The 113,939-nt window shown below is 70.9% G+C and carries 105 protein-coding genes, 1 tRNA gene and 1 pseudogene (1 of these 107 running past the window's edge); 52 read left to right on the top strand and 55 right to left on the bottom strand.

The features are described 5' to 3' along the window. Positions 1-553, top strand: partial view of a hypothetical protein gene (locus WH85_RS16430; RefSeq protein ID WP_045742723.1) — the 3' portion only. 245 nt of this gene lie to the left of the window's left edge; the window shows 553 of its 798 coding nt (coding positions 246-798); the start codon falls outside the window, past its left edge; it ends in the stop codon at positions 551-553. Between the two features lie 25 nt (positions 554-578). After that, positions 579-770, top strand: a complete 192-nt coding sequence (locus WH85_RS16425; RefSeq protein ID WP_045742722.1) for a hypothetical protein — start codon at positions 579-581, stop codon at positions 768-770. Here WH85_RS16425 and WH85_RS16420 read toward each other — a convergent pair. Next, the gene (locus WH85_RS16420; protein ID WP_083449036.1) at positions 767-1,165 is read right to left on the bottom strand and encodes a PASTA domain-containing protein; all 399 of its coding nucleotides are present in this window, start codon (positions 1,163-1,165) and stop codon (positions 767-769) included. The genes WH85_RS16425 and WH85_RS16420 overlap by 4 nt on opposite strands. A 77-nt stretch (positions 1,166-1,242) precedes the next feature. Beyond that, positions 1,243-1,842 (bottom strand): TetR/AcrR family transcriptional regulator, encoded by a 600-nt coding sequence (locus WH85_RS16415; protein WP_045742721.1) that lies wholly within the window; start codon positions 1,840-1,842, stop codon positions 1,243-1,245. A gap of 55 nt (positions 1,843-1,897) precedes the next feature. On the opposite strand from WH85_RS16415, the gene WH85_RS16410 reads away from it, so the two are divergent. After that, the gene (locus tag WH85_RS16410) at positions 1,898-3,007 is read left to right on the top strand and encodes a glycosyltransferase (RefSeq protein ID WP_052720491.1); all 1,110 of its coding nucleotides are present in this window, start codon (positions 1,898-1,900) and stop codon (positions 3,005-3,007) included. Between the two features lie 21 nt (positions 3,008-3,028). On the opposite strand, the gene WH85_RS52935 is transcribed toward WH85_RS16410, so the two are convergent. Then, positions 3,029-3,529 (bottom strand): LuxR C-terminal-related transcriptional regulator, encoded by a 501-nt coding sequence (locus tag WH85_RS52935; protein ID WP_245673956.1) that lies wholly within the window; start codon positions 3,527-3,529, stop codon positions 3,029-3,031. Positions 3,530-3,675: 146 nt separating this feature from the next. On the opposite strand from WH85_RS52935, the gene WH85_RS16400 reads away from it, so the two are divergent. Beyond that, the gene (locus tag WH85_RS16400; protein ID WP_045742767.1) at positions 3,676-4,719 is read left to right on the top strand and encodes a pectinesterase family protein; all 1,044 of its coding nucleotides are present in this window, start codon (positions 3,676-3,678) and stop codon (positions 4,717-4,719) included. 106 nt (positions 4,720-4,825) lie between these two features. Here WH85_RS16400 and WH85_RS16395 read toward each other — a convergent pair whose 3' ends face one another. After that, positions 4,826-5,257 (bottom strand): YunG family protein, encoded by a 432-nt coding sequence (locus tag WH85_RS16395; RefSeq protein ID WP_045742720.1) that lies wholly within the window; start codon positions 5,255-5,257, stop codon positions 4,826-4,828. Positions 5,258-5,424: 167 nt separating this feature from the next. On the opposite strand from WH85_RS16395, the gene WH85_RS16390 reads away from it, so the two are divergent. The 3 genes from WH85_RS16390 to WH85_RS16380 are packed head-to-tail and all read left to right on the top strand — an operon-like array spanning position 5,425 to position 8,420. Beyond that, a complete protein-coding gene (locus WH85_RS16390; RefSeq protein ID WP_045742719.1) occupies positions 5,425-5,646 on the top strand; it encodes a hypothetical protein in 222 nt (73 codons plus the stop codon). Beyond that, positions 5,643-6,950 (top strand): serine hydrolase domain-containing protein, encoded by a 1,308-nt coding sequence (locus WH85_RS16385; protein WP_052720490.1) that lies wholly within the window; start codon positions 5,643-5,645, stop codon positions 6,948-6,950. Before WH85_RS16390 ends, WH85_RS16385 begins: the two co-directional genes overlap by 4 nt. Positions 6,951-6,995: 45 nt before the next feature. Beyond that, positions 6,996-8,420 (top strand): dienelactone hydrolase family protein, encoded by a 1,425-nt coding sequence (locus WH85_RS16380; RefSeq protein WP_045742718.1) that lies wholly within the window; start codon positions 6,996-6,998, stop codon positions 8,418-8,420. Positions 8,421-8,430: 10 nt separating this feature from the next. On the opposite strand, the gene WH85_RS16375 is transcribed toward WH85_RS16380, so the two are convergent. Together WH85_RS16375 and WH85_RS16370 are read right to left on the bottom strand one after the other, a co-directional pair. After that, positions 8,431-9,003, bottom strand: coding sequence for a hypothetical protein (locus WH85_RS16375; RefSeq protein WP_045742717.1), 573 nt, complete (start codon positions 9,001-9,003; stop codon positions 8,431-8,433). 134 nt (positions 9,004-9,137) lie between these two features. Further along, a complete protein-coding gene (locus tag WH85_RS16370; RefSeq protein WP_052720489.1) occupies positions 9,138-9,701 on the bottom strand; it encodes a DUF5317 family protein in 564 nt (187 codons plus the stop codon). Positions 9,702-9,761: 60 nt separating this feature from the next. Between WH85_RS16370 and WH85_RS16365 the strand changes: the two genes are divergently transcribed. From WH85_RS16365 to WH85_RS47025, 4 genes are all read left to right on the top strand, one after another. Next, positions 9,762-10,127 carry an Mth938-like domain-containing protein gene (locus WH85_RS16365; RefSeq protein ID WP_045742716.1) on the top strand — a complete coding sequence of 122 codons (366 nt, stop codon included), beginning with the start codon at positions 9,762-9,764 and terminating at the stop codon, positions 10,125-10,127. A 105-nt stretch (positions 10,128-10,232) separates the two neighbouring features. After that, positions 10,233-10,424, top strand: a complete 192-nt coding sequence (locus WH85_RS50415; RefSeq protein WP_157411033.1) for a hypothetical protein — start codon at positions 10,233-10,235, stop codon at positions 10,422-10,424. 15 nt (positions 10,425-10,439) lie between these two features. Further along, positions 10,440-10,694, top strand: a complete 255-nt coding sequence (locus WH85_RS16360; RefSeq protein ID WP_052720488.1) for a hypothetical protein — start codon at positions 10,440-10,442, stop codon at positions 10,692-10,694. 80 nt (positions 10,695-10,774) lie between these two features. Further along, positions 10,775-11,449 carry a hypothetical protein gene (locus WH85_RS47025; RefSeq protein ID WP_157411032.1) on the top strand — a complete coding sequence of 225 codons (675 nt, stop codon included), beginning with the start codon at positions 10,775-10,777 and terminating at the stop codon, positions 11,447-11,449. Here the strand turns inward: WH85_RS47025 and WH85_RS16350 are convergent. Then, positions 11,424-12,413, bottom strand: a complete 990-nt coding sequence (locus WH85_RS16350; protein ID WP_245673955.1) for an NADP-dependent oxidoreductase — start codon at positions 12,411-12,413, stop codon at positions 11,424-11,426. The genes WH85_RS47025 and WH85_RS16350 overlap by 26 nt on opposite strands. Positions 12,414-12,484: 71 nt before the next feature. On the opposite strand from WH85_RS16350, the gene WH85_RS16345 reads away from it, so the two are divergent. Next, positions 12,485-13,408, top strand: a complete 924-nt coding sequence (locus WH85_RS16345) for an AraC family transcriptional regulator (protein ID WP_045742714.1) — start codon at positions 12,485-12,487, stop codon at positions 13,406-13,408. Here the strand turns inward: WH85_RS16345 and WH85_RS50410 are convergent. The 5 genes from WH85_RS50410 to WH85_RS16320 all read right to left on the bottom strand — a co-directional run bounded on the left by WH85_RS50410 (position 13,395) and on the right by WH85_RS16320 (position 20,520). Further along, on the bottom strand, positions 13,395-14,018 hold the full coding sequence (locus WH85_RS50410; protein WP_157411031.1) for a hypothetical protein: 624 nt from the start codon (positions 14,016-14,018) through the stop codon (positions 13,395-13,397). The genes WH85_RS16345 and WH85_RS50410 overlap by 14 nt on opposite strands. After that, complete coding sequence (locus WH85_RS16335; protein WP_045742712.1) at positions 14,015-16,204, bottom strand: MMPL family transporter; 2,190 nt, start codon at positions 16,202-16,204, stop codon at positions 14,015-14,017. Before WH85_RS16335 ends, WH85_RS50410 begins: the two co-directional genes overlap by 4 nt. Before the next feature lie 23 nt (positions 16,205-16,227). Further along, positions 16,228-17,007, bottom strand: a complete 780-nt coding sequence (locus WH85_RS16330) for a hypothetical protein (protein WP_157411030.1) — start codon at positions 17,005-17,007, stop codon at positions 16,228-16,230. A 74-nt stretch (positions 17,008-17,081) separates the two neighbouring features. Continuing rightward, complete coding sequence (locus tag WH85_RS16325; protein ID WP_169792452.1) at positions 17,082-18,809, bottom strand: PQQ-binding-like beta-propeller repeat protein; 1,728 nt, start codon at positions 18,807-18,809, stop codon at positions 17,082-17,084. Between the two features lie 199 nt (positions 18,810-19,008). Continuing rightward, complete coding sequence (locus tag WH85_RS16320) at positions 19,009-20,520, bottom strand: MDR family MFS transporter (protein ID WP_045742709.1); 1,512 nt, start codon at positions 20,518-20,520, stop codon at positions 19,009-19,011. 89 nt (positions 20,521-20,609) lie between these two features. Here WH85_RS16320 and WH85_RS16315 point away from each other — a divergent pair, with 89 nt between their 5' ends. After that, entirely contained in the window at positions 20,610-21,254 is a 645-nt protein-coding gene (locus tag WH85_RS16315; protein ID WP_045742708.1) for a TetR/AcrR family transcriptional regulator, read from the top strand. Continuing rightward, the gene (locus WH85_RS16310) at positions 21,254-22,072 is read left to right on the top strand and encodes a hypothetical protein (RefSeq protein ID WP_245673954.1); all 819 of its coding nucleotides are present in this window, start codon (positions 21,254-21,256) and stop codon (positions 22,070-22,072) included. The genes WH85_RS16315 and WH85_RS16310 overlap by 1 nt, the downstream gene beginning before the upstream one ends. Here WH85_RS16310 and WH85_RS16305 read toward each other — a convergent pair. Next, a complete protein-coding gene (locus WH85_RS16305; RefSeq protein ID WP_083449034.1) occupies positions 22,051-22,698 on the bottom strand; it encodes a TetR/AcrR family transcriptional regulator in 648 nt (215 codons plus the stop codon). The genes WH85_RS16310 and WH85_RS16305 overlap by 22 nt on opposite strands. A 64-nt stretch (positions 22,699-22,762) precedes the next feature. Here WH85_RS16305 and WH85_RS16300 point away from each other — a divergent pair, with 64 nt between their 5' ends. Both WH85_RS16300 and WH85_RS16295 read left to right on the top strand, forming a co-directional pair. Next, positions 22,763-22,993, top strand: a complete 231-nt coding sequence (locus tag WH85_RS16300; RefSeq protein WP_083449033.1) for a hypothetical protein — start codon at positions 22,763-22,765, stop codon at positions 22,991-22,993. A 68-nt stretch (positions 22,994-23,061) separates the two neighbouring features. Beyond that, the gene (locus WH85_RS16295; protein WP_045742705.1) at positions 23,062-23,553 is read left to right on the top strand and encodes a DUF6624 domain-containing protein; all 492 of its coding nucleotides are present in this window, start codon (positions 23,062-23,064) and stop codon (positions 23,551-23,553) included. 4 nt (positions 23,554-23,557) lie between these two features. Here the strand turns inward: WH85_RS16295 and WH85_RS50405 are convergent, their stop codons facing one another. Then, entirely contained in the window at positions 23,558-23,698 is a 141-nt protein-coding gene (locus tag WH85_RS50405; protein ID WP_157411028.1) for a hypothetical protein, read from the bottom strand. A gap of 68 nt (positions 23,699-23,766) precedes the next feature. Here WH85_RS50405 and WH85_RS16290 point away from each other — a divergent pair, with 68 nt between their 5' ends. Next, positions 23,767-24,465, top strand: coding sequence for an MBL fold metallo-hydrolase (locus tag WH85_RS16290; protein WP_045742704.1), 699 nt, complete (start codon positions 23,767-23,769; stop codon positions 24,463-24,465). Here the strand turns inward: WH85_RS16290 and WH85_RS16285 are convergent. Next, positions 24,437-25,600 carry an ROK family transcriptional regulator gene (locus tag WH85_RS16285; protein ID WP_045742703.1) on the bottom strand — a complete coding sequence of 388 codons (1,164 nt, stop codon included), beginning with the start codon at positions 25,598-25,600 and terminating at the stop codon, positions 24,437-24,439. The two genes, WH85_RS16290 and WH85_RS16285, sit on opposite strands and share 29 nt — an antisense overlap. A gap of 160 nt (positions 25,601-25,760) precedes the next feature. On the opposite strand from WH85_RS16285, the gene WH85_RS16280 reads away from it, so the two are divergent. From WH85_RS16280 to WH85_RS16270, 3 genes are all read left to right on the top strand, one after another. Further along, positions 25,761-25,958: a hypothetical protein gene (locus tag WH85_RS16280; protein WP_052720486.1), complete on the top strand. Its 198-nt coding sequence runs from the start codon at positions 25,761-25,763 to the stop codon at positions 25,956-25,958. A gap of 57 nt (positions 25,959-26,015) precedes the next feature. After that, positions 26,016-28,745: an FxSxx-COOH system tetratricopeptide repeat protein gene (gene fxsT / locus WH85_RS16275; RefSeq protein ID WP_045742702.1), complete on the top strand. Its 2,730-nt coding sequence runs from the start codon at positions 26,016-26,018 to the stop codon at positions 28,743-28,745. A gap of 79 nt (positions 28,746-28,824) precedes the next feature. Continuing rightward, positions 28,825-29,391, top strand: a complete 567-nt coding sequence (locus WH85_RS16270; protein ID WP_052720485.1) for a hypothetical protein — start codon at positions 28,825-28,827, stop codon at positions 29,389-29,391. A 128-nt stretch (positions 29,392-29,519) separates the two neighbouring features. On the opposite strand, the gene WH85_RS16265 is transcribed toward WH85_RS16270, so the two are convergent. From WH85_RS16265 to WH85_RS16235, 7 genes are all read right to left on the bottom strand, one after another. After that, complete coding sequence (locus tag WH85_RS16265) at positions 29,520-30,308, bottom strand: ABC transporter permease (protein ID WP_045742701.1); 789 nt, start codon at positions 30,306-30,308, stop codon at positions 29,520-29,522. Beyond that, positions 30,305-31,171: an ABC transporter permease gene (locus WH85_RS16260; protein ID WP_045742700.1), complete on the bottom strand. Its 867-nt coding sequence runs from the start codon at positions 31,169-31,171 to the stop codon at positions 30,305-30,307. Before WH85_RS16260 ends, WH85_RS16265 begins: the two co-directional genes overlap by 4 nt. Further along, on the bottom strand, positions 31,168-32,220 hold the full coding sequence (locus tag WH85_RS16255) for an ABC transporter ATP-binding protein (RefSeq protein ID WP_211275374.1): 1,053 nt from the start codon (positions 32,218-32,220) through the stop codon (positions 31,168-31,170). Before WH85_RS16255 ends, WH85_RS16260 begins: the two co-directional genes overlap by 4 nt. Then, positions 32,201-33,277, bottom strand: coding sequence for an extracellular solute-binding protein (locus tag WH85_RS16250; protein WP_045742698.1), 1,077 nt, complete (start codon positions 33,275-33,277; stop codon positions 32,201-32,203). The genes WH85_RS16255 and WH85_RS16250 overlap by 20 nt, the downstream gene beginning before the upstream one ends. A gap of 21 nt (positions 33,278-33,298) precedes the next feature. Further along, the gene (locus WH85_RS16245) at positions 33,299-34,558 is read right to left on the bottom strand and encodes an amidohydrolase family protein (RefSeq protein WP_052720484.1); all 1,260 of its coding nucleotides are present in this window, start codon (positions 34,556-34,558) and stop codon (positions 33,299-33,301) included. Next, positions 34,555-36,240, bottom strand: coding sequence for an FAD/NAD(P)-binding protein (locus WH85_RS16240; RefSeq protein WP_045742697.1), 1,686 nt, complete (start codon positions 36,238-36,240; stop codon positions 34,555-34,557). The genes WH85_RS16245 and WH85_RS16240 overlap by 4 nt, the downstream gene beginning before the upstream one ends. 108 nt (positions 36,241-36,348) lie before the next feature. Then, a complete protein-coding gene (locus tag WH85_RS16235) occupies positions 36,349-37,305 on the bottom strand; it encodes a LysR family transcriptional regulator (protein ID WP_045742758.1) in 957 nt (318 codons plus the stop codon). Positions 37,306-37,404: 99 nt separating this feature from the next. On the opposite strand from WH85_RS16235, the gene WH85_RS47020 reads away from it, so the two are divergent. The 4 genes from WH85_RS47020 (at position 37,405) to WH85_RS16215 (ending at position 41,810) form a co-directional block, all read left to right on the top strand. Then, positions 37,405-39,267, top strand: coding sequence for a peroxidase-related enzyme (locus WH85_RS47020; protein ID WP_052720482.1), 1,863 nt, complete (start codon positions 37,405-37,407; stop codon positions 39,265-39,267). Further along, the gene (locus WH85_RS16225; protein WP_045742696.1) at positions 39,264-40,715 is read left to right on the top strand and encodes a carboxylesterase/lipase family protein; all 1,452 of its coding nucleotides are present in this window, start codon (positions 39,264-39,266) and stop codon (positions 40,713-40,715) included. Before WH85_RS47020 ends, WH85_RS16225 begins: the two co-directional genes overlap by 4 nt. 104 nt (positions 40,716-40,819) lie before the next feature. Then, positions 40,820-41,128, top strand: a complete 309-nt coding sequence (locus WH85_RS16220; RefSeq protein ID WP_045742756.1) for a hypothetical protein — start codon at positions 40,820-40,822, stop codon at positions 41,126-41,128. A 106-nt stretch (positions 41,129-41,234) separates the two neighbouring features. Beyond that, entirely contained in the window at positions 41,235-41,810 is a 576-nt protein-coding gene (locus tag WH85_RS16215) for a TetR family transcriptional regulator (protein ID WP_045742695.1), read from the top strand. Positions 41,811-42,175: 365 nt separating this feature from the next. On the opposite strand, the gene WH85_RS16210 is transcribed toward WH85_RS16215, so the two are convergent. The 3 genes and pseudogenes from WH85_RS16210 to WH85_RS52925 all read right to left on the bottom strand — a co-directional run. Further along, positions 42,176-42,895, bottom strand: a complete 720-nt coding sequence (locus WH85_RS16210; protein WP_045742694.1) for an AAA family ATPase — start codon at positions 42,893-42,895, stop codon at positions 42,176-42,178. A 5-nt stretch (positions 42,896-42,900) separates the two neighbouring features. Continuing rightward, the gene (locus WH85_RS52930; RefSeq protein WP_245673960.1) at positions 42,901-43,257 is read right to left on the bottom strand and encodes a RidA family protein; all 357 of its coding nucleotides are present in this window, start codon (positions 43,255-43,257) and stop codon (positions 42,901-42,903) included. 45 nt (positions 43,258-43,302) lie between these two features. After that, positions 43,303-43,842 (bottom strand): annotated as a pseudogene (locus WH85_RS52925) (DinB family protein); the annotation flags it as partial. A 62-nt stretch (positions 43,843-43,904) separates the two neighbouring features. Here WH85_RS52925 and WH85_RS16200 point away from each other — a divergent pair. After that, positions 43,905-44,867, top strand: coding sequence for a helix-turn-helix transcriptional regulator (locus WH85_RS16200; RefSeq protein WP_045742693.1), 963 nt, complete (start codon positions 43,905-43,907; stop codon positions 44,865-44,867). A gap of 4 nt (positions 44,868-44,871) precedes the next feature. Here WH85_RS16200 and WH85_RS16195 read toward each other — a convergent pair whose 3' ends face one another. Together WH85_RS16195 and WH85_RS16190 are read right to left on the bottom strand one after the other, a co-directional pair. Further along, positions 44,872-45,726 (bottom strand): LLM class flavin-dependent oxidoreductase, encoded by an 855-nt coding sequence (locus WH85_RS16195; RefSeq protein WP_045742692.1) that lies wholly within the window; start codon positions 45,724-45,726, stop codon positions 44,872-44,874. Beyond that, complete coding sequence (locus tag WH85_RS16190; protein ID WP_045742691.1) at positions 45,723-46,595, bottom strand: alpha/beta hydrolase family protein; 873 nt, start codon at positions 46,593-46,595, stop codon at positions 45,723-45,725. The genes WH85_RS16195 and WH85_RS16190 overlap by 4 nt, the downstream gene beginning before the upstream one ends. A gap of 93 nt (positions 46,596-46,688) precedes the next feature. On the opposite strand from WH85_RS16190, the gene WH85_RS16185 reads away from it, so the two are divergent. Together WH85_RS16185 and WH85_RS16180 are read left to right on the top strand one after the other, a co-directional pair. Beyond that, the gene (locus tag WH85_RS16185) at positions 46,689-47,246 is read left to right on the top strand and encodes a TetR/AcrR family transcriptional regulator (protein WP_045742690.1); all 558 of its coding nucleotides are present in this window, start codon (positions 46,689-46,691) and stop codon (positions 47,244-47,246) included. A gap of 143 nt (positions 47,247-47,389) precedes the next feature. Beyond that, positions 47,390-48,682, top strand: a complete 1,293-nt coding sequence (locus WH85_RS16180) for an SAM-dependent methyltransferase (RefSeq protein ID WP_045742689.1) — start codon at positions 47,390-47,392, stop codon at positions 48,680-48,682. On the opposite strand, the gene WH85_RS50400 is transcribed toward WH85_RS16180, so the two are convergent. Together WH85_RS50400 and WH85_RS16175 are read right to left on the bottom strand one after the other, a co-directional pair. Beyond that, positions 48,670-48,819: a hypothetical protein gene (locus WH85_RS50400; protein ID WP_157411025.1), complete on the bottom strand. Its 150-nt coding sequence runs from the start codon at positions 48,817-48,819 to the stop codon at positions 48,670-48,672. The two genes, WH85_RS16180 and WH85_RS50400, sit on opposite strands and share 13 nt — an antisense overlap. Next, positions 48,798-49,268: a hypothetical protein gene (locus tag WH85_RS16175; RefSeq protein WP_045742688.1), complete on the bottom strand. Its 471-nt coding sequence runs from the start codon at positions 49,266-49,268 to the stop codon at positions 48,798-48,800. Before WH85_RS16175 ends, WH85_RS50400 begins: the two co-directional genes overlap by 22 nt. A gap of 127 nt (positions 49,269-49,395) precedes the next feature. On the opposite strand from WH85_RS16175, the gene WH85_RS16170 reads away from it, so the two are divergent. Next, on the top strand, positions 49,396-49,842 hold the full coding sequence (locus WH85_RS16170; RefSeq protein ID WP_045742687.1) for an NUDIX hydrolase: 447 nt from the start codon (positions 49,396-49,398) through the stop codon (positions 49,840-49,842). Between the two features lie 75 nt (positions 49,843-49,917). Here WH85_RS16170 and WH85_RS16165 read toward each other — a convergent pair whose 3' ends face one another. Beyond that, positions 49,918-50,580, bottom strand: a complete 663-nt coding sequence (locus tag WH85_RS16165) for a TetR/AcrR family transcriptional regulator (protein ID WP_045742686.1) — start codon at positions 50,578-50,580, stop codon at positions 49,918-49,920. 71 nt (positions 50,581-50,651) lie between these two features. Between WH85_RS16165 and WH85_RS16160 the strand changes: the two genes are divergently transcribed. Beyond that, complete coding sequence (locus WH85_RS16160; protein ID WP_083449029.1) at positions 50,652-51,557, top strand: alpha/beta fold hydrolase; 906 nt, start codon at positions 50,652-50,654, stop codon at positions 51,555-51,557. A 92-nt stretch (positions 51,558-51,649) separates the two neighbouring features. On the opposite strand, the gene WH85_RS16155 is transcribed toward WH85_RS16160, so the two are convergent. Next, on the bottom strand, positions 51,650-52,240 hold the full coding sequence (locus WH85_RS16155; protein ID WP_245673953.1) for a DUF4291 domain-containing protein: 591 nt from the start codon (positions 52,238-52,240) through the stop codon (positions 51,650-51,652). Between the two features lie 120 nt (positions 52,241-52,360). Here WH85_RS16155 and WH85_RS16150 point away from each other — a divergent pair, with 120 nt between their 5' ends. Further along, positions 52,361-52,768: a (R)-mandelonitrile lyase gene (locus tag WH85_RS16150; protein ID WP_045742684.1), complete on the top strand. Its 408-nt coding sequence runs from the start codon at positions 52,361-52,363 to the stop codon at positions 52,766-52,768. A 50-nt stretch (positions 52,769-52,818) separates the two neighbouring features. After that, a complete protein-coding gene (locus WH85_RS16145; protein ID WP_157411024.1) occupies positions 52,819-53,193 on the top strand; it encodes a hypothetical protein in 375 nt (124 codons plus the stop codon). A gap of 18 nt (positions 53,194-53,211) precedes the next feature. Here the strand turns inward: WH85_RS16145 and WH85_RS16140 are convergent, their stop codons facing one another. From WH85_RS16140 to WH85_RS16115, 6 genes are all read right to left on the bottom strand, one after another. Next, a complete protein-coding gene (locus WH85_RS16140; protein ID WP_045742682.1) occupies positions 53,212-54,882 on the bottom strand; it encodes a putative bifunctional diguanylate cyclase/phosphodiesterase in 1,671 nt (556 codons plus the stop codon). Continuing rightward, on the bottom strand, positions 54,879-56,324 hold the full coding sequence (locus WH85_RS16135) for a PAS domain-containing protein (protein ID WP_083449028.1): 1,446 nt from the start codon (positions 56,322-56,324) through the stop codon (positions 54,879-54,881). The genes WH85_RS16140 and WH85_RS16135 overlap by 4 nt, the downstream gene beginning before the upstream one ends. 54 nt (positions 56,325-56,378) lie before the next feature. Beyond that, positions 56,379-56,573 carry a hypothetical protein gene (locus tag WH85_RS16130; protein ID WP_045742680.1) on the bottom strand — a complete coding sequence of 65 codons (195 nt, stop codon included), beginning with the start codon at positions 56,571-56,573 and terminating at the stop codon, positions 56,379-56,381. 137 nt (positions 56,574-56,710) lie between these two features. After that, the gene (locus WH85_RS16125; RefSeq protein ID WP_045742679.1) at positions 56,711-58,312 is read right to left on the bottom strand and encodes a methyl-accepting chemotaxis protein; all 1,602 of its coding nucleotides are present in this window, start codon (positions 58,310-58,312) and stop codon (positions 56,711-56,713) included. After that, complete coding sequence (gene chvE / locus WH85_RS16120; RefSeq protein WP_342669795.1) at positions 58,312-59,409, bottom strand: multiple monosaccharide ABC transporter substrate-binding protein; 1,098 nt, start codon at positions 59,407-59,409, stop codon at positions 58,312-58,314. Before chvE ends, WH85_RS16125 begins: the two co-directional genes overlap by 1 nt. A gap of 175 nt (positions 59,410-59,584) precedes the next feature. Further along, the gene (locus WH85_RS16115) at positions 59,585-60,070 is read right to left on the bottom strand and encodes a C40 family peptidase (protein ID WP_052720481.1); all 486 of its coding nucleotides are present in this window, start codon (positions 60,068-60,070) and stop codon (positions 59,585-59,587) included. 427 nt (positions 60,071-60,497) lie between these two features. On the opposite strand from WH85_RS16115, the gene WH85_RS16110 reads away from it, so the two are divergent. After that, a complete protein-coding gene (locus WH85_RS16110; protein ID WP_045742677.1) occupies positions 60,498-61,403 on the top strand; it encodes an AEC family transporter in 906 nt (301 codons plus the stop codon). Positions 61,404-61,412: 9 nt separating this feature from the next. Here the strand turns inward: WH85_RS16110 and WH85_RS16105 are convergent, their stop codons facing one another. Further along, a complete protein-coding gene (locus WH85_RS16105; protein WP_169792450.1) occupies positions 61,413-62,195 on the bottom strand; it encodes a matrixin family metalloprotease in 783 nt (260 codons plus the stop codon). Positions 62,196-62,516: 321 nt separating this feature from the next. Here WH85_RS16105 and WH85_RS16100 point away from each other — a divergent pair, with 321 nt between their 5' ends. Together WH85_RS16100 and WH85_RS16095 are read left to right on the top strand one after the other, a co-directional pair. Then, positions 62,517-64,346 (top strand): carbohydrate-binding module family 20 domain-containing protein, encoded by a 1,830-nt coding sequence (locus WH85_RS16100; protein WP_045742675.1) that lies wholly within the window; start codon positions 62,517-62,519, stop codon positions 64,344-64,346. 16 nt (positions 64,347-64,362) lie between these two features. Next, positions 64,363-64,554 (top strand): hypothetical protein, encoded by a 192-nt coding sequence (locus tag WH85_RS16095; protein WP_045742674.1) that lies wholly within the window; start codon positions 64,363-64,365, stop codon positions 64,552-64,554. A gap of 18 nt (positions 64,555-64,572) precedes the next feature. Here WH85_RS16095 and WH85_RS16090 read toward each other — a convergent pair whose 3' ends face one another. After that, positions 64,573-65,451, bottom strand: coding sequence for a helix-turn-helix transcriptional regulator (locus WH85_RS16090; RefSeq protein ID WP_045742673.1), 879 nt, complete (start codon positions 65,449-65,451; stop codon positions 64,573-64,575). Positions 65,452-65,554: 103 nt separating this feature from the next. Between WH85_RS16090 and WH85_RS16085 the strand changes: the two genes are divergently transcribed. Then, positions 65,555-66,469, top strand: a complete 915-nt coding sequence (locus WH85_RS16085; protein ID WP_045742752.1) for an SDR family NAD(P)-dependent oxidoreductase — start codon at positions 65,555-65,557, stop codon at positions 66,467-66,469. On the opposite strand, the gene WH85_RS16080 is transcribed toward WH85_RS16085, so the two are convergent. Genes WH85_RS16080 through WH85_RS16065 form a run of 4 tightly spaced genes read right to left on the bottom strand, consistent with a single transcriptional unit; the run spans position 66,459 to position 72,146 of the window. Further along, the gene (locus tag WH85_RS16080) at positions 66,459-67,280 is read right to left on the bottom strand and encodes a carbohydrate ABC transporter permease (protein ID WP_045742672.1); all 822 of its coding nucleotides are present in this window, start codon (positions 67,278-67,280) and stop codon (positions 66,459-66,461) included. The two genes, WH85_RS16085 and WH85_RS16080, sit on opposite strands and share 11 nt — an antisense overlap. Continuing rightward, on the bottom strand, positions 67,277-68,137 hold the full coding sequence (locus WH85_RS16075; RefSeq protein WP_083449027.1) for a carbohydrate ABC transporter permease: 861 nt from the start codon (positions 68,135-68,137) through the stop codon (positions 67,277-67,279). The genes WH85_RS16080 and WH85_RS16075 overlap by 4 nt, the downstream gene beginning before the upstream one ends. Then, complete coding sequence (locus WH85_RS16070; RefSeq protein ID WP_045742670.1) at positions 68,131-69,435, bottom strand: ABC transporter substrate-binding protein; 1,305 nt, start codon at positions 69,433-69,435, stop codon at positions 68,131-68,133. Before WH85_RS16070 ends, WH85_RS16075 begins: the two co-directional genes overlap by 7 nt. Further along, the gene (locus WH85_RS16065; protein WP_045742669.1) at positions 69,435-72,146 is read right to left on the bottom strand and encodes an alpha-L-rhamnosidase; all 2,712 of its coding nucleotides are present in this window, start codon (positions 72,144-72,146) and stop codon (positions 69,435-69,437) included. Before WH85_RS16065 ends, WH85_RS16070 begins: the two co-directional genes overlap by 1 nt. A 159-nt stretch (positions 72,147-72,305) precedes the next feature. Between WH85_RS16065 and WH85_RS16060 the strand changes: the two genes are divergently transcribed. The 3 genes from WH85_RS16060 (at position 72,306) to WH85_RS16050 (ending at position 75,695) form a co-directional block, all read left to right on the top strand. Next, positions 72,306-73,199 (top strand): AraC family transcriptional regulator, encoded by an 894-nt coding sequence (locus tag WH85_RS16060; RefSeq protein ID WP_045742668.1) that lies wholly within the window; start codon positions 72,306-72,308, stop codon positions 73,197-73,199. A 244-nt stretch (positions 73,200-73,443) separates the two neighbouring features. Continuing rightward, the gene (locus WH85_RS16055; protein ID WP_045742751.1) at positions 73,444-75,051 is read left to right on the top strand and encodes a lysyl oxidase family protein; all 1,608 of its coding nucleotides are present in this window, start codon (positions 73,444-73,446) and stop codon (positions 75,049-75,051) included. 59 nt (positions 75,052-75,110) lie between these two features. Next, entirely contained in the window at positions 75,111-75,695 is a 585-nt protein-coding gene (locus WH85_RS16050) for a DUF998 domain-containing protein (RefSeq protein ID WP_045742667.1), read from the top strand. A gap of 37 nt (positions 75,696-75,732) precedes the next feature. On the opposite strand, the gene WH85_RS16045 is transcribed toward WH85_RS16050, so the two are convergent. Continuing rightward, the gene (locus WH85_RS16045; RefSeq protein WP_045742666.1) at positions 75,733-76,797 is read right to left on the bottom strand and encodes an MBL fold metallo-hydrolase; all 1,065 of its coding nucleotides are present in this window, start codon (positions 76,795-76,797) and stop codon (positions 75,733-75,735) included. Positions 76,798-76,859: 62 nt separating this feature from the next. On the opposite strand from WH85_RS16045, the gene WH85_RS16040 reads away from it, so the two are divergent. Then, complete coding sequence (locus WH85_RS16040; protein WP_045742665.1) at positions 76,860-77,435, top strand: TetR/AcrR family transcriptional regulator; 576 nt, start codon at positions 76,860-76,862, stop codon at positions 77,433-77,435. Positions 77,436-78,187: 752 nt separating this feature from the next. Further along, positions 78,188-78,261, top strand: a tRNA-Asp gene (locus tag WH85_RS16035). Between the two features lie 30 nt (positions 78,262-78,291). On the opposite strand, the gene WH85_RS16030 is transcribed toward WH85_RS16035, so the two are convergent. Continuing rightward, positions 78,292-78,609 (bottom strand): hypothetical protein, encoded by a 318-nt coding sequence (locus tag WH85_RS16030; RefSeq protein WP_045742664.1) that lies wholly within the window; start codon positions 78,607-78,609, stop codon positions 78,292-78,294. Between the two features lie 128 nt (positions 78,610-78,737). Here WH85_RS16030 and WH85_RS16025 point away from each other — a divergent pair, with 128 nt between their 5' ends. Next, complete coding sequence (locus WH85_RS16025; protein WP_045742663.1) at positions 78,738-79,172, top strand: ABC transporter ATP-binding protein; 435 nt, start codon at positions 78,738-78,740, stop codon at positions 79,170-79,172. A 220-nt stretch (positions 79,173-79,392) separates the two neighbouring features. Here the strand turns inward: WH85_RS16025 and WH85_RS16020 are convergent, their stop codons facing one another. Next, complete coding sequence (locus WH85_RS16020; RefSeq protein WP_045742662.1) at positions 79,393-80,001, bottom strand: TetR/AcrR family transcriptional regulator; 609 nt, start codon at positions 79,999-80,001, stop codon at positions 79,393-79,395. 99 nt (positions 80,002-80,100) lie between these two features. Here WH85_RS16020 and WH85_RS16015 point away from each other — a divergent pair, with 99 nt between their 5' ends. After that, the gene (locus tag WH85_RS16015; protein WP_045742750.1) at positions 80,101-81,012 is read left to right on the top strand and encodes an NAD-dependent epimerase/dehydratase family protein; all 912 of its coding nucleotides are present in this window, start codon (positions 80,101-80,103) and stop codon (positions 81,010-81,012) included. Here WH85_RS16015 and WH85_RS47015 read toward each other — a convergent pair. Together WH85_RS47015 and WH85_RS16005 are read right to left on the bottom strand one after the other, a co-directional pair. Continuing rightward, a complete protein-coding gene (locus WH85_RS47015; protein WP_052720480.1) occupies positions 81,005-84,001 on the bottom strand; it encodes a DUF4132 domain-containing protein in 2,997 nt (998 codons plus the stop codon). The genes WH85_RS16015 and WH85_RS47015 overlap by 8 nt on opposite strands. Before the next feature lie 16 nt (positions 84,002-84,017). Beyond that, positions 84,018-84,833 carry a DUF4142 domain-containing protein gene (locus tag WH85_RS16005; protein WP_245673952.1) on the bottom strand — a complete coding sequence of 272 codons (816 nt, stop codon included), beginning with the start codon at positions 84,831-84,833 and terminating at the stop codon, positions 84,018-84,020. Between the two features lie 130 nt (positions 84,834-84,963). Between WH85_RS16005 and WH85_RS16000 the strand changes: the two genes are divergently transcribed. Further along, positions 84,964-86,523: an outer membrane protein assembly factor BamB family protein gene (locus WH85_RS16000; RefSeq protein WP_045742661.1), complete on the top strand. Its 1,560-nt coding sequence runs from the start codon at positions 84,964-84,966 to the stop codon at positions 86,521-86,523. Between the two features lie 301 nt (positions 86,524-86,824). Then, positions 86,825-92,266: an ATP-binding protein gene (locus tag WH85_RS15995; RefSeq protein WP_045742660.1), complete on the top strand. Its 5,442-nt coding sequence runs from the start codon at positions 86,825-86,827 to the stop codon at positions 92,264-92,266. Between the two features lie 56 nt (positions 92,267-92,322). Here the strand turns inward: WH85_RS15995 and WH85_RS48160 are convergent, their stop codons facing one another. After that, positions 92,323-92,496: a CsbD family protein gene (locus WH85_RS48160; RefSeq protein WP_063775514.1), complete on the bottom strand. Its 174-nt coding sequence runs from the start codon at positions 92,494-92,496 to the stop codon at positions 92,323-92,325. Positions 92,497-92,614: 118 nt separating this feature from the next. On the opposite strand from WH85_RS48160, the gene WH85_RS15990 reads away from it, so the two are divergent. The 4 genes from WH85_RS15990 to WH85_RS15975 all read left to right on the top strand — a co-directional run bounded on the left by WH85_RS15990 (position 92,615) and on the right by WH85_RS15975 (position 95,261). Then, positions 92,615-92,995, top strand: coding sequence for a YccF domain-containing protein (locus WH85_RS15990; protein WP_211275376.1), 381 nt, complete (start codon positions 92,615-92,617; stop codon positions 92,993-92,995). 174 nt (positions 92,996-93,169) lie between these two features. Beyond that, complete coding sequence (locus WH85_RS15985) at positions 93,170-94,237, top strand: radical SAM family protein (RefSeq protein WP_157411022.1); 1,068 nt, start codon at positions 93,170-93,172, stop codon at positions 94,235-94,237. Next, positions 94,234-94,629: a hypothetical protein gene (locus tag WH85_RS15980; protein ID WP_045742658.1), complete on the top strand. Its 396-nt coding sequence runs from the start codon at positions 94,234-94,236 to the stop codon at positions 94,627-94,629. The genes WH85_RS15985 and WH85_RS15980 overlap by 4 nt, the downstream gene beginning before the upstream one ends. Continuing rightward, positions 94,626-95,261, top strand: coding sequence for a hypothetical protein (locus WH85_RS15975; RefSeq protein WP_045742657.1), 636 nt, complete (start codon positions 94,626-94,628; stop codon positions 95,259-95,261). Before WH85_RS15980 ends, WH85_RS15975 begins: the two co-directional genes overlap by 4 nt. Here WH85_RS15975 and WH85_RS15970 read toward each other — a convergent pair. From WH85_RS15970 to WH85_RS15955, 4 genes are read right to left on the bottom strand one after another with little or no spacing between them, the layout of a single operon-like run. After that, the gene (locus WH85_RS15970) at positions 95,235-95,642 is read right to left on the bottom strand and encodes a hypothetical protein (protein ID WP_045742656.1); all 408 of its coding nucleotides are present in this window, start codon (positions 95,640-95,642) and stop codon (positions 95,235-95,237) included. The genes WH85_RS15975 and WH85_RS15970 overlap by 27 nt on opposite strands. Positions 95,643-95,644: 2 nt before the next feature. Continuing rightward, complete coding sequence (locus WH85_RS15965; RefSeq protein ID WP_157411021.1) at positions 95,645-96,589, bottom strand: hypothetical protein; 945 nt, start codon at positions 96,587-96,589, stop codon at positions 95,645-95,647. Between the two features lie 5 nt (positions 96,590-96,594). Beyond that, entirely contained in the window at positions 96,595-97,221 is a 627-nt protein-coding gene (locus WH85_RS15960) for a thymidylate synthase (RefSeq protein ID WP_157411020.1), read from the bottom strand. Further along, positions 97,218-97,790, bottom strand: a complete 573-nt coding sequence (locus WH85_RS15955; RefSeq protein ID WP_045742653.1) for a hypothetical protein — start codon at positions 97,788-97,790, stop codon at positions 97,218-97,220. Before WH85_RS15955 ends, WH85_RS15960 begins: the two co-directional genes overlap by 4 nt. Positions 97,791-97,913: 123 nt before the next feature. Between WH85_RS15955 and WH85_RS48730 the strand changes: the two genes are divergently transcribed. Next, positions 97,914-98,345 (top strand): NUDIX domain-containing protein, encoded by a 432-nt coding sequence (locus WH85_RS48730; protein WP_169792448.1) that lies wholly within the window; start codon positions 97,914-97,916, stop codon positions 98,343-98,345. 134 nt (positions 98,346-98,479) lie between these two features. Beyond that, positions 98,480-100,609: a bifunctional copper resistance protein CopD/cytochrome c oxidase assembly protein gene (locus tag WH85_RS15945; RefSeq protein ID WP_083449025.1), complete on the top strand. Its 2,130-nt coding sequence runs from the start codon at positions 98,480-98,482 to the stop codon at positions 100,607-100,609. On the opposite strand, the gene WH85_RS15940 is transcribed toward WH85_RS15945, so the two are convergent. Next, positions 100,514-102,136, bottom strand: coding sequence for a GMC oxidoreductase (locus tag WH85_RS15940; protein ID WP_211275372.1), 1,623 nt, complete (start codon positions 102,134-102,136; stop codon positions 100,514-100,516). The two genes, WH85_RS15945 and WH85_RS15940, sit on opposite strands and share 96 nt — an antisense overlap. 38 nt (positions 102,137-102,174) lie before the next feature. Next, the gene (locus WH85_RS48155) at positions 102,175-102,798 is read right to left on the bottom strand and encodes a helix-turn-helix transcriptional regulator (protein ID WP_045742651.1); all 624 of its coding nucleotides are present in this window, start codon (positions 102,796-102,798) and stop codon (positions 102,175-102,177) included. Between the two features lie 817 nt (positions 102,799-103,615). On the opposite strand from WH85_RS48155, the gene WH85_RS15930 reads away from it, so the two are divergent. Beyond that, positions 103,616-104,518, top strand: a complete 903-nt coding sequence (locus WH85_RS15930) for a sterol desaturase family protein (RefSeq protein ID WP_083449024.1) — start codon at positions 103,616-103,618, stop codon at positions 104,516-104,518. Positions 104,519-104,579: 61 nt separating this feature from the next. Then, the gene (locus tag WH85_RS15925) at positions 104,580-113,867 is read left to right on the top strand and encodes a non-ribosomal peptide synthetase/type I polyketide synthase (RefSeq protein WP_045742649.1); all 9,288 of its coding nucleotides are present in this window, start codon (positions 104,580-104,582) and stop codon (positions 113,865-113,867) included. Positions 113,868-113,939: the final 72 nt, after the last annotated feature.

Genomic DNA, 113,939 nt, shown 5'->3' with positions numbered 1-113,939 from the left:
GGTGCTCAGCCCCGGTGACGCCGCTGACGTGCCGTCCGGGTTCGAGGTCGCGCTGGCCGCATGCTGGGCGCCGATCGTCGCGGTCGTACTGCTGCTGATCGCGTGGCGCCCCTGGCCCCGCCCGTCGCGGGCGGTTGCGGTGGCGGCGCTGCTCACGGGTTTCCTGGTCACCGGCTATGCAGCGGTACGGGCTTCCGCCTCGGGCAGCGCCGATGACGTGTGGACGGTGAGCTTGGCGGTGCTGCCTGCCGTGGCGCTCGGGCTGGCCGGCCTGGCCCTCGCGATGGTGCTGGCGGGGACAGGGGATCGGCTGGCTGCGGCCGGCGCGCTGTTGTTGACGGTCGTCGCGTTGCCGAACATCGATTCCAGCATCGCGGGTGTTCTGCTGCCCTACAACGTCCAGCAGAGCACCGGGCTGTTCGGCTGGGATCTCATCAGGCCGTCCCTGTCACTGCCTCAGCCGATGCCGGCGTTGACGACAGCCCTGGAGATGACCGCGTACCTGCTGATGGTCGCCGGACTCACCGGGCGCCGATCCAGGCAGGACGCTTGACCGGCGCGATCGGTATCGTGCCGGAATGGACGAGGGCGGAGCGGTGGGGGACGGCCCGCCGGCCGACGGGATGCGGTTGTCCGTTCGGATACGACACGACTTCACGGTCGGCGCCGCCGATCGTCTGCTCGCCGCGGCCCGGCGGACCCATCGGCGGCTCAACCCGGATGCGAGCGCGGACGACGCCGCGACGATGGTGACGTCGGGGCGTGATTAGCCGTCGGTGTTCTTCTTCACGGTCGCGGTGATGAACGAGTCGGCCTCGACCGTGGTGCCCGCCTTCGGATCCTGCGACAGGACCACCCAGTTCGCGTCGATCACCGGCAGCCGGTTCGCGCCCGTGGCGTCCTTCGCCGGTGCCACGTGCAGGCCCGCGGCACGCCACAGGTCCTGCGCCGACTGGTAGTCCAGGCCGACCCCGTCCGGCACCTTGATCTTCGCGGCTTTCGGCGCCGGCGCGGCGGTCGTGGTGCTTTCCGGGGCGGCGGATGTGGTCACCACCGTGGTGGTGACCACGGGAGCCGGTTCCGCGGGGTCGTCGGGCGACCCGCAGGCGGCAACCGCCAGCAGCGTCATGACGGTCAAGCCCAGCGTGAGGCGTCGAGCGATCATGTTTCCCCAAACGATCGGTGTCCCTGATGTCCAGAGTCTCAGGCGTCACCGGGAACGTGCGACACACATCGCGGCCGTCATGGAGTGAAGAGTGCGGCAGGGACGGCCTGGTGCAGCCATTTCTCGGACTCGTCGAGAGTCCAGCCGAGCTCGTCGGTACGCAAGAAGTATGCCGTGTTGGACAGGTGCAGCCAGAGCAGGTCGGTGGCGTGCCGGGCGTCGACGCCGTCGCGCAGGGCGCCCATCTCGGCCAGCCGGTCCGCGGTCACCCGCAGAGCGCCCCGCAGGCCCTCGTGGGCGATCTCCTGGATCTGCCGGACCCCGTCGTCCTGGGGTGCGGCGGCGGCGACCTGGCGCATCAGCCCCGACCACACCTCGAACCGCTGGCGCGTGGCGGTGATCAGGAAGCCGACGAGGGCGGCCGGGTCGGTGATCGTCGCCAGGTGGGCGACGGCTTCGGTGTTGTCGTCGGTGTCGACGCCGTTCTCGATGAGGGCGCGCAGCAGGCCGCTCTTGCCGCCGCCGGCCGCGTGTACCCAGGCGACCGAGACGCGGGCCTCGGCCGCGATGTCGCCGACCTTGGTGGCGAAGTAGCCCTGCTCGGTGAAGAGCCGGCGTGCGGCTTCGAGGATTGCCCGCCGGGTCTGTTCGGCGTTCTCCGCCCGTCTGGTACCCACTCCGAGATCCTACTCACTAGAGTGGTGTCAAGTGAGTGGAGTACAGTCCACCGGCATGCGAATCCTGTTCACGGCCGTGCCCGCTTTCGGCCATGTCCTGCCCCTGCTTCCGCTCGCCAAGGCGGCCCGTGCGGCCGGCCACGAGGTGGCTCTGATGACGCACGCCTCGATGGGGTCGGCGGCGCCGTCGATCCCGCTGCTGCCCGGCGGCCCGAGCACGCCGGAGATCCTGGCCGACGTCACCCGGCGTACCGGCGGCGACGCGATGACCGACATGGCGGCCTTCGCCGTCGAGTACTTTGTGGAGACCCGGCTGCGCGCCGGTGCCGCGGAGGCTCTGCGCGCCGCCCGCGATTTCGGGCCCGACCTTGTCGTGGCGGAGATGTCCGACTATCTCGGTCAGTTCGTGGCGGCGGCCCTCGGGGTCCGCTGGGCCGCGCACGGCGCCACCCTGCCCCTGATCGAGCCGCTCGCCGCCCAGTTCGGGGCGCGGGCCGCCGAGCGGTTCGCCGACCACGGCGTCACCCCCACCGCGGCGTTCGCCTACGTCGACCCGTGGCCGGACAGCCTGATCCGGGACAGCGACCGCTACTTCGCCCCGCGCGTCCCGGTCCGGCCCGAGGCGCACACCGGCGAGGGCGCGGCGTGGGTCCCGCCGGTCTTCACCGGCCGAGAGGATCGCCCGACGGCGCTGCTCACGCTCGGGACGGTCGTCGAGGATCCGGCGGTGCTCACCCGCGCCGTCGCGGCGACCACCGCCCTCGACGTCAACGTGCTGCTCGCCCCGCACACCGCGGAAGACCTCGATCTAAACAAGATCGACCCCGCACGGGTACGCGTAGCCGGCTTCGTCCCGATGCACGACCTGCTCGCCGTCTCCGACCTGGTGGTGTCCGCCGCGGGTGCCGGTACCGTGCTGTCCACGCTCGCCGCCGGGCTGCCGATGGTGCTGCTGCCGCTCGGCCTGGACAAGCCGGTCAACGCCGAGCGGGCGGCCGCGACCGGGGCCGCCCTCGTCGTCGACGATCCCGACGATCCCGACGAGATCGGAGCGGCGGTCGCGAAGGTGCTCGCCGACGACACCTACCGTGCGTCGGCCCGGGCGGTGGCCGCCGAGATCGCGCGCACCGACAGCCCCGCCCAGGTGCTGGAGAGACTGATCTGACGAGCACCGCGCCCGAGACGATCAGATCCAGCCGTTGTCCCGGGCGCGGTGGGCGGCCTCGATCCGGTTGCGGGTGCCGGTCTTGCCGATCGCCGCGGACAGGTAGTTGCGGACCGTGCTCTCCGACAGGTGCAGACGGGACGCGATGTCGGCGACCGTCGCGCCACCCGTGCCCGCGGCCAGCACGTCCCGTTCCCGGTCGGTCAGCGGGTTCGGGCCCGCCGACAGGGCCGCCGCGGCCAGCGCCGGATCGATGACCTTCTCGCCGGCGTCCTGCAGCATGGCGCCGATGCGGCCGGCCCGGACGGCGTCGGCGGGCGGGCCGCCGAAGAGGGTCGCGGTGCCGCTGTCCGGTCCGATCAGGCCGAGCATGACGGCGATCGTGGTGGTCTTGCCCGCGCCGTTCGGGCCGAGCAGGGCCACCAGGCTGCCCTTCGTGATTGACAGGGCGACGTCGTCGACGGCTCGGACCGGTCCGAACCGGCGGGTGATTCCGGTGAGGCGTACCGCCAGGTCATTCATGACGATCACGCTAGAAGTGGGGGAGGGGGCACCGGCAGATCCGTCGATACACGGCCGGGCGTGACAAATGCACCGAGACTACTGATCGAGAAACATCAATGTTAACGTTCGCCTTCCACCGTCTCCCCATCCCCATGGAGATTCCGATGTCCCCACGTGACAGGCTCGTCCCCCTGTCCGCGTGCGCGGCCCTCACCGCCACGCTCCTGTTCGCCCCACCCGCATTCGCGGCCACCACCATCACGGTCGCCGCCGACGGCAGCGGCAACTACACCACCGTCCAGGCCGCGGTCGATTCCGTCGCGGCCGGCAACACCACCGCCGTGACGATCAACATCAAGCCGGGTACGTATCGCGGCGTCGTCACCATCCCGGCCACCAAGCCGTACCTCACCCTCGTCGGCACCGGCACCGCCGCCACCCAGTCGGTGATCGTCGAAGGGCACGCGGCCGGGCAGACCAAATCGGACGGCAGCACCTACGGCACGTCCGGCAGCGCCACCGTGTTCGTCAACGCCAACGACACGGTGATCCGCAACCTGACCATGTCGAACGACTTCAACGAGGCGGCGTACAACCTCGACGCCGAACAGGCGGTCGCGGTCAACACCTCCGGCGACCGGGTCCAGTTCGACAACGTCCGGATCCTCGGCAACCAGGACACTCTGCTGGTCAACTCGCCGAGCGCGTCGACGGTGCGGCGCCTCTACGTGCGGAACTCGTACGTGGAAGGCGACGTCGACTTCATCTTCGGCCGCGGCACGATGGTCTTCCAGAACGGGACGGTGCACTCACTGACCCGCGGATCGTCGTCGAACAACGGCTACATCACCGCCGCAGCCACCGACATCAACAACAAATTCGGATACCTTTTCTGGGGTACGACGCTGACCAGCAACGCCCCGGCGAAAACGGTCTACCTGGGCCGTCCCTGGCACCCGAGCGGCGACGTCAACGCCCGTGGTCAGGTGCTTTATCGCGGGGTCAGCATGGGCGCACACATCCGCGACGACCCGTGGACCGACATGTCGGGCTTCTCGTGGAAGGACGCCCGGTTCTCCGAGTACAGCAGCACCGGCGCGGGCGCCGTGGTCAACAGCAACCGCCCGCAGATGACGGCGTCCACCGCCACCCAGTACGTCCCGACGGCGTACCTGGCCGGCTCCGACGGCTGGAACCCGATCCGCTGATCCCGCGCCGCCGGCCATGTGTCGCTGAAGGCCGCCGGAACAAGAGCCGCGTCCCGGCCGCAAGAGCGCCGGGGCGCGGCTTCCGCCCGGGACGTCACACCGCCCGTCAACTCTCCGAGGGCGCCGGCGGGGAATCGGTGGCGAGGGCGGCGAGGACCCGGTGGCTCAGGGTCTCGTACTGGTCGCGGATCCGCCACGGCCCGGTCGGCGGGCGGGGCAGCGGCACCCCGCCGACAACCGTCTCGTAGGGGTGGAACTGGTCGGCGGTGAGGTCGGCCGTCCGGCCGTCGGGCAGCCGGTTCCAGAAGTGGTGACCGACTTTGACGCCGTCGACGAGAACCTCGCCGAGGATCAGGTCGCCACCGAGCAGATCCTGGACGACGAGTGCGGTCACGTTGCACTGGCCGCGGGCCGGGTTGCCCGGGTGCCAGTCCGCCAGGTCGTGCGGGTCACAGGTGTCGGCACCCCAGGCGGCGCGCAGCAGCGGCCGCAGCCGCTCCAGGTCGATCGCCGGGCCGATGATCGTGTCGGTTGTCATGCGTTCACCGTGGAGTCTCGACCAGGTCGAGAGTCAAGGCCGGCGAAGGCTCCCGGCGAGCGGTAACGCCCGCGGGGGCAGTGTTGATCAATCGCCGGCCGGTCCGGCCCCGGATTCGTCGATCACCGCCACCCGGCCACCCTATCGATCCGTCTAGCATCGTCGGCATGGCGACGCGGCTGGTGCAGATGAACATGAAGGCTAGGGACGACGTCACCCTCGGCGCGTTCCGGGCGCAGGCGCTCGGCTGGGAGACGTCCAGCGAGGGGCCTGGCGTGACCAACCTGGAGCCGGCCGGTCTCGACTGTATCGGGCAGGGTGACGACGTGTCGTGGGTGATGACGGCCGACCCGGAGGGCAGCGAATTCTGCCTCCTCACGCCGGCATGATCGCCCAGGAGTGGGCCCGGGAACTGGAGCGACTCGACCGGAACGTCTCGTCCGGCCGGCTCTCGCCGGACACGGCGACGCTGACGGAGCTGATGGGTGTCTATGCGGTTCCCGGGGTGAGCTTCGCGGTCGGGGACCTGAGCGGTGAGGTGTGGGCGGCCGGATTCGGCACGGCCGGCACGGGACGACCGGTGACCGCGGAGACCGGGTTCGCGGCCTGCTCGATCAGCAAGCACGTCACCGCGTTCGGGGCGCTGCGCCTGGTCCAGCAGGGGGTTCTCGAGCTTGACGGGGACATCGGCGGGCACCTCACCTCGTGGCGGCTCCGGGACCGGGCGGGGCACCCCGCGAACGTCACCGTCCGGCAGCTGCTGGCGCACACCGCGGGACTGTCGGACACCTGGTACCGCGGCTATCCCGCTGATCAGACGCCGACACTGCTGCAGGTGCTGGACGGCAGCGGGCCGGTGACCACGCCGCCGGTCCGGGCGACGATGCTGCCGGGGAGCCGGTTCCGGTATTCGGGAAGCCACTACACCGTGCTCGAACAACTGATGGTGGACGCGACCGGGACTTCGTTCGAGGAGCTCATGCGTACCCTCGTGCTGGAACCTCTCGCGATGAGCGGCAGCAGCTTCGACCAGGGGTTTCCGCACCGCCGGCCGGATCTGGTGGCGCACGGCCACCACGGCGGCGGCGTCCCGGTGCCCGGCGGCCGGCGCACCCAGCCGGAGAAGGCGGCGGCCGGGTTGTGGAGCACGCCCGCCGATCTGATCCGGCTCGACCTGGAGATCGCCCGCGCGGTCGCCGGGGAGTCGACGCTGCTGGACCGCGAACTGGCCGATCAGATGCGGACGCCGGCGATTCCGGGTGGCGGCTACGGGCTGGGCACCGAGACCGGCGAGCGGTGGGGGCACACCGGGCAGAACGTCGGGTACACCTGTTTCTCCTACGTGTGGCCGGACCGCGGCATCGCCGTCGCCGTGATGACGAACTCGGAGGACGGCTGGGAGGTGCTGGCCGCTGTCCGTGCCGCGGCCGACCGGCTCTACGCCGTCACGCCCGTCGACCGGGGAACCGCGGCCGCCGGCCGGTACTTCCTGCGCGACGACTACCCGGTCGACATCACGGTCACCGACGACGGCGTGACCTTCGCCGCGCCCGGTCAGCGCCCGGTCGTGCTGACATCCACCCCGGACGGCTACCACCACCCGGGACTCGACCTGGCGATCCGCTTTCCCGGGCCCGGCGTCGTGGAACTGCGTCAGGAGGGCACCGTACAGACCGCGGCATCCCGGCCGTAGGCCACGGCGATAAGATCCGGCTCCGCTTTCGAAGGAGCAAATCCGTTGAGACGTACGCTGCTCCTGCTGCTCGTCCTCGCGGCAACCGGCGCCTGGCTGATCGCCGGCGCGGACCAGGGCCTGCGGCGTGAACACGTCGTCGCCACCGGGGTTCCGCTCGACGTGGTGCACCCGTCCGGGGACGGCCGGCGGCCGGGTGTCGTGGTCGCGCACGGCTACTCCGGATCGGCGAGGATGATGGCCCCGTTCGGCGACAGTCTCGCCGCCCGCGGCTACGTGGTGGTGATGCTCGACTTCACCGGCCACGGCGCGAACACCCGGCCGATGGCTCCCGGCACGACGGACATGCTGCAGCCGGACCTGGACGCGGCCGTCGCCCACCTGCGGTCGCTGCCCGACGTCGACCCGTCGAAGATCGCGCTGGTCGGGCATTCGATGGGCGGTGGCGCCGTCACCCGGTACGCCGCCGCCCACCCCGACATCACCGCGACCGTGGCGATCTCCATGCCGGACGCGACAGTCGCCACCGCCGAACAGCCGGCCCGCCTGCTCACCATGGCCGGCGCGCTGGAATTCCCCAGTTTCCGCGCGGTGGCGACCAGCGTCGCCGGGGCCCGCGCCGACCGCGAGGCCCGGATCGTCTCCGGCGTCGAACACATCACCATTCTGTTCGCCCCCGAAACGCACCGGGAAACGGCCGCGTGGCTCGACAGCGCTTTCGGCGGCGCACCGGACAACGGTGCGATCCCCTTTCCCGGCCGCCGGCTCACGGGCGCGATGCTGCTGGTTCTGGCGTTCTTCATCGGCCTGCACCCCTTGGCGTCGCTGCTCGGCGGAACACCCGGCACCCCGTGGCCACGCCTCCCCTCTCTGGCCGCCACGGTCCGCGTCGTAGCGGTGACGACCACGGCCGCCGTGCCCAGCGCGGTGATCGCCCGTTTCCTGCCGACGAATCACCTGCCTCTGGCGATTGCCGGCTACGTCGCCGGTTTTGCCGCCGTCTGCGGGACGCTGCTTCTCGCGTACGCGAGAAAGAGATCCCGCGGCACCCGGCGCAACCGGCCCCAGCTTTTGGTCGTGCTCCCGTATGCGATCCTCGCCGCCGGCGCCCCGGTGCATTTCGGCCTGACCCACGCGTGGCCGGTCGGCCCCCGCTGGTGGCTCCTTCCGATCGTCTGGGCCGGTTTCGCGCTGCTCGCCTACGGCGCGGAACTGTCGGCCGACGACAACCCGCTGCTCCTGCTGCCCATCGCGGCGGTGGTCGTGGTCGTCCTGGTGGCCGCCGCCGCAGTCAACCTGACCAGCGGGTTCGTGGCGCTGATCGTGGCCCCGATGATCGCCCTGCTGATCTGGCAGGCGTTGTGGAGCGTCGTTCTGCGCCGCTTCGCCACACCCACCTGGCTGATCGCCCTGACCGGTTCCGCGGTGGTCGCCTGGCCGCTGGCAGTGGCCCTGCCCCTCACCACCTGACCGTTCTCGGCTATTCGTCGGCCTCGTCGCACCGAGCCTGGAAATGGAATGCCGAGTGGTACGCCGACGGCGGGACGACCAGGCCGTTGATGTCGACGAGAGCCGCGAGCCTGGCCTCCGCCGCCTCCGCGGTGGTGACGTCGTCGAGGGAGACCCGGAGGCCGCCGAACGGGAGCCAGGCGTCGGCGCTGATCGGGTCGATGCCGAGGCCGTCGAGGTCACCGGTCAGGGTGGCGCGGACGTGAAGGTCGGTCCCGCGCTGGTCGAGCACCTCCAGGTCGATCAGGTCGTACTGGTGGTGCTGGAAGAAGTAGACGCTGCACTCGGCGGGCTCACCGAGGGCCTTGACGACCTGGCCGGTCATGGCGTGCCAGTCAGCGCCGGGCAGCGGCAGCCAGTCGACGTCCAGGAAGACCGGGCTGTCGCCGTAGTCCCGCTCGACCTCGGCGAACGGGAACCGGAAGCTCCACGTCAACGCGGGTGGCAGACCGATTCCCGTGTTGTCGAAGAGCAGGCCGGCCCAGCTGCCGCCGGGTATCGGGACCAGGTCGTCAAGGCTCAGAGCGTCCTCGTCGTCGGCCACACCGGGACTATGCCACGACCCGGTGCGGCCGATCCGGTCAGCCGCCGTGGAGTTTCGGGGCGCCTACCGTGTAGAGCAGGGTGGCCAGGGACGCGGCGACGTACACGGCGCCGAGCAGTTTGGACTTCATGGGATCACCTCCTCTCGACAGGGACGACGGGAGCGACGCAGGCGCCGGGTGGGCGGCGCCGGCGTGCGGAGTGCATCGCGCCGGCCAGGGCCGCTACGACACCGGTGGCTATCAGGATGTCGCCGGGGCTGACCACGGCGCGCAGGACCGGCACCGGGATGACGTCGGCGAGGACGGTGAGGCGGCTGTCGGCGTCTGCGGGTTCGTTCCTCGGCGTCTCGCTGGGGGTGGACGCCCCGGCGGCAGCGGCGGCGGTGGGGGAGTAGGGCATCCGGCCGTTCGCCAGGATCGCCGTGCCGTTGAGGAGTACGCCGAGCAGGATCGCCGCCCCGGCCGCGCGGAGCACCGGCCGCCGTTGGCGCAGGTTCACCGCGATCCAGGTGATGACCAGGGCGAACGCGGCCGGGATCCAGTGTGTGGCCACCTGCGCGGCCACCGCTACCCAGAGCAGCCACAACGCGCGGGGCCGCAGAGTGGCCAGGCCGGAGGGGCGGCCGCCCACGGCGTACCCGATCAGGATGCCGGTGATGATCGGCGCCGCGAGGAAAACGACCGTGGTGTAGGACACGGCTCAGGGTGCCACGAGTTGGTTCTACTGTGGGGGCCGGGCGAGCGGAGGACGATGATGATGGAGCGATCACCGGCGGTGGTGTCGATCTCGTGGGGGAGCATGCGGGTCGACGGGCTGCCGGACGGCAAGGACTACATGCTCTACCCGGGTGGCGGGCGTCCCTGGGACTGGACGGTGAGCGGCACCCGGCACAGCCCGGGCATCCAGCCCGCCGACGTGGAGGAGCTGCTGGCGCACGGGGCTACCGTCGTCGTGCTGTCCCGCGGCATGGATCTCAAGCTCGAGGTGGACCCACGGACGCTCGCGTTGCTGGCGGAGCGCGGCGTGCCGGTGCATGTGGTGCAGACCGAGGAGGCGGTTCGTGTCTACAACGAGCTGGCCGAGACCGAGGCGGTCGGCGGCCTGTTCCATTCGACCTGTTGACGACGTTCGGTGCCGTCCACCTTCCCAGGCGGCACCACGGGTGATCTGCTCGATCGGGTGAATCGGGCGTTTCCCGGTCGTGGCCTGCCGCCTATCCTGGACCACGTGACGACCACCGGCACCCAGGAACGTCAGCCGCGCCCCTCAGAGGGTTTCGCTGCGAAGCTCGGCCTGCCCGCTCGTGAGCTCACCGCCGTGGATGTCGCCGACTTCAAGGCGTGGATGCGTGCCGGCGACAATGCGCAAGCCGCCCTCGATGCCGAACAGACCCCGCCGCCTGCACCAGCTGGACGCTGAAGAGCCATTGACCGCGTGTCCAATACGGACAGCCCCACTCGGGTCCTCGATGCCAGTGCCCTCGTGGAGCTCTTCGCCGACCACCCCCGGCTGATGCAGTTGCTCGACCTGGCGGCTGACGGGCGTGTCGTTGTCGCTGTCCCTGCGCTTGCCGTTGCCGAAGCACAGGTGGTCCTCGCCGCGACCCCGGCCACGTGGGACTACATCCTGACCTGTCACGGTGTCACCGAGCTCCCGCTGTCCGTGCACACCGCTGTCGCTCCCGTTTGACGTCGGCCAACGGGAGCGACAGGACCTGCGTGATCATCAGGCAGACCGGCGCGGGACTCCACCGTCTAGGATTGCCGGTCATGATCAATGCGCAGGAGATCCTGGCCGAAACCGATTGGGCGGGGCTGGAGCACGGCCACGGGCCCGCCGGTGACGTGCCGGAGCGGTTGCGGGCGCTGCTGAGTGAGGATGCGGCGCAGGTCGACGCGGCGATCACGTTCCTGCACCACACCCTGCTCTTCGAACAGCTGGTCCACTCGGCGACCCTGCCCGCCGCCCGCTACGTGGCCGGGGTGCTGACCGATTCCCGCACCGCCTTCGTGTTCACCGAGACCGGCGAGGACGCCCCACAGCCGGTGCGCCGGTCGCTGCTGAACTGGCTCGACCGGGTGGCCGCGGCGATCCTGCTGAACGATGAGGGCGAGAACCCGGAGGCCGACGACGCCCGGCCGCACCTCATCGAGCTTTATCCCGCGGTGGCCGGCCGTTTCACCGACGACCTTCCCGGGGTACGCGTGATGGCCCGGATGACCGCCCTGACGATGCTGGACGCCGACCTGCCGGAGTTCACCGCCCTGCGGTCCGCGGCGGTGCCGTCGCTGACCGCCGAGCCGGAGCTGCTGTCCGAGGACGAGCGTGAGGTGTTGGCGATCCTCCTGGAGGAGTGGCAGGAGGCGGAGAAGCTGGACGCCCTGCTCGCCGGAAGCGAGTCCTGGCTGTCGCGGACGATCAAGCGGTTCCGGGGCCGGCCGTGACGACGATCTTCCCCAGCGGGTGGCCGCGGGTGTAGTCGACGGCGGCCCGGACCGCCTCGGCCAGCGGATAGGACCGGGCTATCACCGGCGCCAGTTCGCCGGTGGCCGCCGCTTCGGCGACCCGGTTCATCCCGCCCATGTCCCAGATGAAGTGCAGCTCCACGTCGTCGCGTCCGAGCTGCTCGGGCGTCGGCTCCGGATAGATGATCGAAACCAGTCGGCCGCCGGGTCGCAGGGCACGGGCCGCGTCCGGCAGCCGGTCGGCGAAGTGGACCAGGTTGAGCACCGCGTCGACGCCGGCCGGATAGCCGGCCGGGTCGTGGCCGATGACCTCGTCGGCGCCGAGGCGGCGAACAAGCGCGGCGCCGTCCTCGGTCGCGGCGGTGGCGGTGATCTTCGCTCCGGCGGCGGCCAGCAGGGGCAGCACGGTCGTGCCCACCGCGCCGGTGGCCCCGATCACCAGCACGGATTCGCCCGGCTTGAGCGCGGCCGCGTCCATGATCGACAGAGCGGTGGTTCCGGCGATCGCGAGGGCTGCGGCTTTCTCCGGGGGTACGCCGGACGGGCGTCGCGCCAGCGCCGGTGTGCCGGCCTCGAAGACGGCGAACTCGGCCAGCGCCCCGGTGCTCAGCGAGGCGTCCTCCCCGGGCAGCAGTCCGGCGAACGAGCGGGGCAGCGCCTGGCCGAACACCTCGTCGCCCACCTGGTAGGCGGTCACCCCGGGCCCGGTCTCGGTGACCGTTCCGGCGAACTCGTTGCCCAGCACGTACGGGAACTCCAGCCGCAACGCCTCCCCGAACGCGCCGGTGATCGCCCGGATGTCGGTCGGGTTGAGGGTGGCGGCGGCGATCCGCACCTGGATCTGCCCGGGTCCGGGGTGCGGCACCGGCAGGTCCGCGATCACGAGTTCCTCGGGCTGCCCGTAGCCGGTGGCGACCAGGGCCTTCATCGTCCTGTCAGTCATGGGAGAACCGTACGAAGCAACAGATGCGTCAGTCGATGCTCATCTGAGTCAACCAGTTATCCTTCTGCCTCATGGATGTGGTTGCTGAGGTGCTCGAGGTCTCCGGGGTCACCGGCACGATCGGCGCCCGGATCGAGGCGGGCGGCACTTGGGCGCTCCTCAACGACGACTACCCGGGTGCGGCGCTGCACGCGATCACGGCCGGCAGCGCGTGGCTGACCCGGTCCGGGCACGAGCCGCTCGAACTGCTCGCCGGTGACGTGGTGCTGCTGGCGGCCGGGATCCCGCACACCCTCGGTGACGATCCCCGGTCACTGCCGGTGGTCTGCGATCCGGTGGCGCTGGCCGAGGCCCGCCGGACCGGTGCGGCGATCCGGCTCGGCGACGGGGTTCCGCGGACCCGGGCGGTCACCATCCAGTACGACTGCGATCACACCGCCCGGACCCAGCTGCTGTTCACGCTTCCGGAGCTCATCCACGTGCGCGCCGACGCGGGGGCGGCCGGGTTCGACGACACGGTCCGGATGCTGGGCCGGGAACTCGCCGACCCGCAGATCGCCTCCACCGCCGTCCTGAACAGCCTGGTCGACGTGGTGATGATCCAGGTGCTGCGGGCCTGGCTGTCGACCCGGCCGGCCGAGCAGCGCGGCACGTGGCTGGGCATGCTCGACGATCCGATCGTGCGGAACGCCCTGGAGCACCTGCACGCCGACCCGGCCCGGCCGTGGACGACCGCGTCGCTGGCCACCGCGATCGCGGTGTCCCGGGCGACGCTGTCCCGGCGGTTCCCGGCGGCCGTCGGGCAGAGCCCCGGCGCCTACCTGACCCAGTGGCGGATGGACCTGGCGGCCGCCCGCCTGCGCCGCACCCGCCAGTCGGTGGAGTCGATCGCCGCGGCGGTCGGCTATCAGTCGGTGCCCGCCTTCAGCCGCGCCTTCACCCGCTCGCACGGAGCCGCGCCGGGCCGCTACCGGTCGTCCGCTACAGAACGCTGAGGGCAAGCTTGGTGACGCGGAGTTCCTCCGCCTCGGTCCAGTCGCCCTCGGTGAACGCCAGCCAGAGGATCTTGTCACTGGAGGCGGCCAGGATTCCGGTGCCGCCAATGTCGTCGGACCCCACCGGCAGCTGGAACGCCAGCACCGGCAGATCGTGGGTCATCGCCCCGCATCGCAGCCCGACCTGCATCAACGGGTGATCCTCCGTCTCGGCCGTGCCGCGCAGTGTCAGCACCACCTCGCGGACCGTCGACGATCCCCGGGTCAGGGTGGCCTCGTGGACGTACGCCACACCCATCGCGCCCAGGACGGCATCGGTCTGCGTGACGGTCCCGGCGATCCACGGGAACGGGTGGGCGCAGTCGACCGGACTCGGCGTCGCCGTGCAGGCCGCCGCATCGTACGCCGCAGCAGAGTAGTCATGGACGTCGTCCGGGCTGTCCGGCCAGACCTGGCGAACCTGCAGCAGCCCGCTGGTCGTCTCCGGCAACTCGGTGCGGCAGGCCGGTGCCGACGCCGCCGCGGAGGGCGACGCCGCCGGGTGCGCCTCGGAACAGCCCGCGACCAGGAGCAACAAGGCCGCTGCCAGCCGGGGGAGGTGGCGCATCACGCGGCCGCGGGCATCTGCGGATCCCCGTGACCGTGCGGCTGACCGGATGCGGCCAGGCGCCGGGTCAACTCCTCGCCCTCGACGTCGACGTCCGGCATGATCCGGTCCAGCCAGGCCGGGATCCACCAGGCGGCGCGTCCCATCAGCGAGAGGACGGCCGGGACGATCGTCATCCGGACCAGGAACGCGTCGACCGCCACCCCGAACGCCAGCGAGAAGCCGAGCGACTTGACGATCGTGTCGGTGGCCAGGATGAAGCCCGCGAACACGCTCATCATGATCAGTGCGGCGGCGGTGACGACGCGGGCGCCGTGCCGCATGCCGCTGATCACCGCGTCGTCCGGGGCGGCGCCGTGCACGTACTCCTCACGGGCCCGGGTCACCAGGAAGACCTCGTAGTCCATGGCCAGGCCGAACAGGATCCCGATCAGGAAGATCGGCATGATGCTGACCAGCGGCCCGGTGGTCTCCAAGCCGATCAGCCCGGCCAGATGCCCCTGCTGGAAGACGCTGACCAGCGCGCCGAACGCGGCCGCCACGCTGAGCAGGAACCCGATCGTCGCCTTCAGCGGCACCAGGATGCTGCGGAACACCAGCATCAACAGCACGAAGGCAAGACCGACCACGATGCCGAGGTACGGGATGAGCGCATCGGTGAGCGTGTCGGACACGTCGATGTTGACCGCTGTCGCTCCGGTGACGGCCAGGGTCGCGCCGGTGACGGTTTTCGCGTGGTCGCGGATGTCGCGGACCAGGTCCTTGGTGGCCTCGCTGGTGGCGCCGCTGTTCGGGATGACGGTGAGCATCGCGGTGTCGCCGGCCGGGGCGAGCGTCGGCGGGGTGACCAGCACGACGTCGTCGAGTTCCGCGATCACCTCCTGGGCCTGTTCGGCGGCGGTCTGCGCGGCCCCGGCGGCGGCTTCGACGACCACGATCAGTGGGCCGTTGAACCCGGCGCCGAACGCGGCGGCCAGCTGGTCGTACGCCTTGCGCTGGGTGGAGTCCTCGGCGGCGGTGCTGTCGTCGGGCAGGGCCAGCCGCAGGTCCATCGCCGGGACGGCCACCAGAGCGATCACCACCAGGGCGCCGGCCAGCGCGATCCAGCGGTGCCGGAGCACGTTGCGGGCGTACCGCTCACCGAACGGCACCTTCGAGCGGTGCTCGACCGCGGCCGGGTCGGCCCGGTGCTTCTTCGGCAGGATCTTCAATCCGGCGAAGCCGACGACGGCCGGCACCAGACTCAACGTGATCAGCACGGCGACGGCCACGGTGCCCGCGGCGGCGACGCCCATCGCGGTCAGGAACGGCACCCCGGTGACGGAGAGCGCCACCAACGCGATGATCACGGTCAGGCCGGCGAAGACGACGGCCGAGCCGGCCGTGCCGACCGCCCGTCCGGCCGACTCCTCGCCGTCGTGCCCCTCGGCGATCTCGTGGCGGTAGCGGGAGACCACGAACAGCGCGTAGTCGATGCCGACCGCCAGGCCGAGCATGGTGGCCAGCGCCGACGTGGAACTGGACAGGTCCAGGAAACCGGTGGCGATCTGGATGCCGAGCATCCCGACCCCCACCCCGACCAGGGCGGTGACCAGCGGGAGTCCAGCGGCGACGAGCGAACCGAACGTGACGACCAGGACGAGCGCGGCGACCAGGATGCCGATCGCCTCGGCCGCGTGGCTCTCCTCGACCGTCTTGGTGACCTCGCCGGAGTACTCGACGGTGGCCCCGGAACTGCGCCCGGCGGCGAGCAGGTCCTCCCGTTCGGCGACGCTGACGTCGGTCACCGGCACCGAGTAGGTGATCGTCGCGTACGCGGTGCGCTGGTCCTGCGAGATCGCCTGGCTGGTGTACGGGTCGGACACCGCGGCCACCTTCGGCGCTTGTCCGAGGGCGGCGACCGCGGCCTCGATCGCGGTCCTCTCCGACGCGCCGGTCACCGTGGCACCGGCGCCGACGGTGAACACCGCCTTGGCCGAGGCCGCATCAGAGCCGGCCCCGAACTTGTCGGCCAGCACGTCCATCGCCCGCGACGACTCGGTCCCGGGGATGCTGAAGGCCGCACTCGTCGGACCGGACAGGGTGGCCGCACCGACCCCGAACAGGACGAGCAGCAGCGCCCAACCTGCAAGGGTCAGCTTCCGCCGCCGGTACGAGAACCGGCCCAGCCGGTACAGCAGGGTCGCCACACGTACACGTTCGGCGGGCCGGTTCAGCTGCTGAGCCGGAATCGCGCGCCGTCTTCGACGTAGCTGGCCCCGTAGGTGCCCGCCGTGCCGGTGATCCGGAAGCGGCCGTCCTCCCTCACCTCGTGACGCTCGCCGTGAAGCGTCCCGTGGACGTCGAGGTAATCGGTGACCTGCTTGCCCGCGCCGTCGATGTGGTCGATCGCGAAGAACCAGCTGTAACCGTGCCGGCGTGCGGTGACCGTGATCCGCAGCGTCTCGCGGTCCACGATCGAGACGTCCAGGTCGTGCCCGTCGAAGTACGGTCGGCCCGCCTGCCGCAGCGATCGGGGCGCCGTGTCCATGTCGAGGGTGACCGCCCGGGTCGAGGAGTCACCCTCGCAGGCGGTGGTCATGCTCGTGCCGGCGCTGTTCGGGCCCTGGCGCAGGCCGTCCACCCGGACCCCCAGGATGCGGGTGGGGCTGGGGAACAGGCCGGTGAAGACCATTTCGACGGTGATCCGCCCGACCGGGGATGCCTTCTCCCGGGCCAGGAAGTCGTCGAAGGCCGGCGCGGACGACCCGTCCAGGGCGAGCAGCGGTGCGGCGCCGGTACGCGGATCGACGACCCGGTCGAGGGCGTAGACCTGCCCGCAGTCGGGGATGGTGGCCACCGCGGCCTGGAACCCGCTGCCCGGCGCGGGTGTGGGTTCCGGTGTCGCCGGCACTGCCGGTGGCGGCACGATCTGGTTGACCACGGCGGTCGCGAGGGCCGCGCCCGCCGCCGTCACGCTCGCGACGATCACCCCGATGACCGTCGTCCGCATCCGCCGCCACCAGGGCACGGCCGTCTCCGGTGCCGGCCGGCCCGCGCCCCGGTCACCCCTTCTCCGTCGGCGGCTCATCGCGACCGGCCCGCCGCGCAGACCGGGTCGGCGGCGAGCCGGTCCACCACGACACCGCCCAGTCGCCGCAGGGGTCCGCCATCCCCGAACGTGCGTACGGTCACCACACACCGCCCGACCGCGGCCGACAGCGCATTCCGGTCCTCGTCGTCGCCGTACTCGTCACCGGTCCAGGTCCAGCCCGGCCGTCCGGCGGCGCCGAGACGGACCGGCTCCGGCGCCCGCCCGGAACGGTCCTGGGCCGTCGCCGCCGCGCTCGCCTCGGTGTCGTCCGCCGCCAGCCAGCCCACCGTCGTCACCGTGGTGCCGTCCATCGAGGGCGGCAACAGCCGGCAGCCGACCGGCACGGGCATTCCCAGCACCGGTTCCGGCCGCATCACCGGTCGCGCGCCCCGGTAGGCGGCCTGATGGTCCGCGGCGGTCAGCAGTGCACAGGCGTCCGGCCAGCGTCCGGCGGCGACCGGGGTGTCGAGGAAACCGTCCGCCGCGACGCCCGGTGCCAGCGCGGCGATGGTCTTCCGGCCGTGTGCCCCGGTCTCCACCAGCAGCGTTCCGTCCGCGCCGGTTCCGATCAGGCCGGCGGAGGCGCCGCCGGTCGCCGACAACGTCAGGCCGCCGTCGTCCTCGTCGACCCGGGCGAGAAGGTCCGGCCACAGCGGTGGTGCGGCTCCGGTGAAGAGCAGAACCCCTTCGGGGGTACGCAGTGGGGGCCCCACCTCGGGAAACGGGACCTCGCGCGTCCACCGTGCTGCCCCGGTCACCGTGTCGATCATGGTCAGCGTCGTCGTCCGCCCGTCCGCCCGTGCGGCGATCAGACCATCCGTCGTCGTTCCGCCCTGCGTCGTTCCGCTGGGCGGGAGCGGGCCGGAGCCGGTCGGGAGCAGGACCACCGTGCCGTCGGAGGCCCGGTACAGCACGTCCGGCTGTTCCCCGGTCAGGAGCAGCGTCGTCGTTCCCGCCGTGACCGCCGACAGGCCCTCGGCGCCGCGCAGGAGGTCGTCGGTCTCCCACGGTGTCGTGCGGGACCAGCGTTCCCTGCCGGTCGCGGCGTCCAGGACCCGGATCCACGGGACGTTCCCGCACGTCTCGGCGAGCGCGACGAAACCGGTCCCGCCGACGGTGCCGACGAGTGCGCACCCGGCCGGGCTCCGCCGGGACCAGCGTTCGGTCCCGTCCGCGGGCCGCAACCGGGTGACGGCTGCGCCGCAGCGGATCGTCGGTTCGTCCGTGCCGGTGACGACGGCGAAGAACTGGTCGATGCAGTCGTGGTGCCGCCAGTTCCAGCGTGGGGAACCGGATTCCGCGTCCCGGGCGTCGGCGCCGTCGCCGGTCTCGAGGAGAACCAGGTCGTGCTGCCGGAGCAGGTCGCGGTGCAGGGCCGGATTCGCGCCGCTGCCGGGCCGGGTCGCCCAGGCCGTCCGGCCGGTGGCGAGATCGACCGCCTCGACAGTCGTGGGCGTGGCGAGGAGTGCGAGCCCGCCCGCGGTGACGGCCGGCTGCCAGTCCGCGTCCCGGACCGGAGTACCGGCGGTCGTTCCGGTCCACCGGGAGACGCCGGTACGGGTGTCGACGACCTCGATGGGGTTCCGTCCGGAGAATCCCGCATCGAGGCCGACCAGTGCCAGGCTCGCCGACCGCGCGTCCAGGACGACCTCGGCGTCACCGATCGGACGTCGCCAGCGGGTGACCAGCCCGGCGGACGTCCCGGCCGTGGATGCGGACACCGGGACGTCCCGTGGGGAGACCGCCGACGAGACCACGGTGGGGAGAGCAGCGCCCGCGGTAAAGAGGACGATGCCGGCGAACACCGCGACGGTTCGGGTTGAGGGCCGAAAATGCACACCTCAAGCTGGGGTGTCACGGTGCTCGACGGCCACGGACTGTCGCGTTCGGGACAGCGGAACCAGCCGTTGGAGTGTGCGGTCAGTTCTCGGTGGTGGTGGCGAGGGGCTTCTCCTTGAGCATGACGGCGAGGACCAGGCCGATCGCCAGGACCGGGATCAGGTAGCCGAAGATCGGGACGAGAGCGTCCGAGTAGGCGGTGATGACCGCGTCGCGTACCCCGTCAGGGAGAGATCTCACGAGTGCCGGGGTGAGGGAGGCGGAGTCGGTCGAGCCGGAGGCGCCGACCGGGAGGGCGGTGGCCAGGCGGTCGGTGAGCCGGTCGGCGAAGACCGCGCCGACGACGGCCGTGCCCAGGGTGGCGCCGATCTCGCGGAAGAAGTTGTTGGCCGAGGTCACCGTGCCGACCTCGCGGGCCGGGAAGGCGTTCTGCACGGCCAGCACCAGGGTCTGCATCATCAGGCCGATGCCGGCTCCGGTGAGCATCAGGTATCCGCAGATCACCCAGAGCGGCGTGCTCACGGTGACCTGGGAGAGCAGGGCGGCGTCCACGATCAGCAGGGCGGTGCCGGCGATCGGATAGATCTTGTAGCGCCCGGTACGCCCGAGCAGCGCGCCGGAGGTCAGGGCGGTGACCATGATGCCGACCACCATCGGCAGCATCAGCAGGCCTGACTCGGTGGCCGAGACGCCGTGCACCATCTGCAGGTAGGTGGGCAGGTAGCCGACGACGGCGAACATCGCGACGCCGACCACGAGCATGCCGAGCAGGGTGGCGACCACGAAGATCGGGTTGCGGAACAGGTGCAGCGGGATGATCGGTTCGGCGGCGCGACGCTGGACCAGCAGGAACGCGGCCCAGCCGGCGACGGCCCCGGCGGCCAGTCCGAGGATGATCGGGTCGGACCAGGCGTATTCGGTGCCGCCCCAGGTCGCGAAGAGCACGGTGCAGGTGACCGCGGACGCCATCAGCACGGTGCCCAGGTAATCGAGGCGGGGGCGTTCGCCGGTGTGTGACGGCAGCCGCAGCGCGACCATGGCGATGGCGATGGCCAGCAGGCCGAGCGGCACGTTGATCCAGAACGCCCAGCGCCACGAGTGCTCGTCGGTGAACCAGCCGCCGAGCAGCGGGCCGGCGACCGACGCGACGCCGAAGACGGCACCCATCGGGGCCAGGAACTTGGCGCGCTCGCGCGGCGGGACCAGGTCGGCCACGATCGCCTGCGAAATGATCATCAGGCCGCCGCCGCCGAGGCCCTGCAGGGCACGTCCGGCGATCAGAGCCCCCATGCCGCCGGCCAGGGCGGCGACCACGGATCCGGCGACGAAGAAGCCGATCGCGGCGATGAAGACCACCTTGCGGCCGATCAGGTCGCCGAGTTTGCCGTAGACCGGCATGCCGATCGTCGCGGCCAGGATGTACGCCGTGGTCACCCAGGCCATGTGCGCCAGGCCGTCGAGTTCGCCGACGATCGTCGGCAGGGCGGTGCTGAAGATGGTCTGGTCGAGCGCGCCGAGCAGCATCGCCGTCAGCAGGGCGGCGTAGACGAGCGCGAAATGCCGGGTTCGCCTCGTGTCGGTGACAGCGGTCATGGGGGTCTCCTCTTAGCGGAGAGACTTTCTCCGCTTCGCCACCGTAGCACTCAAGCGGAGGTTGCCTCTCCGCTTGATAGGGTGTGGGGATGAGCACTCCGGGCCCGCCGAGACCACTGCGCGCCGACGCGGCCCGCAACCGTGAGCTGCTGCTGCGGGCCGCCCGCGAGATGTTCGCCCAGCGTGGACTGGACGTGACCCTCGACGAGATCGCCCGGCACGCCGGTGTCGGCGTCGGCACCGTCTACCGCCGGTTCGCCAACAAGGAGGAGCTGGTCGAGGCGCTCTTCGACGACCAGCTCGACCGGATGATCGCGCTCGCCGAGGAGTCCCTGGCCCGCGCGGACACCTGGGACGGGTTCGCCGAGATGTTCCGCCGGTTCAGCGCGCTGATGGCCGCCGACCACGGGCTGCGGGAAGTGCTCCTGCACAACACGTACGGGCACGACCGGGTGGCCCGGATCCGGGAACGGTTCGTGCCGGCCATGGACGCGGTCGTGCGGCGGGCGCAACAGGCGGGCGTGCTGCGGCCCGACGTGGAACCGACCGATCTGCCGATCATCGAGACCATGCTCGGCGGGGTGGAGGCGTTCGCCCAGCCGGTCCGGCCGGAGCTCTACCGGCGATACCTGACCATCATCCTGGACGGGATGCGGGCGCGACCCGGCCTCACCGCGTTGCCGGTGGCGGCGCTGACGGCGGAACAGTTCGACGAACTGGCGGGGAAACGTTGATGCTGCGGATGGCCACGGCCGGAGGGCATCCGGGGCGGGCCAATGAGGACTTTGCCGGAGGCGTACCCGGAGGAATGGTCCTGGTCGACGGCGCCGGAGGTGTTCCCGGGGCGGCGGAGGTCTGCCGGCACGGGGTGGCCTGGTTCGCGCGCCGGCTCGGCGGCATGCTCCTCGGTGGGCTGTCCCAGCCGGCCGGCCTGCTCGCCAGCGGGCTGGGAAAGTCGGCCGGCCTGCTTCCCGGCGGGCTGGGAAAGCCGGCCGGCCTGCGGGAGGTGCTGGCCGAGGGGATCACGGCGGTCGCCGACATGCACCGGGACACGTGCGAGGTCACGCACGGGAGCAGCCCTTTCGGGGCGGTGGCGATGCTGCGGTTCGCCGAGGGACGGGCGGAGTGGCTGGTGCTCGGGGACGCGGTGGCGCTGATCGACGTCCCGGGCGGCCCGCCGGTGGTGGTCCACGATCCGCGCGAGGTCGTCATCGCCGGCGACATCGAGAGACGGCTCGATGCGGGCGTCGAGGACCGTGCGGAACTGCTCGCGGAACTACGGTCCCGGCGCAACAGTCCGGGCGGATTCTGGGTGGTCAAGGACGATCCGAGCGTCGTCGAGGAGGCGCTCGTCGGCAGTCGCCCGGCGTTCAGGTCGGCAGCGTTGCTCAGCAACGGGGCGAGCAGCCTGGTCGACCGTTTCCACGCCACCGACTGGCCGGGGCTGCTGAGGCTGCTGGACACGGACGGGCCTGCTGAGGTCGTCCGCCGGGTCCAGGAGTTGAGGTTCCCGGACGACGCGACGGTCGCCTACTTCTCCGGGCCCGGCTGAGGCGCTGCCAGAATCGCGGCGAGACCCCGCTCGAACAGGTCGTCGTCGCTCCACCGGCCGACGTCGAGATGCCCGGAAGCGATCAGGGTCGGGTAGGTCTCGGGGTCGGCGGCCACCTGCCGTTGCGCGTCGGCGCGGTGCGCGGTGGCCTCGGTGACGGCCGCGCCGATCACGTAGTTGGCCACCACGCGGGTGAGCACGGCCAGCGCGCGGTCGGCGAAACCGCCGCGGACCAGCGCCGCCTGCAGGAACTCGGTGCGCGCCAGCACGTTCGGGCCGAGCATGGGCCGGCCGATCAGCCCCGGCGCCCACGCGTGGCGGAGCATCACCGCGCGCCACCGCGCGGTCAGGGCGTGCACGTCAGCGCGCCAGTCGTTGCTGGTGTCCGGAAGCGACACCTCGCCGAAGACGTGGTCGAGCGCCAGGTCGAGGACGTCGTCCTTCGTGGTGACGTGCCAGTAGAGCGCGGTCGACGTGACGGCGAGGCGCTCGGCCAGTCTGCGCATCGTCAGGCCGTCCGCACCCTGCTCGTCGAGCAGCGTCACCGCGGTCGCGACGATCCGGTCGCGGGTCAGCGGCACTCCCCGGCGGGGACGTTCCGGTTCCGGGCGCAGCCATACCGTCATGTCCCGCATCCTATTACAGTGGTAAACCAGTTTAACGTTGGTAAGGAGGTGAGTCGTGCCAGTGATGCGGATTCAGCTGGACGCCGACAGGGCCACCGCGCGCCGCGTGCTGGACCTGCATCGGGCGGGAAAGGTGCACCGCGAGTCGCGGGATGCCGCGCGCGACGAGGTCTGGCGGCTGGGGCGGACGCCGGCCGCGGAGCCGGTCTTCGTCGGCGTCACCAACGGCGAGCCGGTCCGGCTCCTCTACGACGTGGAGGTCTATCTGGAGTCCGGGGCCTCATCAAGCTTATAAAAAAGACGAACATCGATTCCTTCTCGGCTATCGACTTGAGTGGATCAAGGGGGTTCTACGGTGGGCCGATGACACTCGCGGAAGAACTGGTCACGATGACCGACGAGGACCGGGAACTGCAGGCCGGCGCCCTGAGCGGCGACCCCGCCGCGCAACTCGCCCACCGCCGGGTCACCACCCGCAACGCCGACCGGCTCAGCGAGATCATCGACGAGCGCGGCTGGCCCGGCGTGCGCCTCGTGGGGGAGGAGGCGGCCCGGCGGGCGTGGCTGGTGGCCCAGCACGCGGACCGGCAACTCGACGTGCAGCGGCGGGCCCTCGCACTGATGACCGCGGCCGTGGACGCCGGCGACGCCGACCGCACCCAGCTGGCCATGCTCCACGACCGGGTGCTGGTCAACGAGGGGCGGCCGCAGCTCTACGGCACCCAGATCGCCGGGGTCGAGAACGGCCGGCCGCTGCCGTGGCCGTCCGAGGACCCGGACCGCCTGGACGAGCGGCGCGCCGAAGTCGGCCTGGACCCGTTCGCCGTGCACGTCGCCAAGCACGCACCGTCCTGAGCCGTCACCGCAGGCGTTCGGCGATCGCGTCCGCCGCGGCCCGCAGCACCACCGACAGCCGCCAGAGGTCGTCCTCCCACACCCGCCGGCGGTGGAAGAACGCGTCCGCCTCGGCGACCCGGCACAGCAGACAGTCATCGGCCATCCGCCCAGTATTTCGCCTGTCAGCAGACGTCGCCATCCGATCGGCAGGACAAGCCCTAGGGTCGCCGCATGGACGTCGTCACGCTGGAACCACGCCTGCACATGCTGGCCTTCCCGGTCGGCCACGCCTACCTGTGGGTGGGGGAGGACGGCCTCACCCTGATCGACACCGGTGAGGTCGGCAAGGCCCCCGCCGTCGCCGACGCCATCACCGGCCTCGGCTTCCGGACGAGCGACGTGCGCCGGGTGCTGCTCACCCACTTCCACGACGACCATGTCGGTTCGGCGGCGGCGATCGCCGGGTGGGGCGACGTCCTGGTGTACGCGCACAGCACCGAGACCCCGATCATCCGCGGACTCGAACCGGGCCCGCCGCCGGTCCTGCGCGACTGGGAACGGCCGCTGTTCGAGCAGCTCCCGCCGCGGGTCCTGCCCGGCCCGGTGCGGGTGGACCGGGAGCTCACCGACGGCGACCCCATCGACCTCGGCGGCGTCGACGCGGTGGCCGTGCACGTGCCCGGTCACACCCCGGGCAGTGTCGCCTACTACCTGCCGGAGCCGCGGATCCTGTTCACCGGTGACACCGTCGCCCGTCTGCCGGACGGCACCGTGATCCTCGGGGTGTTCAACGTCGACCACGACCGCGCGGTCGACTCCCTGCGCCGGCAGGCCGCCTTGGACGTCGGAATCGCCTGTTTCGGTCATGGCACGCCCCTGACCGGGGATGCGTCGGCGCGGCTCAGGAGGATCGCAGCGGATCAGCGATGAGCGCCGCGAACCCCAGGTCCGCCGCCCCGATCAGCGTCGCGTCGTCGGCCAGCCCGGACAGTCGCAGCCGGGCCCGGTCCCGCGACACCGGCATCGCGTGCCGTTTGATCCGGCTGGCGACCTGTGGTTCGGCCACCTGGTACACGTCACGCAGCATCCCCCCGAAGATCACCACCCCGGGGTTGAACAGGTTGATCAGGTTGGCGACGCCGATGCCCAGCCAGTCGCCGATCCGGGCCACCGCCGCGGACGCCGCCGGGTCGCCGGCCGCCGCGTCGTCGACCACCGCCCGGACCGCCTGCCGTCCGGTCCGGCCGTCGGCGCGGCCGGCCGCCTCCAGCAGCGCGTGTTCGCCGGTCTCCGCCTCGAGGCAGCCTTGTGACCCGCACAGGCACGGCCGTCCGTCGACCGGGTTGACGACCATGTGCCCGACTTCGCAGCCGTACCCGCCGTCGCCGCCGAGCAGTTTCCCGCCGACCAGGACACCGCCGCCCACCCCGACGTCCCCGTGCAGGTAGATCAGGTTCTGGGAGCCGGTGCCCGCGCCGCGGGCCGCTTCGGCGAGTGCGCCCATGTGTGCCTCGTTGCCGACCGCCACCGGCAGGCCGATGCCGAGCGCCCGTTCCAGTTCGGCGCCGAACGCCTGGTCGACCCAGCCCATCTCGGGCCCGTACCGGACCATTCCGTCGCCGGGCCGGATCATCCCGCAGTAGGACGCCCCGATTCCCACACAAACCGCCCCGGGTGGCGCCGCGGCCAGCAGTTCCTCGCCGAGGGCGGCGAGGTTGCCGACCACGGTGTCCAGGTCCACCCCGGCCCGGGTGCGCGGCGTCTCCCGCCGGTCCAGCACCGGCCCGCCGAGCCCGACCCGGGCCGCGACCAGCCGGTCCACCGCCACGTCGAAGGCCAGCACGTAGACCCGCTGCGACTGCGGCAGCACGATGAACGACGGCCGTCCCGCCCCGGTGGTGTCGGTGGGCGGTTCCTCCCGGACCAGTCCGGCGGCGGCGAGCTGGGAGGTCAGCGCCAGGATCGTGCTGCGGTTCACCCCCATCCGCTCGGCGAGGGCGGCACGCGACAGCGGCCCGTTCACGTGGACGTGCTGGAGCAGCTTGCCGAGGGTGTGTCTACGCATCTCACCCCAAACCTAAGGAAGATCAACGACAGAAGCCAAACCCGCTCCGGTACGTGTGACCAGAGGCCCATTGTCGGCTTGTCGACAGCCGGTCGCCATGAACACCCGCCGAGTCCCGCCGACAGGAGGTGCCGTCCCCGTTTCGCAGGAAGGTTCCCCCATGCCGAGCACCCCCACCCGACCCGGCCTGTTGACGTTGCGCACCACCGTCATCCTCAGCATCTCCCTGCTGGCGGGCGGTGTGGTCGGCGGTCTCACCTACGTCTCCGGCGAGAACGTCCCCAAGTCCCTGCTGGCCGGACTGGCCACCGTCCCGGCCGGGGTGGCGTTCCTGCACCAGATGATCCACCCCACCTGAGCCGGGCGGCCGCGTATATTGGTCGCCGTCAGTCGCCCCGGGGGGAGGATGACGCGTTTGTCCCGCCACCTCCGCAAACCCCTGCTCGTCGGGACCCTGCCGGTGCTCGTCGCCGTCGGTGGCTGGCTGACGAACGTGCTCACCTCGGGCTGGGATCCGTGGCTCTTCGGCGGGCTGGTGGCGATCGTCGCCGTGACCGTGGTCCTCACGGTCGCCGCCGACCGCCCGGCCACCGATCCGCAGCTGACGGTGGCGCCCACGCCCGAGCCGCCCCCGGAGCCGGCGCCGGGTCCGCCGGCGGTCTGGCTCGACGTCCCGCCCCGCGGGCTGCACTTCACCGGCCGCGGTGACCTTCTCGCCGCCCTGGATCGTCAGCCGATCGGCAGCCACACCGCGACTGTTCTCGTACCCCATGCCCTGCATGGTCTCGGTGGTGTCGGCAAGACCCAGCTCGCCATCGAGTACGCCCACCGCCACCAGTCGTCGTTCGACCTGGTGGCCTGGATCCCCGCCGAACAGCAGGCGCTGCTGCGGTCGTCGTTCCAGCGGATCGCGGCCGCGATGGGCATCGCCGACCCGGACAGCTCGGACCGGACGGTGGCCCGGGTCCGGGACGGTCTGCGGCGGGGTGTGCCGTTCCGGCGCTGGCTGATCGTCTTCGACAACGCCGAGTCACCCGCAGCGCTGCGCCGGTACGTCCCGGAGGCCGCCCCACCGGCCTCGACCGGCCGGGTGATCATCACGTCCCGGGACCGGACCTGGTCGAGTTACGCGGAGGCCGTCGAGGTCGAGGTGCTGAGCCGGGCCGAGAGCGTCGCCCTGGTCCACAGGCGCAACCCCGGGGTGATCGAGCGGGACGCCCTGCGGCTCGCCGAACAGCTGGGCGACCTGCCGCTGGCCCTGGAACAGGCGTCGGCCTGGCTGGACGCGTCCGGCACCCGGGTCGGCGACTACCTGCGGATCCTCGCCGACCGGACCACGGACCTGCTCGGCGCGAACCAGGCCACCGACTACCCGATGTCGGTGGCCGCGACCTGGGGAGTCACCTTGGACCGTCTCTCCGGCACCGATCCGGTCGCGGTGCGGCTGCTCGAGCTCGCCGCGTTCTTCGGCCCGGAACCCGTCGACCGCCGGCTGTTCGCCTTCGGCGCGGACGACGACCTGCCACCGGAGACCCGCGACCTGCTCGCCGATCCGCTGCGGCTCGATCAGGCCCTGGCGAGCATCGGCCGGCTCTCCCTGGCCCGGTTCGACGCCGAACGCGGCACCGTTCAGTTGCACCGGCTGGTCCGCACGACGGTCCGGGCCCGCGTCGGGGAGGAACGCCAGGAACTCCTGCGGACCTCGGCGCAGGTGCTGCTGGCGGCGGCGGACGCGTCCGTGCCGGACTGGGCCGACCCGGCGACCTGGCCGGTGCACGCCATGGTCACCCCGCATCTGCGGTTCACCGGTTGTCTCGCCGGCCCGGGCCACCGGATCCGGCAGCTGGTCCTGCATCATCTGGGCTACCTGGAGTTCCGCGGTGACCTGCACAGCAGCCGCCAGTTCGCCGAGGAGGCGTGGGGCCTGTGGACCGAGAGCCTCGGCCCGGGGCACGAGGACACCCTGACCGTGGCGGTGGTCCTCGCGAACGCGGCCCGTTCACTCGGCGACACCCGATATGCCAAGCAGCTCCTGGAGGAGATCCTCGGACGGGCCCGCCGGCGGCTGGGCAACGCCCACCGGACCACCCTGTACGCCGCGAACAGTTACGGCGCGAGCCTGCGGATCGCCGGTGTCTACCGTGGCGCCTACCAGATCGACCTCCGCACCCTCGAGGACTCGCGCCGCACCTTCGGACCGTCGAGCGCCGAGACCATGCGCAATGTCAACAACCTCGTGGTCAACCTGCGCATGCTGGGCCGTTTCGCGGAGGCGCTCACCCGGGACCGGGAGAACCTGGCGCGGGAGGAGGAACTGGTGGGCGCCCGCGGACCCGACTACGTCGTGATCCGGCTGAACTGCGCCATCGACCTCTATCACCTGGGCCGCTACCGGGACTGCCTGCGGATGCTCGACGACGACGCCGCCGCGGCGGAGGCGCAGATCGGGCCGACCCACATCTTCGTCCTGCTGACCATGCGCACCCAGGTCGCGGCGCTGACCGCCCAGGGTGACAGCGAGGCGGCGATCCCGCTGGCCCGGCGCGCCCTCACCCGCTGCCGCGACGACCGCGGCGACCACCATCCGCTGACCCTGGCGATGGCGATGACCGCGGCGAACGCGCTCCGCGAACGTCACCCCGCCGAGGCGCTGGCGCTGTCCCGCGACACTCTGGCCGCACACCGGGAGATCGACGGCGACGGGCACCCGGCCACCATCGCAGCGTTGATCAACACGGCCGCGACCGAGCGGCACACCGGCGATCACCGGAGCGCCGCTGCCCACGACGACGAGGCGGTTCCGGCCGCCGCCCGGGTTCTCGGCGCCGACCATTGGGTGTCGCTGTGCGCGGTCGCCGGCCAGGGCGTCGACCATCACGTGGCCGGTGACCGCCCGTCCGCCGTCCGCCTGCTGCGCCAGGCCCACGAGCGCGCCGCCGCTGTTCAGGGCCCCGAACATCCCTTCACTCTCGGGTACGCCGTGAATCTCCTGCACGCCGCCGGACGCTCCGCCGACGCGGGCGACCTGCGGGCGTTACGCGCCGCAACACGCGACCGGTTGACCCGGACCGGAGACACCCTGCTGCTGCGCAAGCTGCGCCGCCGGGAGTGGGCGGAATGCCCCGTGGAACTCCCGCCCTACTGACGGAGTCCATCCGGTCAGGACTGTCCCCCAGGTGACAACGAGGATCGGCAGGGCGGCGTACGCTCCCGTACACAAGCCTGTGTATGACACCTCAGGCGCCGGGATCTCCCTGATGCTCGACGACCCGCAGGACCTGCGTGCTGCCGTCGCCGCCTACCGGGCGGCGGCGACCGGCGCCGGTCTCGCCTGGCCGGCCGACCCCGGCGAGGCGCTGGACAGTCTCGGTTTCGCGATCGGCACGCCGTTCCCGTGGCGGCAGCAGGTTCCGCTGTTCCGGTTCGACCTGATCCTCTTCACGTTCGTGCTGGGCGCGGGTCACGAGGGCGAGGTCTGGCGCTACGAGTTCACCCCGGACGCCTGGGACACGGTCCGGGCGGCCGACAGCGTGGCGTCCCTGTTCACCACGTGGGCGTCGGCCATCACCGCCGGGCTGATCAGCCGCGATGCTCTCAACGGCTGGCTGCAGGTCGGCGAACCGCGCGACGCGGATCCGCTGGCGTTCCCGCCGTCGGTGACGCACTACCCGCTGTTACGTCAGCGGCAGCGCGAGTGTGGCGTCGACCTGGACTGCATCGACCGCGGCTTCGACTGCCACGAGGAACTCTTCTCCGAGATCGACGCCGCCCGCTCCGCCCTCGGAGTCTGACGGCATACCCGGGTGGGTCCGGCCTTCGTGCCGGGCTCACCCGGTCACCACTGTGCCGTTCGAGGGCATCATGCGGGGCGTTGCCGTCGGATCCGGAGTTCCGTGGTGGTGGACGGCCGGTTCACCGGTCAGGCACGCAGGCTGCGGCCGAGGCCCAGGGCCCGCTCCACCGCCAGCACGGCGGCCAGCGAGAACGCGATGAGCAGCATCGACAGCGCGGCCACCTCCGGGCCGGCCTGCGTCTCGAGGTGGTCGAGCAGGGTCACCGGCAGCGGCGTGATGTCGAAGCCGGACAGGAACAGGGAGACCACCGCCTCGTCGAACGACACCAGGAACGACAGGACGGCGCCGGCCACCACGCCGGGGCGGATCAGCGGCAGCGTGACCCGGCGGAACGTCGTCCACGGTGAGGCGCCGAGGACCCGGGCCGCGTCCTCCCCGGCCACGTCGACCGTGGACAGGCTGACCGTGATGGTGCGGATCGCGTACGGCAGGCAGAGCACCACATGGGCCAGGACCAGTCCGGTGTACGTGTCGGTGAGTCCCAGGGGTGCGAAGAGCAGCAGTAACGCCAGGCCGAGGACGATGTTCGGCACCAGCAGCGGTGAGGTGAAGAACGACTGTGCCGTCCCGGATCCGCGGAACGTGTGCCGGGTGAAGGCCAGGGACGCCCCGATCGCCACGGCCAGGGTCACCACGGTGGTGAACACGGCGATGATCAGCGAGCTGACGAGACCGGTGGTGAATTCCGGGGTGGTGAAGACCGTGTGGTACGGCTCCAGCGAGAACCCCTGTGGCGGGAACCGGAGGAAGGTGGACGTGTCCACGGACACGACCGCGACCACCAGGATCGGGAGCCACAGGAACGCGTACACCAGAGAGACGACCGTGCGTTGCACCCAGCCGGAGGTTCTCATCGTCCACTCACCCACCGTTCCACCCGGCGTTGCAGGAGTCCGAAGACGGTGACCGCGATGCCGAAGACGATCACCAGGACCAGGGACAGTGCCGCGGCGAGCGGCCAGTTGAGCTGGTTGGTGGCCTGGTCGTAGATCTCCGAGGCGAGCACGAAGACACGTCCGCCACCGATCAGGCGCGGGGTGACATAGGCGCTGATGGTCAGCACGAAGACCAGCAGCAGGCCGGTGAGCACGCCGGGCAGGGTCAGCGGCAGCGTGACCCGCAGGAACCGGGTGATCCGGCCGGCGCCGAGCGACGCGGCGGCCTGTTCCAGGGTGGCGTCGAGCCTGCCGAATCCGCTGGTCATCGCGAGCACCGCGTAGGGCAGGAAGATCTGCACGAGGGCGATGACGACGCCTGCGAACTGGTTGGCCAGCTGTGGGGGAGTGTCGGTGAGGCCGAGCCCGGTGAGCACCGCGCTGAGCAGGCCCTGATTGCCGAGCACGACCATCCAGCCGTAGGTGCGGGCCACCGAGGAGACCAGCATGGGTGCGATCGCCAGGATGGTCAGCAGGCCTCGCCACTTCGAGGTCGTCCGGACCAGGAACAACGCGAGGGGGTACGCGACGAGCACCGTGATCGCCGCCACCAGCAGACCGAGCTTCACCGTCGTGAGCGCGACCCGCAGGTAGTAGGGGTCGGTGAACACGTCCGCGAACGAGTCGAGCGTCAGGGTGATCTCGATGCCGCCCCCGCCGGTGAACCGGTTGAACGCCATCCGCAACACCCAGAGCATCGGCATCGCGTACGCGAAGAGCAGCACCCCCAGTCCGGGGAGCAGCAGTCCCCAGGCCACCGGCGGCCGCCAGGATCGGCTCACGAGGCGTCCCGTGGCGGCAACACCCGGACGGCGGTGTCGTCCCAGGCCAGGTGCACGGCATCGCCGCGGGTCAGCGGCGCCCCGGCGGCCACGGTGTCCACCAGGAAGGTGTGCCCGGCCGCGTCCACCTGGTAGGCGACCTGGTCGCCGGTGTACGACGCGGACCGTACCGTGCCGGGCAGACCGTCGGCAGAAAGCCGGACCGCCTGCGGCCGCAGCAGTGCGGTGACCGGCCCGTGCGCGCGGTCCGACGTGACCGGCAGTGTCCCCAGTCCGGGCACGACGACACCGGAGGCGGTGAGTTCGCCGTCGAACAGGTTGGCCCGGCCGATGAACGTCGCGACGAACACGTCCGCCGGGTTCTCGTAGATCTCCTGCGGGGTGCCGATCTGCGCGACCCGCCCGTTGTCCATCACCGCGACCCGGTCGGCCATCGACAGGGCCTCGTCCTGGTCGTGGGTGACGAACACGGCGGTGATCCCGGCGTTCTGCTGCATCTCCCGGATCTCGGTCCGCAGCGACTCCCGCAGTTGTGCGTCGAGCGCCGACAGCGGTTCGTCGAGCAGCAGCACACTCGGGTTGACGACCAGGGCGCGGGCCAGGGCGACCCGTTGCTGCTGGCCGCCGGAGAGCTGCCCGATCCGCCGTTCGGCGAGGTGCCCGAGCCGGACCCGGTCGAGGATCTCGGCGACCCGTTTCTTCTTCTCGGCGGCGGGCAGTCGCCGCATGTCCAGGCCGAACGCCACGTTTCCGGCCACGGTGAGGTGCGGCAGCAGGGCGAACGACTGGAACACCATGCCCATGCCCCGCTTGTGCACGGGTGTACGTGTCAGGTCGCGGCCGTCGACGCTGATGGTGCCGGCGGTCGGCTCGATCAGTCCGGCGATCATCCGCAGGGTGGTGGTCTTGCCGCAGCCGGACGGGCCGAGCAGGGCGAGCATCTCGCCCTGCTCGACGGTCAGGTCCACACCGTCGACGGCGGGTGACGCCGCTCCCGGGTACCGCTTGACCAGCCCGGCGACCCGCAGCTCAGCCACCGATGACCTCACGCTGGATCCGCTGCACCCAGCCGGCGTAGTTCGGGGCGATCCAGTTCCAGTCGATCGGCGCCGCGTCGGCGAGCAGCCCGGTGGTGGAGGCGGTCCGGGCGTTGATGTCCGCGGCGACGGTGACGTTCTTGTTGACCGAGCCGTAGAACGCCGACTCGCTGAGCCGCTTCTGCGCTTCGGCGCCGATGGCGAATTCGACGAACTTCTGCGCGACGTCCTTCCTGGTGGACGTCTTGACCAGGTTGATCGTGCTGATCTGGGCGACGCCGAGTCCGGTGGGGACGGCGACGATCAGCTCGTTCGGGGTCTCGTCGTGCAGGGCCTGCGCGCGGGCGTTCCAGCCGACGCCCATGCCGACGCTGCCGGAGCGGATCGCGTCGTAGATGTTGGGCTGCGGCGAGAACGTCTGGGTGTTGGCGGCGAACTTCTTCAGTTCGGCGAGCTGGCCGTCGATCGAGGTCTTGTAGTCCAGGCCGAGTTCCTTGGACAGGCCGGCGATCAGCGCGATGCCGCGGGTGTCGGCGATCTGCAGGGCGAGCTGGCCCTTGTACTGTGCCTCGGCCAGCGCGGTCCACTTCGACGGCAGGGTCGCGAACTTGGCCGGGTTGGCGATGAACGCCAGGCTGTCGATGGTGATCGCCGGGCCGAAGCCGGCGTCGATGACCGCCGCGTCGACCAGGTCGGCCAGGCTGGTCACGATCGAGGCGTCCAGCTTCTCGAACAGTCCCTCGGCGTTGGCCGTGGTGGACACCGACGAGTCCATGATGACCAGGTCGTACGTGGCCTTGCCGGTGTTGGTGCGCAGTCCGGCGAGCAGCTCGGCGGAGTTCGTGGCCGGCGTGTAGGTGACCTTGGTGCCCGGGTTGGCCTGCTGGAACGGGTCGATCACCTCGGCCTGGAACTGGTCGGCGAACGCACCGGAGAAGCCGGTGATGGTGAGGGCGTCGCCGCCGGCCGAGGAGTCCTGCTGCGAGGAGTCGGTCGCGGAGGTGCTGCACGCGGCGAGCCCGAGCAGGGCGATGCCCCCGAAAAGGGCGGAACGACGGCTGATGGTCACTATGTTTCCCTTCGGAGTTTCTTAAACGAGCCCGCGGAGCTGGCTGAGCCGGACTCCGAGCGGAAGCGGTGTGCCGGGGGTGACGACGCCGTCACGCAGCACCCAGCGGGGCCGGCGCAGCACCTCGAACCCTTCGGTGAGCAGGTCACCCTCGGCGATCAGCAGGTCGGCGCGCAGGCCGGGGACGATCGTGCCGGTGATGTCGTCGTGCCGGGCCACCGTCGCGGCGGTACGCGTGGCGGCGGCCAGCACGTCGAGCAGGTCCGCGCCGGTCGCCTCGGCGATCAGTTCCAGTTCCTCGACGACCTCGCCGCTGGTGTCGGTGCCGGTGACCACCGGGACACCGGCCTTCCAGGCGAGCGCGACACTGGCCATGTGCCGTCCGACGATCTCGTTCTGGATCCGGCCGAACAGGTACTCGTTGCCGTACAGGCGGTGCTGCCAGCCGATCCCGGCCACGCTGGACAGGGTGGGGACGAACGCGGTGCCGTGCGCGACCATCTCGGCGACCACCGCGTCGTCCATGAACGCGCCGTGCTCGATGGTCGACGACCCGGCGCGGACGGCGTTGCGGATCGCCTCGGTCGAGTACGCGTGCGTCGCGGTCGGCTTGTGGAACTTGTGCGCCTCGGTGATCCCGGCCCGCAGCTCCGCCTCGGTGAACTCGGGGATGCCCGGCTCCTCCTCGGGGTACGTGCCGAGCCCGCCGGAGCCCATGAACTTGACGACCGCGGCGCCCCGGCCGATCTGGGTGCGGACCGCCCGGACCACGGCGTCCTCGCCGTCGGCCTCCATCGCACCCCAGTTGCTGCTGTGCCCGCCGGTGATGCAGATCGGGTCGCCGCCGGAGTAGAGCCGCGGCCCCGGGATCACGCCGTCGCGGACCGCCCGCATCGCCTGGATGCCGCCCGCGCCGGGCAGCCCGAAGTCGCGGATCGTGGTCACGCCGGAGGCCAGTTGCGCGGCGAGGTTCGCGGCGGTGTGCAGCGCGAGATATTCCGGTGGCTGGCGCATCAGGATGTCGCTCTGCGAGCGGTAGCTGCTGGTCCGCTGGGAGATCCGCAGGGTCTTGCGGGCCACGTGGTCGTGCAGGTTGTGCAGGCCGGGCACCACCGTGCAGCCGCGGGCGTCGAGCTCGACGGCCCCGGCCGGGACCGCGCCGGTGTCCGGCCCCACCTCGGTGATCTGCCCGTCCACCACGACGATGCGGGCGTCGGTGAGTACCGGCTGCTCGACGGTGGCGGTGAGCACGGTGGCGTGGCGGATGACGGTGGTGGTCACGAGCTTCTCCTCGGCACGATCTGGTCGGCGATGGACCGTGCTTGTTGCAGGGTGCGGTCGGCCCGTCCGGGTTGGGGCAGGTTGGCGATGTTCCACTCCTGGGGCTGCACCGGCAGTCCGATCACGAACCGGCGGGCGCTGAACTCACCCTGGGCGTCCCGCAACCGGCAGGCGGTGTCTTCTCCGGTACGGGCACGCGACGCCACCAGTCCACCGTCGGCGAGAGTGGCGTACCCGTCGTCGACCAGGGCGCGGACGAACGGGTCAGCGGTGCGTTCCGCGTCGTCGGCGGGCAGCCGGGCCTCGACGAGCGCGCGGACGGTGACCGGTGTGGCCAGGTCCCGTCCGCTGATCAGGAACCGGCCGTCGGCGGTGCTCACCCGGATGCCCGCGCCGAGTGCTTTCAGCAGTCCGGCGTCGACCAGCGCGAGGGCCTGTTCGACGCGCAGCGCGGGTGGTCCGGCGGCGAGGAAGGCGCCGGCGCTGCGGAACCAGCCCTGCAGGTCGGTCAGCACGGATTCCCGGGAGATGCCTCCGGCGGCGACGACCGTCCGGACCCGGTCCTTGAGCACGGCCAGGGTCTCGCCCATCGCGGTGACCGGGCCGCGCGGGGTGGCGAGTGCCGAGTCCAGGTCGGCTGTCAGCAGGTCACGAAGCCGGGCGGTCAGCGTCGCGACGTCCCGGGGCCCGGCTGCTCCGTCCGCTCCGCCGGCGAACGGGTCGAGCAGGGCGTCCAGGTCGAACTCCCCGGTGCCGCCCGCGACGGTCCAGGCCCGGGACATCTCGGCGATCATCAGCGGCCAGACGTCCTCGGCGAACGAGAGCGTGCCGTCGGCCGCCGACCAGCGCTCGACCACCTCGTCGGTGACGATCTCCAGGGTCACCGGTCCGGGCCGGTTCGCGCGGGCCAGGTAGGGCACGCCGCGTCCGGAACCCATCAGCAGCACCGGCTCGTCACCGGACGCGACGTAGCGCAGCCGGCCGTCTCCGTTACGCTGGTAGCGGCCGCCCCGGCCCTCGGTGAGCAGCGCGAGCACGTCGTAGAAGTTCAACCCCGCACCGAGCACGGCCACCGGTTGGCCCGCGCTCACCCCGCGCAGCGCGGCCGCCGTCGCCGGTCCCGGTCCGACGTGTGGCAGGCCGTGGCTTTTCGCGTACGCGCTGAGCACGGTCCCGTCGTCGTCCGGCGCGGCCGGGAGGTGCCCGAGTGCGAGAACGGCGCTGTCCGCGTACACGATCCGGTGGTTGCTGAGGGTGAGGGCCTGCGTGCCGTCGGGAAGCTCGGCGAGTGCGGTCACGCGGTGCGGATGGATGTGCACGCCCTGGTCGCGCAGCTGGCTTACCACCCACCGCAGGTATTCGCCGAAGTGGGCGCGGGTGGCGAAGTCGTCCGGCCCGAGTGCGCCACCGGCGGCGACGTGCCACTCGTGGAACGACGGTCCGTGCACACCGGGTTCACCGCCGGCCGCCGCGTCGACGGTGTCGTCGGCGAAGACGGTGGCCTGCCGGGTCCGCGAGTTCATCAGCAGCTCGGGGTCCTGCGCCGGGTCCCAGACCGCGCCGCCGGGCAGCGGGTCGATCAGGTGGACCTCGGCGCCGGGACGTCCGGCGAGCTGGACCGCGACGGCGAGACCGCGGGGGCCGGCACCGATGACGGCGACCCGGCATCGGGGCGTAGACATGCCATTCCTATCGTCAAACCATGCTTTACGGAGCACTGCTTGCCCCTATAAGGCGAGACGATACCCAGCACTGACCTGCACCGCGCAAGCACTGCGACGGTTATGTGATCAGGCGAACGACACGTCGATGGCCTCCCGAACCTCGGCGGCCGCCTCGACCAGCGCCTCCGAGGTGACCCGGACGGCCGGCACCGAGGCGAGGGATTCGGTGGTCACCGAACTCACCACCCTGGCCGTCACCGGCACCAGCCGGCGCACCGCGAGACCCGGATCCGGGCGTACCGCGGCCAGCATCAGATCCGGCACCAGCGCCACCCCCAGACCCGCCGCGACCAGCGCCTGCAACGCCACGTAGTCGTCGGTCTCGAACCCGATCTCCGGCTGGAAACCGGCCGCCGAACACAGCGACAGCAGGTTGCCGCGACACTCGACACAGCCCGCGATCCAGCGCTCCCCGGCCAGCTCGTGCACGTCCACCGACGTCGCCGCGGCCGCCGGATGACCGGCCGGCATGCCGACGTGCAGATGTTCGGTGACCAGCGGCACCGCCACCTCGTCCGACTGCAGCACCGGCACCGGAGCGCCGGTGCCCAGCTCCTGATCGCTGTCCGCGGCGTAGACGTAGACCACCGCGATGTCACACTCGCCCCGGCGCAGCAACTGCAGCGCCCGCGGCGGCTCCGCCTCGGTCAGGGTGAACCGCAACTGCGGATGCGACCGGGTGACCCGGCCCAGCGCCCGCGGCAGGATCGTCGCCGCCGCACTCGGGAAACAGGCGATCCGCACGGTGCCCGCCCGCAGCCCGGCGACCGCGGCGACCTCGGCCTCCACCTGCGCCATCTGGGTCAGGATCTGCTCGCCGTGCCGGACGAACACCGCGCCCGCGTCGGTCAGCCGGATCCCCGCGTGGGTACGCACCAGCAGCGGCGTCGCCAACTGCTCCTCCAGCAGCTTCACCGCCTGGGTCACCGCCGATTGCGTGGTGCCGAGCCTTTTCGCGGCCTTCGACATCGAGCCCTCGGCGGCGAGCGCCTGCAACAGCCGCAGGTGACGTACCTCAATCATGCGCACCATCAAACCAGTTGGGGTATCAGCTCAGCTAATGTCGGTCATCTCCCGCACCCCGTCGGTCCTCCCCGGCGCCCCCACGGACGGAGTCCCGCCATGCCCACCGCCGACCGCACCTGGGTTCACCAGGCGATCCGCGCCATCGAGGCGGACACCCACCGCACCGGGACCACACCGTTGCGGCTCTTCCCGCTGCCGGCCGACTGGGGCATCCGGCTCTACCTCAAGGACGAGACGGTGCAGCCCACCGGCTCGGTGCAGCACCGGACCGCCCGCTCCCTGATCCGTTTCGGCCTGGCCAACGGCGACATCGGTCCCGGCACCACCCTCGTCCGGGCCGGCGGCGACACCACGGCCGCGGCGCTCGCGTACTTCGCCCGGCTGCTCGACCTCGACTTCGTCGCGGTCGTCCCGCGCGACACCCCGGCCGCCGTCCTGGACCTGATCCGGCGGCACGGCGGCCGTCTCCACCCGGCCGACTCCGTCTCCGCCGCGGCGATCGACCTCGGCACCCGCCCGCACTGGTACGTCCTCGACGGGCGTCCCGAATTCGGCCTCGACGACCTCTTCGACCAGCTCGCCCTGGAACCGCACCCGGAACCCACGTGGCTCGTGCTCGGCGCCGACGCGACCACGGTGAGCGCACCGGTCGGCCGTCGCCTGCGCCTCCAGCAGCGACCCACGCTGATCGCCGCCACCGTCGACGCACCCCTCGTCGACGAGGTCGTCACCGTCTCCGACAGTCTCGGGGCCGCGCTGCGGCTGATCGAACGGATGCGCCGTGCGGGCCAGGAGGGTTCGGTCGTCGCCCTGATCAGTGACGAACCGGCCCCGCCGCTCACACCACGGGCCACCTCTGCGATCCCCACCCTCGTCGGGGACGATCCACTGGCCGCACTCGGGACACTGCGCGACGACGTCCGCGCCTCCACCCTGGCCCTGGACGACCTGGTCCTGCGGCCGGTCGACGAGCGCGGGCTGTCCCGGACCGACCGGCTGCGGATCGCCCTGCGGGTGGCGCAGGTCAACGACCACCGCGAACTGGCCGCGCACTGGACCGCGGAACTCGGCGGCGACGCCGGACCGGTCGGCGACCCGTCCCACTGGGCCGGCCTCGGACCCCGCACCGCCGGGATCCTCGCCCACGCCGAACAGATGGCCCTCGACCCGCGCGACCTCGGCCGCGACGACGTCCACCTGCTCGGCGACCTCGGCCTGGACGCACCCCAGACGGTGGCGGTGGCGCAGGTCGTCGCCTACGTGAGCTACCTGGTCCGCCTGCTGCGCGGCCTGGCCGCCCTGGACGAGAACCCGGACACCACCCCGGCGCCGCCGCGGGTCGTGGGTTCGGATCCGCAGCTCGCGGGCTCGGAACCGCCGCACTTCACCGCGACGCTGCGCCCGGACGAGACCGAATTCCCGGTCTACCGGTGGGACCCGTGGGTGCCGCCGGCCCGGGTGCCCGGCGTCGAACCCGGCTCGGACAGCCGCACCCCGGCGAAATGGTCGCCGTTCTACCTCACGCTGCTGCACGACCCGGCCGTCCTCGCCGAACGGACCGCCCTCTACAACGCCATCATGACCGGCAGCCCCGGCGTCGCCGGTGCGCTCGGCCGCGCCGACCGGGAACTCGCCGCCCTCGGCACCTCCCTGGTCACCGGCTGCGAATACTGCGCGTCGGTCCACGGCCGCCGCCAGATCCAGCTCTCCGGCGACACCGGGACCAGCGTCCTGCTCGCCCAGAAGGGACCGTCGGTGCTCGGCGACCCGCTGCAGCAGGCGGTGGTGGCGCTCGCCGCCCACACCGCCACGACCCCGCCGACCGTCGGCGCCGGTGACGTCACGGCCCTGCGGGAAGCCGGTCTCGGCGACGACGCGATCCGCGACGCGCTGGCCGTCGCCGCCATGTTCGCCTGGGCCAACCGGCTGATGATGACCCTCGGCGAGGCGGTCCTGTGAGCGACGCCGTCGAGGTCTCCACCACCGCGGGCACCGTGCGGGGACGTGTTCGGGACGGCATCGGGGAGTTCCTCGGCATCCCCTACGCGGAGCCGATCACCGCCTCCCGTCGTTTCCGGGCGCCTCAGGCGCGTACCCCGTGGTCCGGTGTTCGCGAAGCGACCGCCCTGAGTGAGGTATGCCCGCAGGTCCCCACCTACGGCCCGGTCGGCACCCGGGCGGCGTCCACGCTGACCGGGGGAGAGGACTTCCTCACCGTCAACGTCCGCACCCCGGACGTCGGCGGCCGGGCGCCGGTGCTGTTCTGGATCCACGGCGGCGGGTACGCGGTCGGCTCGGCGAACGAGGGCGCCCTGCAGACCGGCGCGTTCGCCGCATCCGGCATCGTCGAGGTGACCGCCAACCACCGGCTCGGCGCGCTCGGCTTCCTGCACCTGCCCGACGCGCCCGACAACCGGGGCCTGCTCGACCTGATCGCCGCCCTGGAGTGGGTACGCGACAACATCGCCGCGTTCGGCGGCGACCCCGGCCGGGTGACGCTCGCCGGACGGTCCGCCGGCGGGTTCGCCGTCGCGACCCTGATGGCGATGCCCGCCGCCCGCGGTCTGTTCCACGCGGCGCTTCCGCAGTCCGGCGCGTCGGTGGCCGTGTTGCGTCCCGCCGATGCGGCGAGGGTATCCGGGCGCTTCTTCAGTTCATCTCCTGATATCTCCGACATAAGCGCTGTTCTGCGAGCGCAGAAGGCGGTCTGCGACGAGTCGTACACCGCCCACGACGCCGACCGTGACGGCGACGTGGCCATGCTGGGCGTCGCCTTCCAGCCGGTGATCGACGGTGTCTCGCTCCCCGTACACCCCACACGGGCGGATCTCGCCCCGGTCCCGATGATGATCGGCTGCACCACGGCGGAGTACCGCACCCACGCCACCGTGCACCCCGTGGATCTCGGTTTCACCGACGCGGCGTCCCTGCTGCACGAGCGTGTCGTCCCGCTGGGCCTGACCGGCGCCGAGATCGTGGCGCGCTACCGGGCGGGGTTGCCGGAGCACACCGGCCTGGGCATCTGGCGTGCCGTCGGCGGCGACCTGGTCTTCCAGAACCCGGCCACCCGCTTCGCCGACCACGCCGCGGCGTCCGGCCTGCCGGTCTTCCGTTACCTGTACGGGCCGATCGAACCGGACGAACTCGGCGCGGAACACGGCGCTGAGCTGGGGTCGGTCTGGTACCGCGGTCCCGGCCACCTGGCCACGGTCCCGCCCCGGCAGCGCCCGGCCGACCCGGCTGCGGCCCGCGTGGTCCATGAGATCTGGGCGTCGTTCATCCGCGACCACGTCCCGCCCGCGCCGTTCTCCGCCCACCGTCCGGGAGCGGCCCGGACCACCCGGATCAGCGGCACCGAAGTCTTCCCCGCCGCCGATCCGTTCGCCGCGCGTCTCTCGTGGTGGTAGCCACGCAGCCCTTGATGTCTCGCCGCGACATCGCTATTCTGATGTCGCGGCGAGACATCATGTCGTGCCGCATCCACAAGCCCGCCGACGGAGAAGGACAGGCAATGTCAGAACATGCGAAGCGGACGTTCATGGTGGTCGGCACGCTGCACGCCGGCACGGACATGGCGGAGTTCGGCGCCCTGCGGGCAGACGAGCACCGGCAGCTGGAGGTGCTCCGCGCCGAGGGCCGGGTCGGCGCCCACTACGTCTCACCCGCGCGCGGGACGACCTTCGTGGAGATCATCGCCGCGGACGAGGAGGGGGTGGCGCAGACGATGCAGACCCTGCCGTTCGCCCGCTTCTTCGACATGGATGTCTTCCCGACCGCGCCCGCGGATGCCGCGGAACTCGCCCACCGAGCGCGGATGTAGGCCGATCCCAGGGTTGCCGGTGACGGTGCCATCGACTTCTCCTCGGCGATGACCAGCAGTGATGTCGCGGCGCGACAACAAGCCGGTGGGCAGGTAGCATGGGCGCATGCCCCGTTGGGAAGTCGGCAGTGAAGAACGGCTGAAGAAGGCCACCATGGAGCTCTTCGCCGAGCAGGGCGTCGAGGCGACGAGCGTCGTCGAGATCGCCAAGCGGGCCGGGGTGACCACGCGTACGTTCTTCCGCTACTTCCCCGACAAGCGTGACGTCCTGTTCGCCGACGCGGAGAGCCTGCTCGAGGCGCTCGTCGGCCGCATCCTCGAGGCCGACGTCAGCCGGCCGTTCCCGGCGGTCATCGAGGTGCTGGCGGGGTTCGACTGGAGCGCCATGGGATGGCAGTCGCAGCGCTGGCGGCATGCGATCATCGCGGCGAACCCGGAACTGCACGAACGTGACCTGATGAAGCGGGACGCCATCGCGTCCGCCTTCACCGGCGCGTTGCGGCAGCGCGGCGTCGAGGCCGGCACCGCGCAGCTGGCGTCCCGGGTGGGTTCCCAGGTGTTCTTCACGGCCTACGAGAAGTGGCTCACCGCCGAGGACGAGACGAGCCTGGCCTCGGTCATCGAGGCGACGCTGGAATGCTTCGATGCGTTGGTGGCGATCCGGAGCGCTTATTCGACGTAAGGTGCGCATCACACGCCACGAACACCGGCCGGCGCCCGTGCATGCAGGGCGCCAGCCGGTTCGTTACCGATGTGCCAGGTCGAGCAATCGCCTGAGGCCGTCGTCGACCTGCTCCATCAGGGCGGGTGAGATTACTGCCGTGGCTACCGTGGCAGACCGGTTTCCGCCCGCAACCTCGGCGTCCAGTTCACCCGCCAATCGATCGGGAAGGGTGACAGAGATGGTTGCCATGCCGGAGATATTGCCGGCAGTAGGGGAGCTCGCAATGCTCCGGACAACATGATTGAGCCGTTTTCATCCTGCGAGGTCAGGTACACCTCGATGATGTGGTGAGGGTGGGCAGGCCGGGGAACCACGCCGGTCTGTCAGGTGAGGCCGAGGTGGCGCAGCATGCGGGCCGGGTCGGCCAGGAACGTGCGGGTCATCGCCACCGCCTCGGTCTGGTCGTAGGCCACCTCGTTGATGGCGCCGTCCGTCCCGATCTCGAGGATCGTCGCGCCCGGGTACGCCAACAGAACCGGCGAGTGGGTGGCGATCACGAACTGTCCGCCCAGCGCCACCAGCTCACCGATGCGGACCAGCAGCGCCAGGCAGCCCTGGACCGACAGTGCCGCCTCCGGCTCGTCGAGCAGGTACAGCCCGGACGGGCCGAACCGGTGCTCCGCCAGGTCCAGGAACGATTCGCCGTGCGACCGTTCGTGCAGAGACTGGCCGCCGTAGGAGGCGGTCACGCCGAGCTGATCGATCTCGGTCGCCACGTTGTAGAACGACTCGGCCCGCAGGAAGAAGCCGGTCCGCGGTTTGCGGCCGGCCACCCGGGACAGGGTCAGGTGCCCGCCCAGCGCCGACTCGCTGGGACGGGTCGCGAAGGTGAACGCGGTGGTGCCGCCCTCCGGGTTGAAGCCGGCCGCCACCGCTATCGCCTCGATCAGGGTCGACTTGCCGCTGCCGTTGTCGCCGGCCAGCAGCGTCACCGGTCCGGGCAGGGCGATGCCGCCCCGCCGGTGCAGGGCGCGCACCACCGGCAGGTCGAACGGATATCCGTCGCCCGGTGCCGCGTCCAGCCGGACCGCCCTGATGAACATGCTGCCTATCCGGGGACGACGGCCGTCGCGTCGATCTCCACCAGGGCGCCGGGGCGGGCATGCCCGGCCGTCGTCACCACGGTGATCGCCGTGCGGTGGTCTCCCCACACCTCACGTGATGCCGCGTACCCCACCTGTGCGTCCACGCCGTCCACGATATAGATCGTCAGCTTGGCCACGTGCTCCTGTGTCGCCCCGACCGAACCCAGCACGGTCAGCACGTTGCGCATGGCCTGTCTCGTCTGCTCCTCGATGCCGTCCAGGAGACGCCCGCTGCCGTCCGACCCGAGCTGTCCGCCGACGTAGAGGGTCCGGCCGGACGGGGCGATCACCCCCTGCGTGAAGGCCGGATTATGAAACATCCCCGGCGGGTCGACTTTTACCAGTTCTTCGGCTGAAGAGCGCAGATACAGGTCCCGCAACAGGCTCACCTCCGACAAATGGTGGATCAACTCCCGGTGGATGTGCAGCACCAGATCCGCCATCGTGAGCTCGGGATACGGCTCCTTGTCACCGACCGCGACGAGCAACCCGTCCTCCCCGAGCCCACGGACACCGTCCATCCACGTCTCCAGCTGCTCGTCCAGCTGGGCCATGGCTTCAGCGGCACTCTCCGCGTACCGGAAAGTCTCGTAGGAAGCCGGCGGCGCGCCGAAATGCGCGGCGTTACGCATGGCGAGGACACCGACGATCACGTGCCCGAGCCGCCAGGCGATGGTGGTGAACGGGGCCGGTTCCGGGGTGGGGAACGCGAAATCGATGGTGACGTCGCCGCTGCCGCCCTGCACCGGGGCCGTCGACGTGCCGCGTGGCCGCACGCTCCAGGCGTCCGGGACCGGCGACCAGAAGTATTCGTCATCGGTCAGGCCCTCGAGGCGTGGCCGGATCTGGTTGGTCCAGTGCCAGTGCCACTGCTCACGCAGGGAGTTGTTCCAGTCGTGTGCCATGAGTCCACCCTGACATCCGGGGCGGACAGGATCGGTCCGCTTGGCCGGGCAGACTGGTCGGCATGAGCGGCGACGAGCGAGATACCACCGAACGGGTGCTCACCCTGCTCGGCCTGCTGCAGCAGCGCCGGGTGTGGACCGGGCCCGAGCTGGCCGGCCGTCTGAACGTCACGACCCGCACGGTCCGGCGCGACGTCGAGCGCCTGCGCACGCTCGGCTACCCGGTGCACGCCGGGCAGGGCACCGGCGGCGGCTACCAGCTGGGACCGGGCCGGGACGTGCCGCCGTTGCTGCTCGACGACGAGGAGGCGGTCGCGACGGCGGCGGCGCTGCTGACCGGTGCGGGCGGCGTCGCCGGATCCGGCGACGCCGCCCTGCGGGCGCTGACGAAACTCGACCGGGTGCTTCCCACCAGGCTCAAGCCGGGGGTACGCGCATTCGCCGGCGCCGTCGACTCGTTCGGCGGCGGGCGCACCCCGGTGGACGCAGAGGTGCTGATGACCCTGGCCCGGGCGTGCCGCGACGAGGTGGAGGCCGGGTTCGACTACCCGTCCGGTGGCACGTCCGGCCGCCGCCGGGTCGAGCCGTACCGTCTGGTCAGCTCGGACCGCCGGTGGTACCTGGTGGCGTTCGACCTGGACCGCGACGACTGGCGCACGTTCCGCCTGGACCGGATGTCCGATGTCGCCGCCCGGACCTGGGGTTTCCGTCCCCGGGAGGCTCCGCCCGCCGCCGCCTACGTGCAGGAGGGCATCGCGAGTCGCGCCTACCGGCATCAGGCCCGTTTTCTGGTACGCGCTCCGGCCGCCACGATCCGGGAGCGGATCCCGGCCGGCGCGGCCGTGGTCAAGCCGGTCGACCAGCACAGTTGCGAGCTGGTCAGCGGGGCGGACAGCCTCGACTTCGTGCTGATGCACGTCGTCCTGCTGGGCCACGACTTCACCGTGCTCGACCCGCCGGAGCTGGCCGAGCGCTGCCGGGTGCTCGCCGCCCGGTTGTTGGAAGCCGCTCAGAGCAGCTCGTAGCTGCTTAGAGCAGCGTGTCGACCACCCAGTGCGCCACGCCCGGCGGGTAGGGCGCCGGCAACCCCAGCACGATGTGCCCGAATCCGGCCTCCACCGCCTCACCGATCGCCCGCCGGGTCTCGTCCGGCCGCTCGTAGGAGACGCCCAGGTGCATCGACCGGGTGATCGACGCCGGGTCCCGCCCGATCTCCTCGCACAGCCGGTCGAGCAGCGCGCTGCGGCTCACCGCGTCGGCGAGATCCCCGCCCGGGATGTTCCACAGGTCCGCGTGCCGCGCGACCACCCGGAGCAGGGCGTCCGACCGGCCGCCGATCATCACCGGCGGTCCGGGGCGCTGCACCGGTTTGGGATTGCCGAACGCCCCGGTCAGCTGGACGTGTTCGCCGGCGAAGTCGAACGGTTGCTCCGCCGTCCACAGGCGCCGGATCACGGTGAGCGCCTCGTCGAGACTGCGCACCGAGTGCCGGAAATCGTGGAAGGGGAGGCCGTGTGCCTCGTACTCCCGCCGGGCGATGGGGTGTCCGGGCCGGGACCCGGCCCCGATGCCGAAGTCGAGCCGGCCGCCGGCGACGACGTCCACCGTCGCCGCGATCTTGGCGAGCATCGCCGGTGGCCGGAAACGATTACTGGTCACCAGCAGGCCGAGCCGCAGCCGCCGGGTCTGTGCGGCGAGTGCGGACAGCAGCGTCCAGCCCTCGAAGGCCGGGCCCGTCGGGTCGCCGCCGATCGGCATCAGGTGATCGAAGAGCCAGGCGTGCCCGATCTCCGGAAGCTCGTCGGCCTCCTGCCAGACGCGCAGGACGTCCGGGTAGCCGACGTTCATCGGCGCCGTCATGATCCCGATGGTCGGTGCGGTCATCGCGACTCCAGCTTCCCGAGGTCGCCCACGTGCTCCCCGGTCAGCTCGCCGCGCAGGTAGGCGGTGGTGACCCGCTGCACCAGAGCGACCCGCTGCGGGTCCTCGTCGGTCGTCTGCGTGTGGTTCGCCCCCACGATCCCACCCAGCGTGTGCTCCGCGCCGAAGATCGTGAGCAGCGTCTTCGACCCCGGGCTCAGGTGGTAGGGGTCGGCGAACCAGTCCGGGTCGCGGACGGTGAGCGGTGACCGGTCCTGGTCACCGGCGATCACCAGGGCCGGGGTGGTCATCGTGCTGAAGTCCGGGCTCATGAACGGGAAGTGCTCCGCGGCGAACGGCGTCAGGTCGTCGCCGCCGGTCCCGGCCGTGGTGAGCAGCACTCCGGCGGTCACCCGGGCGTCGGACAGGTCCTCGTCGCTGCCGACGATCCGGGCCCCGAGCAGCATCCCGGCGGTCTGGCCGCCGTAGGAGTGGCCGGCGGCGATGACACGGCTGCGGTCGATGCGCCCGGCCAGGCCGGGCACGGACGCTTCGAGGAGATCCAGGTGATTCAGCGCCAGCACCATGTCCTGTACGCGAAAACGCCAGATCTCCGGAGTGCGGCTGTCGTCCGGACCGACCCCGAGCGGCGGGAAGTCCAGGTGGGTGGGCTGCACGACGACGAAACCGTGTCCGGCCCAGTGCTCGGCGAGCGGCTGATAGGCGTCCATCGACTGCCCGAAGCCGTGCGAGAACAGGATGACCGGGAGGTCGCGCCCGGTGACCGGTGCGGTGACCCGGACCTGGAGGTCGACGCCGCGGCCGGCGGGGGCAGGGATGGTCACCGGCCGGACCGAGACGATGGCGGTGGTGGTGCTTTCGGTGGAGTGCATGACAATGGCTCCTCGGAGAGAATGTTCAAGCGGAACCAAGTTCCGGTTACGAAGATACGGAACCTGGTTCCGGTTAGCAACCCCGGGAGACCCATGCCCGCCGTCCCGCGCAAACGCGCCGACGCCCGCCGCAACGAGAAGTCCCTGCTCGACGCGGCCGCGGCCGCCTTCGTGGCGGTCGGCATCGACGTCCCGGTCCGCGACATCGCCACCCGGGCCGGCGTGGGTGTGGGCACCATCTACCGGCACTTCCCGACCCGGGCCGACCTGGTCGTGGCCGTCTACAAGCACCAGGTCGAGGCATGCGCCGAAGCCGGCCCGGCGCTCCTGGCGTCGTCGCCGTCGCCGTATGCGGCCCTGGTCGCCTGGGTGAACATGTTCGCCGACTTCCTGGTCACCAAACACGGCCTGGCCGAAGCCCTGAGCTCCGGCGACCCGCAGTTCGAGGCCCTGCACGCCTCGTTCGTCGAACGCCTGCTCCCGGTGGCGACCGACCTGGTGGCGGCCGCGACCGACGCCGGCGAACTCCGCCCGGTCGAGCCGTTCGGCCTGATCCTCGCGGTCGGCAACCTGTGCGCGGGTGACGGCTGGGACCCCCGCTACAACGCCCGCGAGATGGTCACCCACCTGCTCACCGGCCTGCACACCTGATCGCTGAGTTCTACAACACAAAGTTACAGAAGGACCTTATGTAAATAGTTGCGCGGGCAGATAGTGGGAGGGTCGAAGATCGGCTGCGCTCGCTGCCAACCCCCGGCAGGAGCCTCCGCCGAGCAGTACCCCGGGAGAACCCGATGCGGACCCTGAACCGAGCCGAACCCGCCACCGCGACCAGGCTCAAGACACTCCTCGAAACCCTCCTTCACACCCCTCTTCCGGTACGCCTGCGAGCCTGGGACGGCTCCGAGGCGGGACCGGCCGACGCGCCCCTGGTGATCGTGCGTCACCGGCGCGCGCTGCGGCGGCTCGTCTGGCAACCGGACCAGCTCGGCCTCGCCCGCGCGTACGTGGCCGGCGAGATCGACGTCCAGGGCGACCTCTACGACGTGCTGTCCCGACTCGCCCCACTGCTCTGGCGCGCCGCCGAACCCACCGAACTACCGCTACGCACCGTGATGGGCGAGGCGCTGCGGCTGGGCCTCATCGGCAGCCGCCCGAAGCCGCCGCCCGAGGAGATGGCGGTCACCGGCACCCGGCACAGCCGCGGCCGCGACCGGCAGGCCATCAGTCACCACTACGACGTCGGCAACGACTTCTACCGCCTGGTCCTCGGCGAGAGCATGGTCTACTCCTGCGCCTACTGGACCGGCGACACCCCCGGATACGACCTGGCCGACGCCCAGCGCGACAAACTCGACCTGATCTGCCGCAAACTGGGCCTGCAGCCGGGGATGCGGCTGCTCGACGTCGGCTGCGGCTGGGGCAGCCTCGCCGTGCACGCCGCCCGCGAGTACGGCGTCCAGGTCCTCGGCATCACCCTGTCGGTCGAACAGGCCGACCACGCCCGCAAACAGGTCGCCGCGGCCGGCCTCGCCCACCAGGTGGAGATCCGCGTCCAGGACTACCGCGACCTCGACGACGGCGCCTTCGACGCGATCAGCAGCGTCGGCATGGCCGAGCACGTCGGCACCGGCCCCTACCAGGAGTACGCGACGATCCTGCACCACCACCTGAAGCCCGGCGGCCGCCTGCTCAACCACCAGATCGCCGCCCTGCGCCACGACCCGTCGCCGTCCCCGGGCCGCAGTTTCATCGACGCGTACGTGTTCCCCGACGGCGAACTGGTCTCCATCGGCACGACGGTCTCGTTGCTGGAGAAGGCCGGCTTCGAGGTCCGCGACGTACAGGCGCTCCGCGAACACTACGGCCGCACCCTGCGCGCCTGGGTCGCGAACCTGGAATCCGACTGGTCCACCGCCGTCCGCCTGACGAGTCCCGGGCGGGCCCGGGTGTGGAGGCTCTACATGGCCGCGTCGGCGCTGGCCTTCGAACTCGCCCAGATCGGCGTCAACCAGGTCCTGGCCGTGAAGCCGCACCGCGACGGCACCAGCACGATGCCCCCGACCCGCCGCGACTACCTGGCCTGAGCGACCTCGGCGCAGTACAGGTCCCGGCGGCAGGCGATCACGAGCCGGCCGCCGGGACCCCAGGCCGGCGCCCGCGCCGCATACGGCAGCGTGATCCGGTCCACATCCCGCCCGGTCACCACGTCGACGACGGACACGGTGCGGTCACGACGACGGGCCCGTCGTCGGTGTCCACGGCGGCGAGGTGTTCGACCCACTTGGCGTCGTCGTGACCGGGAAGCCCGCCGATACGCCGTCCCGTCTCCAGGTCGACCGGCATGGGAGCGCCGCCCGGGTCGAGAATGACCACGGCGAGCGCCCTGTCACCGACGACGGCGAGCTGTTCCGCGTCCGCCTCCAGCGGATAGCGGTCGGTGCGGATCAGCTCCCCGGTGGCCCGGTCCCACATCCGCATGCCCGGCCGAGGACACCGCGTGGCACGCAGGTCGGCCAGGTGACAGTCGAAATCCTCGTGCCGTTCCGTCAGTGTCACGATGACCTCGGCCCCGCCGACCGTGGCGGTCGCGACAGCCGACGGAAGCTGCCCGGTGAAGACCTGCCGCAGTGCCGGATCCGGCCCCGAACCGGTCGTCCAGAGGGCGCGCACCCGTCGAGGCTACGAGCCCGCCCACCCCCGCGGGTCGTGAACTGAAGCTCCGAGCGGGTGAACCGAGGACCGGCGCCGTCGGGTGGCCGACAGCTTCGCGGTGGCAACGTCGAGTACTCGTAAGGACATGAGCAGCCGGTACCGCAGCATCGTCGACGTTCACGTGCTCCTGCGCCGCGCCGACGGTCACATCCTGCTGATGGAGAGAGCCGGCACGGGGTACGCCGACGGCCTGCTCTGCCCGCCCAGCGGCCACCTCGAAGCCGGCGAGTCGGTGACGGCCGGCGCGGTCCGGGAACTGGCCGAGGAGACCGGCGTCGACGTTCGCGAGGACGATCTGCACTTCGTCCACGTCGTGCACCACCGCAACGGGCGGGACGACCCGCGGATCGGGTTCTTCTTCGTCACCGACCGCTGGCAGGGGCCGCCGGTCAACCGGGAGCCGCACAAGTGCGCCCGCCTGCTGTGGGCCGACCCGACCGACCCGCCGCCGGACACCGTGCCGTACACCGCCGCCGCCCTGGCCCGGATCGCCTCCCACCAGCCGTTCGCCCTGGACGGCTGGGGCGAATGAGCCGTTGTTCCAGTCTCGGCCTGCTCGACTCCGGGTACCGCCCGAAGCCGGCGGCCGCCGCCTACCGCGCTCTGATCACTGCACTGTCAGTAGGCCGGTGAGGACCCGGGACAGGGTGTCCTCGAAACGGGGCTCCGGTGTCGGCCGGCCGCTGAGCAGGGCTGCCGTCAGGTGGGGGTGCCGGCCGGCCGCGACGACGTGGGCCAGGTAGGCGCCCTGTCGTTCGCGGGCGCCGGTGCTCGCGTTGAGTTCGTTGAGGGCGAGCGCGGCCGTGAGGGTGGTCATCACGGCGAACGCCTCCAGTTTGCGGCCCGTGTCGGCCGGGTGGTCGGCGAGGACCGCCAGGACGTGCTCCAGCAGGTCGGCGCCGTGCGGGCCGAGCGGGGAGCGGGTCAGCACCAGCTCGGGCAGCCAGCGGTGCCGCAGCATCAGGTCGCGACCCTGCCGGCACACCTCGAGCAGGGCCGGCAGCCACGGGCCGCCCGGCGCGGAGAGGTGGTATCCGGCGGCGACCTCGTCGGTCATCAGGTCGAGCAGGTCGTCGCGGCTGTCGACGTAGCGGTAGAGCGACGCCGCGCCGGTGTTCAGCTCGGCGGCGATGCGGCGCATCGAGACGGCGGCCAGGCCCTCCCGGTCGGCGAGCGTGATCGCGGCCGCGGTGACCTCGGCCCGGGAGCGTTCGGCGGGCCGGCCCACTCCGCTACGCCGTTCCCGCAGCCACACCGGCGTCGTCTCCATGACACTTCCTTCTCTCTCCGTTGCGCTCACCCTACCGTTTCGATAACGTTGTTCGCGAACAGCGTTCCCGAATGGATGAGGCGACGATGATCCGGATCCCGTACTCCGCGCGCAACGGCGACGTGCACCTCGCCGTCGACGACCTCGGCGGCGCCGGCGGTGACCCGCTGCTGCTGGTCATGGGCCTCGGCGTGTCCCGTTTCTGGTGGCCCGACGGCCTGGTCGCCGCCCTGATCGATGCCGGTTTCAGCGTCGCCGCGTTCGACGGGCGCGACGCCGGCGGCTCCACCCACTTCGACGACGTGCCGTCCGGCAATCCGGTGACCGGCCTGCTCCGGCGGCGGCCTCTCGCGTACACCGCTGAGGACATGACCGACGACACCGTTGCCGTGCTCGACGCGCTCGGCTGGCAGCGCGCCCACCTCTTCGGCGTCTCCCTGGGCGGCCTGGTCGCGCAGCGCACCGCCCTGCGCCACCCGCACCGGGTGCACACGCTCACCACCTTCGCCGCCGTGTCGAGCGACGTGCGTGGTGCCGCCGTTCTGCGGTACGTGCACCTGCCGTTCCTGGCCCGGCTGACGCGCCTGCGGCACCCCGAGGGCCGCGACGGCGACGTGGCAGCCGGTCTGGACCTGGCCCGGATGATCCACGCGCCGGGTCACCCGTTCGACGAGGAGGACGCCCGCCTGCGGGTGGAACGCGAACTCGACGCCGGACTGCCCAGTGGCGTCCGCGACAGCCGCGCCCAGGCCCGGCAGGTCAGCGCCGGCTGGCACGGCCCGCGACTGCGCGACCTGCGGGTGCCGACCCTGGTGCTGCACGGCGCGCAGGACCCGCTGGCCCGGCCCGCCGCCGGCCGCCGCATCGCCGCGTCGGTGCCGGGCGCCCGCTACGTCGAACTCCCGGGCACCGGCCACGACCTGCCCCGGGAGGTCTGGCCCACGGTGGCCCGCGAGATCCGGGCCCTGGCCGGCTGACCTACAGGCTGTCCCGGCCCGCGAGATCCGGGCGCCGGCAGGCTGAACCACAGGCTGTCCCCGACCCGCCTGACCAGGAAGCGGGCGGGCGGTCAGGCGTCGGCCTGGATGCGGCGGGCCACGGCGGCATTCAGCGGGTACGAGCGTTCCGGCGGCAACAGGCGCCGCGCCTTGGCGTGCTGCCCGGCCCGGACCAGGTCGGCGATCCGGCGGACGGTGGGCGTGATGTCCGCGACGGCGGTGATCCAGCTTTCGGCGTACTCGCGGATCAGGGTGCGGCCGACGCCGACCTGAATGCTGTAGTGGTTGAGGGCCGCGCCGCGCAGCGACCGTTCCGGATCCCACTGGACGTGCACCTCGGCCTCGGCGAACGCCCTGTTCCAAGCGGCCGCGCCACCGTGGATCGCCGGCACCGGGGCGGTCAGGACGGCCCGCGACAGGGCCCGCTCCCAGCCGGCCCGGGTGATCCGGACCGCCAGGATGCGTTCCTGGCCGGGTTTGGCGGCCCAGTTGCTGCGGTGCATCAGCCACAGCAGCGACGGCTTGATCCAGGTCATCCGGGTGAACGAGAACGGCGTGACGAAACGGCCCGCGGCGAGCGCGGCGTCCGCGACGGCGGGGGAGTAGGCCTGGTACATCACGATGGTGTCGCCGTCGAAGTCGGCGCGGATCTCCCGTTGCACGAGACGGCACCCTGTCACAGCATTCATGGTGCGGGCGAGCGGTTATCCCGGGGTGCCCTGCCGGTACGCGTCTCGGCAGGGACTTCTTGTCGCGTACCCCGGAAGGCTCTGATGAAGGGCATGGAACTTCTGCCTGTCCGACCGACCGTCAAGCTGCCTGCTCAGGCCTTCACCGGGGATGCCTACCTGACACCGATCCGCCAGCCGGCCGGGCTGTCGCGGATGACGGTGGCGCTGGTGCGGTTCACGCCCGGGGCCCGCACGAACTGGCATGCGCACGCCGTCGGCCAGACCCTGCACGTGACCGAGGGCGTCGGCCTGGTCGGTGTCCGCGACGGATCAGTGCTGCGGATCCACGCCGGGGAGACGGTGCTCTGCCCGCCCGGCGAGGAGCACTGGCACGGGGCCGCGGCCGGCACGTTCATGAGTCACCTGGCGATGCTGGAGTCATCCGGTGACGGCAGCGACCCGACCACCTGGCTGGAGCCGGTCACCGACGACGACTACCGGCGGGCGGACGAGCGCTGATCCCCGGAGAAACGGCGGGATCGGCCGGCCGGGAGGCGCAGACTGATCGGGTGACTGATCGTGACGTGGTACGGGCCGTGTGGAACCGGGCGGCCGGGGGCGACGGGTCCGGGACGGGTGACCGGCACCTGGGTGCCCTGCTGCTGGTCGACGGCATGGTGCAGAACGGCGGAGCGAACCACGCCGCGGACAGCTGCTCGACCGACGAGCTCGCCGCCGCGGCGGTGGGCGCCCGCTACTTCGGGATGGGCGACCTCGCCGGCCTGATCGAGGAACTGCCGAAAGCGGCCGGGAGCAGCGACGACGACGAGGCGGAGGAGCGGCTGTCCGCCGCCTGGCACGCCACGGTCCCGGACAGCGCCCGGCTCGAGGCCGCCTTCGAGGAGCGTCTCGCCGCCGCCCCGCAGGATTTCGACCCGGTCTGAGGTCGGGGCTCCGGGCGGTCAGGCGGCCGCCGGCAACGGATTGCGGGCCGGGGCCTTGGCGAACGGCATCGCGTCCGGCGGCGCCGGACGGTTCAGGTGATAGCCCTGCAGCAGGTCGACGCCGGCCGCCGCCAGGTCCGCGGCGGTCGGCTCGTCCTCGACGCCCTCGGCCACCACGGTCAGGCCGAGGGCCTTCGCGATGGCGATCACCGAGTCGATGATCGTGGCGTGGGCCGGCGAATCGTGCATCTGGACCACGAACGACCGGTCGATCTTCAACTCGTCGATCGGCAGGCGCGGGAGCAACCCCAGCGACGTGTACCCGGTGCCGAAGTCGTCGATCGCCACCCGGATGCCCTTGGCCCGCAGCTCGGCGAGTTGCGCCGCCACCTGATCGGGATTGGTCAGCACCGCCGTCTCGGTGATCTCCACGGTGAGCAGGCTCGGCGCCACCCCCTCCAGCCCCAGCAGCGTCAGGATGGTGGGCACGGCACGGTCCTGGGCGAGGTACGCCGCCGGCAGGTTGACCGACACCGGCAGGCACACGCCGTCGCGCCGCCAGCGGGCCGACTGCTGCAGGGCCTCGGCCAGCACCCAGTCGGTGAGTTCGAGGATCACGTCGGACCGTTCCGCGTCGGGCAGGAACACGCCCGGCGGGAGCAGCCCGCGCTGCGGGTGCTGCCAGCGGACCAGCGCCTCCACGCCGTGCATCCGCCGGCTGCCGGCCTCGTGCAGCGGCTGGTAGTGCAGGCGCAGGTGCCCGGTGCGCAGCCCGGCCCGCAGTTCGGTGAGTTGCCGCAGGTCGACGCGCTGGTGGGTGTCGAGGCCGGGATGCCATTCGACCAGGCCGGTGCGTTCGTGTTTGGCGCGGCGCATGGCCGCCGCGGCCCGGCGCATCAGCACGCTGACGTCCTGGTGGTCGGCCGGGCAGATGCCGATGCTCGCCTCCACGCTGATCGGCAGGCCGTCCACCGTGTGCGGCCCGCGGATCCCGGCCACCAGGCGCCGGCCCACACTCTGCGGGCTCTGCCCGGCCGGCAGGTCGGAGAGCAGCACCACGAACTGGTCACCGTCGATGCGGGCGGCCAGATTCCCCGGTCCGTGGGCGTCCCGCAGCGCGGCCGCCACCAGGTTCAGCAGCGTGTCCGCGCCGTGGTGGCCGAGCACGTCGTTGGCGTCCTGGAACCGGTCCAGACCGAGATGGACCACCGCGGTCAGGGTGCCGGCGTCCAGGCGGCGCTGACCCTCGGACTGCGCGCTGGCCCGGTTCGGCAGGCCGGTCAGCGGGTCGGTCCGGGCCAGCCGGGCGGTCCGGCCGGCCATCTCGGCGAGCAGGTCCAGCATCGGCGCGATGCCGAACCGGCCGTCCGGCCAGCTGACCAGCACCGGCTCCTCGCGCAGCGCCGCCGGGCGGGCCAGCGCCGCCTCCGCCGCCAGCTCCAGTTCGAGGCCGGCCGGCAACACCAGGGCGTCGTCGGCGAGCAGGTCACCGGCGACCCGGGCGGTGCCGCGGTTGGCGCAGCGGGTCAGCAGCGCCCGGGTGATCACCCGGTGGCCGGTGGCGGAGGCGATCAGCACGGCGGGCGTACGGTCGTCGGCGGCCAGGGCCGACTCGACCTCGCCGATCGGGGTGCAGGCGAGCACCGGCGTGGCCGGATAACCGACCTCGCCGAGTTTCCGGGCGCTCATGCCATCCGCCCCAGGTCGAAGCAGGCCACCTCGATCAGCACTTCGCCGTCCTCCACCCGTGGGCGCAACCGCACCCAGAGACGCCCGCGGCCGTCCGCCCGGGCGCAGCGCATGTCGGCCGGTTTGCCCTCCCGGGCGGCCGCCCAGATCCGGTCCAGGGTCTCGTGCTCGGCCGCCTCGACCAGGGTGGTCAGGGCCGGGGCCGGGGCGGTGTCCGCGCCGGTGACCAGGCTGAGCACGGCGAGCTGCTCGGTCAGGCCGGTCATCTCCCGGCGCAGTTCGGCCAGGTCGGCCTCGGTGTGCCGTTCCCGGGTCCGGTCCAGCATCATCCCGTCCCAGATGATGCTGCCGTCCGGTTCGCGGTGCGGGCGGGACACGCCGTACAGCCAGCGGCGGCTGCCGTCGCGGCAGATCATGCTGCCCCGCCACGACCAGGGCTGCAGGGTCCGCGCCGACTCCTGGACGCTGGCCAGGTACGACTCCAGGTCCTCCGGCGCGATGACCTCGGACAGCCGGCGCATCGAGGTGATCAGGTCGCCCGGTTCCAGCCCGAAGATGTCCCGGCAGCCCTCGGAGACGAAGGTGAAGCCGCTGTCACCGTCGGCGCCCGTCCGGAACTGGTACAGCATGCCGGGCGCGTTGTTGACCGTGGTCCAGAACTGTTTCTCCCGGGCGGCCAGGGCGGCCTCGCTGCGCCGGCGGGCGGTGTCGTCGATGGCGATCGTGCAGATGCCGTAGACGGTGCCGTCCGGCTCGGTCAGCGGCACCCGGGTGACCAGGTACTGCCGCAGGTCGTCGCCGGTGGGAACCTCCTCGACGGCGGTCCCGGCGACCCCGGTCCGCGCGACCTGTTCGTCGTGGGCCCGGCCGACCGCCGCCACCGCGGCCGGGAGCACCTCGGCCTCCAGCCGGCCGACGGCGTCCGCGGCGGCGACCTGGAAGACCCGCTCGTACTCGCCGTTGACGAACAGGTACCGGCCCTGCAGGTCCTTGGCGAAGACCACCGCCGTGGTGTGCTGCAGGATCGCGGTGATCAGGGTGGTGCTGCGCTGCAGTTCCTGCTGGGCCCGGTGCCAGTCGGTGCGGTCCGACACGTACGCGAAGAACCCGTCCGCACCGAGCTCGTCGATGTTGATGGTGATCTGGAGTTCACCGCCGTCCCGGTGCACCGCCGGCACCTCGACCCGGCTGCCGACCAGGTCGCCGTCGCCGGTCACCAGGCGGCGGGCGAAGGCGGCGTTGTATGCCGACCGCAGTCCCGCCGGGACCAGGGTGTCGGCGAGCCGCCGGCCGATGATCTCCGAGCGGGTCCAGCCGAACAGGCGCTCCGCGGCGGGGTTCCAGTCCCGGATCATGCCGGCCCGGTCCACGTGCAGGTACGCCAGCGCGGTGGCGTCCACGGCCCGGTTCCGGACTTCAGTCGCCGCGTCTAGGGTGAACACGCCAGGTGATATCGGCGTGCCCCGGGTGCACCTGAGCGTTCGAAAAACCGCGGATCAGTGGTGTGCGCGACGCTTGCGTGTGGCGATGAAGAACCCGGTGGAGAGCACCCCGACCAGCACGCCGAACACCCAGGCCTCGCCGGTCCAGTGCCGTGCGATGCCGATCAGGCCGATGACCACGGCCATCGTGACGGCGGTCAGCAGGGCGTGACGCAGGGCCCGAGGCTGGGCCAGCGAGATGTCGCTCATAGCGCTCTTCCAATCGTGCGGGTGGCCGGTGAAGGGTAACGGTTACCGGGACGTTTCCTGAATCCCGGGTGGCGCTGGTGAAAAAACTCCGCCCGGCGATGGTGCCGCCGGGCGGAGTGTGCTGCTCAGGTGTGGTGTCAGACCTTGAAGTGGCTGACCAGGTTCTGCAGGCGGTCGGCCATCGTGCTCAGCTCGGTGACCGACTTCTGGGACTGGGTGACGCCCTGGTTGGTGATCCGCGACGCGGTGGCCAGGCCGTCGATGTTGGCGGCGATGCCACCCACGCCGTCGGCGGCCGCGGCCACACCCCGGTTCATCTCCGAGGTGGTGGCGGTCTGCTCCTCGACCGCGCTGGCGATGGTCGTCTGGAACTCGTTGATCTGCGAGATGACCACGCTGATCTCGCTGATCGCCTGGACCGCGCCGGCGGTGTCGTTCTGGATCTTCTGGACCCGGCGGGAGATGTCCTCGGTCGCCTTGGCGGTCTCCTGGGCCAGCTCCTTGACCTCGCCGGCGACGACCGCGAAGCCCTTGCCGGACTCGCCGGCCCGCGCCGCCTCGATGGTGGCGTTCAGGGCCAGCAGGTTGGTCTGCTCGGCGATGCTGGTGATCACCTTGACCACCGTGGCGATCTCCGCGGACGACTCGCCCAGCTTGCCGACCTGGTCGGTGGTGTGCTGCGCGATGGCGACGGCCTGCGCCGCGACCCGGGCCGCCTCGGCGGCGTTGTGGGCGATCTCGCCGATCGACACCCCCATCTCCTGGGCGCCGGCGGCGACGGTCTGCACGCTGCGCGACACCTCACCGGCCGTGGAGGCGACGATCTCGCTCTGCCGGGTGCTGTCGGCGATGGCACCGGACATCGACGAGGAGGCGTCCGACATCTGCTTGGCGGCGGTGGCCACCGCGACCGCCTCGTGGGTGACCGAGCCGACCACCTGGCGCAGGTCGGTCATCGCCACGTCCAGGTCGCGGGCCATCTGGCCGACCTCGTCACGGGACTGCACGTCCGCGGAGGAGGTCAGGTCGCCCTTCGCGACACCCTGCAGGGCCTCCCGGACCCGGGTCAGCGGCCGGGTGATCGACACGACGACGATCCAGGCCAGGCCGACCACGATGATGCCGGCGATGAGCACGGTGACCCACATGATGCGGTTGTCGGTCGAGCGCTGCTCGTCCGCGGCCACCTCGGACGCGGTGATCAGGGCGGCGAACGAGGTACGGGTCTTCTCCAGCACCGCGGAGACCAGGTAGTTGTCCACGCCGATCTGCGCCCAGCCGAGGCGGGCGGTGGCCGGGTCGCTCTGCGCGCCGTCGACGTACCGGGTGATCACGGCGATGTACTCGTCGTAGACCGACCGCAGGTTGGTGACCTGCGCCTGCTGCGCCTGCGGGAGGCTGACCGCGCCGAGCTTGTCGAGCAGCGCGGTGGCGGCGGCGCTGGTGTTCTTCAGCGGGGTGACCTGGTCGGCCGGCTCGTCACGGGCGATGGCCTCGAGACCGTTGGCCTTGAGCTCGCTGGCCAGGCGGTCCAGCTGCTGGATGTAGCTGCCGGCCAGGTTGAGACTCTCCAGGCGGTCGGAGGTCTCGCCGGAGCGTGACGAGGAGCGGGCGCTGACCCCCAGGCAGATCGCCAGGGCGAGCAGGCTGACGGTGACCAGGGCGGTCAGTTTGACGGCGACCGGCAGGTCCAGGAAGAACGCGCCGAACCGGCGCCGGGGCAGGGTGGCTGTCGTCATCAGTTCAGCTCCGATTCCTTGTAGTAGCCGCCGTCGACCAGAACGGTCACGAGATTGGACTTGTCGACGTTGACGGGCTGGAGCAGGAACGCGGGGACGACCTTCACCCCGTTGTCGTAGGTGGTGCTGTCGTTGATGTCGGGGGTCTTGTCGGAGAGCACCTTGTCGGTCATCTGCACGGCGACCTTGGCCAGCTCACGGGTGTCCTTGTAGACCGTCTCGGCCTGCACACCCTGCTTGATCAGCTTCACCGACTCGAGTTCGGCGTCCTGGCCGGTGACGACCGGCAGCTTCTTGGACTTGGTGCCGTAGCCGTGGTTCTGCAGCGAGGTGATGATGCCGCGGCTGATGCCGTCGTAGGGCGAGAGCACCGCGTCCAGGGTGACGTCCTCGTCGGCGCCCTCGAGCATCTTGTCCATCCGGGCGCCGGCGACCTCGCCGTCCCACCGCAGCGTGGTGACCTTCGCGAAGGAGGTCTGCCCGCTGGGCACCACCAGGGCACCACTCTTGATGTACGGCTTGAGCACGCTCATCGCACCGTCGAAGAAGAACTTCGCGTTGTTGTCGTCCGCCGAACCGGCGAACAGCTCGATGGTGCGCGCCTTGCCGCCGCTCTTCTTCAGGCCCAGCTTGTCGACGATCGTCTGGGCCTGCAGGACGCCGACCTTGAAGTTGTCGAAGGTGGCGTAGTAGTCCACGTTCTTCGAGTCCCGCAGCAGCCGGTCGTACGCGATCACCGGCACGCCGGCGGCGTCCGCCTTGTCCAGCGCGTCGGTCAGTGCCGACCCGTCGACCGCCCCGATGACCAGGGCCTTGTCGCCGGCCGCGATCATCTCGTTGAGCTGCGACAGCTGCTCTTTCGGGTCGTCCTCGGCGTAGCGCAGGTCCACCTTGTAGCCGAGCGCCTCGAACTGCTTCACCATGTTGTCACCGTCGGCGATCCAGCGGGCGCTGCCGGTCGTCGGCATGGCGATGCCGATGGTGCCGAGGTCGGGCGTGCTGGTGGTGACGAGCGCGGCGGTGCTGCCACATCCGGCGAGGCCGATGGTCAGCAGTGCGGCGACGGGTCCGACGAACCGTCGGGACAAACGGGTCAAGGTGTCCTCCTGGCTACCCTGCATGGGCGGTCCCCATGTTTGTCGGCAATCCGCGACGGCACTCAAGGTTCTGGGCCGGGGATTCCTCGGTTTCCGCCCGGGTGCCGAACGGGTCTGTTAAAACGGCATGGGCCGCCTCCCCAGCCGGGGAGGCGGCCCATCGCGGTGTCTGTGGTTAACCGATCCGTCCGAAACGGACCTGGCTGCGCGAGAAGATGTCGGCGAGTTTGACGTGGTCACCCGGTTTGGGGGCGTGCCACACCTTCCCACCGCCGGCGTAGATTCCCACGTGGTACGCGCGCCCGCCGCTGACCCAGAACACCAGGTCGCCGGGGCGCACCTCGGAGGCTGCGAGCTTGCGGGCCTTGTGGTACTGGGCGTTCGCGGTCCGGGGGAGCGTCACGTGCGCCTTCTTGTAGACGTACCCGGTGAGGCCGGAGCAGTCGAAGGCGCCCGGTCCGGAGGCGCCGTAGCGGTAGGGCCTGCCCTTGAGGGCCTTCGCGTAAGCGACCACTTTCAGGCCTCTGGCCTCGACGGTCTGCTCGGCGGTGGGGGTCTTGGTGGCTGCCACGGCCTCGGCGGGGGAGAAGCCGATCATCAACGCGGCGGCGAGAGCGAGGGGGACGATGGTACGCAGGAGGGAGCTGATGCGATGGGCCACGAGGTTCCCGGGTCCTTCGACCCGCCCACGGGGAGTGCCCCGTTCCTGCCCGGTCGAATGTCTCGGAAGTATCGACCATCTACGTGCGCCCGGCGGGCAGGACTCGGCGTCCGGGGCACGGCTCCTTCCCCGGACTGCGGGAAGTTGCCGGACACGTTCGGCCGGGTTCCGGGGTTCCCGGAGGTCTTCGGTGGGTGTGGCCGGTCACCGAACGGTTGCCGTTCGACCTGGTGGGGCCATCGACGGACCGTTCTACCGGGCGGGCACGCCGATACCTTCCCAGGGCACCGCGGAACCGGCGCAACCCGGCACCGGGGGCGTTCGCCCCCGGCGGGCACGGCCGGATCGTGTTCGCCGTGTCGGCGATCGGGGCGACCTACGCCACAGGACTCGTGTCCGGTCTGCCGGGGTGTGACACCGTCCCCGCATGATCAACGCATTGTCGGGGTTCGCCCTGCTGGCCGTCATCGTGCTGGTCGGGTGGGCGCTGCGGCGCTGGGGCGACCTGCCGGACGACACCGAGGCGACCCTGGGCCGGCTGGCGTTCCTGGTGCTGGCGCCGTGTCTGCTCTTCCAGGGTGTGCTGGACGCGGACCTGAGTCTGCTGCTCAGCACCCCGCTGCTGGTGTCGACGCTCGCGGCGATCGTGTGTTTCGCCGTCTTCGCGGTGATCTTCCACCGCCGCGATCCCGGCACGCGGATCATCGGGGCGCTGGCCGGCGGGTACACCAACGCCAACTACATCGGCCTGCCGATCGCCACCTACGTGCTGGGCGACGCCACGCTGGTGGTCCCGATCGTCTTCGTGCAACTGGTGATCATCACGGTCGCCATGGCGCTGCTGGAGTTCGGCACCCGGCACCACGTCTCCTGGCGCCGCGTGCTGCTCCTGCCGCTGCGCAACCCGATCGTGGTGGCGGTGACCCTCGGCGCCGTCGTGGCGGCGACCGGGCTCACGCTGCCGGCGGTCGTCCTCGACCCGGTCACCACGATCGGGCAGGCGTGCGTACCCGTGGTGCTGATCGCTTTCGGCATGTCGCTCTCCGGCCGCCGGGTGCTGGCCCCGGGCCCCGAACGGCTGCCGACGATCGTGGCGGTGCTGCTGAAGACGCTCGCCATGCCGGTGGTCGCGTTCCTGCTGGCCTGGGCGTTCGGCCTGTCCCGCGAGGCGGTCTACACGGTGACCGTTCTGGCGGCCCTGCCGTGCGCTCAGAACCTCTTCGTGTACGCACAGCAAGCAGGCGCCGCGGTCATCCTGATCCGCGACGCCATCTTCCTGTCCACGCTCGCCTGCCTGCCGGTGATGGTGGTGATCACCCTGGTGCTGCGGTGACGCCGCCGGTCAGTCCTGCGTCACGTCCTCGCCGTAGACCGGAGTGCTCCCCGCGCTGCTCGTGGTGGTCAGGCACCCACCGGCCCTGCCCAGGATCCGCAGCCCGCGGAGATCCCCGGCGCCCCACCGGGCGGCCTTGCCGGTCAGCATCGGATACATGATCTGCTTGCGGTCAGAGGCGGCGTGCCCCATCCCCACCGCGTGCCCGATCTCGTGCATCAGCAGCTGCCCGGTGGTCCCGCCGGTCTCGGCGGCGAACCCGCGTGCCATCTCGGTGGTCACGGTGGCGTTGAGGACCACCGACCCCCGGAAGATCCGCCAGGCCTTGTCACCATTCTTCGTGTACGCGCTGACGTAAGCCGGCCCACCCTGGCCGGCCTGGGTGGCGCCCCGTGGCAGCATGCTGCTCTGCTTGCCCGGCACCGCCCAGGCGACGACCACGTCGGCTTCCTCGAACGGTTCCGGTGACCCCGAATCCCGTTGCGGCACCGTGCTCGTGGCTCCGGCGTACCGGAACGTCAGCCCGGTGGCCGTGCCCACCCGCCTGAACGCCTCCTTGACCTCGGCCAGGGATTTCTTCGGTGCCCGGTCGAGGTTCACCCGGTAGGTGACGGCCCCGCCGCAGGGATCCCACCGGGCGATGGCACCTTTCCCGCCGGTCTGGGTGATGAACGTGTACGAGGTCGCACTCCCGGCGGCGGCCTGGGCGGCCTGTGGCGCCGGCACGGCACCGGCCGTGGCGGTGATGATCGCCAGCAGCGTGATCGACGCGGTGGTCCGGCGGCGGCGCATCCAGTCTCCGTCCACTACGGGGAGGGGGATGTCCCGCAGTGCCGCGTTCATCGGCAGCGGTGCCCGGTTCCGGTGCACAAGTGATGGCCCTCACGGGCCGGGGATCCTCCCGGCGGGTGGAACAGCGGACATTCTCCGGGGAGACCTTTGCCACTGGAAAAATCGCCGGGATAACGGGCGTTTCGACCATTCCGCGTCAGCACGTGAATGTTCAAGTAACTCTCCGTGCGAATGGCTCCCGGATTCGGCGCCGCGGGCCATTGACGAGAATGGGCAGCTCATGCACCCTCGCCAAGATCAGAACCGACCGAGGGGACCCTCGTGAACCGAAAACTGCGAGTAGCCATCGCCCGGACCTCCGGCGTGGCTCTGATGGCCGCCGGAGGGCTGGCCGCGGTCGTGCTCACCCAGCAGGCCGACGCCGCCGAACGCCTCAACGACAGCGACGTCACCGCGAACCTGTGGGAGTGGAACTGGACGTCGATCTCCACGGCGTGCACCACCGAACTGGGCCCGGCCGGATACGGCGCGGTCCAGGTCGCCCCGCCCCAGGAGTCGGTCACACTGCCGACCAGCGTCGTCGGCGCCCACCCGTGGTGGGAGGTCTACCAGCCGGTCTCGTACAAGATCGAGAGTCGTCTGGGGACCCGCGAGCAGTTCGCCGCCATGGTCGAGGCGTGCCACACCGCGGGCGTGCGCGTCTACGTCGACGCGGTCATCAACCACACCGCCGGCAGCAAGAACACCCTGACCACCGGCTACGCGGGCAGCACCTTCACCGCGAAGAGCTATGACTACCCGGCGGTCCCGTACACCACGGCCGACTTCCACCACGCCGGTGACGGGTCCTGTGCCGACGAGGACGGCCAGATCGACGCCTGGGACGACCCCGCCGAGGTGCAGAACTGCGAACTGTCCGGCCTCTCGGACCTCAAGACCTCCTCCACCGGGGTACGCGACAAGATCACCGGCTACCTGAACGACCTGGTCGGGCTCGGCGTCGACGGCTTCCGGGTGGACGCCGCCAAGCACATCCCGCAGGCCGACTTCGCGGCGATCGTGGCCGGACTGAAGACCACCACGGCCGAGGGCAAGGCCCCGTACATCGCCCAGGAGGTCGCCAACGGCGGCACCGGCACCCTCGCCCCGCGGCAGTACATCGCCAACGGTGACGTGCTCGGCTTCTCCTACGCCGACGCACTGAAGAACCACTTCACCGACGGCACCCTCGACGAACTGGGCGGCATCCCGAACTGGGGCCTGGACCTGCCGAGCGCGAACACCGCCGCGATGGTCGCCAACCACGACACCGAACGCGACAAGAACACCCTGCGCTACCAGGACGGGTCGACCTACACGCTGGCCAACTACTTCCTGCTCGCGTACCCGCACGGCAAGCCGTTCCTGTACGACGGCTTCACCTTCTCCGACGACAACACCGGACAGTCGCCGCCCGCCGACAGCAACGGGTACGTCAGCGACACCGACTGCACCACCGGCGCCTGGCAGTGCCTGACCCGGTCGACCGGCATCAAGGGCATGGTGGCCTGGCACAACACCGTCCAGGACGCGACCACCGCCGCCGACTTCACCGCGACCGCGAAGAACATCATCGGATTCCGCCGCGGCTCGCTCGGCTGGGCCGGCCTGAACGCCTCGAGCAAGGCGTCCACCGCCACCTACACCACCGGCCTGGCCGACGGCACGTACTGCGACCGGGTCACCGGCGGCGCCACCGGCAGCGGCTGCGCCGGCACCACGGTCACCGTCTCCGGCGGCAAGGCCTCGGTGACCATCCCGGCGAACAGCGCGGTCGCGATCGACGTCAACGCCAAGGCCGGCACCGGCGCCACGACCTGCACGACGGTCGCCGTCACCTTCGACGCGAACGTCACCACCGAGTGGGGCGAGAACGTCGTCGTGCTCGGCGACAACGCCGCCCTGAGCACGTGGAAGACCACCGGGGGAGTGACGCTGTCGGCCGACTCCTACCCGGTCTGGTCCGGCACCGTCGACCTGCCCGCGAACACGAGCATCGAGTACAAGTACGTGAAGAAGGAAGGCGACACGGTCACCTGGGAGACGGGCGCGAACCGTACCCTCAAGATCGGTTCTGCCTGCTCCCAGCGGGTCAGCGACACCTGGCGCTGACGCTCAGCATCGGCACATGGAGGACCCGGACTTCCTGCTGTCGGTCATCACGCGGCTGGCCGCCATTCCCCGACCGCCCACGTCGGACGGGGAACGGCGGGCCGCCGACCTGATCCGTGACGATCTCGCCGCGGCGCTGGTTCCTGCGCCCGGATATTCGGCGGACCGCCCACCTGTCGGTGGGCCGGATCCGGCGCATTCCTCGTGAAGCCTGACGCGGCGCGGATCACCGTGCTGCTGCGTCGGTGTCGGGCTGCGAAGCGCTGACCAGGGACTGGGTGCCCAGGACGACGGCGAGGGCGAGGCGGTCGGCGTCGTCGGTGCCGGGTTCGGCGGTGTAGACGGTGATGCGCAGGTCGTCCAGGGAGACCAGCAGGGTGTCGCAGTCCAGGGTCATGCGGCCGGCTGCCGGGTGGTCGACGGTCTTGCGGCGGGACGGCTCGGTCACCACCGGCGGGGACGGGGACTCCCACAGCTCGGCGAAGCGGGGGCTGGCCGCGGACATGTCGGCGAGCAGGCGGCGCAGGGCCCGGTCGGCGGGGTACCGGGAGGCGGTCAGGCGCAGGTCGGCCACCAGGCGGGTCTCGTGGTCGGCGTGTTCCCGATCGGTGTGGACGACCCGCGACGGCAGGCCGGTGACGGTGCGCCAGACCGCGTTGCGTTCCCGGCCGTGCCAGGCCGTGGTGTCGCCCATCAGTGCGTCGTACGGCGCGTTCGCCAGCACCAGTGTCCACGTCGCGTCGTAGACCACCACCGGTGTGTGCGACAGCCGGTCGAGCAGGCGCTGCACGCTCGGGGACAGCCGGGACGGGACCACGTCCGGGCCGGGGGCGGCGTGGCCGGCCAGGCGGTAGAGCAGGTCGCGTTCGACGTCGGGCAGCCGCAGCGCGCGGGCCAGCGCCTCCACCACCTGCGCGGACGGTGCGGTGGCCCGGCCCTGCTCGAGGCGGATCAGGTAGTCGGCGGAGATGCCGGCGAGGGCGGCGAGCTCCTCGCGGCGCAGGCCGGTGGCACGGCGCCGCGATCCGGCGGGCACACCCACGTCCTCCGGGGTGACCCGGTCCCGCCAGCGACGGACGGTCCGGCCGAACTCCCACGTCTCCACACGGTCCAGTCTGCCCGCACCGTCGCCTCTTGTCGTGGTACTGGTGGTCCTACGAAAACCGGACGACTGCCTGCGGACCGGGGACCGCCGCACGCTGGGTCCCATGAACGAACCCGGAACTGTTCTGATCACCGGCCCGACCCGGAACCTCGGGCGGCACACCGTCCTGGCGATGGCCCGCCGGCCGCGCGCCGACCGGCCCACCCTTCTGCTGGTCGGGCGTGCCGGGCCTGATCTGGCGGCGGTGGCGGCGCAGGCGCGGGCGCTCGGCGCCACGGTGCACGAGATCGGCTGCGACCTGGCGAGCCTTGCCGACGTGCGGGCGGCCGCCGGCGTGGTGCGATCACTGGTGGACTCTGGTCGCGTACCCCCGATGAAGGCCCTGATCGCCAATGCCGGTGTCATCGCGGCGGAGAGCGGCCAGGCGACCGGCGACGGATTCGAACCGACCTTCGCCGTCAACTACCTGGCACACGCGCAGCTGATCGGCGACCTGCTGGACTCCTTCGCGCCGGAGGGGCGCGTGGTGCTGCTGGGGTCGAACACCTACCACGCGAACGTCTGGCGCAAGCTGCTCGGCGTGGCCCCGGCGCAGTGGGCCGACCCGGTCGAACTGGCCCGGCCCGCGGCGGGGCGCTCGCCGATGACCGCCTACTCCACCGCCAAGCTGGCGATCCTGTACTACGCCCATGAGCTGCAGCGCCGTGCCGGTGACCGGATTCGGGTGTCGGTGTTCGAGCCTGGCTGGATGCCGGGTACCGCGCTGGGCCGGGGTGCGCCCGCGGCGGCGCAGGCGATCGGCCGGGCGCTGGGGCGGATCCCGGGGGTGTCGACGCCGGAACGGTCCGGTCCGCTGCTCGCGGCGACGGCCCTGGACGCGCGGTGGGCGCATCTGCGGGGCGGCGCGTTCGTGCTGAAGGACCGGCTGACCGAGGTGCAGCCGGTCGCCCAGGACCGGGACCGGGAGCGGCGTCTGTGGGAGGCCACCGCCACGATGCTGGCGACGGTCAGCCCTTGATCGCGCCGGCGGTCATCCCGGCGACGATCCGCCCGTTGAAGAACAGGAACATGATCAGCGGCGGGATCGTGACCAGCAGGATGTCCATGAAGAGTAGGTGGTACTGCGTGCCGAACTGTCCGGCGAAGTTGTAGACGGTCAGCTGCACCGTCGCGTTGTCCGAGCCGGGCAGGAAGTAGAGCGGGTTCACGAAGTCGTTGAAGACGGTGACGGACTGGACGACGACCGCGGTGATCACTACCGGTCGCAGCAGCGGGAGGATCACCCGGAAGAACAGCCGGGCGGGGCCGGCGCCGTCCAGGATCGCCGCCTCGTCCAGTTCGCGGGGGACCGTCGCGACGAACGCGCGGAACAGCAGCACGCAGAACGACAGTCCGAACGCGACCTCGACGGCGATCAGCCCGGCCATGGTGCGGAACAGGCCGAGGCCGTCGAGCACCCAGATGGTCGGGACGACGGCCGGCGGGATGATCAGCCCGCTGAGCACCAGAAAATTGATCAATCCGTTCCAGCGGCCGGCCCGGCGCTGCAGGACGAACGCCACCATCGCGGCCAGCACCACCATGATCGAGACGCTGCCGACGGTCAGGATGATGCTGTTGATGTACGCGATGATCAGCAGATAGTCGTCGGCCTTGAGGACGGCGATCAGGTTGTCGACGAAGTGGAACTCGGTCGGCCAGGAGAAGTCGAGCCGTGCTGCCTGCCGCTGATCCTTGGACGCGGTGAGGAGGATGAAGGCGAACGGCACGAGGAAGATCACCGAGGACGCCATTATGGCGATAATTCCGGAGAAAGCAGACTTTTTCATGCTTCGACCTCCTTCCGGTTGAGGAAGCGGGACAGGGGTAGCACGATCGCGGTGACCACCACGAACAGCACCACGTTGCCCGCCGTCGACAACCCGTAGAACCCGGCCTGGTACTGCTTGTAGATCACCGAGGCGATGACATCCGACGTGAAGCCCGGACCGCCCCGCGTCATCGCCCAGATCAGGTCGAACGACCGCAGACCACCGATCAGCGACAGGATGATCACCGTGACGGTGGCCGGCCGGGCCAGCGGCAGGATCAGGTGCCGGAAGTTCGCCCAAGCGCCGGCCCCGTCCACCCGGGCCGCCTCGAAGTACTCCTGCGGGATCGACACGATCCCGGCGATGTAGATCAGGGTGGCCAGGCCGACGCCCTTCCACACGTCGACCGCCGCCACCGACAGCAGCGCCCACGACGGATCGGTGAGCCAGCCGGGGCCGTCGACACCGGCGGCCCCCAGCACCTGGTTGATCAGGCCGCGTTCCGGGTTCATCAGCACGGTGAACGTCAGGCCGACGCCGATCGTGCTGACCAGCACCGGGAAGAACACCACCGACCGCAGATATCCGCGGGCGACGATCCGGGAGGTGAGCACGACCGCGAGCAGCAGCCCGAGCACCACCTTCGCGCCGGAGGTCACCACCCCGTAGATCAGCGTGTTGACGAACCCCTTGACCAGCGCCGGCTCCCGGAAGAACGTGACGAAATTGTCCAGGCCCACGAAATGCGACTCGAACAGCGTCCACCGGGTCAGGCTGAACCAGAACGACGCGAACGTGGGCGCCAGGAACAGCACGCCGTAGACGACCGCGGCCGGCAGCAGGAACCAGTACGGATAGACGGACCGCCTCACCATCCGGTGAGCCCGAGCTGCTGCGCCTGCTTCTTCACGTCCTCGTCGTAGAGTTCCGCACCGGATTTCGCGTCACGGATGCCGGAACCCACCTCGACGCAGATCTGTTCGAGGGCCGGGCCCTTCACCGGGGACAGGAATTCCAGGGCCAGACTGGATCTGCCGGGCGTGGAGAGATAGGTCTGCATGTCCTTCACCGCCTGCGGCACCGAATCCGGAAGCGTGCACCCGGTGAGGGCGAACGGTCCCTGCGGCGCGGCGGCCGCGGTCTGCGCGTCACAGCCGGCCGGACTGGCGACGAAGGCGAGGAACTTCAGCGCCGCCTCCCGCTTCGCATCGGTGGTGCTCGCCGGGAGATAGACGCCGGCCGGCGCCCACACCGTCAGGCCGTTCTTCGCGGCGTCGGCGCCCGGAACGGCGAACAGGCCGATGTCGTCGACCTTGTCCGGGAAGGTGCCGGCCAGCTGGCTGATGATGCCGGACAGGATCGGATAGTGCGCGCCCTTTCCCTCGGCGAGCAGGGCGATCGCGTCGTCCAGTTTCGCGGACGCGAAGTCCTCGTTCGTCCAGCCGGCGTCGTGCACCCGCTGCAGGTGCTGGAATCCGGCGACCGCGGCCGGGGTGGACGCGTACTTCACCTGATTGGCGGTGTACTTCTCGGCGAACCGCGGATCGGCGGCGGACACGTTGTGGAAATCGCCGAGGATGAACAGCTGCGACGTCCAGGTCTCGCCGTACGACTGGACGACCGGCGCGATCCCGGCCGATTTCAGGGCGGCGTTGTTCGCCTCGAACTCGGCCCAGGTGACCGGCACCGTCAGCCCGAGTCTCGCGTAGACGGCCCGGTTGTAGAGGATCGCCCCGGCGTTGTAGTTGCCGAACGGCGCGGCGTACACCTTGCCGTCGGCGGTGACCGAGGTGGTGAAGTTCTGGTCGAGCTGCGCGGCCCACGGCTGGTCGCCGACCGCGACCAGGTTCTTCGCCGGGGCCAGGGCCTGCATCAGCGACCCCGAGTTGTATTGGAAGACGTCGGTCATGTCGCCGGTCGCCAGCCGGGTCTTGATGAGGTTGTCGCCCTCGGTGCCCTGCGGCCGGATCTCCACCTTCACGGTGATGCCGGGATTGGCGGCAGTGAATGCGGTGGCCAGGCCCTCGCCCAGCTTCCGGTTGGTGTCGGAGTTGTCGACCAGGAATGTCAGCGTGACACCGTCACCGTCGTCCTCGCTGGATCCGAGACTGCCGGCGCTGCAGCCGGTCAGCGCGAGGCAGAGGACGACGGAGGCGGTCAGGAATCTTCTCATCAGTGCTCCTCGGTCAAGAGAACCTGGAGGCGGGTGCGCAGTTCCGCCGCGTTCGGCACGAACCCGAAAGCGGTCAGGGCATCGACGAGCCGGGCGGCCGGCGCGTCGAGATATCGGCCGAGCCGGGCGGCGGCCGCGGGTTCGTCCGCGGCCGCGCCGGCCCCGACAGCGGCGTCCACGACCGCCCGCCACAGCGGCTCGTCGTCGAGGACGTCCCGGACCGTGCCGTGCACGACCGGGGTCACCGGGTCCGGCACTGTCCAGAAGTGATCACCGTGCTCGACCCGGACGTCGCCCTGCCCGGGCAGCCGCACGGTCGCGGCGCTGCCCACCGGCACCCGCAGATCCAGGCGCAGCTCGCCGCCGGCCCGCTGCCAGGAGACCTCCGCTCTCCCGTACGGCGTGAGCAGCCTCGCCCGGGCCGCGGTGAGCGCGCGGCCGACCACCGGCGCGACCAGGAGTTCCCGGTACCCGGGGGCGGCCGGGGCCAGCCCCGCGACCCGGCGGTGCATCCAGTCCGCGACCGCACCGAGCGCGTAGTGATTGAAAGAGGTCATCTCGCCGGGGTTGATCGAGCCGTCCGGCAGCATGCTGTCCCAGCGTTCCCAGACCGTCGTCGCACCCATCGTCACCGGGTACAGCCAGGACGGGCAGCCGGTCTGCAGCAGCAGCCGGTGCGCCACCTCGGCGTGACCGGTCGTGGTGAGCGCGTCGGCGATCAGCGGCGTGCCCACAAACCCGGTCGCGATCCGGAACCCCGAGGCCCGGACCAGGTCCGCGAGCCGTTGCCCGGCCCGTTCCCGCTGCCGCGCGCCGGGCAGCAGATCGAATTCCAGGGCCATCGCGTACGCCGTGGCGGTGTCCCCGAGCACCCGGCCACCGTCCGTCACGTACTCGGCGGCGAACGCGTCGCGTACCCGGTCCGCCAACTCCCGGTACCGCTGGGCGACATCGGTCTCGCCGAGCACGTCCGCGGCGGCCGCCACGGTCCGCGCCGAGTGCGCCAGATAACCGGTGGCGACCACGTCCGGGTCGGTACGGGCCTGGAACGGGTTCTCCGGCGGCGCGGCCGGATCCAGCCAGTCGCCGAACTGGAAACCACCCGTCCACAGGTGGTCGTCGCCGGCGAGCGCGGCGATCCGGTCCACCCAGGCGCGCATGCTCGGCAGCTGACGGGCCAGCAGCTCCCGGTCACCGGTGCGCTGGTAGAGCGTCCACGGCACCAGGGCGGCGGCGTCGCCCCAGGCCGCGGCGGCCGGTCCGTCGTCGTGCAGCACGTCCGGCACCACGAACGGCACCGACCCGTCCGGGAGCTGCTCGGCGGCCAGGTCGGCGAGCCACGAGGTGAGGAATCCGGCGCTGTCGTGCAGGAACGTGGCGGTCGGCGCGAACACCTGGATGTCGCCGGTCCAGCCCAGCCGCTCGTCGCGCTGCGGACAGTCGGTCGGCACGTCCAGGAAGTTGCCGCGCATGCCCCACACGACGTTCTCGTGGAACCGGTTCAGCAGGTCGTGGCTGGACGCGAACCATCCGGTACGCCGCAGGTCGGAGCCGACGACGACCGCCTCGACGTCCTCGGCGCGCAGGTCCGGCACCCCGCTGACCTCGGCGTACCGGAAACCGTGGAAGGTGAAGACCGGCTCGAGGGTGATCTCGTCCGGGCCGGCCAGCAGGTAGGTGTCGGTGGCGGCGGCGGTCCGCAGCGGGCGCACCCCCAGCCCGCCGTCCTCGAGCACCTCGGCGTGCCGGACCGTGATCTCGTGACCGGACCGGTGGCCGCGGGTCTTCAGCCGGACCCAGCCGACCAGGTTCTGCCCGAAGTCGATCAGAGTGCCCTTGACCGCGACGGCGGGGAGGACCCCGGTGACGCGCATCGGCGGACCGTCCGCCGCGACCAGCCTGCCGAGGTCGGCACCGATGACGTTCACCGGTGAACGCGCCGGGACCGATCGACGGAGATCGGTGAGTTGTCCATCGTACAAATCATCGAATCTGATCCGACTGGGACCGCAACGCCAACTGTCATCGGTGACCACCGATCGGGTGGTGCCGTCGTCGAAGGTGAGTTCGAGTTGTGCCAGCAGCGCGCGCTTGTCGCCGTAAAGGGCGCGGCCCTGCTGGAATCCGAGGCGACCGCGATACCAGCCGTTGCCGAGCAGCACGTCGAGGCTGTTGTCGCCGTTGCGCAGGAGCGCGGTGACGTCATGCGTCTGATAGCGCAGGCGGTGGTGATAACTGGTCCATCCGGGAGCGAGTTCGTGGTCGCCGATCCGGATGCCGTTGAGGTGCGCGCGATAGAGGCCGTGGGCGGTGATGTGCAACCGGGCGCGGACCACACCGCCGTCGATGGTGAACCGGCCCTGAAGCGCGTTGTCCTCGTCGTTCTCCGGCGCCACGAAAACGGCTGTCCAATCCTCCGGATGCAGCAGCCCCACCTCGGCGGTGACCGGTTCCGACCATTCGCTCCAGTCCTCGCCACGCACCCGCACCCGCACGGTCGCCCGCTCGCGGGACGACAACGGCGGCCCGGGCCACGGCACCAGAACCTGTTCGGCGCCGTCGACCAGGTATTCGTCGTCGCCGATCGCGATCGCATAGGCCCGCTGGCGATGACCCGGCGGCGCCTCCTCGACGATCCAGGAGAGACGCGGCGTGCCGGTGCCGAGAACGGATCGACTGTCGTGTTCGAGGCGCAGGGCGGACGGGCGCATGGGGCTCCTCGTGTCAGGACGATGTGCGCCTGCCCGCGAGGTTTCCCCCGGATTACCACGCGGTTGCGGGCGCAGATCCATCGTGGTGTCGCCGCCCCGGCTCGGATAGGCCAAGCTGCACCTGGAGTAGCACGATCGGGACGTCTACCGTGGGCGGGCATGACCGACTATCCGGTGGAGGACACCCGGGGCCTGGTGTTCCTGGCCGACGGGGCATTGGCCTTCGCCGGTCCCTACCTGCATCAGGACCGGCACCCCGACCACACGCACAGCTTCGTGGAGATCGCCCTGATCGTCGGCGGCACCGGCGTGCACCGCTCGATGACCGGCCGCCGCCCCTTGGCCACCGGCGATGTCATCCTGCTGCGCCCCGGCGTGTGGCACGGCTACGAGTCGTGCGACGGTCTGCGCCTGTACAACTGCGGCTTCTCCACCGACCTGCTGCACCGGGAACTAGCGTGGACCCGCGAGGAACCGCTGCTCGGCCACCTGCTGTGGACCGGCCCCTACGCGTCCCAGCGCCGCGGAATCCTCACCGGCCGGCTACCCGATCCGGCGCTGGCGGAAGCCGCGAACCATCTGGACGCGCTGGGCCGGGGCCCCGACCACGGCGACGTGATCGGCCGCCTGATCCTGTTCCTGACCGTCCTGTCCCGGGCGATGCCCGGCCCGCCGCCCGGCACGTCAGCCACCCACCCGGCGGTGACCCAGGCGATCCGCCTGCTGGAGACCGACCCGGCCCGTTCCTGGAACCTTGCGGACCTGGCCGGCCGGCTCCGGCTCAGCCCCGGCTATCTGGTGCGCATCTTCAAGGCGACGACCGGCCTGCCCCCGGTGGCCTACCTGTCCCGGCACCGGGTGGAGGCGGCCGCCCACCTGCTGCTGCACACCACCGACCCGATCACGCAGATCGCGCAGAGCGTCGGATGGCCGGACCAGAACTACTTCGCCCGCCGGTTCCGCGCCCACTACGGCCTGAGCGCCTCCACGTACCGGCGCCGTTTCACCGACGCCGCCCACGGCGTCACCGGAGGTCATCGAGCGCGGGGCTGATCGGCCGGCGGACGTGGTATGCGTCCTCAGCGCCGGATCCGTCCTCAGCCACACCGGCAGACCCGCCCGGAGGATCAGATGATGCCCGGCCGGACCGAACGCCCCGACTGGACCGGCCGGGCTGGTGGCGGGCTCCGATCGGCTGACAGCTGCGGCACCAAAGACCTACAGCTTCTTCTCAGGTTCTGGGTTGAGATGTTCTCCACGTGACCGGCTCCTACCGGCCTGAGCAGTGGAGGAACGCTTGATCGAGTACCGGGGAAGCCGCTGGCCGGCCGTCGGAGTGGCGCTGGGAACGCTGGTGCTGAGCGGACTCGCGGTGGGCCCGGCGCAGGCCGCGACCACGCCGGCCCCGCTCAGCATGGTGGCGGCGACCGGGACCGTGACCGCCGAGCGGTACGCCGTCAAGGGCGAGCCGGCGTACGTCTCCCTCGACCTGGGCATGCACCTGATCGCGGGCCGGGACGCCTTCGAGGTGCGGGCGAGGCGTGCCGGGTACGACAAGCCGATCACCGCGACCCGCACGGTCGTCAAGAACGGTAGGAAGACGCAGGTCAAGCTGCCGGCCGGGACGGTCAAGGACTTCACCGGGCTGAAGGACTTCACCACGATCACCATCAAGGACAAGGCCGGTAAGACGGTCACGTCGTACCAGACGTCGTTCTGCGGCAACTCCTACTCGACCGGCCGGACCCGGCGGGACGCGCCGGCGACCAGCCCCTACCCGGCCGACTGCGGCGGGTACAGCCCGAACCCGTTCCGCCTCGGCGCGGTCTGGGGTGTGCAGGCGGGCTGGGACTCGGCCGTCGACGACCGGCCGCGGTCGGAGACACAACTGTCGAAGCTGACCGCCGGGACGTACACCGCGACCGCCACCGTCAACAAGAAGTACCGCAGCATGTTCGGCATCCCGGCAGCGAAGGCGGCGGCGACGGTCGCGGTGAAGGTCGTCGACGTGAAGACGGATGAGGGAGGGATCGAGGCGGCGCGGGCCGCGGACGCGCGGGCCGCCGGGCCGGTGGCCGCCGCCGGTCACGACGAGCACGGGCTGCACACGGAGCAGGGCGACGCGAGCCGGCAGGTCTCGTCGTACCTGTCCGAGTTCCGGGCTGCCGCGAGTCGTCCCGCCACCGTGAAGGCGACGCCGCAGGGCCCGAAGCCGGACCTCCGGTCGCTGCCGGCCTGGGGGATCTCGCTCACCCAGGGCGAGGACGAGAAGACCGGGAAGACCAACGGCAAGTGGTACGTGAACTTCGGCGCCACCGTGTGGAACGCCGGGACGTCCCCGCTCGTCGTCGACGGTTTCCGGCGTACCGGCACCGAGAAGATGGACGCCTACCAGTACTTCTTCGATGCCAAGGGCAAGCAGGTCGGTTCGAAGGCGGCCGGGACCATGCAGTGGGACCCGCGTGAGGGTCACATGCACTGGCACTTCACCGACTTCGCCCAGTACAACCTGCTGGCCGCGGACAAGAAACTCGCCGTGCGCAGCGGCAAGGAGGCGTTCTGCCTGGCCAACACGGATGCCGTCGACTACACGATCAAGGGTGCGAAGTGGCGTCCGGACAACACGTCGCTGGCCACGTCCTGCGGCGCGAACACGGTCGTCGCGGTGCGTGAGGTCCTCGACATCGGCAACGGTGACACCTACAGCCAGGACCGCCCCGGCCAGTCGTTCGACATCACCAACCTGAAGAACGGCACGTACTACATCCAGGTGAAGGCCAACCCGTCGAACCACCTGGCCGAGCTGACCACGAAGAACAACACCTCACTGCGAAAGATCATCATCGGGGGTACGGCCAAGAAGCGCACCCTGACCGTCCCCGCGGTCCACGGCATCACCGGCTGACCGGCCGGCTGCCCGGCCCTGCCGATCGGCGTCCCGGTCGGCAGCGGTTGAATGGCGCGATGACATCATCGTCCGTGCCGTGGTGGGCGGTCCTGTCGTCGGCGTCGGCGCCGGTGCTGCTGATCGGCGGCTGGGAGGTCGCCGCCCGGCGGCAACCGGCCGGCTTCGACAGCACGGTCGACACGATCAGCGCGCTGGCCGCCCTGGACGCCACCGACCGGTGGCTGATGACCGCGGCCCTCGTCGGCGTCGGCATCGCCCACGTGGTGACCGCGCTCGGACTGTCTCGGGCGGCGCCGGCGGGCCGGATCGTCCTCGGACTCGGCGGGGTGGCGACGATGCTGGTGGCGGCCTTCCCGCTCGCACCGGACGCTTCCACGACCGCCCACATGACGGTGGCCACCGCCGCGTTCGTCGCCCTGGCCGTGTGGCCGGCGCTGGCCTGGCGTCGCGGCCCCGGCCCGGCGGCGCTGCGCCCGGCGGTGTCGTCCGCCGCCGCCCTGGTCCTGCTCGGCCTGATCGGCTGGTTCGCCGTCACCCTCACCACCGGCGACCATGTAGGCCTGGCCGAACGGGTGGCCGCCGGCGCGCAGTCGCTCTGGCCCCTGGCCACGGTCCTCTCCAGCCGTGGTTCAGGAAGATGATCGAGCAGACCCCGGAATCGGGCCGGGGGATGACCTCTTAAGCGATCTGCTCCCACCAGGCGTCGAACTCCGGCGGGCTGTCCACGTCGATGCGCTCGCCCGGACGCGGGACCGCGAGGCGTACGCCATGAGCCTTCGACTCCTGCCAGACGCGTTCGACGGGCTCGGCCCAGCGGTGGGCGGCCAGTTCGAAGGTGGCCCAGTGCACGGGGATCATCAGTCCGCCCTGAACGTCACGGTGCACGGCGACACCGTCCTCGGGGAACATGTGGATGTCCGGCCAGTCGTGGCTGTACGCGCCGATCTGCACCAGCGTCGCGTCGAACGGCCCGTGCTGCGCGCCGATCTCCGCGAACCCGGGGAAGTAGCCGGTGTCACCCGAGTAGAAGACCTTCCGGGACGGGCCGTTGATCACCCAGCTGGCCCAGAGGGTGTCGTCGCGGCTGAGCCCGCGCCCGGAGAAGTGCCGGGCCGGCGTGGCGATCAACTCGACGCCGGCGACCCTGACGCTCTCGTTCCAGTCGAGTTCGGCGATCCGGTCGGCCGGCACACCCCAGCGCTCCAGGTGCGCGCCCACTCCGAGCGGCACCGCGAACGTCACCGGGTGCTCGGTGTTCGCGGCGAGCTGCTGGATCGTCGCCATGTCCAGGTGGTCGTAGTGGTCGTGCGAGATCACCACGGCGTCGACCGGCGGCAGCTCGTGCAGCGCGACCGGCGCCGCGTGCAGCCGCTTCGGCCCGGCCAGCTGCGACGGCGAGCAGCGGTCGCTCCACAGCGGGTCGAGCAACACGCGGCTGCCCTCGATCTCGATCAGCGCGCTGGAGTGCCCGTACCAGGTGATGTGCAGGCCGTCCGCGTCGCCGCCGCTACTTCGCACCACCGGGATGTCATGCTTCGGCCGCCGTGCCTCGCCGCCGAACAGCGCCCCGGCGGCGACCCGCGGAATCGCACTGAGCGACAGCGAGTTGCTGGTCGGCACACTGTTGCGGAACTTGCCACCGTCGAACTGCGGAGAGGCTTGGATCCGGGTACGCCGTGAGCCGCTCGCCTTCGCACCGATCTGCGCGGCGATGTTGGCCGGGGACGGGTTCTTCGTCGTCATGCCCCTAATGTAGGCGGCGATAACAATGTATGCAACGCCAACATTTTGATAGGGTGGCTCGCATGGCTTACCACCACGGAGACCTGCGCGCGGCCCTGCTGGCTGCGGCCGAGGACGCGCTGCGCACGCGGGGCCCGGGCGAGCTGTCACTGCGCGAACTGGCCCGCGAGGTGGGGGTGAGCCCCGCCGCCCCGAGTCGGCACTTCCGGACAAAACAGGCATTGCTGGACGCGTTGGCGATGGAGGGCTACGACAGGCTGACCGCCGTGCTGGGCCCGGCCCTGACCGGAGGCTCGTTCGCGGACCGGTTGAACGCGCTGATCCGCTCCTACGTCACCTTCGTGACGGAGAACGTGGCCCTGCACGAGCTGATGTTCTCCCGCAAACACGACCCGTCCGCCCCGCCCGAGCTGATCGCCGCGACGCACCGGCTGATGGGCCTGGCCCTGGGCGTGATCGAAGACGGCCAGCGGCGGGGCGAGGTGCGTGCTGGGCCGGCGCTGGAGCTGGCGGTGCCGCTGGCCGCGGTCCTACAGGGCCTGGCCGACCTGACCTCGCACGGAGGTTTGCCGGACGCGAAGGCCGAGGACGCCTTGCGCGAGACGATCGCCTTCACGCTGCGCGGCTACGCCCCCTGATCAGGGGACTCATGATTCCTCGGCTGCGAGTTCGGATCCTGCCGGATGCCACGTGCTTTGGTCTGCGGGACCATGCGGTATGAGCTGTCTTCGGTGAAGACTTCGATCGGGTGTTAACCATCGACAAGGAGTCATGGGGGATCAGTCCTGATGGCAGGCGCTTTGGCTGGATACTGGGCGCCATCGCATCGAATATCAAGGGCCTCCGGCGTGAGCGGGGGGAGTTCCCGGCAAGCGTCGTGTTCGCTGGTTGACGAGCAGCTCAAAGGCCTCTTCGGCATGGTTCACCACGATCTCTTGGGTTCCTCTTTGATCTTCTCAGCTAGCTGGCCGCACTCGCCGAACGGTAGGACGGCTACCTTCGAGGACTCCGGCTGAAGAGTGAACCGCCTGTCGGGGACTCCTGTGGCGGGTGCCTTGCGGGCTATTCTTGTCATGTCGCCGCCCGTGCTGACGGCTCTGCCCAGTCGTCAGCCGGTGCGGCGTTTTGTATGAGATTCCCCTACGCCTCCTGAAGGGGAATGGCCTCGTTCCTGTAAGAGAGCCGGGTGCCGTCGTCGACGCCGTGCTGTTGCAGCACCTGGCGGGCTGCGATATCTGGGCTGGAACGAACCGAGCCGTCCCGCCGGGCACCTCCCGAGCAGGAGGCGCCGCCGCGGATGGCGCCGGTAGGGTCCCCTCGAGGGGCGCCGGAGGGCTTTGGTAAGTTTTACAACGAAGGCAGCGAGCAACAAGCGCCGCCTTCACATCGAGGTCCTGTGGAGCAGTTGGAGTGCTCGCCGCCCTGTCAAGGCGGAGGTCGCGGGTTCAAGTCCCGTCAGGACCGCACTATCGTCACTCAGGCTGTGGTTCCCGACTACAGCATCTGGTCGCGGGCTACCGCCAGGCCAAAGGTCAAAGCCGGCACCACCGAAACCGCGAGCATGCGCCGCCACGGCAGGGTACTCAGGCGCTTGTCCATGACCATCGTCACGCCCAGCACGGTGCCGGAGCTCGCCAGCAGGGCCATCGCCACGGACACCGATCGCCACGCCCAGCCCTCGCCGGGCCAGAGCGTGACGAGGGTGCCGACGGCCCCGATGCTGACGGGCAGTGAGATCAGCAGGAACGGCATCGTGACCTTGAGCCGGAAGCTCTCACTGATCAGATCCGGGTCTTCTGCTGCATCGCGCACGTGCCGAGCCTAGGAGGCGTGCGGTCGTTACACGAGTACGGCTTCGATCCGACGGTATGAGCGTCTCCGGGGCGGAGGCTGGGATCAGCCGACCGCCTTGTGACACTCCAGCAGGGCCACGTCGTGGCGTGTTCACCGAAACCCTGGCCGGCAACCTGCGGCTCGCCGACCCGGACGCCACCGACGGGGCGCTGGTGGCGGCCCTGGACGCGGTCGGCGCCGGCACGGACGGGCTGGACACCGCACTCGGGCCGCTCGTGGACGACGCCCGGATCCAGCAGATCGCCCTGGCCCGGGTGCTGCTCGCCGACCCGCCGGTGGTGGTGGTGCTCGACGAGGCCACCGCGCACGGCGGCGCCGGCGGCAGCCTGGACGCCGCGGTCCGGGCGGCGATCCGCGGGCGGACCGCGATCATCGTGGCGCACCGGTTCACCCAGGTCGCGACGGCTGACCACATCGTCGTCCTGGAGCGTGGCCGGATCCGCGAGCAGGGCACCCACGCCGACCTGGTCGGCCGGGCCGACGGTGCCTACGCCCGCCTGCACCGGGCAGCCGTCGGCTGAACACGTTTCGTGTTCAGAGTGCGAAGCCCGCGCGTGTGGTGATTTCGGGCGCGGTGGGCGCCGAAAGTCAACACACCCGTGGGGGTGTGGTGATTTCGGGCGCGGTGGGCGCCGAAAGTCAACACACCCGTGGGGGTGTGGTGATTACGGGCGCGGTGGGCGCCGAAAGTCAACACACCCGTGGGGGTGTGGTGATTACGGGCGGGCTGGACGCCCGAAGTCAACACGCAGGCAGACCGGGGCGGTGCCGCCAGCCGAGGAGGATGGCGTCGACGGCCTGCTCGGCGAGGTGCTGGGCCCGCTCGGTGCCGACGGCCTCCAGCCGGCCCAGTGTCGCCATCCCGTGCAGTGTGCCCCACAGGATCTCGCACGAGGCGTTGTCGCCCGGCGGTTTCACGCCGTGCACCGCCGACCAGGCGGCCAGCAGCTCGGCCAGCAGGTCGATCGTCGGCTGGGCGGCCTCCAGGCGGCCGGCCGCGCCGACGGCGGTGCCGTTCATCGCCTCGTACAGGTGCGGGTGGTCGCCGGCGAAGCGCACGTAGCCCGCGGCGACGCGCAGCAGCCGCTGATCGGGATCGGTCTCCGCCGTGGCGATGGCGCGGGCCTCGGTCAGCAGCAGCGTGTAGCCGTGCGTGACCAGTTCCAGCATCAGGCCGTCCTTGCCGGCGAAGTGCTGGTAGACGACCGGCGCGGTGTACTCCACCTCGGTCGCGATGCGCCGGACCGTCAGCGCGGCGGCGCCCTCCTCCTCCAGGACCTGCAGCGCGGCCGTGAAGATCCGGTCGCGGATGCCGGCCCGTTCGCGGGCACGTCGTGTGCTGGTGGGCATGGACTCAGACAGTAGTGACCCTCCTTGACAGTGCTGTCGGTGCATGTCTAGCTTAACGGCGTTAGAAGATCTAACAACGTTAGAAACGGAATGCGGATCATGCCTGACCACGTCGTCCTCGGTGCCGGATCGATCGGCTCGAACGTCGCGCTCCTCCTCGCCGACCGCGGCGAGACCGTCCGGATCGTCACCCGCGGGGGCGCCGGGCCGGACCATCCGCTGATCGAGCGGGTCGCCGCCGACGCCGCCGACGCGGAGCGCCTGACCACGCTGTCCCGGGGCGCGAAGGTGATCTACCACTGTGCGAACCCGGCGTCGTACACCACCTGGCACCGTCTCCTGCCGCCGCTGCAAACCGCGGCCATCGCCGCAGCCCAGGCCAACGACGCGGTCCTCGCCAACACCGGGAGCACCTATGCGTACGGGCCGCAGCCCGGCACGCTGACCGAGCACACCCCGCTGTCCGCCACCGGGCGCAAAGGCCTGCTCCGCAAGGAGAACTGGGAACGGTCCCTGGCGGCGGGCATCCGTACCTTCGAGGCGCGCAGCTCCGACTTCATCGGCAGGGACGCCTACGGCTACTACGCGATGATCCTCGAACCGGCCCTGAAGAGGGGCGGCGCCGCCTGGGTGCCCGGCCACCTGGACATGCCGCACACCTTCACCTACAACCGGGACGTGGCGAGCACCCTGGTCGCCCTGGCCGCCGACGGCCGCGCCTGGGGGCGCGCCTGGCACGTGCCGTCCCCGCCGCCGGTAACCCTCCGCGAACTGGCCGCCCGCTACGCCGCCGCAGCGGGGAAGCCGCCGATCAGGCTGATCCCGCTGCCCCGCTTCGCGATGCGCCTGGCTGGGACGGTCGTGCCGATGGCCCGCGAGATCGCCGAGATGGACTACCAGTGGTATGCCCCGCTCGTCATGGACGCCACCGAGACCATGAAGACGTTCGACCTTACCGCTACCGATCTCGACGTGGCGATCCGTGACCAGGTGAGCGCCCTGGTCAGCTGAGGGTGCGCAGGTCGTGGATCATTTCGGAGAAGGCCACCGGGGGTGCGGAATCGTAGGAGAGGCCGACGACGGTCTGTGGGGGAGCGGAGTCCACGGTGTCGGAGGCGTGCCAGCCGGGGTCGGTGCGCAGGATCGCGTGGCCGCCGCCGGGCAGCGGCTTCGCCATCTGCACCGAGGCGTCGTACCAGCGGATCCAGCCGTGCCGCTCCAAACCACGAAGAGCCCCATAAGTCGTCGAGAGGCCGATGTAGCGGTCAAAAGCCGAAAAATCGGTGTATGTCGGTCTGTCGACCTGCGGGAACGGCGGCAACAACTCGTAGTCGGCGAACACCGGTCCCCACTCGTCGAGAGACTGTCGCACCGGATGCGCGACGACCAGCGACGCGGCCGGAGGCAGGGTGAAGGCATCGTCGTCGACGGTCGCCAGGGAACCGTCCTCGGCGACCCGGACCGTGGACACCAGCGTGTCGTCGACGAGGACACCCCAGACCAGCCGCTGCGCCAGGTGCGTCATCCACGGGTGCCGGGCGAACCGGTCCTGGAACACGGCGGCCGGGATCCGGCGTTCCGTGCACATCGCCCGTTCCAGCCGCGTGATGTGCAGGGACGCCGACGCCCGCGCCTCCTTCCGCAGCGCGGCCAGTCCCGGCACGCTCCGCGGGGGCTTGCCGGGACCGTGCAGCACCGGCAGCAGCTGATGGTCGAACCCGATCCGCCAGGTGACGCCGCCCGCATCGAGGGTGTCGGAACCGGACAGGCCCAGCGACGGTACGAGCCGGTCCGCCAGTTCGTCAGCGGTCAGCCCCTGTCGTTCGGCGATGGCCTCGATGTGTTCGCGGGCGCGGCTCTTGAACACCGGGAACCGGGACCGTTCGGCCAGCAGACTGAGCTCGATCAGCGCCGCGTCGGTGCCCCGGTGCCGCAGCGCGTCCAGGGCGGCCTGCGCCCGGGCGGCGGCGTTGGTGCCCGCCCACTGCCGGGCGTAGGACGCCAGCTTGCGGGCGCCGGCGTCGTCGCCGATCAGGCCGACCGCCTGCATGCACCAGCTGTCGGCGGGCGGCGTCCCGGCGGCGAGCCACTTCTCGAACAGCGTGTCGGCGAGGGCGGCCAGCGCCACCGGGTCGCCGTTCGTCCGGGCCGCGAGGACGGCCGGGTGCACGTAGTCGGCGTCGCACGACGCCAGGCGTACCAGAAAGTCAGAGGCAGTGAGATAGGCCGGGATCTTGGGAAGGTCGGCGCCGGGCGCGTCGAGCGGGTCCTCGTCGAGGAAGGCGGCCAGGCCGGGGTCCCGGTCGAGGAGCAACGACCGGTGGCCCTGGGTGTCGAGGTAGCGCAGCACCCGCGCGGCCGCCGGGTCGCCGGTGCCCATCGCGATCGCCCCGGCCGCCGCGTGGGCGGGGTGCCGCAGCAGCCACGACCGGGCCAGCCGGCGGTGCTTCTTGCCGGCGAACGCCCGGGCGACCGGCGCGGTCAGCGACACGTGCCCGACCGGTTGTGCCGCTTCCAGGGCCGCGTCGACCTGCACCTCGAACGCGGCCGCCAGCGGCGCCACGTGACTCACCCCGTGCCGGAGCAGCAGCAACGGGATCAGCGACCGGATCCAGTACTGCTGGATGTCGAATCCGAGCGCCATCAGCCGTTCGTGCGTCCAGCGCGGCGCGAGGGCCAGCGCCGGGAGCGTCGCCGGGATCCGCCAGTGTTCCCGATGTTCCAGCCACGCCGTGACCTGCGCCTCGTCACACCGCGAGATCGGCACACCGTCCCAGCGTTCGGCGTCCTCGTAGACCCCGGCCCGCTCGGCCGTCTCCCGTTCCGCGTCCCGGAACCGGATCTCCGGCGGCACGGACACGTCCAGCAACGGCACGGTCTGACGATCAAAGGATTCAAAACCGGACGGCACCCCCTGGGGTACGGGCGGAGCCTGCTCGTCCGCAGCCGTGAAGCCCGTGGCCCACGGGTGGCCCGCGGACCGTTCCGCCTCCAGCACCTCCCGGGCCGTGTCGTCGTCGACGTGCGCGAGCAGTGAGCACCACACCCCGTTGTAGTGCGGGTGATCCTCGAACGGGTAGGACGGCCGCATCCGGGCCAGGACCGGTCCGGCCGCCGCGCCCGCCACGTCGAGGACGCCGGCCAGGTGGAGCCGACCTCCGGAGGTGCCGAAGAACTCGTGCCGGACCCGCGGGTTGGCCTTCAGGAACCGGGACAGCGTGTCGAGGTCGCCGGAGGCCAGACCGCAGGCGTGCACCGGGGAGTTGCCGAACTCGCCGACGTGCCGCAGGGCCTCGGCGTGGGCCTGCTGCTCGTCGGGGCCGGACCGCGGGCCGACCGGGATCAGGTGACTGACCGCCCAGAACAGGTCGGCCCGGGTGTTGCCGTCGAGGACGGCGGCTCTCTCGTCGCGTACCCCGAGAAGGGTCTGCAGGGTTCGGGTGTAGGTCGTGTCGTCGGCGATGACCAGGAGTTCCCGCAGGCGGCCGAAGACCCCGGTGCCGAGGTAGGGCAGGTCCACGTGGAAACCGTCGAGGACGCGGCGGCACGCCTCGGGCAGGCCGTGCGCGGCGACCAGGAAGTCGGCGAGCCACTCGTCGACGCCCTGGTGCACGTATTGAAACTTCTCACGGACCGCCCGGACCAGCGCGACGTCCTCGGCGGCCGTGCCGATCCGCGGCTCGACGGCCAGCAGCCGCTCGCCGAGACGACGGTCGCTCGCCTCCGGGGAGGTCAGCAGACCCCACACCCGGGACCGAACGGACGAGGCCTCCCGGATCGCGTGGTCCTGCGCCCAGATCGAGAAACGCAGACCGGCCCAGGCGTCGTCGAGACCGGCGAGCGGCCGGACGGCGGTGTCGATGCCACCGCGCCGGGGCGGCAGCACCGATCGCAGCCAGCCGGTGACGTGCAGCCCGTCCCGCCGGTCGCCGAGAGCGTCGAGATCCGGCGTCCAGGCGGCGGGCGCGGGCGAGGCGGGTGGCGCGTCCCAGGAGGTCACCGCGCCACCCTACGATTCATCGGCTGTAGCGGGCCCGGCGGTTGCGGTATCCGGGACGGCGGTTGTTGACGATCTGGTGGGTCGCGACGGCGCCGACGGCCAGCCCGGCGGCGAGCGCGGCCAGCAGCACCGGCATGTTCACGGTGTCGAACCCGAGGTCGCCGTCGTTCCCGGCGCCCGCGGCGGCCAGCACCGGGTCGGGCGCCGCGCTGGTGGCCGCGGCCGGGGCGGGTGCGGTGGGCAGGGCCTTGAAGTCGACGATGTTGCTGCTCTCCAGGAGCGTCATGTGGGTCATGACGAACTGGTTCGCCTGCTGCGCCAGTTTGCGGATGGTGTCGTTGCGGGTGCCCGCCCGGATCGTTGCGATGGCCGGGAAGATCTTGCCATGGGCGGCGCGGAGCCGGTCGATGTAGATGGCGTCGAATTCGGTGCCCTGGGCCGCCTCCATCTCGGCGAGCCAGCCCTTCTGGTCGGCGTTGGGCTCGTCCGGCAGGTCGATGTCCAGCTTGGCCGCGGCGTCCTTGGCCAGCTGGTCGAGTTCGGCGTGCTGGTCGGCGATGCTCTGGCCGATCTGCTTGATCCGCGTGCTGTCCGACAGGTCCTGCGCCATCTCGCCGGCCGGGATCTCCCACAGCCCGGCCAGCCGGACCCGGATGACGAAGTCGACGTCGGCCTCCGACACGGCGACGCCGTTGCGGTTGAGCAGCAGGTCCTCCGGCGGGACCGGGACGTCGGCCATCGCCTGGTCCGGGGTCAACAGGAGAACAGCGGCACCGACCAGTGCGGCGCTCGACAGACGACGAAAAGAAGACATGAACCGGCCGGCGGTCATGCGAACCTCCTTGAACTCAGGGTGACGAGTGGTGATACGCAGCTCCGCCACCTGCGGATCAAGGTCGGAGAGATTGATGGGAGCGCTCCTCTAGAGTGGGCCGCAAGTCGACTGCGACACGGGGAGTGACATGATCAACAACCCGTTCCGTCTCACCATGTTCATCGGAGTGCTGCTGGCTCTGCTGGCAGCGACGACCGGGCCGGCGCCCGCCTCCGGGCGCCCGAACGCAGACTGGCCCACCTGGCAGGGCGACACCTACGGCACCAGGCACGCCGCGGCAGAGCAGAAGATCACCGCGGGCAACGTCGGCAAACTCAAGCTCAAGTGGGCGTTCGCCTACCCGAAGACCGGGGCGCCGGCCAAGAGCCAGCCGGCCGTCGTTGGCGGGGTGGTGTACTTCGGCGGCCCGGACGCCAGGTTCTACGCGGTGGACGCCAGAACCGGCGCCACCCGGTGGAGTTTCGCGCTGCCCAGCGGTGGCGTGACCCAGGACGGGCCGGCCGTCGCGAAGGGCAAGGTGTTCTTCGGCGACAGCTCCGGGTTCGTCTACGCGCTCGACCAGCGCACCGGCGCGCTCAAGTGGTCGCGGGACACCGAGACCCACCCGGCCGGGATGCACACCAGTTCGCCGCTGTACCACGACGGCAAGATCTACATCGGGGCGTCCAGCGGGGAGAACACCGGGGGAGCGGACTACCCCTGCTGCACCTTCCGGGGGCACATCGACGCCCTCGACGCGGAGACCGGTGCGCAGGTCTGGCGGTTCTGGACCGTGCCCGAACCGGTGCAGGTCGGCACCTGGCCGTCCGGCGCGGCCCGCTGGGAACCGTCCGGCGCCGGCGTGTGGAGCTCACCGGTGATCGACCCGAAGACGAACACGCTGTACGTCGGGACCGGCCAGAACTACACCGGCAGCGCGGGCGACTTCGACTCGCTGCTGGCCTTGGACGCCCGGACCGGCGCGGTCCGCTGGAAGGAACAGGTCACCGACGCCGACACCTGGCGCAGCCTGTGCAACGAGCCGGACGCCGAGGGGTACTGCCCGGGGCTCGAGGACGGCACGAACCTCGACTACGACATCGGCGCGACACCGAACCTGTTCACCGTCGGCGGCCGTAAGCTGGTCGGCGTCGGGCAGAAGAGCGGGGTCTACCACACGTTCGACGCCCGCACCGGTGACGTGGTGTGGCGCCGGCAGCTCGGGGTGCCGCTGCCCAGCGGCGGGATCTCCGGCCTGCAGTGGGGTGGCAGTTACGACGGCAAGCGGCTCTACCTGGCGAGTTACTTCGCCGATCCGGGCACGGTGTTCGCGGTGAACCCGGCCGACGGGCAGGTGCTGTGGCAGACGCCGAACCCGGCGGACGGCTGCACGACCGGTGGGGCGGCCGCGTTCCCGGACGTCTGCGCCCTCGCGCACGCTCCGGCGGTGACCAGCAGCCCGGGGGTGGTGTTCGAGGGCAGCAACGACGGCAAGTTCCGGGCGTACTCGGCGACGACCGGCGCGGTGCTGTGGCAGTACGACACGCTGCGGGAATTCGCCGGGGTGAACGGCCTGACCGGGTTCGGCAGCGCGCTCTCCGGCAGCGGCGGGGCGGTCGTCTCCGGCGGGATGGTCTATGTCCAGTCCGGTTACTGGCCGTTCTATCCCAGCGAGCACGGCAACGTGTTGCTGGCGTTCGGCCTGTGAGAAGTTCTCATTCCTCGCTTTTTGCCCGAGGTGAACTACTGATTGTCAACTTACTGACGAGTTCTGTTTTGCCAAAATAACAGTTGAGGAAATACGGCCATGGGGTGACCGTCGCCCCATGGCCGTTGACCTGCGGAGTCGACCCTGTCACGCATTACGGTGACAATGGTGGGGAACCCGCACCGGCGCGGCCTGAACACGTACTGCAGTCGAGATCCACTACAGTCTTGTCCGGTCGCGCCGGAGTCAAACCGATTTCGTGGTGGACCACTCGTGTTGTGGAGAGGAAGGGCTCGATCCGGTGTTCAGTCGTATCGTGATCGTCAACCGGGGTGAGGCGGCAAGGCGTCTCATCCATGCTGCCAGGGAACTGGCCGCGGAGACCGGGACGCCGATCGAGACCGTCGCCCTGTACACCGACGTCGACCGCAACGCCACGTTCGTGCGCGAGGCCGACGTCACCTACGACCTCGGACCCGCGTCCGCACGGCCGTACCTCGATCTCAAGGTGCTCGAACGCGCCCTGGTCGAGACGAAGGCCGACGCCGCGTGGGTGGGTTGGGGCTTCGTCGCCGAGGACCCGGCCTTCGCCGAACTGTGCGAGCGTGTCGGCGTCACCTTCATCGGCCCGAGCGCGGACGCGATGCGCCAGCTCGGTGACAAGATCGGCGCGAAGCTGATCGCCGAGGAGGTCGGTGTCCCGGTCGCGCCGTGGAGCCGCGGACCGGTCGAGAGCCTGGAGGCGGCCCGCGAGGCGGCCGGCCGGATCGGCTACCCGCTGATGCTCAAGGCCACCGCCGGTGGCGGCGGCCGCGGCATCCGGGTGATCCGCAGCGAGGCCGAGCTCGACGACGCCTACGAGCGGACCAGCCAGGAAGCCGCCCGCGCCTTCGGCAGCGGCATCGTCTTCCTGGAACGCCTGGTCACCGGCGCCCGCCACGTCGAGGTCCAGGTGATCGCCGACGGTCAGGGCGGTGCGTGGGCGCTCGGTGTGCGCGACTGCTCGATCCAGCGCCGCAACCAGAAGGTGATCGAGGAGTCGGCGTCGCCGGTCCTCAGCCCGCAACGCGCGGCCGAACTCAAGGAGTCCGCCGAACGCCTGGCGATCCGGGTCGGCTACCGCGGCGCGGCCACCGTCGAGTTCCTGTACCACCCCGGCGACGACGTGCTCGCCTTCCTCGAGGTCAACACCCGCCTCCAGGTGGAACACCCGATCACCGAGTCGACCACCGGGTTCGACCTGGTCAAGGGCCAGATCTTCGTGGCCTCCGGCGGCAGGCTCGAAGGCCGCCCGCCGGCCGAACGCGGCCACGCCGTCGAGGCCCGGCTCAACGCCGAGGACCCGGACCGCGACTTCGCCCCGTCCCCGGGACGCATCGTCCGGCTCGACTTCCCGGCCGGCCCCGGCATCCGGGTGGACACCGGCGTCAGCGAGGGCGACAGCATCCCCGCCGACTTCGACTCGATGATTGCGAAGATCATCGCGTACGGCCGGAACCGTGCCGAGGCCCTGGCCCGTCTCCGCAAGGCGATGGGCGAGACCACCGTCATCATCGAGGGCGGCTCCACCAACAAGAGCTTCGTCCTCGACCTGCTCGACCAGCCCGAGGTGATCGACGGCAGCGCCGACACCGGCTGGATCGACCGGGTCCGCGGCGAGGGCCGCCTCGTCTCGCACCGGCACTCCGCGGTCGCGCTCGCCGCCGCCGCCATCGAGGCGTACGAGGAGCAGGAGAACGTCGAACGCCAGCGCCTGCTGTCGACGGCGTTCGGCGGCCGCCCCCAGGTGCAGCACAAGAGCGGGCAGGCCCTCGACCTGAAACTGCGCGGCGCCGCCTACCGGGTGCGGGTCGCCCGGGTCGGCGCACACCGGTTCCGGGTCGGCATCGAAGCCGGCGCCGACGTGCGGACCGCCGACGTCGAACTGGACCGGCACGACGCGCACACCTGGCAGATCGCCGTCAACGGCTCCCGCCACCGCCTGAAGGTCGGCACCCACGGCCCGATCCACCTGGTCGAGGTCGACGGCGTCACCCACCGGGTCAGCCGCGACGAGGGCGGCGTGCTGCGCTCGCCGATGCCCGCCCTGGTCGTCGCCACCCCGCTCGCCGTCGGCGCCGAGGTCGAGGCCGGCGCGCCGGTCCTGGTCCTCGAGGCCATGAAGATGGAGAACGTGCTCCGCGCACCGTTCAAGGCCCGCCTCAAGGAGCTCGTCGTCACGGTCGGCAGCCAGGTCGAGACCGGCGCGCCGCTGCTGCGCCTGGAACCGATCACCGACGGCGCGCAGGACGAGGCCGCCGCCGCCACCGAACACGTCGAACTGGACCTGCCGGCCCCGGCCGGTGCGGCCGCCGCCCAGCGTCTGCGGCGCGGCCAGCAGGACCTGCGCAGCCTGCTGCTCGGCTTCGACGTCGACCCGCTCGACGAGCGCCGGGTGCTGGCCGACTACCTGTCCGCCCGCCGCGTCGCCATCGAGGAGCACCGGCGCCCGCTCAGCGAGGAGCTGGAACTGTTCGGCGTCTTCGCCGACCTGGCCGAGATCAGCCGCAACCGGCCGGCCGGCGAGGACCACTCCGGGCACGTGCACAGCGCCCGGGAGTTCTTCCACACGTACCTGCAGAGCCTCGACGTGGAACGGGCCGCCCTGCCGGCCTCCTTCCAGGCCCGGCTCACCCGGGCGCTGCGCCACTACGGCGTGACCGAGCTGGAACGCACCGCCGACCTCGAATCCGCGGTGTTCCGGATCTTCCTGGCCCTGCAGCGGGCCTCCGCCGACGTCACGGTGGTCACCACCCTGCTGCGCTCCTGGCTGCAGGAGCCGCCGCCGGAGGAGGCGCTGCGCGAGTCCGTCGGCCTGGCCCTGGAACGGCTGATGGCCGCCACCCAGGTCCGCTTCCCGGCGGTCGCCGACCTCGCCCGCGGTGTGGTGTTCGCCTGGTTCGCCCAGCCGCTGCTGCGCCGCGAACGCGCCAACGTGTACGCCGGGGTCCGCCGCCACCTGCGGCTGCTCGACGAGAACCCGGCCGCCCCGGACCGCGCCGAGCGCATCGCCGAAATGGTCCGCAGCACCGAGCCGCTGGTCCGGCTGCTCGGCCAGCGCCTGGTCCGGGCCGACCGCGACAACACGGTCATGCTCGAGGTCCTCAACCGCCGCTACTACGGCAACAAGGGCCTGACCTCGATCGCCGCCCGCGACGTCGACGGCTGCACGTTCGTCGTCGCCGACCGGGCCGGTTCCCGGGTGGTGTCGGCCGCCGTCCGCTTCGACGCGCTCGGCACCGCCCTGCGCGGCCTGGCCGAACTGGCCGGCGGTGAGGAGTCCCTCGACGCCGACCTCTACCTGGCCTGGGAGACCCAGTCCGACGACTCGGACACGATGGCCGCCGCGCTGCTCGACGTGATCAACGCGAACCCGGTCCCGGCACAGGTCCAGCGGATCACCACCACGGTCGCCGGCCGCAACGGCGCGGTCATGCACCACCACTTCACGTTCCGGCCGGAGACCGCCGGGATGGCCGAGGAACGCCTGATCCGCGGCCTGCACCCGCACATCGCCCAGCGCATGCAGCTGGAACGACTGCGCCGGTTCGACCTCACCCGCCTGCCCGCCGCGGACGAGGAGATCTACCTGTTCCGCTGCGTCGCCCGGGAGAACCCGGCCGACGAGCGCCTCGTCGCGTTCGGCCAGGTCCGCGACCTGACCGAACTGCGTGACCAGGACGGCCGGCTGGTCGCCCTGCCGACCACCGAGGACGTCATCGCGACCTGCCTCGACTCGTTCCGCCGGGTGCAGGCGCAGACCCCGTCGAAGCGGCGGTTCCGGACCAACCGGATCGTGCTGTACGTGTGGCCGGTCATCGAGTTCACCGCCGCCGAGGTGCAGACCCTCGCCGACCGGGTGCTGCCGACCGCCACCGGCGCCGGCCTCGAGGAGATCCAGTTCATCGGGCGGCGGCGCGACGCGGCCACCGGCGAACTGGTCAAGACCGCGATCCGCATCTCGCAGGGCGTCACCGGCCGGGCCGAGGTCACCTTCGGCGAGCTGTCCGACGAACCGGTCGAGCCGCTCGACGACTACCGCCTCAAGGTGCTGCGCGCGGCCAGCCGCAACACGGTGTACCCGTACGAGCTGACCGGGGTCCTCGGTCTGTTCGCCGAGCACGACCTGGACGAGGACAACAAGCTCGTCCCGGTCGACCGGCCCCGCGGCCACAACAGGTCCGGCCTGGTCGCCGGCGTGGTCAGCACCCCGACCGCCCGCCACCCGGAAGGCGTCACCCGGGTCGTGCTGCTCGGCGACCCGACCAAGTCGCTGGGCGCGCTCGCCGAACCGGAGTGCCGCCGGGTCATCGCCGCCCTCGACCTCGCCGAGACGATGGGCGTACCCCTGGAGTGGTTCTCCCTCTCCTCGGGCGCGAAGATCTCGATGGACTCGGGCACCGAGAACATGGACTGGGTGGCCGAGGCGCTGCGGCGCATCGTCGAGTTCACCCAGGCCGGCGGTGAGATCAACATCGTGGTGTCGGGCATCAACGTCGGCGCCCAGCCGTACTGGAACGCCGAAGCCACCATGCTCATGCACACCAAGGGCATCCTGGTGATGACGCCGGACTCGGCGATGGTGCTCACCGGCAAGCAGGCCCTGGACTTCTCCGGCGGCGTGTCGGCCGAGGACAACTTCGGCATCGGCGGCTACGACCGGGTGATGGGCCCCAACGGTCAGGCGCAGTACTGGGCGCCCGACCTGGCGGCCGCGGTCGACGTGCTGATGTCGCACTACGACCACACCTACGTGGCGGCCGGCGAGACCCGACCCCGCCGGGTGCCGACCAGCGACCCGGCCGACCGGGACGTCTCGTCGTTCCCGCACGCCGCCGAAGGCAGCGACTTCACCACCGTCGGCGAGATCTTCTCGTCGACGGCGAACCCGGACCGCAAGAAGGCGTTCGACATCCGTACCGTGATGCGCGCCGTCTCCGACCAGGACCACCCGGTGCTGGAACGCTGGGCCGGCATGGCCGACGCGGAGACCTCCGTCGTGCAGGACGTCCACCTCGGGGGCATGCCCGTCTGCCTTCTCGGCATCGAGTCGCGGTCGGTGCAGCGCCGGGGCTTCCCGCCCACCGACGGCCCGGACACCTACACCGCCGGCACGCTGTTCCCCAGCTCGTCGAAGAAGGCGGCCCGCGCGATCAACACGGCAAGCGGCAACCGTCCGCTGGTCGTGCTGGCGAACCTGTCCGGCTTCGACGGCTCGCCGGAGTCGATGCGCAAGCTGCAGCTGGAGTACGGCGCGGAGATCGGCCGGGCCATCGTGAACTTCCAGGGCCCGATCGTGTTCTGCGTGATCTCCCGGTACCACGGCGGCGCGTTCGTGGTGTTCTCGAAGCGGCTCAACCCGAACATGACCGTCCTGGCGGTCGAGGGCTCGTTCGCCTCGGTGCTCGGCGGCGCCCCGGCGGCGGCGGTCGTCTTCACCGGCGAGGTCACCGCCCGGACCGCGGCCGACCCGCGGATCAAGGACCTGCAGGCCCGGGTGGCTACCGCGTCCGGCGCCGAGCGCAGCGTGCTCGCCGCCGAACTCGAGGAGCTGCGCGGCTCGGTGCGTACCGAGAAGCAGGGCGAGGTGGCCGCCGAGTTCGACCGGGTGCACAGCATCCAGCGGGCGGTCACGGTCGGCTCGGTGGACGAGGTGATCACCGCGGCTGAGTTGCGCCCGCGGATCATCGCCGCCATCTCCTAGGGACACATGAGGGAGGGGCCGCAGCGTAACGCTGCGGCCCCTCCCTCATGTGGATCTCAAGACTTGAAAGCGTCCTTGATCTTCTCGCCGGCCTGCTTGAGGTTGGAACTCGTCTGGTCGGCCTTGCCCTCGGCCTCCAGGCGCTCGTCGTCCGTTGCCCGGCCGACGCCCTCCTTGACCTTGCCGCCGATCTCTTCAGCCTTGTTGTCGGCCTTGTTGTCGAGTCCCATCAGGCACCTCCGCTGTGTTTCGCTTGACCACCCGATACCCGGCCGCCCCAGCGGTGACGCGCGATCGGTGCGGAACGGCCCCGAAGGGACGACACTGGCACGGCATTGTCATGCTGAACTGGTGCGACTGATCCTCAACATCCTCTGGTTCATCTTCGGCAGCGGCTTCCTCCTCGGCATCGGCTACGCGTTCGCCGCGCTGATCTGCTTCGCCCTGATCGTCACCATCCCGTTCGGCGTGGCCGCCTGGCGCCTGGCGATCTACTCCCTGTGGCCGTTCGGCCGCACGGTCGTCGACCGCCGCGACGCCGGCCTCGCCTCCGGCCTGGCCAACATCCTCTGGCTGGTCCTGGCCGGCTGGTGGATCGCCCTGGCACACATCACCGCGGGCATCGCCCAGTGCGTGACGATCATCGGCATCCCGTTCGGCATCGCCAACTTCAAACTGGTCCCGGCCGCGCTCTGGCCCCTCGGCCGCGAGATCGTCGACCTCGACTGAGGATCAAAACCCCTTTGCGGGTACGCCGTGAGCACCGTCGACCTCCCGGCCGAAACGAGCCGGTGCGGCTGAGTCTCTCGCCGTAGCGAGCCGACAACCAGCCCTCGACCTTCCACCCGCCCGGCGGTTCGGTGTGGTCACCTGGACAGGTGACCACACCGCGGAGGAGCATCGATGGCGGTCTCATTCATGCCGCATCGCCGAACCGCTTGGACAGGTGGGTCGATGACAACCCCTTCAGCGAACCGTGCCATCCAGCGCGCATACACCCAGGTACGTACCTCCACCGGGCAGATCCTGCTGACCGATCTGACGAAGACCAGGCTCGGCGCTGTTCAGAACCGCTTCTTCCGGCTGTTCGTCCCGGTGAAGCGGAGCCGGTTGCGGCTGCCGACCGGTCTTCCGGAGTTCAACGCCATGCGGCACCTGGCGACGCTGTCGGACAGCCCGGTGCTGGCGGCCGCCCGGCTCGGCGGGCACTGGAGCGATCACAACCTCGCGGCCATCTGCCACGTCGCTGCCTGTAACCTGCGCTGCCCGTACTGCTACGTGGAGTTCCGGCATCTGGGCGCTCAGGACGGTTTTCAGGCCACCGCCGCCGATCTGGTGAGCGTCTTCGGGACTCTTCGCCGCGAGCGGCAGCAGGCCGGAGAACAGCTGTCCATTCTGCGCATCAGCGGCGGGGAGCCCCTGCTCGTTCCCGAATTCCTCGCCGACGTGTACGACGAACTGCGGCGGCAGGACCTCGCCGGGACCTGCTTGCTCAAGGTCGAGAGCAACATGACCGCCTTGGCGTACGCCCTGGAGTCCGCCCCTGCTGGAACCGCCGCCCGGTTGCACTCGATCGGTGGATTGGCGGTCCACGTCACGATCCATCCGACGCCCGATGACGCCGACTGGCCATGGGTTCTCATGGGTCTGCGCCGAGCTCTCGAACTCGGTATGGACGTCTATCCAGCGATCGGTGGAGCCGGCTGGAGCGACGCCCAGTTGTCCACTTTGTATGCGGCATTGGCCGAGCTGGCGCCCGATCTGCCGTTGCGTCTCGCCGTACGGCCGTTCAACCTTTCGTACGACGCACTGACCACCCGCCGCGGCCTCGACCGGTATGCCGTGCCGGCCGGTCCCTCCCCTTCGATGCGCTGGGAACAGTTGACGATGGCGAAGCGGGGCCGGCGGTATCTTCAGTGCCCACGGCATCTGGTCTCGCTGGGAGACCCCGCGAAGGGAGCGACATCGTGAGCGCGCGCGAGCTGACCATCTGCAGCAGTTCCAAGTACTACGACGTGGTGCGGACCGTTGCCGGTCACCTCGCCGAGCGCGGGATGACTGTCAACACCCCACGGTTCGATTTCAACGAGCAACTCGTCGAGGTGACCCCGGAGCAGAAGCGGAAGCTCACCCACGAGTTCCTCAACAAGATCCGGCGCTCGGCCGCGATCTACATCGTCGCCGCCGACGGCTACACGGGCCGCAGCGTCTGCATCGAGACGGGTTTCGCGGCCGCACTGGGCCTGCCCGTCTACATCTCGGAGCCACCGGCTGAAGCGGCCATCGCCGCCCTGGTCACGAAGGTCGTCAGCACCGCGGACGCACCGGACTTCCTCGCCGAGGCGCTACCGGACGGCAGATGAGAATCTGCGCGCCGTCGCTGTCGAGCCGCCTGCACACACCGGCCTACGCCCATCTGCGAACCACGTTCGGGCTGACCGAGGAGATCGAGCAGTATCGGCAACTGCGATTGCAGGCCGGCGACCACGACATCCTGCTGTGCCGGGGCAGCGACGTCCCGCAGATTGTGGCGCTGGAGATCGCTGATGTCGGCCTGACCGGCTACGACGTCGCCGTCGAGTGGGCGCTCGCCAACGATCGGGAGCTGGACGTCCGCGATCTCGGCCCGAGCCGGGCGTCCTTCGTGTGCTTCGTGACCGTCCCCGGCCGCCGGGTGGGCCGTATCTACTCGGAGTATCCCGCGATCACGACCCGCTGGCTGACCGAGTCACGGCAGTACGATCAACTACCGATCGTGCCCATGCACGGCTCCACCGAGGCGGTGATCGCCGCGGACCCTCTGGGCGGCGGGGTCCTACTGGTCACCAGCGGTGACACGCTGCGCGCCAACGGTCTCAGTGACGCCTTCCCGTTGCTGTCCACCGACCTGTGCCTTGTATCGCTGCCAGGACGGATGCCGGAGCGCTGGGGTGATCAGCCGACCGAGGAACTGCCCTCACTGACCGTGTCACGAAAGATGCCGATCGGCCACTGACAGCGCCCGTCTCAACCGTTGCAGATCCCGCGCACACTCCCGTGGCATGGTCAGCCGCAGCCGCCAGAGCAGGAAGTCGACGGGAGTCGGCGAGCCGGGCTGCCGGGCGGCCACCGAAACGGCCCAGACGTATTGAAAGGCGAGGGCGTGGCGTGCGCCGTCGATGGCGAACGAGAGCCGGAACCATTCGCCGGCTTCGGGCGGCAACGAGAAGACTCGGTCGTGCCGCCGGCGGTCGGTGAGAGCCCGGGCCAGGGCCGGCACGGTGAGGCCGTCCGACGATCTGGCGACGGTCCAGGAGATCCGGCTGCACATCGACAGATGCGAGGCACTCTCGATGATGCCCAGACAGCAGGGTGCCGAGATCTGCCGTGAGCGCATCGTCACCGTGGCGGCAGCGCGTGCTGCCCGAGTCGGCGCTCCAGATGCAGCAGCATCAGGTAGGGCTGGGCCTCCTTCGTCCGCCTGCGCCAGGTGAACGCGTTCAGGGCGTACTTCACCAGGACGCTCGGCGGCATTGCCATGCCGAGCACGTCGAAAGCGACGTCGGTGGCGAGCGCACCGGTCTGCGAGCGCAGGTTCATCCGGGTGGTCGTCTCGCGGTACCGGTCGACGATCTCCTGTGCTGCCGCCTCGGGCGTGATGACCGGGTCCATGCCCTGCGAGATCGCGAGAAGGGCATCGTCCAGCAGCCGGCGGAAACCGGCATTGTGTCGGCGGGCGACAGCGACTTCCTCAGGGTTGAGCATGCTCAAAGGGCCCAACCGCAGCCGACCGATGACCTCCTGCGCCACCGCCTCGCGGAAGGTGGCCGGGCGGTCAGCTCCACCGGGCTGGAGCAGAATGCCACGTGTGGCAGGGTTCGCGAGCAGGCCGTCCTGGCCGAGCTCCGCGGAGATGACCAGGGAGCTCAGATGGTTGCGCAGGCTGACGACCTCGGCGATGCCCTGCCGTAGCGGGCGCCCGGGGTGGCGGCGGTAGGCCTCGTCCCTGATCACCCGCAGTATGTCGTTCATCTCCGAAAGTCGTTCCGCGAGTCCCGCCGCTTCGACGACGACGTCGGCGGTCCGGCGGTCGGAACCCGGCGCGAACGGGGCGCGCACCCTGCCCGCGTCATCGACCTCGTACTCGTGCGCCCAGAGGGAGACGAGCTTCTGTTCGTGCAGGTCGGTCAGTCTCCGGTCGATCTGCCGGGCTCGGTGCTTGTCCGGGCCGGTGACTTTGTACGAGGCTCGCACGGCGACCGCGTCAGCGAAGAAGACCACCGACTGGAGCACCCGGTCGATTGTTCTGAGGTCGACTGTCCCGCTGTCCAACAGAGTGAGCACCCGGCTCATCGGAGCCCCCGGACCGGCGTCAGGAAGTCGATCTCGTAGAGGTGCGCGCTCCAGCAGTGCAACTGCAGGCGAGCATCCGTCAGGCCCAGGTCCAGCGCCATGTCTGTAGCCACCCGCGCGAAGGCCAGCAGTTCCGGTACCAGGCCGAGCATCACGTCCACGCTGCGAACAGTGAGGAACAGCCACAGCACGTCCTCGACGATGCGGAAGCACCCGCCGACGGGCGAGACCGGGAACTCGGCGCCCAGGTCCTCGCCGACGTCCCAGAGGTCGAACACCGCGCCGCGTGTGCTCTCCTCGGCCCGGAGCAGGCTGCGGATCTCGTCGAGCTGATCGCGGACTGTGCCCCCGGCCGTGCTCCTGTGCCGCAGCCGCCTGTCCACCAGGGAGCCGGTTCTCGCCTCGCCGAAGAGCCGGCTGGCGTAGTCCGTGATGAGCTCCGGAAAGGCGAAGCCGGAGGGTGGTCGCCGGTCATGTGGATCGAGCACGACGATGCTGAGACCGGGGAGGTCGAAGGAGATACCGTGCCGGGTCGAGACACGGATGGCCCGCTCGCCACGGCAGGCGGCCACGATCTGCGGCCAGCCGGTGGCCACGTTCTCCACGACGATCTCCACTGTCACCCCTCCGCTGCTCGGGCTAGCAGGAACTTGTTGGACTGGTAGAAGCTCTCCACCGAGCCAGGCAACCACCAGCCGGTCAGCTCGGGCCGGATGAGCAGGTCCGGCCGGTGGAAGGGCAGCCGGTGCGGGCTGAGTTGCGACCGCAGCCATCCGGGATCGGGATCCTTGTCCACCCCGCCGAGCCGGACGAGTCGGTCACCGTGGAACCACAGACCGAGGCGTACCAGACAACGCCGGATGGCGATGTCCTCGAGATGGTGACCGGGCGCGTCCTGTCGTCGATAGTCGAGTCCCGATCCAGTGTCGGACAGGTCGTGGACGTAGACGTCGCGTGCGGTGCTCACCAATGCCTCGAGTACCTCCGTGCTGCCTCGCAGCAAATGGAAGTAGGCATCTTCGTAGAGGCTGAGCGAGGCATTGCCGTCATGGTATTGACCGGCGACGAGCCAGGCCAGACGCCACGATCCAGGCCCGTACGTGTCATCCCATTCAGCGACGCGTCGCAGCCGGTCGCTGCCGAGCCGGCCTGGGCGTTCCACAATGCGCCATCCGTCCACGTCGTCCTCCACAGCCGGAGCCGCGAAGCTTCACGATAGCGACAACCATCGAACCCGCGCTTGCGAACGACCTCCGGCACGCCCTCGTCGGCGTGGTTGCCCGGTTCTCGCAGCGGCAGCGCTGACCATGACGCGGTGCGAGAGACGAGCGTGGCGGTGGTAGTCGTCCGCGACCGGGCAGGGTGGTATTTCATCAACCGTCGTACCCCTTGGCGGGCGCGTTACCCTGGGCGCTTCGGCATCGGCGCAGGCGGGAAAGTGAACGACACGGAGACCGCCGAGGCGGCCGCCGAGCGGGAACTGCGGGAGGAGACCGGGCTGGACGTCCGTCCCCGTCCGGTTCTCGCTTTCTTCTACGTCGACGGGGCGGTCAGGCACACCGTCCATCTGTTCGACATCGTCATCGACCGGGTGCCCATACCGAACTGCGCGGCGGAGTGGAGCGCTTCCTGCTGGGTGCCGCCCAGGGTCGTCGACCGCTTGCACCGAGCCGGTCTCCTCAGCCCCGACACCGCCGCCCTGTGGGACCGCTACCAGGACGTACAGCCGGCTCAGTGCCTGTCCTAGTCCCCGTTGGCCGTCGCGCGGAGCTCTTGCCAGGAGCCGGAACGGGCGTGTGATCACGGATACCTGGGGTGGTGGGAACTGAACGGGACTGCCGGACGACAACCCACGGTGACGTGTGGCAGGGGAGTGGCAGGGTGAAGGCGGGCGTGCGGATCGCGGCGGTGCTGATTCCGGCGGGGACGGTGGTGGCGCTGGTCGGGGCGCTCGTCATCGGGCAGGCGATCGACGAGACGGTGCTGCCGGGGATTCCGAGTCCGGGGCCGCTCACCTGGTGGGGGCTGCCGGCGGTCAAGCTGCTCGTCGACCTGCTCGGGATCGGGGTGGTCGGGGGCACCGTGACGGCAACGTTCCTGCTGCCCGGGGACGGGCCCAGCGTGTCGGCGCACGGGTGGCAGTTGCTGCGGCGGGCCACCTGGCTGGCGCTCGCGTGGATGCTCAGCTCGCTGGCTCTGATGCTGTTGACCGTTTCTGACATTCTCGGGCAGCCGGTTGCCGAGCTGGGGTTCACCGCTGTCGCGGGGTTCGCGATCTCGATCTCGCAGGGGCAGGCGCTGCTGCTGCAGGCCGGACTGGCGCTGCTGGTGGCGGTACTCAGCCGGGCCGGGGTGTCGCGCGGGGTGGCCGCGGCAGCGACGCTGGTGGCGATCGTGGCGGTGGTGCCGCCCGCGTTCACCGGGCACGCGGCCGGGGCGGGCGATCATCAGCTGGCGGTGAGCAGCCTGGCGTTGCACATCGTCGCGGCCACCCTGTGGGTCGGCGGGCTGGCCGGGCTGTTCCTCGTGCGGCGGCACCGGCGGTTCGCCGACACCGCACGGCGGTACAGCACGCTGGCACTGGCCTGTTTCGTGGCGACCGCGGTCAGTGGGCTGGCCAACGCGGCGGTGCGGCTCGGCTCCTGGGAAGCGGTCGAGACGTCGCGGTACGCCGTACTCATCATCGTGAAGATCTTTGCTCTTGGTCTTGCCGGTCTTGCCGGTCTCGCGCACCGGCAGCGCACCCTGCCCGCGCTCGCGGCCGGACGGCCGCACGCCTTCCTGCGGCTGGCACTCGGCGAGCTGGCCGTGCTCGGTGCGGCCGCCGGACTGGCGGTGGGGCTGTCGCGCAGCCCGACGCCGGCGTCGACCGCCGAGACCGATCTGGATCCCCTCGTCGAGCTGCTCGGGTTCTCGATGCCGGGGCCGATGACCACCGCCCGGCTGATCGGCGACGTGCTGCCGGACATGCTGTACCCGGGGATCGCGGCCGTCGGCATCGGCGCCTATCTGACCGGGGTGTACCGGCTGCGCCGCAACGGCGACCACTGGCCGTGGTCGCGGACCGTGTCGTGGGTGGCCGGCCTGCTGGTGTTCGCCGGGATCACCGTGCTCGGCGTGGCGAAGTACGCCTACGTGCTGTTCAGCGTGCACATGATCCAGCACATGGTGCTGTCCATGGTGGTGCCGATCCTGCTCGTCGGCGGCGCCCCGGTCACCCTGGCGTTGCGGGCGCTGCGCCGGCCGGCCGACCCGCAGGTCCGCGGCGCCCGGGAATGGCTGCTGCTGATCGTGCACAGCCGGGTGGCGCGGTTCTTCGCGCATCCGCTGGTGGCGCTGGCGATCTACGTGGCCAGCCTGTACGGCCTGTACTTCAGCGGGCTGCTCGGCACCCTGATGCGCAGCCACCTGGGGCACGTGGCGATGGTGCTGCACTTCGTGCTCGCCGGGTACCTGCTGTTCTGGGTGTTGATCGGCGTCGACCCGGGCCGCCGACGGGTGCATCCGGCGATGCTCACCGTGATCCACTTCCTGGCGATGGTGGCGCACGCGTTCTTCGGTTTCGTGCTGCTCCAGTCGACCACGGTGATCGGCGTCGACTGGTACACCGCGGTGCACCCGTCGTGGGCGTCGTCGCTGATCGAGGATCAGCGCCTGGGTGCGGGCCTTGCCTGGGCGTTCGGTGAGATCCCGGCGGCGGTCGTGGTGCTGCTGCTGATCCGGCAGTGGATCCGCAGCGACGAGCGGGAGCAGGCCCGTCTCGACCGGGCGGCCGACCGGTCCGACGCCGCGGGGGAGGAGGACGACCTGTCCCGCTACAACGCGTTCCTGGCGGAGGCCGGTGCCGGGGCGGCCGGCCGTTCTGAGACCGGCGTGGCCCGCGCGGGGTCGCAGCGAGCCACGCCGGGAGCCGGGTCAGAGGTCGGTGGTGATGATCTTCTCGATGTTGCGCTCGGCCAGGGCGGTGATGGTGACGAACGGGTTGACGCCCGTGTTGCCGGGGATCAGTGAGCCGTCCATGACGTACAGGCCGGGGTAGCCGGGCAGCCGGCCGTAGTTGTCGGTGGCCTTGCCGAGGACGCAGCCGCCGAGCGGGTGGTACGTGAGGTCGTCGCCCCAGATCTTGTTGGCGCCGAAGAGGTCGGTCCGGTACGTGGTGACCTCCGCCGAGTTGATCTTGTCGAAGACCCGCTTGGCGGCGTCGATCGCCGGCTGGTTCATCGCGGTCTGCCAGGTCAGGTCGACCTTGCCGGTGCTGCTGTCGTGCACGAAGCTCGCCCGGTTCGGGTTCTTGGTGATGGCCAGGTAGAGGCTGATCCACAGTTCGAGGCCGGCCGGCATCGGCGCGATCTCGGCGAAGACCGGGCCGGCCGGGTCGTTCCAGTTGTCGATGCCCAGCGCGGGCATGCCGGACTGCAGCGCCCCGGTCAGGTCCCACAGGTGCAGCGCCCGGGCCACCATGACGTTGCCGTTGTTGCCCCAGCCCTGACCGACCGCGTCGGGAAGGTTCGGCAGCTTGCCGAGGGCGCGCATCTTCACCAGCAGTTTGCTGGTGCCGACGCTGCCGGCGGCGAAGAAGACCCGGTCGGCGCGGACGGTCTTGGTGGCCACGGTGGCGCCGGTGGTGTCGATCTGGTCGATCGTCACGGTGTATCCGCCCGCGGCGGCCGGTTCGACGGCGGTGACCACGTGCAGGGTGGCGACGGTCAGCCGTCCGGTGGCGGCCGCGGCGGCGAGGTAGGTCTTGTCGAGGGACTTCTTGCCGTGGTTGTTGCCGTAGATGACCTCGCCGTCCAGGGCCGAGCGGGTGACGGTGCCGGCCTGTTCCCTCTTCATGTAGTCGAGGTCGTACACGCTGGGCACGAACGTGGTGGTGAAACCGGAGGCCTGCGCCTGCTGCCGGGCGGTCCGGGCGTACTGGTAGCAGTCGGCGGTCTCGAACCAGGCCGCGTCGTAGGTGTTCACGCCGAGGGTGCTGTTGGCCCGGGGGAAGTAGGTGCCGTACATCGCGGCGGCGTCGACCGAGGGCAGGATCTCCTGGAAGTAGTCCCGCTTGGGGACCACCGCCATGCCGCCGTTGACCAGGGAACCGCCGCCGACGCCGCGGCCCTGGTAGACGCGGATGCCGGCGAACTTCTCCGCGTCGAGCACCCCGGTGTACCGCTCGACGGCCTTGTTGACCGAGGAACCGAGGAAGTAGCCGAGCGGCTGGTCGGTCTCGGTGCGCAGCCAGTAGGAGCGGTGGTCGGGGCTGAGCATGTTGGCGAACACCTTGCCGTCGGCGCCCGGGGTGTTCCAGGCCATGCCCATCTCGACGACGGTGGTGGCGATGCCGGCCTGGGTGAGCCGGAGCGCGGTGACGGCGCCGCCGTATCCGCTGCCGACGATGAGGGCGGGTACGTGGTCGCCGGAGCTGAGCGCGGCGGAGGCGGCGGTGGCCCGGGACAGCAGGGTGCCGCCGGCGGCGGTGGCCAGGGCTGTGACGGCGCCGCCCTTGAGCAGGGAGCGCCGGGAGACCGCGGGGTGACGGCTAGACACGTTCGTTACTCCAATGTGGACACTAGGGGCGAGGGGGATCAGATGTAGCCTTCGCGGATCGCGTAGGCGACGGCGTGGGTCCGGTTGCGCAGCTCCAGCCGGTTGATCAACTGGTGCAGGACGGTTTTGACGGTGCGTTCCGAGTAGGCGAGCTTCTCGGCGATGGCCCGGATCTCCTGGCCGTCGGAGAGCAGGCGCAGCACATCCGCCTCGCGTGGTGTCACCCCGAACATCCGCTGCCCGGTGCCGGGGGAGCGGGGCTGCCCGACCAGGGCGGCCAGCAGGTCGACGGCGTCCGGGGGCAGTTCGCTCTCGCCGGAGTCGGCCGCCTGCAGTCCTCGTGCCAGCACCTCGACGGTGAGCTTGTGGCGCCAGATCAGGATGCGGATGCCGCACTCCATCACCTGGATCAATTCCACCGGGCGCAACGGGCCGACGATCAGGAGGGTCTTGCGCTGGTGGCGGTCGGAGAGCTCGCGCAGCTGCCGGACCGCCTGGTCGTCGAGGCGTTCGGCGAGCACCGTCGTCACCACCCCCTGCGGCCGGGGTCCCGGCTTGGGGTCGTCCACCAGGTCGACGTGAGGCATGCGCCGCAGGTAGCTGACGAGCCCGGCTTTCGCCAGTTTGTCGGCGGCCTGGATGCTGACCGAAATTCGCTTCATGCCGCCAATCCCAGTTCTCGGTACTCCGGTAATTGCCGCCAGTCAAGCGTTTGTCCCGCAGATCGGGCAAGGGCAGAAAGCACCGGCAGTGACGCGATTCTGCCGGTGACTCGTGAGTAGCTTTCACGATACTGTTAACAATTGACGGGCATCGTCGCTATCCGTGATCTTCGAAGCCCTTTCGAAAAAGGGGCCGCCGCGGCTTTGGCGGCCACCGCTGGCAGGGGTGGGCCCCTCCGGTAGCTTTCCGGGGCGGTTCGAGGTTTTTCACGCAGTGTCAGGCGGGCCGTGACTACGGGGTCGCCGGCTGAATCCGGAGCTGTTGCCCGAACGTCCTCTAGGCTTTGCGCGAACGTCCACCCGAGTTGGCTTTGTAACACTCCGGGTGATTTGGATGATGGAACTGCACCTTCAAAGGCTATTGTCCGATCTTTCCCGATGGTACGAAGAATGACATCGGGGCGCGGACGGGCAGGCCTGGGGCGAGGATGTCCGCCCCGGTGGACAATGTGCGCGGGCCGGAACGTGAACGGTTGACCGCCCGTTCGTACATGCCCCACTGCCTTTTCGGGAAGCCGATTGCAAGCTTCTGATTCGCAACCGGCCTCGTCGCTTCCCGTTTTGCCGGCATCCGCCGTCCGGCGTACTTATCGGCGATCCGCAAACCATTCGGCAAGCTGCCGCCGGCAGTGACTCATGTCACGATCTCGAACGTTTCCCGCTGTGCGACCTTCGGCCCGCTCCGACGGCCGTATCGCACCCACCCACCGAGGTGCCCCGCGCTGTCAACAATCCCTCGGCGAGTGGAGGAAGGCCGATGAGCCTTGCTGAACAGAGGACAAGTTCGGATCCGGTCACGCCGGCCGGGCGTCCCGCTTGGGCCCGTGTGCTCTCGCGGGTCTACTACCCGGTGCAACTGGCGGCCATCGTCGGCCTCGCATGGGCGGCGATCGCCCTCGACTGGGACTTCGGCGTGGTCAGCGGGTCGTTCCTGGTCGGCATCCTCGGCAGCCTGCTGCTGCTGGAGAGGCTGATCCCGTACGACCGGGACTGGCAGCCGAACCCGCAGGAGTGGCGCTTCTACGGCGTCTACTTCGTCCTGACGGTGGCCGCCAGCTCGGCCTCCCAGATCCCGGTGATGGCCGTCTTCGGATACTTCACCCCGCCGGAGCCGTTCCTGCCGCTCGGCGTGGAGATCGTCCTCGCCGGCCTGGTCGGCTCCCTGGCCAACTACGCCTGGCACCGCTGGTCGCACACCAACCTGGTGCTCTGGCGACTGCACGGCGTGCACCACGTCCCCGACAAGGTCAACGTGGCCAACAACGGTGTGAACCACGTCTTCGACGTCCTGCTGACCCAGTTCTCGGTCCAGTTCGTCCTGACCCTGTGCGGCTTCTCGGAGCCGTCCGTCTTCGCCGTCGGCCTCTTCGTGATGGCCCAGGGCTACTTCGTCCACGCCAACGTCGACGTGAAACTCGGCCGGATCAACTACGTCTTCTCCGGTCCCGAACAGCACCGCCTGCACCACAGCACCAACCTCAAGCAGGCCGGTCACTTCGGCTCCGACCTGTCGATCTGGGACCTGCTCTTCCGCAGCTTCACCTGGCGGCCGGGCCTCGCCCCGCAGGCCGTCGGACTGAGCAACCCGAAGTCGTTCCCGACCTCGGACCGGATCGTCTCCTCGATGGTGCATCCGCTGAGCCGCAGCTGGCACGTCTGACCCCTGGCTCTGCCTGCCCGCCCGCGCGCGTTCGCCCCTCCATGAAGAAATGTGAGCCATCATGAACGACCTGTCCCCGGCGGCTGTTGCGGCCGCCGGAGAGAAGATCGCGATCGTCGGCATCGGTTGCCGCTTCCCCGGCGGCGCCAACGACTACCACGAGTTCTGGCAGAACATCATCGCCGGCCGTGACTGCCTCACCGACACCCCGCCCGACCGGTACGACGTGACGACCCTCGGCAGCCGTGACAAGGACAAGCCGGGCCGGCTCGTCGGCGGTCGCGGCGGTTACATCGACGGCTTCGACGAGTTCGACCCGGAGTTCTTCGGCATCAGCCCGCGTGAGGCCGAGAACATGGACCCGCAGCAGCGCAAACTGCTCGAGGTCGCCTGGGAGGCGCTGGAGGACGGCGGTCAGAAGCCCGCCGAACTGGCCGGCACCGACGTCGGCATCTTCGTCGGCGCGTTCACCCTCGACTACAAGATCCTGCAGTTCGCCGACCTCAGCTTCGAGACGCTCGCCGCGCACACCGCGACCGGCACGATGATGACGATGGTGTCGAACCGGATCTCGTACTGCTTCGACTTCCGCGGCCCCAGCATGTCCATCGACACCGCGTGCAGCTCCTCGCTGGTCGCCGTCGACCTGGCCTGCCAGAGCCTGCGCCGCGGCGAGACCCGGCTCGCGCTGGCCGGCGGCACCCTGTTGCACCTGACCCCGCAGTACACCATCGCGGAGAGCAAGGGCGGCTTCCTCTCCCCGGAAGGCAAGTCCCGCACGTTCGACAGCTCGGCGAACGGCTACGTCCGCGCCGAAGGGGTCGGCCTGGTCGCGCTGAAGCGGCTCAGCGACGCGGTCCGCGACGGCGACCAGATCCACGCGGTGATCGTCGGCAGTGGCGTCAACCAGGACGGGCGTACCAACGGCATCACGGTGCCGAACGGCGACGCGCAGGTCAGCCTGATCGAGCGGGTCTGCGCCGAGGCCGGCGTGGTCCCGGGCGACATCCAGTACATGGAGGCGCACGGCACCTCGACCCCGGTCGGCGACCCGATCGAGGCGAACGCCCTCGGCCGGGCCCTGTCGGTCGGCCGCCGTCCGGGCGCCGACTGCTACGTCGGTTCGGTCAAGACGAACATCGGGCACACCGAGTCCGCGGCGGGCATCGCCGGCCTGATCAAGACCACGCTGAGCCTCAAGAACAAGACCATCGCGCCGCACATCAACCTGCGGGACGTCAACCCGAAGATCGATCTCACCACGCTGCCGTTCCGGATCCCGACCGAGCCGACCCCCTGGCCGGAGCACGAGGGACGGGCCCTGGCGGGCGTCAACGCGTTCGGCTTCGGCGGTACGAACGCGCACGTGCTGCTCGAGGAGGCACCCGAGCGCGCCGAGCAGTCCGGCCCGGCCACCGGGGCACCGGCCACCGGGTTCCGGATCCTGCCGCTGAGCGCGCGCGACGACACCACCCTCGCCACCGTCGCCGAGCGCATCGCCGGTGAACTGGACCGGCTGCCGGACGTCGCCTGGACGCTCGCCCATCGCCGTCAGCACCTCGAGTCGCGGCTCTCGGTGGTCTACTCCACCGGCGAGGACCTGGCCGAACGCCTCGGCGAGTACGCCCGCGGCGAGTCCCACCCGCACCTGCTGACCGGCACCCAGCTGGAGGGCGACGCCAGCCGGCTGGTCTGGGTGTTCACCGGCATGGGCCCGCAGTGGTGGGCGATGGGCCGCCAGCTGCTGCGCGAGGAGCCCACCTTCCGCGCCGTCATCGAGCGGTGCGACGCCGAGATCCGCAAGCAGGCCAACTGGTCGCTGCTCGACGAGATGACCGCCGACGAGGCGGACTCGCAGATGGCCGAGACCTGGCTCGCGCAGCCGGCCAACTTCGCGATCCAGATCGCCCTGGCCGCGCTCTGGCGGGAGCGGGGCGTCACCCCGGCCGCGATCGTCGGGCACAGCACCGGCGAGGTCGCCGCCTTCTACGAGGCCGGTGTCTACACGTTCGAGCAGGCCGTGATGGTGGTTCTGCACCGCAGCCGGCTGCAGCAGAAGCTGGTCGGCACCGGTACGATGCTCGCGGTCGGGCTCTCCGAGGCCGAGGCCGGCGTGGCGATCCGCCCGTACGGCGACCGCATCTCGATCGGCGCGGTCAACAGCCCCACCGCCATCACCCTCGCCGGTGAGGAGCCCGCGCTCGCCGAGCTCTCCGCCGTCCTCAAGGAACAGCAGGTCTTCAGCAAGTTCCTGGACGTACGGGTGCCGTACCACAGCGCCCAGATGGAGGCGATCAAGGCGGACCTGCTGGACTCGCTGGCCGGCCTCGCGCCGAGCCCGGCGCAGGTCCCGCTCTACCTGACCGGCAAGCACGGGCGCTCGGACGGCCTCGACCTGAACAACCAGTACTGGTGGCGCAACGTCCGCGACAGCGTGCTGTTCCAGGCCGCGGTGCAGCACCTGATCGAGGACGGCTACCGGCTGTTCCTGGAGATCGGCCCGCACCCGGTGCTCGGCCGTTCGATCCAGGAGATCCTCACCGCGCAGGGCGTCACCGGGCGTACGGTCGCCACGATCCGCCGCAACAAGGACGAGGCCGCGCAGTTCACCATCGCGGTGGCCGAGCTGCACAACGCGGGCGTGCCGGTCGACTGGTCGGCGCTGCAGCCCGAGGGCCGGCTGGTCCCGCTGCCCCGCTACCCGTTCAAGCGGGACCGGTACTGGGTGGAGCCGCACGCGGTCGCCCAGGTCCGGCTCGGCCACCAGGACCACCCGCTGCTCGGCCGCCGGCTGACCAACGCGGTGCCGACCTGGGAGGCCAAGCTCGACCCGGAGACGCTGCCGTACCTGGAGGACCACCGGATCCAGGGCAACGTGCTGTTCCCCGCGGCCGGCTACCTCGAGGCGGCGATCCAGGCGGTCCGCGCGCTGACCGGCGGCACCGCCGTCGCCCTGGCCGACATCGAGCTGCGCAAGGCGCTGTTCCTGTCCGACCGGGAGGCCCGGACCGTCCAGCTGACCGTCTCCGACGCGGATGGCACCTTCGCGGTCGCCTCGCCGTCGGCCGACGGCGAACCCACGGTGCACACCACCGGTGCGGTCCGTGTCTCCCAGCCGCGCCGTGCCGAGGGGCACCTCGACCGGGACGCCGTCCGGGCGCGCACGGTGCGCCGCTTCGAGGGCGCGGCATGCTACGACGAGCTGGCGGCGATCGGCTACCACTACGGCCCGGCGTTCCAGGGCATCGACGAGGCGTGGGTCGGACCGGACGAGGCCCTGGCCCGGATCCGGGCACCGCACGGCGTGGACGCCGGCGGCCACCACATGCACCCGGTGCTGCTCGACGCCTGCTTCCAGACCCTGCTGACCCCGCTGATCCTGCAGGCGAAGGACGGCGGCACCGGCATCCGGCTGCCGCTGTCCATCGAGGAGCTGCGGATCGACCCGGTCGGTGACCAGGCCGTGTGGGCGCACGCTCGGCTCACCCGCAGCGAGGGTGACGAGCTGATCGGCGAGATCACCGTCTACACCGAGGACGGTGCCCCGCTCGGCCGGATCGACGGCTTCCGTGCCGTCGACGTCGAGAAGGCGTCAGCCGCGGTCGGCCTCGGCACCATCGACGGCTGGCTGGTCGAACCCACCTGGAGCGAGATCGCCGCGGACGCCCCGGCGGAGCCCCGGACGATCGGTGACCTGCTGATCCTCGCCGACGGTTCCGGTGTCGGCGCCGAACTGGCGGCCCTGGCCGAGGCGGAGGGCCTGCGGACCCACCTGGTCCACGCCGGGAAGGGCTACTGGCCCGCACCGGACGGCCGGTCCTCGACGGTGGCGCCCGCCTCCGCCGACGACCTGCGGTCGCTCTTCACCGACCTGGCCGTGCGGCACCCGCAGGGCTTCGGCACCGTCGTGCACCTGTGGAACCTGGACCTGCCCGACCTGGCCGAGGCCCGGGCCGCCGACCTCGACGAGCACGGCAGCCTCGGCGCGTACTCCCTGGTCGCGCTCGCCCAGGTGCTTGCCGAGCGGGGCACCGGCGCCGCGCTGTCCGTGGTCACCCGCGGCGCGCAGCCGGTCGTCGGATCCGGTCCGGTGGAGCCGCTCGGCGCCTCGGCCTGGGGCATCGCCCGGGTGCTGTGGTACCAGGAGCTCACCGGGAACCGCGGCAAGATGATCGACCTGGAGCCGCGCGCGGCCCGCACGGACGAGTCCGTACGCGGCGACGCCCTGGCCCTGCTGCGCGAGCTCGGCACGACCGGTGAGGAGGAGATCGCGCTGCGCGGCACGAGCCGCCTCACCAGCCGTCTCGTCCAGGCCGGGAAGCTGACCCGGCCGCTGCCGCTGCGGCTGCGCGTCGACGGTGCCTACCTGGTCACCGGCGCGTTCGGTGCCCTCGGCCAGGTGCTCTGCCGCACCCTGGTACGCCGCGGCGCCCGCCGCCTGATCCTGAACAGCCGCACCCGCATCCCGGAGCGCGTCACCTGGTCCACGCTGGACCCGCAGTCGCGGACCGGCGAACTGGTGGCCTTCCTGCGGGAGCTGGAGGCGCTCGGCGCGCAGCCGATCGTGGCCTCGTTCGACGTCACCGACGAGACCAGCCTGACCACGTGGCTCGACGGCTACCGCGAGCAGGAGGCGCTGCCGATCCGGGGTGTCTTCCACCTGGCCGGCCAGGTCGACGACACGCTGATCGCGGAGATGGACCGGCCGCGGTTCGACGCCGCGTACCGGCCGAAGACCGTCGGCGCGTTCCTGCTGAACCGGCACCTCGCGGACCAGCCGCTGGACCACTTCGTGCTGTTCGCGTCGATCGCGTCGCTGCTCACCACGGCCGGGCAGACCAACTACGCGGCCGGCAACGCGTTCCTCGACTCGCTCGCCCACCACCGCCGGGCCGCGGGCCTGCCCGCACTGAGCTTGGACTGGGGTCCGTGGGCGCTCGGCATGATCGAGGAACTCGGTCTGATCGACCACTACCGCAACAGCCGGGGCATGACGTCGCTGGGCGCCGAGGCGGGCATGGCCGTCCTGGAGCGAGTCCTGGGCCAGGACCGGGCCCAGCTGATGGTGGCGACCGTCGTCGACTGGCCGCTCTTCCTCTCCTGGTACGACATGCCGATCCCGCTGGTCACCGAGCTGGCCGCGGCCGGTGGTGACGGCGGTGCCGGCGAGTCCGGCGGTCTGCGCGACACCCTGCGCACGGCCGACGCGCGGACCCGCCAGGAGCTGATCGCGACCTACTTCACCGAGCTGGTCGCGACCGTGCTGCGGGTCGCCGTCGACCGGGTGGACGGCACCACCGACCTGAACAGCTTCGGCATGGACTCGCTGCTCGCCATGGAGCTGCGCGGCCGGATCAGTGCGGACCTCGGTGTCACCCTGCCGGTCGTCGCGCTGCTCGGCGGCGCCCCGGTCGGTGAGCTGATCGGCAAGCTGCTGGAGGCGCTCACCGAGGCGGACGGGCAGGACGTCAACGCGACCGCGGTGGAGACCTTCACCGACGAGTCGTGGTACCCGCTGACGCAGAACCAGCAGGCGCAGTGGTTCCTCAAGCAACTGGACCCGGACGGTTTCGCGTACAACATCGGTGGTGCCGTCCAGGTCCGCGCCGAGCTCGACCCGGGCCTGATGTTCCTGGCCGTGCGGGCGACCATCGCCCGGCATCCCAGCCTGCGGGCCAACTTCGTCCTCGACGGCGACAAGCCGGTCCAGAAGATCTCCGCCGAGATGGATCCCGACCTGGGTCTCGTCGAGGCCGAGGGCCTGGAGTGGGACGAGATCTACCAGATGATCATCGAGGAGTACCGCAAGCCGTACGACCTCGAGCGTGATCCGCTGGTGCGTTTCCGGCTCTACCGGCGCGGCCCGGACCACTGGGTGATCATGAAGGCCGTCCACCACATCGTGTCGGATGCGATCTCCACGTTCACGTTCATCGAGGAGCTCTTCGCGGTCTACGAGGGCATGCGGACCGGCAAGCCGGCCGACCTCGAGCCGGTGCCCTCGCGGTACCTCGACTTCCTGAACTGGCAGAACCGGTTCCTGGCGAGCCCGGCCGCGGGCAAGGCCCTCGAGTACTGGAAGACGCACCTGCCCGCCGAGGTGCCGAACCTGAACCTGCCGACCGACAAGCCCCGCCCGCTGGTGCAGAGCCACAACGGCGCGTCGGAGTTCTTCGCCCTGGACGCGGACCTCACCACCCGGATCCACGACCTGGCCCGCGAGCACAACGTCACGCCGTTCATGGTGCTGCTCGGTGCGTACTACCTGCTGCTCAACAGGTACTCCGGGCAGGACGACATCGTGGTGGGCAGCCCGGTGACCGGCCGTACCCAGGAGGAGTTCTCCTCGGTCTACGGGTACTTCGTCAACCCGCTGCCGCTGCACGTCAACCTGGCCGGGGACCCGTCGGTCGCGGCACTGCTCGACGCGGTCCGCGCCACCGTGCTCGGTGGTCTGGACCACCAGGAGTACCCGTTCGTGATGCTGGTCGACGAACTCGGCCTGCGCCACGACCCCAGCCGCTCCGCGGTGTTCCAGGCGATGTTCATCCTGCTGGTGCACAAGGTCGCCACCGAGAAGTACGGCTTCAAGCTCGAGTACGTCGAGTTGCCGGAGGAGGAGGGCCAGTTCGACCTGACGCTCTCGGCCTACCTGGACGAGGCGGACGGCCGGTTCCACTGCGTCTTCAAGTACAACACCGACCTGTTCGTGCCCGAAACGATGCAGCGGCTAGCGGCGCACTTCGGCAACCTGCTCGACGGGCTGACCAGGTCGGACGCCGCACAGCCGGTGTCCCGGCTGGCCCTGCTCGGCGAGACCGAGCTCGACCACCTCACCGGCCGGCTCAGCGGCGTGGACCAGACCGCCTGGTACGAGGAACCGCTGCCCGAGCTGATCACCCAGGTCGCGGCCGAGCACCCCGGTACGGTCGCGGTGGCGGTGCCCGGCGGGACCCGGATGACGTACGCCGAACTGGTGGACCGTTCCGGCGACCTGGCCCGGCGCCTGATCGCCCAGGGTGTCGGCGCCGGTTCGGTGGTGGCGCTCTGCCTGCCCAAGTCGACCGAGCTGATCACCGCGATGGTCGCGGTGCAGCGCTCCGGTGCGGCCTACCTGCCGCTGGACCCGGACCACCCGGCCGAGCGCCTGTCGTACATGGTCGGTGCCGCGCAGGCCGCGCTGGTGCTCGCCCCGGAGGGCGATTTCGGCCGGCTGGCGGACCTGCCGGCACCGGTCCGCAGCCTCACCGAGATCGGCCGCGGGGACGCCGGCGACGCGGTGCTGCCGCGGATCGAGCTGGACTCCACGGCGTACGTCATCTTCACCTCCGGTTCCACCGGCCGGCCCAAGGCGGTCCGGGTCAGCCACCGGAACCTGGCCTCGGTGCAGGCCGCCTGGCGTGACGAGTACGGCCTCGGCGTCGACGTCCGCGTGCACGCCAGCCTGGCCGGCGTGTCGTTCGACGTCTTCACCGGAGACGTGACGCGGGCGCTCAGCTCGGCCGGCACGCTGGTGCTGGTCGACCGGGACCTGCTGTTCGACACCGCCCGCCTCTACCGCACGATGGTCGAGGAACGGGTGGACTGCGGCGAGTTCGTCCCGGCGGTCGCCCGGCAGCTGATGGCGTACTGCGAGCGGGAGAACGTCCGGCTCGACTTCCTGCGCCTGATGATCGTCGGTTCGGACGTCTGGAAGGTCGCCGAGTACGAGCGCCTGCGGTCGTTGTGCGGTCCGCAGACCCGCGTGATCAACTCGTACGGCCTGACCGAGGCGACGATCGACAGTGCCTACTTCGAGGGGCCGGTCGACGGGCTGGAGCCGGGCCGGGTGGTGCCGATCGGCACCGCGCTGCCCAACAGCGAGCTGTACATCCTCGACGAGGCCGGCCGTCCGGTGCCGGCCGGGGTCACCGGGGAGCTGTGGATCGGTGGCGACGGCGTCTCCGGCGGTTACGTCGGCGACCCGGAGCAGACCGCGCACCGCTTCGTGACCGTGGAGCTCAACGGCGCCTCCCGCCGGCTCTACCGCACCGGTGACCTGGGCCGCTGGGACCGCGAGGGCCGGGTGCACCTGCTCGGCCGGATGGACACCCAGATCAAGGTGCGGGGCTACCGCATCGAGGTCGGCGAGGTCGAGGCGCACCTGACCGCCGCGCCGGGCATCACACAGGCGGTGGTCACGGTGGTCGACGACGCCCGGGGCGAGGCGGCCCTGTGCGGCTACTGCGTGCCCGAGCCGGGTACGGAGTTCGACGCCCGGGCGCTGCGCCAGCGGCTCACCGGATACCTGCCGACCTTCATGATCCCGTCGTTCCTGGTCGAGGTGCCCGAACTGCCGCTCACCCCGAACGGCAAGGTCGACCTCGACGCGCTGCCGGCGCCGCACGCGGAGACGGCATCCGAGTCGTTCGAGGAACCCGTCACGCTGTACGAGACCCGGATGGCGGAGAACTGGCGCACGCTGCTCGGCGTGGACCAGGTGGGTCTGGAGCACGACTTCTTCGAGTCCGGTGGCAGCTCGATCAAGCTGATGGAGCTGATCTACCACCTGCAGACCGAGTTCGGCATCGAGATCCCGGTGAGCCGCCTGTTCACCGTGACCACGCTGCAGGGCATGGCCCGTACCGTGCAGGACATCGTCAGCGGTGACGTCGACGGGGCCCGCCCCTACCTGGTGTTCAACGCCACCGCCGAGCCGACGGTGTTCTGCTTCCCGCCGGCCGGTGGCCACGGCCTGGTCTACCGGCAGTTGTCCGGTCAGCTCAGCAAGCACCGGTTGATCGCCTTCAACTACCTGACCGGCGACGACAAGGTGGCGCGCTACGCCGACCAGATCGAGGAGCTGTCGGCGGCCGGTGCGGTGGCGCTGCTCGGTTACTCCCTCGGCGGCAACCTCGCGTACGAGGTGGCCAAGGAGCTGGAGAGCCGCGGCCGCGCGGTGTCGGACGTGGTCATCCTCGACTCGTACCGGATCGGTGCGGCGTTCGAGATGCCGCAGGACCAGATCGTCGCGTTCGAGCAGGAGCTCGCGGAGCACCTGCTGCGGCACACCGGCTCGGACGTGATCTCGGCGAGCACTCTCGAGCAGGCGCGTGACTACCTGCTCTTCGCCAGCCGGACGCCGAACGTCGGCGGCGTGGACGCCGTGGTGACCGTGCTGAGCGACGAGAACAAGGCCGACCTGTACGCCTCCGGCCGCGAGGGCGGCTGGTACGGCAGTTCCCGGACGAGGGCCGCGCTGGTCACCGGCTTCGGCGAGCACGCACAGATGCTCGACGGCGAGTGTGTGGTGGCGAACGCGAGCCTGATCCGGTCGGTCTTGGCCGGCGGCGACACCGGCACCGTCTGATCCTCGCCCCCCCCGGCGGGCGGGGCACGCGTGACCTGCCCCCCCCCCCCCCCCCCCCCCCAAGGCCCCCGA

It is taken from the genome of Actinoplanes rectilineatus, assembly GCF_000962825.1.
Lineage (GTDB): Bacteria > Actinomycetota > Actinomycetes > Mycobacteriales > Micromonosporaceae > Actinoplanes > Actinoplanes rectilineatus.
The sequence above is the reverse complement of the archived record's forward strand: the minus strand, read 5'-3'. Positions and strand labels throughout refer to the sequence as shown.

Bases quoted from the DNA above. Each gene is read 5' to 3' on its own strand.
- WH85_RS16425 (WP_045742722.1), top strand. From the start codon at position 579: ATGGACGAGGGCGGAGCGGTGGGGGACGGCCCGCCGGCCGACGGGATG.
- WH85_RS16420 (WP_083449036.1), bottom strand. From the start codon at position 1,165: ATGATCGCTCGACGCCTCACGCTGGGCTTGACCGTCATGACGCTGCTG.
- WH85_RS16410 (WP_052720491.1), top strand. From the start codon at position 1,898: ATGCGAATCCTGTTCACGGCCGTGCCCGCTTTCGGCCATGTCCTGCCC.
- WH85_RS52935 (WP_245673956.1), bottom strand. From the start codon at position 3,529: ATGAATGACCTGGCGGTACGCCTCACCGGAATCACCCGCCGGTTCGGA.
- WH85_RS16400 (WP_045742767.1), top strand. From the start codon at position 3,676: ATGTCCCCACGTGACAGGCTCGTCCCCCTGTCCGCGTGCGCGGCCCTC.
- WH85_RS16395 (WP_045742720.1), bottom strand. From the start codon at position 5,257: ATGACAACCGACACGATCATCGGCCCGGCGATCGACCTGGAGCGGCTG.
- WH85_RS16390 (WP_045742719.1), top strand. From the start codon at position 5,425: ATGGCGACGCGGCTGGTGCAGATGAACATGAAGGCTAGGGACGACGTC.
- WH85_RS16385 (WP_052720490.1), top strand. From the start codon at position 5,643: ATGATCGCCCAGGAGTGGGCCCGGGAACTGGAGCGACTCGACCGGAAC.
- WH85_RS16365 (WP_045742716.1), top strand. From the start codon at position 9,762: ATGGAGCGATCACCGGCGGTGGTGTCGATCTCGTGGGGGAGCATGCGG.
- WH85_RS47025 (WP_157411032.1), top strand. From the start codon at position 10,775: ATGATCAATGCGCAGGAGATCCTGGCCGAAACCGATTGGGCGGGGCTG.
- WH85_RS16350 (WP_245673955.1), bottom strand. From the start codon at position 12,413: ATGACTGACAGGACGATGAAGGCCCTGGTCGCCACCGGCTACGGGCAG.
- WH85_RS16345 (WP_045742714.1), top strand. From the start codon at position 12,485: ATGGATGTGGTTGCTGAGGTGCTCGAGGTCTCCGGGGTCACCGGCACG.
- WH85_RS16330 (WP_157411030.1), bottom strand. From the start codon at position 17,007: ATGCGGACGACGGTCATCGGGGTGATCGTCGCGAGCGTGACGGCGGCG.
- WH85_RS16320 (WP_045742709.1), bottom strand. From the start codon at position 20,520: ATGACCGCTGTCACCGACACGAGGCGAACCCGGCATTTCGCGCTCGTC.
- WH85_RS16315 (WP_045742708.1), top strand. From the start codon at position 20,610: ATGAGCACTCCGGGCCCGCCGAGACCACTGCGCGCCGACGCGGCCCGC.
- WH85_RS16310 (WP_245673954.1), top strand. From the start codon at position 21,254: ATGCTGCGGATGGCCACGGCCGGAGGGCATCCGGGGCGGGCCAATGAG.
- WH85_RS16305 (WP_083449034.1), bottom strand. From the start codon at position 22,698: ATGACGGTATGGCTGCGCCCGGAACCGGAACGTCCCCGCCGGGGAGTG.
- WH85_RS16300 (WP_083449033.1), top strand. From the start codon at position 22,763: ATGCGGATTCAGCTGGACGCCGACAGGGCCACCGCGCGCCGCGTGCTG.
- WH85_RS16295 (WP_045742705.1), top strand. From the start codon at position 23,062: ATGACACTCGCGGAAGAACTGGTCACGATGACCGACGAGGACCGGGAA.
- WH85_RS50405 (WP_157411028.1), bottom strand. From the start codon at position 23,698: ATGGCCGATGACTGTCTGCTGTGCCGGGTCGCCGAGGCGGACGCGTTC.
- WH85_RS16290 (WP_045742704.1), top strand. From the start codon at position 23,767: ATGGACGTCGTCACGCTGGAACCACGCCTGCACATGCTGGCCTTCCCG.
- WH85_RS16285 (WP_045742703.1), bottom strand. From the start codon at position 25,600: ATGCGTAGACACACCCTCGGCAAGCTGCTCCAGCACGTCCACGTGAAC.
- WH85_RS16280 (WP_052720486.1), top strand. From the start codon at position 25,761: ATGCCGAGCACCCCCACCCGACCCGGCCTGTTGACGTTGCGCACCACC.
- WH85_RS16265 (WP_045742701.1), bottom strand. From the start codon at position 30,308: ATGAGAACCTCCGGCTGGGTGCAACGCACGGTCGTCTCTCTGGTGTAC.
- WH85_RS16240 (WP_045742697.1), bottom strand. From the start codon at position 36,240: ATGTCTACGCCCCGATGCCGGGTCGCCGTCATCGGTGCCGGCCCCCGC.
- WH85_RS16235 (WP_045742758.1), bottom strand. From the start codon at position 37,305: ATGATTGAGGTACGTCACCTGCGGCTGTTGCAGGCGCTCGCCGCCGAG.
- WH85_RS47020 (WP_052720482.1), top strand. From the start codon at position 37,405: ATGCCCACCGCCGACCGCACCTGGGTTCACCAGGCGATCCGCGCCATC.
- WH85_RS16220 (WP_045742756.1), top strand. From the start codon at position 40,820: ATGTCAGAACATGCGAAGCGGACGTTCATGGTGGTCGGCACGCTGCAC.
- WH85_RS16215 (WP_045742695.1), top strand. From the start codon at position 41,235: ATGCCCCGTTGGGAAGTCGGCAGTGAAGAACGGCTGAAGAAGGCCACC.
- WH85_RS16210 (WP_045742694.1), bottom strand. From the start codon at position 42,895: ATGTTCATCAGGGCGGTCCGGCTGGACGCGGCACCGGGCGACGGATAT.
- WH85_RS52930 (WP_245673960.1), bottom strand. From the start codon at position 43,257: ATGTTTCATAATCCGGCCTTCACGCAGGGGGTGATCGCCCCGTCCGGC.
- WH85_RS16200 (WP_045742693.1), top strand. From the start codon at position 43,905: ATGAGCGGCGACGAGCGAGATACCACCGAACGGGTGCTCACCCTGCTC.
- WH85_RS16195 (WP_045742692.1), bottom strand. From the start codon at position 45,726: ATGACCGCACCGACCATCGGGATCATGACGGCGCCGATGAACGTCGGC.
- WH85_RS16190 (WP_045742691.1), bottom strand. From the start codon at position 46,595: ATGCACTCCACCGAAAGCACCACCACCGCCATCGTCTCGGTCCGGCCG.
- WH85_RS16185 (WP_045742690.1), top strand. From the start codon at position 46,689: ATGCCCGCCGTCCCGCGCAAACGCGCCGACGCCCGCCGCAACGAGAAG.
- WH85_RS16180 (WP_045742689.1), top strand. From the start codon at position 47,390: ATGCGGACCCTGAACCGAGCCGAACCCGCCACCGCGACCAGGCTCAAG.
- WH85_RS16170 (WP_045742687.1), top strand. From the start codon at position 49,396: ATGAGCAGCCGGTACCGCAGCATCGTCGACGTTCACGTGCTCCTGCGC.
- WH85_RS16165 (WP_045742686.1), bottom strand. From the start codon at position 50,580: ATGGAGACGACGCCGGTGTGGCTGCGGGAACGGCGTAGCGGAGTGGGC.
- WH85_RS16160 (WP_083449029.1), top strand. From the start codon at position 50,652: ATGGATGAGGCGACGATGATCCGGATCCCGTACTCCGCGCGCAACGGC.
- WH85_RS16150 (WP_045742684.1), top strand. From the start codon at position 52,361: ATGGAACTTCTGCCTGTCCGACCGACCGTCAAGCTGCCTGCTCAGGCC.
- WH85_RS16140 (WP_045742682.1), bottom strand. From the start codon at position 54,882: ATGAGCGCCCGGAAACTCGGCGAGGTCGGTTATCCGGCCACGCCGGTG.
- WH85_RS16130 (WP_045742680.1), bottom strand. From the start codon at position 56,573: ATGAGCGACATCTCGCTGGCCCAGCCTCGGGCCCTGCGTCACGCCCTG.
- WH85_RS16125 (WP_045742679.1), bottom strand. From the start codon at position 58,312: ATGACGACAGCCACCCTGCCCCGGCGCCGGTTCGGCGCGTTCTTCCTG.
- WH85_RS16110 (WP_045742677.1), top strand. From the start codon at position 60,498: ATGATCAACGCATTGTCGGGGTTCGCCCTGCTGGCCGTCATCGTGCTG.
- WH85_RS16105 (WP_169792450.1), bottom strand. From the start codon at position 62,195: ATGCGCCGCCGCCGGACCACCGCGTCGATCACGCTGCTGGCGATCATC.
- WH85_RS16095 (WP_045742674.1), top strand. From the start codon at position 64,363: ATGGAGGACCCGGACTTCCTGCTGTCGGTCATCACGCGGCTGGCCGCC.
- WH85_RS16085 (WP_045742752.1), top strand. From the start codon at position 65,555: ATGAACGAACCCGGAACTGTTCTGATCACCGGCCCGACCCGGAACCTC.
- WH85_RS16080 (WP_045742672.1), bottom strand. From the start codon at position 67,280: ATGAAAAAGTCTGCTTTCTCCGGAATTATCGCCATAATGGCGTCCTCG.
- WH85_RS16075 (WP_083449027.1), bottom strand. From the start codon at position 68,137: ATGGTGAGGCGGTCCGTCTATCCGTACTGGTTCCTGCTGCCGGCCGCG.
- WH85_RS16070 (WP_045742670.1), bottom strand. From the start codon at position 69,435: ATGAGAAGATTCCTGACCGCCTCCGTCGTCCTCTGCCTCGCGCTGACC.
- WH85_RS16065 (WP_045742669.1), bottom strand. From the start codon at position 72,146: ATGCGCCCGTCCGCCCTGCGCCTCGAACACGACAGTCGATCCGTTCTC.
- WH85_RS16060 (WP_045742668.1), top strand. From the start codon at position 72,306: ATGACCGACTATCCGGTGGAGGACACCCGGGGCCTGGTGTTCCTGGCC.
- WH85_RS16050 (WP_045742667.1), top strand. From the start codon at position 75,111: ATGACATCATCGTCCGTGCCGTGGTGGGCGGTCCTGTCGTCGGCGTCG.
- WH85_RS16045 (WP_045742666.1), bottom strand. From the start codon at position 76,797: ATGACGACGAAGAACCCGTCCCCGGCCAACATCGCCGCGCAGATCGGT.
- WH85_RS16040 (WP_045742665.1), top strand. From the start codon at position 76,860: ATGGCTTACCACCACGGAGACCTGCGCGCGGCCCTGCTGGCTGCGGCC.
- WH85_RS16020 (WP_045742662.1), bottom strand. From the start codon at position 80,001: ATGCCCACCAGCACACGACGTGCCCGCGAACGGGCCGGCATCCGCGAC.
- WH85_RS16015 (WP_045742750.1), top strand. From the start codon at position 80,101: ATGCCTGACCACGTCGTCCTCGGTGCCGGATCGATCGGCTCGAACGTC.
- WH85_RS16005 (WP_245673952.1), bottom strand. From the start codon at position 84,833: ATGACCGCCGGCCGGTTCATGTCTTCTTTTCGTCGTCTGTCGAGCGCC.
- WH85_RS16000 (WP_045742661.1), top strand. From the start codon at position 84,964: ATGATCAACAACCCGTTCCGTCTCACCATGTTCATCGGAGTGCTGCTG.
- WH85_RS48160 (WP_063775514.1), bottom strand. From the start codon at position 92,496: ATGGGACTCGACAACAAGGCCGACAACAAGGCTGAAGAGATCGGCGGC.
- WH85_RS15985 (WP_157411022.1), top strand. From the start codon at position 93,170: ATGGCGGTCTCATTCATGCCGCATCGCCGAACCGCTTGGACAGGTGGG.
- WH85_RS15975 (WP_045742657.1), top strand. From the start codon at position 94,626: ATGAGAATCTGCGCGCCGTCGCTGTCGAGCCGCCTGCACACACCGGCC.
- WH85_RS15970 (WP_045742656.1), bottom strand. From the start codon at position 95,642: ATGCGCTCACGGCAGATCTCGGCACCCTGCTGTCTGGGCATCATCGAG.
- WH85_RS48155 (WP_045742651.1), bottom strand. From the start codon at position 102,798: ATGAAGCGAATTTCGGTCAGCATCCAGGCCGCCGACAAACTGGCGAAA.
- WH85_RS15930 (WP_083449024.1), top strand. From the start codon at position 103,616: ATGAGCCTTGCTGAACAGAGGACAAGTTCGGATCCGGTCACGCCGGCC.
- WH85_RS15925 (WP_045742649.1), top strand. From the start codon at position 104,580: ATGAACGACCTGTCCCCGGCGGCTGTTGCGGCCGCCGGAGAGAAGATC.